The sequence below is a fragment of the Micromonospora sp. NPDC005215 genome (assembly GCF_040607915.1).
Taxonomy (GTDB): Bacteria; Actinomycetota; Actinomycetes; order Mycobacteriales; family Micromonosporaceae; genus Micromonospora.
In genome coordinates this window covers 1-113,460 of the sequence record NZ_JBEXHQ010000013.1, presented here as the reverse complement: position 1 = coordinate 113,460, position 113,460 = coordinate 1, and the positions used below count along the sequence as shown (strand labels likewise).

General features: G+C 70.9%; 105 protein-coding genes, 5 tRNA genes and 3 pseudogenes (1 of these 113 only partly in view). 53 read left to right on the top strand and 60 right to left on the bottom strand.

Going from position 1 to position 113,460, the window contains the following annotated elements; genetic code table 11:
* A protein-coding gene (locus tag ABZU25_RS13130) for a hypothetical protein (RefSeq protein WP_355029553.1) crosses the window boundary here: on the top strand, positions 1–697 show its 3' portion. Its footprint begins 143 nt before the window's first position; 697 of the gene's 840 nt are visible here — the last part of the coding sequence; its start codon lies beyond the left edge, outside the window; its stop codon occupies positions 695–697.
* 446 nt (positions 698–1,143) lie between these two features.
* On the opposite strand, the gene ABZU25_RS13125 is transcribed toward ABZU25_RS13130, so the two are convergent.
* The 4 genes from ABZU25_RS13125 to ABZU25_RS13110 all read right to left on the bottom strand — a co-directional run bounded on the left by ABZU25_RS13125 (position 1,144) and on the right by ABZU25_RS13110 (position 5,082).
* The gene (locus ABZU25_RS13125; protein WP_355029552.1) at positions 1,144–1,974 is read right to left on the bottom strand and encodes a DUF3152 domain-containing protein; all 831 of its coding nucleotides are present in this window, start codon (positions 1,972–1,974) and stop codon (positions 1,144–1,146) included.
* A gap of 271 nt (positions 1,975–2,245) precedes the next feature.
* Entirely contained in the window at positions 2,246–2,737 is a 492-nt protein-coding gene (locus ABZU25_RS13120) for a hypothetical protein (protein WP_355029551.1), read from the bottom strand.
* Positions 2,738–2,809: 72 nt separating this feature from the next.
* Positions 2,810–4,834, bottom strand: a complete 2,025-nt coding sequence (locus tag ABZU25_RS13115) for a hypothetical protein (RefSeq protein ID WP_355029550.1) — start codon at positions 4,832–4,834, stop codon at positions 2,810–2,812.
* Entirely contained in the window at positions 4,831–5,082 is a 252-nt protein-coding gene (locus ABZU25_RS13110; protein WP_355029549.1) for a hypothetical protein, read from the bottom strand. The genes ABZU25_RS13115 and ABZU25_RS13110 overlap by 4 nt, the downstream gene beginning before the upstream one ends.
* A gap of 252 nt (positions 5,083–5,334) precedes the next feature.
* On the opposite strand from ABZU25_RS13110, the gene ABZU25_RS13105 reads away from it, so the two are divergent.
* The 9 genes from ABZU25_RS13105 to ABZU25_RS13065 all read left to right on the top strand — a co-directional run bounded on the left by ABZU25_RS13105 (position 5,335) and on the right by ABZU25_RS13065 (position 9,526).
* Positions 5,335–6,216: a helix-turn-helix transcriptional regulator gene (locus tag ABZU25_RS13105; protein ID WP_355029548.1), complete on the top strand. Its 882-nt coding sequence runs from the start codon at positions 5,335–5,337 to the stop codon at positions 6,214–6,216.
* Positions 6,209–6,403: a DUF397 domain-containing protein gene (locus ABZU25_RS13100; protein WP_355029547.1), complete on the top strand. Its 195-nt coding sequence runs from the start codon at positions 6,209–6,211 to the stop codon at positions 6,401–6,403. Before ABZU25_RS13105 ends, ABZU25_RS13100 begins: the two co-directional genes overlap by 8 nt.
* Positions 6,404–6,490: 87 nt before the next feature.
* Positions 6,491–6,751, top strand: a complete 261-nt coding sequence (locus ABZU25_RS13095; RefSeq protein WP_355029546.1) for a hypothetical protein — start codon at positions 6,491–6,493, stop codon at positions 6,749–6,751.
* Complete coding sequence (locus ABZU25_RS13090; protein ID WP_355029545.1) at positions 6,748–7,458, top strand: hypothetical protein; 711 nt, start codon at positions 6,748–6,750, stop codon at positions 7,456–7,458. Before ABZU25_RS13095 ends, ABZU25_RS13090 begins: the two co-directional genes overlap by 4 nt.
* Positions 7,445–7,837 (top strand): hypothetical protein, encoded by a 393-nt coding sequence (locus tag ABZU25_RS13085; RefSeq protein WP_355029544.1) that lies wholly within the window; start codon positions 7,445–7,447, stop codon positions 7,835–7,837. The genes ABZU25_RS13090 and ABZU25_RS13085 overlap by 14 nt, the downstream gene beginning before the upstream one ends.
* Positions 7,838–7,930: 93 nt before the next feature.
* Positions 7,931–8,194, top strand: a complete 264-nt coding sequence (locus ABZU25_RS13080; protein WP_355029543.1) for a hypothetical protein — start codon at positions 7,931–7,933, stop codon at positions 8,192–8,194.
* Between the two features lie 15 nt (positions 8,195–8,209).
* Complete coding sequence (locus ABZU25_RS13075; protein WP_355029542.1) at positions 8,210–8,470, top strand: hypothetical protein; 261 nt, start codon at positions 8,210–8,212, stop codon at positions 8,468–8,470.
* Positions 8,467–9,114, top strand: coding sequence for a hypothetical protein (locus ABZU25_RS13070; protein ID WP_355029541.1), 648 nt, complete (start codon positions 8,467–8,469; stop codon positions 9,112–9,114). The genes ABZU25_RS13075 and ABZU25_RS13070 overlap by 4 nt, the downstream gene beginning before the upstream one ends.
* Complete coding sequence (locus ABZU25_RS13065) at positions 9,098–9,526, top strand: hypothetical protein (RefSeq protein WP_355029540.1); 429 nt, start codon at positions 9,098–9,100, stop codon at positions 9,524–9,526. Before ABZU25_RS13070 ends, ABZU25_RS13065 begins: the two co-directional genes overlap by 17 nt.
* Before the next feature lie 142 nt (positions 9,527–9,668).
* On the opposite strand, the gene ABZU25_RS13060 is transcribed toward ABZU25_RS13065, so the two are convergent.
* From ABZU25_RS13060 to ABZU25_RS13040, 5 genes are all read right to left on the bottom strand, one after another.
* Positions 9,669–10,979, bottom strand: a complete 1,311-nt coding sequence (locus ABZU25_RS13060; protein WP_355029539.1) for a tetratricopeptide repeat protein — start codon at positions 10,977–10,979, stop codon at positions 9,669–9,671.
* On the bottom strand, positions 10,976–13,246 hold the full coding sequence (locus ABZU25_RS13055; RefSeq protein WP_355029538.1) for a CHAT domain-containing protein: 2,271 nt from the start codon (positions 13,244–13,246) through the stop codon (positions 10,976–10,978). The genes ABZU25_RS13060 and ABZU25_RS13055 overlap by 4 nt, the downstream gene beginning before the upstream one ends.
* A gap of 14 nt (positions 13,247–13,260) precedes the next feature.
* Entirely contained in the window at positions 13,261–13,578 is a 318-nt protein-coding gene (locus ABZU25_RS13050; protein ID WP_355029537.1) for a hypothetical protein, read from the bottom strand.
* A gap of 15 nt (positions 13,579–13,593) precedes the next feature.
* Complete coding sequence (locus tag ABZU25_RS13045; RefSeq protein WP_355029536.1) at positions 13,594–14,688, bottom strand: tetratricopeptide repeat protein; 1,095 nt, start codon at positions 14,686–14,688, stop codon at positions 13,594–13,596.
* Between the two features lie 689 nt (positions 14,689–15,377).
* Entirely contained in the window at positions 15,378–17,822 is a 2,445-nt protein-coding gene (locus ABZU25_RS13040) for a glycoside hydrolase family 2 protein (protein ID WP_355029535.1), read from the bottom strand.
* A gap of 111 nt (positions 17,823–17,933) precedes the next feature.
* On the opposite strand from ABZU25_RS13040, the gene ABZU25_RS13035 reads away from it, so the two are divergent.
* Positions 17,934–18,953 (top strand): LacI family DNA-binding transcriptional regulator, encoded by a 1,020-nt coding sequence (locus tag ABZU25_RS13035; protein ID WP_355029534.1) that lies wholly within the window; start codon positions 17,934–17,936, stop codon positions 18,951–18,953.
* A gap of 6 nt (positions 18,954–18,959) precedes the next feature.
* Here the strand turns inward: ABZU25_RS13035 and ABZU25_RS13030 are convergent, their stop codons facing one another.
* Positions 18,960–21,353 (bottom strand): GGDEF domain-containing phosphodiesterase, encoded by a 2,394-nt coding sequence (locus ABZU25_RS13030; protein WP_355029533.1) that lies wholly within the window; start codon positions 21,351–21,353, stop codon positions 18,960–18,962.
* Positions 21,354–21,568: 215 nt separating this feature from the next.
* Here ABZU25_RS13030 and ABZU25_RS13025 point away from each other — a divergent pair, with 215 nt between their 5' ends.
* Positions 21,569–21,943: a PH domain-containing protein gene (locus tag ABZU25_RS13025; RefSeq protein WP_355029532.1), complete on the top strand. Its 375-nt coding sequence runs from the start codon at positions 21,569–21,571 to the stop codon at positions 21,941–21,943.
* A 9-nt stretch (positions 21,944–21,952) separates the two neighbouring features.
* Here the strand turns inward: ABZU25_RS13025 and ABZU25_RS13020 are convergent, their stop codons facing one another.
* Complete coding sequence (locus ABZU25_RS13020) at positions 21,953–22,879, bottom strand: 2-hydroxyacid dehydrogenase (RefSeq protein ID WP_355029531.1); 927 nt, start codon at positions 22,877–22,879, stop codon at positions 21,953–21,955.
* 186 nt (positions 22,880–23,065) lie between these two features.
* Between ABZU25_RS13020 and ABZU25_RS13015 the strand changes: the two genes are divergently transcribed.
* The 3 genes from ABZU25_RS13015 to ABZU25_RS13005 all read left to right on the top strand — a co-directional run bounded on the left by ABZU25_RS13015 (position 23,066) and on the right by ABZU25_RS13005 (position 27,811).
* Positions 23,066–24,883 (top strand): GAF domain-containing SpoIIE family protein phosphatase, encoded by a 1,818-nt coding sequence (locus ABZU25_RS13015; protein ID WP_355029530.1) that lies wholly within the window; start codon positions 23,066–23,068, stop codon positions 24,881–24,883.
* A 72-nt stretch (positions 24,884–24,955) separates the two neighbouring features.
* Positions 24,956–26,128, top strand: a complete 1,173-nt coding sequence (locus ABZU25_RS13010) for a PQQ-dependent sugar dehydrogenase (protein WP_355029529.1) — start codon at positions 24,956–24,958, stop codon at positions 26,126–26,128.
* A gap of 60 nt (positions 26,129–26,188) precedes the next feature.
* Positions 26,189–27,811 carry a metallophosphoesterase gene (locus tag ABZU25_RS13005; protein WP_355029528.1) on the top strand — a complete coding sequence of 541 codons (1,623 nt, stop codon included), beginning with the start codon at positions 26,189–26,191 and terminating at the stop codon, positions 27,809–27,811.
* Positions 27,812–27,859: 48 nt separating this feature from the next.
* Here the strand turns inward: ABZU25_RS13005 and ABZU25_RS13000 are convergent, their stop codons facing one another.
* Together ABZU25_RS13000 and gatB are read right to left on the bottom strand one after the other, a co-directional pair.
* Positions 27,860–30,217 (bottom strand): pyruvate dehydrogenase, encoded by a 2,358-nt coding sequence (locus ABZU25_RS13000; protein ID WP_355029527.1) that lies wholly within the window; start codon positions 30,215–30,217, stop codon positions 27,860–27,862.
* 118 nt (positions 30,218–30,335) lie between these two features.
* The gene (gene gatB, locus ABZU25_RS12995; protein ID WP_355029526.1) at positions 30,336–31,835 is read right to left on the bottom strand and encodes an Asp-tRNA(Asn)/Glu-tRNA(Gln) amidotransferase subunit GatB; all 1,500 of its coding nucleotides are present in this window, start codon (positions 31,833–31,835) and stop codon (positions 30,336–30,338) included.
* A gap of 147 nt (positions 31,836–31,982) precedes the next feature.
* Here gatB and ABZU25_RS12990 point away from each other — a divergent pair, with 147 nt between their 5' ends.
* Both ABZU25_RS12990 and ABZU25_RS12985 read left to right on the top strand, forming a co-directional pair.
* On the top strand, positions 31,983–32,201 hold the full coding sequence (locus ABZU25_RS12990; protein ID WP_355029525.1) for a hypothetical protein: 219 nt from the start codon (positions 31,983–31,985) through the stop codon (positions 32,199–32,201).
* Positions 32,198–32,755, top strand: coding sequence for a hypothetical protein (locus ABZU25_RS12985; RefSeq protein ID WP_355029524.1), 558 nt, complete (start codon positions 32,198–32,200; stop codon positions 32,753–32,755). Before ABZU25_RS12990 ends, ABZU25_RS12985 begins: the two co-directional genes overlap by 4 nt.
* A 71-nt stretch (positions 32,756–32,826) precedes the next feature.
* Here ABZU25_RS12985 and gatA read toward each other — a convergent pair whose 3' ends face one another.
* From gatA to ligA, 4 genes are all read right to left on the bottom strand, one after another.
* Positions 32,827–34,302 carry an Asp-tRNA(Asn)/Glu-tRNA(Gln) amidotransferase subunit GatA gene (gatA, locus tag ABZU25_RS12980; protein WP_355029523.1) on the bottom strand — a complete coding sequence of 492 codons (1,476 nt, stop codon included), beginning with the start codon at positions 34,300–34,302 and terminating at the stop codon, positions 32,827–32,829.
* Between the two features lie 76 nt (positions 34,303–34,378).
* Positions 34,379–34,684: an Asp-tRNA(Asn)/Glu-tRNA(Gln) amidotransferase subunit GatC gene (gene gatC, locus ABZU25_RS12975; RefSeq protein WP_355029522.1), complete on the bottom strand. Its 306-nt coding sequence runs from the start codon at positions 34,682–34,684 to the stop codon at positions 34,379–34,381.
* Between the two features lie 147 nt (positions 34,685–34,831).
* Complete coding sequence (locus ABZU25_RS12970; protein ID WP_355029521.1) at positions 34,832–37,492, bottom strand: EAL domain-containing protein; 2,661 nt, start codon at positions 37,490–37,492, stop codon at positions 34,832–34,834.
* A 157-nt stretch (positions 37,493–37,649) separates the two neighbouring features.
* Positions 37,650–39,785 (bottom strand): NAD-dependent DNA ligase LigA, encoded by a 2,136-nt coding sequence (gene ligA / locus ABZU25_RS12965; RefSeq protein ID WP_355029520.1) that lies wholly within the window; start codon positions 39,783–39,785, stop codon positions 37,650–37,652.
* A 326-nt stretch (positions 39,786–40,111) separates the two neighbouring features.
* Here ligA and ABZU25_RS12960 point away from each other — a divergent pair, with 326 nt between their 5' ends.
* Positions 40,112–40,654: a type II toxin-antitoxin system PemK/MazF family toxin gene (locus tag ABZU25_RS12960; RefSeq protein ID WP_355029519.1), complete on the top strand. Its 543-nt coding sequence runs from the start codon at positions 40,112–40,114 to the stop codon at positions 40,652–40,654.
* Between the two features lie 301 nt (positions 40,655–40,955).
* On the opposite strand, the gene ABZU25_RS12955 is transcribed toward ABZU25_RS12960, so the two are convergent.
* The 6 genes from ABZU25_RS12955 to ABZU25_RS12930 form a co-directional block, all read right to left on the bottom strand.
* The gene (locus ABZU25_RS12955; RefSeq protein ID WP_355029518.1) at positions 40,956–41,321 is read right to left on the bottom strand and encodes a VOC family protein; all 366 of its coding nucleotides are present in this window, start codon (positions 41,319–41,321) and stop codon (positions 40,956–40,958) included.
* A gap of 36 nt (positions 41,322–41,357) precedes the next feature.
* Complete coding sequence (locus ABZU25_RS12950; protein ID WP_355029517.1) at positions 41,358–42,362, bottom strand: methionine synthase; 1,005 nt, start codon at positions 42,360–42,362, stop codon at positions 41,358–41,360.
* 37 nt (positions 42,363–42,399) lie between these two features.
* A complete protein-coding gene (gene mnmA / locus ABZU25_RS12945) occupies positions 42,400–43,473 on the bottom strand; it encodes a tRNA 2-thiouridine(34) synthase MnmA (RefSeq protein ID WP_355029516.1) in 1,074 nt (357 codons plus the stop codon).
* Positions 43,474–43,661: 188 nt separating this feature from the next.
* Positions 43,662–44,837, bottom strand: coding sequence for a cysteine desulfurase family protein (locus ABZU25_RS12940; RefSeq protein ID WP_355029515.1), 1,176 nt, complete (start codon positions 44,835–44,837; stop codon positions 43,662–43,664).
* Positions 44,838–44,940: 103 nt separating this feature from the next.
* Positions 44,941–45,594 (bottom strand): class F sortase, encoded by a 654-nt coding sequence (locus tag ABZU25_RS12935; RefSeq protein WP_355029514.1) that lies wholly within the window; start codon positions 45,592–45,594, stop codon positions 44,941–44,943.
* Positions 45,591–46,421, bottom strand: coding sequence for a DUF4397 domain-containing protein (locus tag ABZU25_RS12930; protein ID WP_355029513.1), 831 nt, complete (start codon positions 46,419–46,421; stop codon positions 45,591–45,593). Before ABZU25_RS12930 ends, ABZU25_RS12935 begins: the two co-directional genes overlap by 4 nt.
* Before the next feature lie 230 nt (positions 46,422–46,651).
* Between ABZU25_RS12930 and ABZU25_RS12925 the strand changes: the two genes are divergently transcribed.
* Positions 46,652–47,254 carry a sigma-70 family RNA polymerase sigma factor gene (locus ABZU25_RS12925; RefSeq protein ID WP_355029512.1) on the top strand — a complete coding sequence of 201 codons (603 nt, stop codon included), beginning with the start codon at positions 46,652–46,654 and terminating at the stop codon, positions 47,252–47,254.
* Positions 47,208–48,065 (top strand): anti-sigma factor, encoded by an 858-nt coding sequence (locus ABZU25_RS12920; RefSeq protein WP_355029511.1) that lies wholly within the window; start codon positions 47,208–47,210, stop codon positions 48,063–48,065. Before ABZU25_RS12925 ends, ABZU25_RS12920 begins: the two co-directional genes overlap by 47 nt.
* A 93-nt stretch (positions 48,066–48,158) precedes the next feature.
* Here the strand turns inward: ABZU25_RS12920 and ABZU25_RS12915 are convergent, their stop codons facing one another.
* The 4 genes from ABZU25_RS12915 to ABZU25_RS12900 all read right to left on the bottom strand — a co-directional run bounded on the left by ABZU25_RS12915 (position 48,159) and on the right by ABZU25_RS12900 (position 51,309).
* Positions 48,159–49,118: an electron transfer flavoprotein subunit alpha/FixB family protein gene (locus tag ABZU25_RS12915; RefSeq protein WP_355029510.1), complete on the bottom strand. Its 960-nt coding sequence runs from the start codon at positions 49,116–49,118 to the stop codon at positions 48,159–48,161.
* Between the two features lie 15 nt (positions 49,119–49,133).
* Positions 49,134–49,913 (bottom strand): electron transfer flavoprotein subunit beta/FixA family protein, encoded by a 780-nt coding sequence (locus ABZU25_RS12910; RefSeq protein WP_355029509.1) that lies wholly within the window; start codon positions 49,911–49,913, stop codon positions 49,134–49,136.
* Between the two features lie 188 nt (positions 49,914–50,101).
* Complete coding sequence (locus ABZU25_RS12905) at positions 50,102–50,515, bottom strand: hypothetical protein (protein ID WP_355029508.1); 414 nt, start codon at positions 50,513–50,515, stop codon at positions 50,102–50,104.
* Positions 50,512–51,309: a GNAT family N-acetyltransferase gene (locus ABZU25_RS12900; protein ID WP_355029507.1), complete on the bottom strand. Its 798-nt coding sequence runs from the start codon at positions 51,307–51,309 to the stop codon at positions 50,512–50,514. The genes ABZU25_RS12905 and ABZU25_RS12900 overlap by 4 nt, the downstream gene beginning before the upstream one ends.
* A gap of 42 nt (positions 51,310–51,351) precedes the next feature.
* Between ABZU25_RS12900 and ABZU25_RS12895 the strand changes: the two genes are divergently transcribed.
* The 3 genes from ABZU25_RS12895 to ABZU25_RS12885 are packed head-to-tail and all read left to right on the top strand — an operon-like array spanning position 51,352 to position 52,490.
* A complete protein-coding gene (locus ABZU25_RS12895) occupies positions 51,352–51,744 on the top strand; it encodes a DUF202 domain-containing protein (RefSeq protein WP_355029577.1) in 393 nt (130 codons plus the stop codon).
* On the top strand, positions 51,741–52,046 hold the full coding sequence (locus tag ABZU25_RS12890; RefSeq protein ID WP_355029506.1) for a DUF202 domain-containing protein: 306 nt from the start codon (positions 51,741–51,743) through the stop codon (positions 52,044–52,046). The genes ABZU25_RS12895 and ABZU25_RS12890 overlap by 4 nt, the downstream gene beginning before the upstream one ends.
* 27 nt (positions 52,047–52,073) lie before the next feature.
* Positions 52,074–52,490 (top strand): PLD nuclease N-terminal domain-containing protein, encoded by a 417-nt coding sequence (locus ABZU25_RS12885; RefSeq protein ID WP_355029505.1) that lies wholly within the window; start codon positions 52,074–52,076, stop codon positions 52,488–52,490.
* A gap of 31 nt (positions 52,491–52,521) precedes the next feature.
* Here ABZU25_RS12885 and ABZU25_RS12880 read toward each other — a convergent pair whose 3' ends face one another.
* The 4 genes from ABZU25_RS12880 to ABZU25_RS12865 form a co-directional block, all read right to left on the bottom strand.
* Positions 52,522–53,331, bottom strand: a complete 810-nt coding sequence (locus ABZU25_RS12880) for an ABC transporter permease (protein WP_355029504.1) — start codon at positions 53,329–53,331, stop codon at positions 52,522–52,524.
* Positions 53,328–54,299 carry an ATP-binding cassette domain-containing protein gene (locus ABZU25_RS12875; protein WP_355029503.1) on the bottom strand — a complete coding sequence of 324 codons (972 nt, stop codon included), beginning with the start codon at positions 54,297–54,299 and terminating at the stop codon, positions 53,328–53,330. Before ABZU25_RS12875 ends, ABZU25_RS12880 begins: the two co-directional genes overlap by 4 nt.
* 168 nt (positions 54,300–54,467) lie before the next feature.
* Positions 54,468–56,090: an acetolactate synthase gene (locus ABZU25_RS12870; protein WP_355029502.1), complete on the bottom strand. Its 1,623-nt coding sequence runs from the start codon at positions 56,088–56,090 to the stop codon at positions 54,468–54,470.
* 122 nt (positions 56,091–56,212) lie between these two features.
* Positions 56,213–56,986, bottom strand: coding sequence for an enoyl-CoA hydratase-related protein (locus ABZU25_RS12865; RefSeq protein WP_355029501.1), 774 nt, complete (start codon positions 56,984–56,986; stop codon positions 56,213–56,215).
* 97 nt (positions 56,987–57,083) lie between these two features.
* Between ABZU25_RS12865 and ABZU25_RS12860 the strand changes: the two genes are divergently transcribed.
* The 4 genes from ABZU25_RS12860 to ABZU25_RS12845 all read left to right on the top strand — a co-directional run bounded on the left by ABZU25_RS12860 (position 57,084) and on the right by ABZU25_RS12845 (position 59,303).
* Positions 57,084–57,563, top strand: coding sequence for a DUF6232 family protein (locus ABZU25_RS12860; RefSeq protein ID WP_355029500.1), 480 nt, complete (start codon positions 57,084–57,086; stop codon positions 57,561–57,563).
* A gap of 94 nt (positions 57,564–57,657) precedes the next feature.
* Positions 57,658–58,140, top strand: coding sequence for a DUF6232 family protein (locus ABZU25_RS12855; RefSeq protein ID WP_355029499.1), 483 nt, complete (start codon positions 57,658–57,660; stop codon positions 58,138–58,140).
* Entirely contained in the window at positions 58,137–58,526 is a 390-nt protein-coding gene (locus tag ABZU25_RS12850) for a hypothetical protein (protein ID WP_355029498.1), read from the top strand. The genes ABZU25_RS12855 and ABZU25_RS12850 overlap by 4 nt, the downstream gene beginning before the upstream one ends.
* A gap of 48 nt (positions 58,527–58,574) precedes the next feature.
* The gene (locus ABZU25_RS12845) at positions 58,575–59,303 is read left to right on the top strand and encodes a hypothetical protein (RefSeq protein WP_355029497.1); all 729 of its coding nucleotides are present in this window, start codon (positions 58,575–58,577) and stop codon (positions 59,301–59,303) included.
* An 11-nt stretch (positions 59,304–59,314) separates the two neighbouring features.
* On the opposite strand, the gene ABZU25_RS12840 is transcribed toward ABZU25_RS12845, so the two are convergent.
* A complete protein-coding gene (locus ABZU25_RS12840; RefSeq protein ID WP_355029496.1) occupies positions 59,315–60,211 on the bottom strand; it encodes a ribokinase in 897 nt (298 codons plus the stop codon).
* 25 nt (positions 60,212–60,236) lie between these two features.
* Complete coding sequence (locus ABZU25_RS12835) at positions 60,237–61,067, bottom strand: ABC transporter ATP-binding protein (RefSeq protein WP_355029495.1); 831 nt, start codon at positions 61,065–61,067, stop codon at positions 60,237–60,239.
* Between the two features lie 131 nt (positions 61,068–61,198).
* Here ABZU25_RS12835 and ABZU25_RS12830 point away from each other — a divergent pair, with 131 nt between their 5' ends.
* Entirely contained in the window at positions 61,199–62,206 is a 1,008-nt protein-coding gene (locus tag ABZU25_RS12830; protein WP_355029494.1) for an ATP-binding cassette domain-containing protein, read from the top strand.
* The gene (locus ABZU25_RS12825) at positions 62,203–63,210 is read left to right on the top strand and encodes an ABC transporter permease subunit (protein WP_355029493.1); all 1,008 of its coding nucleotides are present in this window, start codon (positions 62,203–62,205) and stop codon (positions 63,208–63,210) included. The genes ABZU25_RS12830 and ABZU25_RS12825 overlap by 4 nt, the downstream gene beginning before the upstream one ends.
* Before the next feature lie 176 nt (positions 63,211–63,386).
* On the opposite strand, the gene ABZU25_RS12820 is transcribed toward ABZU25_RS12825, so the two are convergent.
* On the bottom strand, positions 63,387–64,562 hold the full coding sequence (locus ABZU25_RS12820) for an ROK family transcriptional regulator (RefSeq protein ID WP_355029492.1): 1,176 nt from the start codon (positions 64,560–64,562) through the stop codon (positions 63,387–63,389).
* Between the two features lie 169 nt (positions 64,563–64,731).
* On the opposite strand from ABZU25_RS12820, the gene ABZU25_RS12815 reads away from it, so the two are divergent.
* A complete protein-coding gene (locus ABZU25_RS12815) occupies positions 64,732–66,186 on the top strand; it encodes a glycoside hydrolase family 3 N-terminal domain-containing protein (protein WP_355029491.1) in 1,455 nt (484 codons plus the stop codon).
* A gap of 274 nt (positions 66,187–66,460) precedes the next feature.
* Here the strand turns inward: ABZU25_RS12815 and ABZU25_RS12810 are convergent, their stop codons facing one another.
* Positions 66,461–67,123: a GNAT family N-acetyltransferase gene (locus ABZU25_RS12810; RefSeq protein ID WP_355029490.1), complete on the bottom strand. Its 663-nt coding sequence runs from the start codon at positions 67,121–67,123 to the stop codon at positions 66,461–66,463.
* 165 nt (positions 67,124–67,288) lie between these two features.
* Here ABZU25_RS12810 and ABZU25_RS12805 point away from each other — a divergent pair, with 165 nt between their 5' ends.
* Together ABZU25_RS12805 and ABZU25_RS12800 are read left to right on the top strand one after the other, a co-directional pair.
* Positions 67,289–67,483 (top strand): DNA repair protein, encoded by a 195-nt coding sequence (locus ABZU25_RS12805; RefSeq protein WP_355029489.1) that lies wholly within the window; start codon positions 67,289–67,291, stop codon positions 67,481–67,483.
* Between the two features lie 133 nt (positions 67,484–67,616).
* On the top strand, positions 67,617–68,135 hold the full coding sequence (locus ABZU25_RS12800; RefSeq protein ID WP_355029488.1) for a hypothetical protein: 519 nt from the start codon (positions 67,617–67,619) through the stop codon (positions 68,133–68,135).
* A gap of 10 nt (positions 68,136–68,145) precedes the next feature.
* Here the strand turns inward: ABZU25_RS12800 and ABZU25_RS12795 are convergent, their stop codons facing one another.
* Positions 68,146–68,874 (bottom strand): Clp protease N-terminal domain-containing protein, encoded by a 729-nt coding sequence (locus ABZU25_RS12795; protein ID WP_355029487.1) that lies wholly within the window; start codon positions 68,872–68,874, stop codon positions 68,146–68,148.
* A 144-nt stretch (positions 68,875–69,018) separates the two neighbouring features.
* On the opposite strand from ABZU25_RS12795, the gene ABZU25_RS12790 reads away from it, so the two are divergent.
* The gene (locus tag ABZU25_RS12790) at positions 69,019–69,834 is read left to right on the top strand and encodes a DUF72 domain-containing protein (RefSeq protein ID WP_355029576.1); all 816 of its coding nucleotides are present in this window, start codon (positions 69,019–69,021) and stop codon (positions 69,832–69,834) included.
* A 149-nt stretch (positions 69,835–69,983) separates the two neighbouring features.
* Here ABZU25_RS12790 and ABZU25_RS12785 read toward each other — a convergent pair.
* Positions 69,984–70,211: pseudogene (locus tag ABZU25_RS12785) on the bottom strand (trehalase-like domain-containing protein); the annotation flags it as partial.
* A 154-nt stretch (positions 70,212–70,365) separates the two neighbouring features.
* On the opposite strand from ABZU25_RS12785, the gene ABZU25_RS12780 reads away from it, so the two are divergent.
* On the top strand, positions 70,366–70,791 hold the full coding sequence (locus ABZU25_RS12780; RefSeq protein WP_355029486.1) for a VOC family protein: 426 nt from the start codon (positions 70,366–70,368) through the stop codon (positions 70,789–70,791).
* Between the two features lie 3 nt (positions 70,792–70,794).
* On the opposite strand, the gene ABZU25_RS12775 is transcribed toward ABZU25_RS12780, so the two are convergent.
* The 4 genes from ABZU25_RS12775 to ABZU25_RS12760 form a co-directional block, all read right to left on the bottom strand.
* The gene (locus ABZU25_RS12775; RefSeq protein ID WP_355029485.1) at positions 70,795–71,937 is read right to left on the bottom strand and encodes an FUSC family protein; all 1,143 of its coding nucleotides are present in this window, start codon (positions 71,935–71,937) and stop codon (positions 70,795–70,797) included.
* Between the two features lie 120 nt (positions 71,938–72,057).
* Complete coding sequence (locus ABZU25_RS12770; protein WP_355029484.1) at positions 72,058–72,354, bottom strand: DUF6582 domain-containing protein; 297 nt, start codon at positions 72,352–72,354, stop codon at positions 72,058–72,060.
* 134 nt (positions 72,355–72,488) lie between these two features.
* Positions 72,489–74,708 carry a choice-of-anchor J domain-containing protein gene (locus ABZU25_RS12765; protein ID WP_355029483.1) on the bottom strand — a complete coding sequence of 740 codons (2,220 nt, stop codon included), beginning with the start codon at positions 74,706–74,708 and terminating at the stop codon, positions 72,489–72,491.
* 296 nt (positions 74,709–75,004) lie between these two features.
* A complete protein-coding gene (locus tag ABZU25_RS12760; RefSeq protein ID WP_355029482.1) occupies positions 75,005–77,701 on the bottom strand; it encodes an RICIN domain-containing protein in 2,697 nt (898 codons plus the stop codon).
* A 345-nt stretch (positions 77,702–78,046) separates the two neighbouring features.
* On the opposite strand from ABZU25_RS12760, the gene ABZU25_RS12755 reads away from it, so the two are divergent.
* On the top strand, positions 78,047–78,913 hold the full coding sequence (locus ABZU25_RS12755) for a hypothetical protein (protein WP_355029481.1): 867 nt from the start codon (positions 78,047–78,049) through the stop codon (positions 78,911–78,913).
* 15 nt (positions 78,914–78,928) lie between these two features.
* On the opposite strand, the gene ABZU25_RS12750 is transcribed toward ABZU25_RS12755, so the two are convergent.
* From ABZU25_RS12750 to ABZU25_RS12735, 4 genes are all read right to left on the bottom strand, one after another.
* On the bottom strand, positions 78,929–79,492 hold the full coding sequence (locus tag ABZU25_RS12750) for a kinase (protein WP_355029480.1): 564 nt from the start codon (positions 79,490–79,492) through the stop codon (positions 78,929–78,931).
* 15 nt (positions 79,493–79,507) lie between these two features.
* Positions 79,508–80,170, bottom strand: a complete 663-nt coding sequence (locus ABZU25_RS12745; RefSeq protein ID WP_355029479.1) for a pentapeptide repeat-containing protein — start codon at positions 80,168–80,170, stop codon at positions 79,508–79,510.
* Positions 80,171–80,326: 156 nt separating this feature from the next.
* Positions 80,327–80,402: transfer RNA gene (locus tag ABZU25_RS12740), tRNA-Lys, on the bottom strand.
* Between the two features lie 128 nt (positions 80,403–80,530).
* Positions 80,531–81,262, bottom strand: coding sequence for an SDR family oxidoreductase (locus tag ABZU25_RS12735; RefSeq protein WP_355029478.1), 732 nt, complete (start codon positions 81,260–81,262; stop codon positions 80,531–80,533).
* A gap of 105 nt (positions 81,263–81,367) precedes the next feature.
* On the opposite strand from ABZU25_RS12735, the gene ABZU25_RS12730 reads away from it, so the two are divergent.
* Complete coding sequence (locus ABZU25_RS12730; RefSeq protein ID WP_355029477.1) at positions 81,368–82,216, top strand: LysR family transcriptional regulator; 849 nt, start codon at positions 81,368–81,370, stop codon at positions 82,214–82,216.
* 84 nt (positions 82,217–82,300) lie between these two features.
* Here ABZU25_RS12730 and ABZU25_RS12725 read toward each other — a convergent pair.
* Positions 82,301–82,376, bottom strand: a tRNA-Lys gene (locus tag ABZU25_RS12725).
* A 264-nt stretch (positions 82,377–82,640) separates the two neighbouring features.
* On the opposite strand from ABZU25_RS12725, the gene ABZU25_RS12720 reads away from it, so the two are divergent.
* From ABZU25_RS12720 to ABZU25_RS12705, 4 genes and pseudogenes are all read left to right on the top strand, one after another.
* Positions 82,641–83,243, top strand: coding sequence for a DUF4956 domain-containing protein (locus ABZU25_RS12720; RefSeq protein WP_355029476.1), 603 nt, complete (start codon positions 82,641–82,643; stop codon positions 83,241–83,243).
* Positions 83,240–84,061, top strand: coding sequence for a polyphosphate polymerase domain-containing protein (locus tag ABZU25_RS12715; protein WP_355029475.1), 822 nt, complete (start codon positions 83,240–83,242; stop codon positions 84,059–84,061). Before ABZU25_RS12720 ends, ABZU25_RS12715 begins: the two co-directional genes overlap by 4 nt.
* Positions 84,058–84,513 (top strand): annotated as a pseudogene (locus ABZU25_RS12710) (chitobiase/beta-hexosaminidase C-terminal domain-containing protein); the annotation flags it as partial. The gene ABZU25_RS12715 and the pseudogene ABZU25_RS12710, both read left to right, overlap by 4 nt.
* 24 nt (positions 84,514–84,537) lie before the next feature.
* Complete coding sequence (locus ABZU25_RS12705; protein WP_355029575.1) at positions 84,538–86,247, top strand: CotH kinase family protein; 1,710 nt, start codon at positions 84,538–84,540, stop codon at positions 86,245–86,247.
* 129 nt (positions 86,248–86,376) lie between these two features.
* Here ABZU25_RS12705 and ABZU25_RS12700 read toward each other — a convergent pair whose 3' ends face one another.
* From ABZU25_RS12700 to ABZU25_RS12690, 3 genes are all read right to left on the bottom strand, one after another.
* Positions 86,377–89,361, bottom strand: coding sequence for a glycoside hydrolase family 3 C-terminal domain-containing protein (locus ABZU25_RS12700; RefSeq protein ID WP_355029474.1), 2,985 nt, complete (start codon positions 89,359–89,361; stop codon positions 86,377–86,379).
* A gap of 289 nt (positions 89,362–89,650) precedes the next feature.
* Positions 89,651–91,306: a glycoside hydrolase family 44 protein gene (locus ABZU25_RS12695; protein WP_355029473.1), complete on the bottom strand. Its 1,656-nt coding sequence runs from the start codon at positions 91,304–91,306 to the stop codon at positions 89,651–89,653.
* Between the two features lie 230 nt (positions 91,307–91,536).
* Positions 91,537–91,612 (bottom strand) — tRNA-Lys (locus tag ABZU25_RS12690).
* A 188-nt stretch (positions 91,613–91,800) separates the two neighbouring features.
* On the opposite strand from ABZU25_RS12690, the gene ABZU25_RS12685 reads away from it, so the two are divergent.
* On the top strand, positions 91,801–93,075 hold the full coding sequence (locus tag ABZU25_RS12685; RefSeq protein ID WP_355029472.1) for an Ig-like domain-containing protein: 1,275 nt from the start codon (positions 91,801–91,803) through the stop codon (positions 93,073–93,075).
* A gap of 252 nt (positions 93,076–93,327) precedes the next feature.
* Positions 93,328–94,617, top strand: a complete 1,290-nt coding sequence (locus ABZU25_RS12680; RefSeq protein WP_355029471.1) for an Ig-like domain-containing protein — start codon at positions 93,328–93,330, stop codon at positions 94,615–94,617.
* A gap of 184 nt (positions 94,618–94,801) precedes the next feature.
* On the opposite strand, the gene ABZU25_RS12675 is transcribed toward ABZU25_RS12680, so the two are convergent.
* A tRNA-His gene (locus ABZU25_RS12675) sits at positions 94,802–94,874 on the bottom strand.
* Positions 94,875–94,980: 106 nt separating this feature from the next.
* Complete coding sequence (orn, locus tag ABZU25_RS12670; protein WP_355029470.1) at positions 94,981–95,577, bottom strand: oligoribonuclease; 597 nt, start codon at positions 95,575–95,577, stop codon at positions 94,981–94,983.
* A 66-nt stretch (positions 95,578–95,643) separates the two neighbouring features.
* On the opposite strand from orn, the gene ABZU25_RS12665 reads away from it, so the two are divergent.
* Entirely contained in the window at positions 95,644–96,933 is a 1,290-nt protein-coding gene (locus ABZU25_RS12665) for a glycosyltransferase family 87 protein (RefSeq protein ID WP_355029469.1), read from the top strand.
* 281 nt (positions 96,934–97,214) lie between these two features.
* Here the strand turns inward: ABZU25_RS12665 and ABZU25_RS12660 are convergent.
* The 3 genes and pseudogenes from ABZU25_RS12660 to ABZU25_RS12650 form a co-directional block, all read right to left on the bottom strand.
* Positions 97,215–97,493: pseudogene (locus ABZU25_RS12660) on the bottom strand (hypothetical protein); the annotation flags it as partial.
* Between the two features lie 680 nt (positions 97,494–98,173).
* The gene (locus tag ABZU25_RS12655) at positions 98,174–98,911 is read right to left on the bottom strand and encodes a YcnI family protein (protein WP_355029468.1); all 738 of its coding nucleotides are present in this window, start codon (positions 98,909–98,911) and stop codon (positions 98,174–98,176) included.
* Positions 98,912–98,928: 17 nt separating this feature from the next.
* The gene (locus ABZU25_RS12650; protein WP_355029467.1) at positions 98,929–100,593 is read right to left on the bottom strand and encodes a copper resistance protein CopC; all 1,665 of its coding nucleotides are present in this window, start codon (positions 100,591–100,593) and stop codon (positions 98,929–98,931) included.
* Between the two features lie 201 nt (positions 100,594–100,794).
* Here ABZU25_RS12650 and ABZU25_RS12645 point away from each other — a divergent pair, with 201 nt between their 5' ends.
* Genes ABZU25_RS12645 through ABZU25_RS12630 form a run of 4 tightly spaced genes read left to right on the top strand, consistent with a single transcriptional unit; the run spans position 100,795 to position 103,760 of the window.
* On the top strand, positions 100,795–101,385 hold the full coding sequence (locus ABZU25_RS12645) for a sigma-70 family RNA polymerase sigma factor (protein ID WP_355029466.1): 591 nt from the start codon (positions 100,795–100,797) through the stop codon (positions 101,383–101,385).
* A gap of 32 nt (positions 101,386–101,417) precedes the next feature.
* A complete protein-coding gene (locus ABZU25_RS12640) occupies positions 101,418–101,942 on the top strand; it encodes a MauE/DoxX family redox-associated membrane protein (RefSeq protein WP_355029465.1) in 525 nt (174 codons plus the stop codon).
* The gene (locus tag ABZU25_RS12635; protein WP_355029464.1) at positions 101,935–102,651 is read left to right on the top strand and encodes a thioredoxin domain-containing protein; all 717 of its coding nucleotides are present in this window, start codon (positions 101,935–101,937) and stop codon (positions 102,649–102,651) included. The genes ABZU25_RS12640 and ABZU25_RS12635 overlap by 8 nt, the downstream gene beginning before the upstream one ends.
* Entirely contained in the window at positions 102,648–103,760 is a 1,113-nt protein-coding gene (locus ABZU25_RS12630; protein ID WP_355029463.1) for a hypothetical protein, read from the top strand. The genes ABZU25_RS12635 and ABZU25_RS12630 overlap by 4 nt, the downstream gene beginning before the upstream one ends.
* Here ABZU25_RS12630 and ABZU25_RS12625 read toward each other — a convergent pair.
* From ABZU25_RS12625 to ABZU25_RS12610, 4 genes are read right to left on the bottom strand one after another with little or no spacing between them, the layout of a single operon-like run.
* Positions 103,744–104,502, bottom strand: a complete 759-nt coding sequence (locus ABZU25_RS12625; protein ID WP_355029462.1) for an ABC transporter ATP-binding protein — start codon at positions 104,500–104,502, stop codon at positions 103,744–103,746. The genes ABZU25_RS12630 and ABZU25_RS12625 overlap by 17 nt on opposite strands.
* Positions 104,499–105,269, bottom strand: a complete 771-nt coding sequence (gene cbiQ / locus ABZU25_RS12620; protein WP_355029461.1) for a cobalt ECF transporter T component CbiQ — start codon at positions 105,267–105,269, stop codon at positions 104,499–104,501. The genes ABZU25_RS12625 and cbiQ overlap by 4 nt, the downstream gene beginning before the upstream one ends.
* A gap of 6 nt (positions 105,270–105,275) precedes the next feature.
* Positions 105,276–105,719 carry a PDGLE domain-containing protein gene (locus ABZU25_RS12615; protein ID WP_355029460.1) on the bottom strand — a complete coding sequence of 148 codons (444 nt, stop codon included), beginning with the start codon at positions 105,717–105,719 and terminating at the stop codon, positions 105,276–105,278.
* Positions 105,716–106,432: an energy-coupling factor ABC transporter permease gene (locus tag ABZU25_RS12610; RefSeq protein WP_355029459.1), complete on the bottom strand. Its 717-nt coding sequence runs from the start codon at positions 106,430–106,432 to the stop codon at positions 105,716–105,718. Before ABZU25_RS12610 ends, ABZU25_RS12615 begins: the two co-directional genes overlap by 4 nt.
* A gap of 328 nt (positions 106,433–106,760) precedes the next feature.
* Here ABZU25_RS12610 and bcp point away from each other — a divergent pair, with 328 nt between their 5' ends.
* The 4 genes from bcp (at position 106,761) to ABZU25_RS12590 (ending at position 108,666) form a co-directional block, all read left to right on the top strand.
* Complete coding sequence (bcp, locus tag ABZU25_RS12605; RefSeq protein WP_355029458.1) at positions 106,761–107,237, top strand: thioredoxin-dependent thiol peroxidase; 477 nt, start codon at positions 106,761–106,763, stop codon at positions 107,235–107,237.
* Positions 107,238–107,266: 29 nt separating this feature from the next.
* Positions 107,267–107,953, top strand: coding sequence for an HNH endonuclease (locus ABZU25_RS12600; protein WP_355029457.1), 687 nt, complete (start codon positions 107,267–107,269; stop codon positions 107,951–107,953).
* A gap of 13 nt (positions 107,954–107,966) precedes the next feature.
* Positions 107,967–108,049, top strand: a tRNA-Leu gene (locus ABZU25_RS12595).
* 89 nt (positions 108,050–108,138) lie between these two features.
* A complete protein-coding gene (locus tag ABZU25_RS12590; protein ID WP_355029456.1) occupies positions 108,139–108,666 on the top strand; it encodes a GNAT family N-acetyltransferase in 528 nt (175 codons plus the stop codon).
* Between the two features lie 4 nt (positions 108,667–108,670).
* Here ABZU25_RS12590 and ABZU25_RS12585 read toward each other — a convergent pair whose 3' ends face one another.
* A complete protein-coding gene (locus tag ABZU25_RS12585; RefSeq protein WP_355029455.1) occupies positions 108,671–109,657 on the bottom strand; it encodes an expansin EXLX1 family cellulose-binding protein in 987 nt (328 codons plus the stop codon).
* Between the two features lie 115 nt (positions 109,658–109,772).
* Positions 109,773–110,591, bottom strand: coding sequence for an MOSC N-terminal beta barrel domain-containing protein (locus tag ABZU25_RS12580; RefSeq protein ID WP_355029454.1), 819 nt, complete (start codon positions 110,589–110,591; stop codon positions 109,773–109,775).
* Between the two features lie 178 nt (positions 110,592–110,769).
* Between ABZU25_RS12580 and ABZU25_RS12575 the strand changes: the two genes are divergently transcribed.
* Together ABZU25_RS12575 and ABZU25_RS12570 are read left to right on the top strand one after the other, a co-directional pair.
* Positions 110,770–111,837 carry an LCP family protein gene (locus ABZU25_RS12575; protein ID WP_355029453.1) on the top strand — a complete coding sequence of 356 codons (1,068 nt, stop codon included), beginning with the start codon at positions 110,770–110,772 and terminating at the stop codon, positions 111,835–111,837.
* Positions 111,838–112,010: 173 nt separating this feature from the next.
* The coding region (locus tag ABZU25_RS12570; RefSeq protein ID WP_355029452.1) for a sugar transferase at positions 112,011–113,460 on the top strand (1,450 nt) is incomplete at its 3' end.

Sequence of the window (113,460 nt, the reverse complement as noted above, 5' to 3'; positions counted from 1 at the left end):
CCTCAGGGGGTCGCTGCAGAAAACTGTCGACACCACCACCAAGACCGACTCGGTGGCCCTGACGATGAAGGGCACCGTGGGCGGTCAGAGCATCTCGATGCAGGGTCACCTGGACCTTGGTGACACGGCCAAGGCCGAGATGACGATGACCGTCCCGGAGGGCACCACTGTCGCCGTCCGGATGATCGGCCCGGTGGTCTTCGTCGAGATTCCCGCCGAGCAGCGCGCAAGTACCGGCGGGAAGCGCTGGATGAAGATGGACATGACCGCGGTGGCCGGCGGCAGGGCGGGCACGGAGTTCGCCAAGCAGTTCGAGGACATGGACCCGATCAAGCAGGTCAAGACGTTGCTGGCCATCGAGGGCACGACGGTGGTGGGGCAGGAGACGGTGAACGGGGCGGCGACCGTCCACTACACCGTCACCATGCCGGCGTCGGCCTACCTCGCGCAGGTCGACGCCAAGATGCGGGCAGCCACCGAGCAGGCGCTCGCCGCGCAGGGCGTCAAGGAGATCAAGCTCGACCTGTGGGTCGACGAGCAGTACCGGCCGCGTCGGGTGAGCATTGTCATGGGCAAGGCGAGCGACATGGTCATCGACTACACCGACTACGGCAAGGCGGTGACCATCGCGACGCCGCCGGCGGCGGAAACCGCCGACCTTGCCGAGATGCTCAAGGGCGTGACTACCGGCACCTGACAAGCACCACATTGCTGCCCGGTCGGCGAGGGGACTCACCGGCCGGGCAGCGCCGTCTCGACGCGTGGCCGACACGCGATCGGTGATATCGAGTGTCCCCAGGACCTAGACGAGTAAGTCCTCACTGAGTCGAGCCACCGATCGGTTCGGCGGAGATATAACCCTTGTCCGCGATGATCAGCTGACCCAGGACGAGGCTGCGGACACAGCGAAGGGCCGCTCGCTATCCGCTGTGGCTGCCCGCCATCGCGATGTGCTGGTGAGCGGTATACCTCAGAGGTATAAATATGACTCAGAGGTATACCGCTCACTACCGCATCCGCCCCCGACGGAGGTGACCGACGGTCACCGCCCGAGCCTGGGTGAGGAATTACTCGTCTGGACACCGCGAGATCAACGATCCCCGTGTCGATCACCACCGAGGGTCGGTGCGCGGGTCGAGGGAATCAGGATGGCGCCCACGGACCGCTGACGAACTGGCCGTTTCCGCTGAACGGACTGACGTTGGGCAGGCACCCGCCCAGGTCGATCGTCTGGGTCATCATGACCGGACCCGGCTTGCCGCGCCCGCCGCACCTCATGTGCGCGAAGCCGAGGAAGTGGCCGAACTCGTGGTTGATGACGCCGGCGTGGTACTCCTCGATGCTGACCGGGTATCCCGGTGAGCCCTGGAGCCAACGCCGCAGATTGATCATGATCGTCCTGCCGTACTTGCAGGAGTAGACCCCCTCGGTGTCGACGCCGCTCGCACCGCACAGCCTGTCCACCGTCCTCGGTGTGGCGAGCCGGACGTCGACGTCGACACGTGCGGCGCCAACCCGCTGGAAGGACCACGACGCCCGGGTCAGATTCACCGCGTCGTTGGTGACCGGGTGCCGCGCCGAATCGGCCCACCCGTTCGGTGCCGCCAACACCTGCTCGATGCTCTCGGCGAACCGGTCCGGCTTCCAGGCCGGGATGTCACCCCAGGCGATCCCCTTCTCCACCGAGACGCTGTAGCGCACCCGCTTCTTGCCCGTACCGATCACGCGACCGTTGCCGGCGGCGGTGGTGAAGGTGCCGGCGGCCCTGGTGGGAATCTCCGCGTCGGTCGGGATCTCCGGAGCCGGGCTGGAGGTCGGCGTATCGCTGGGGCGCGCACCCGAGCGCGGACCGGTCGCACCGGAGCGCGGGACATCGGCCTGCCCGGAAGCCGGCGCCGATGCCGTGCCACAGGCGGCGGTCACCAGCACCAACACCAACGAGATCGGCACGAGCAGCCGTCCGTTGATTCGCACGTCGCAGCCTCCAGGATCGATCACGGTCAGGTGAGGAACACCGGAAGGCTAGGTGACTATGGGTAAAGAAAACGTCAGGAAGATCGACGTCGATACGCCACCATAAGTTGGCGAAGCGGACAGGGCATCTTACGTTCCGTCGTCGTTGCAGGACTCCGGATCGTTGCCGAAGACCCGCAGGCCCGGCGACCGCCCGAGCGGTGGCGGCGGCCGTTCGTCCGCCCTGCCTGGCTGGTTCCAGCCAGATCAGCTGGACCGCGACGCCCAGTTCCTAACCGGTGACGAGATTGATGGCGACGCCGATCGGGATGGACGCCGCCAGCCCCGCGACCAGCCACCACAGCTGCTCCCGTCGCGACTTCCGCTCTACCACCTCGGCCAGTTGCGCGATGCGCGCCATGCCACGCCGCATGCCGGCCCGGCGGACACGGCTGGTGTTCGACACCATCAGCTGATGCCGGCGAACCGGCCGCGAGGCGTACACCTGCAACTCGGAGTCGTAGAAGTCGTCGAGAGCATCGGGGTGAGTGCCACCGTCCCTGGTCGCCGGACCACCGGGTTCGCCGGTGCGGCGCAGATAGAGCCAGCGCCGGTCCCGGCGGACGGTCCACCACCACAGCGCGCCGCCAGCGGCCACCAGGACGAGGCTGGCCACTATCGAGGCGACCGCCCACGGCTCGGAGACGACGAGCCCTGTCAAACCCACCGGAATGGCGGCCACGATGAGTGCCTTCGCCGTGGCCGTGCCGCTGACTCCCCGCATGCCTGTCATTGAACGGTCAGGTCGCAACCGCGAGGACCTGGTTATCCGGAAGGCGACAGCACGGGACGCGTCCTACCGCAGACCGCGTAGGTCGCGGGATCGCGCGAGGAGGCGTACCCCGTCGTCGTCGTGTCGGTGCACGGCGCAGCCGGCGCGGGTGAAGCGCACGGTGACCGCCCGCCCGGCGTGCCGGGCGGCGAGCCTCAGCAGATCCGGCTCGGGGTCGGCGACGATGCCGCGCGGCCCCGACCAGGGCGCCGGGATGGGCGTCGCCGGGTCGCTCGGCGCGGCCCCGGCGACGGCGTCGGTCAGGCATTCCCGGCACCAGGCGAGGGCGGCGGCCAGACTCGGCCGGTACGGCAGGTCGTCGGGGCGCACGGGAGCGTCTCGCGGCTGCACCTCGACCGACCAGCGCAGACCGTCGACAAGCAACGGGTCGCCGGTGTGCTGCCGTAGGTCGCGCACGCCCACCACGAGAGCCAGATCGAGGCCGAGGGCGAGCCGCAGCAGCTCGGTCAGCGGCGGCGCGTCGGGGGGTGCCGCCACCACGATCAGGCGGCCGGCCGCCGTGCCCCGTCCGGCGCCGCGCACCTGCTCCCCCACCGGGTCGGCACCGGCCCAGGGCAGGGTGACGTACCCGTCGCGCAGGCTCCGGTCGATGTCGTGCCCGCCGTCGGCGTCGCGGAGGTCCTCGGGTCGGGCGCCGAGAACGGCAGCCCAGGAGCCGAGCCGGTAGCGATCGGGGAGCCGCACCACGGGCCGGCCGTTTGGCTGCGTGCCAACCAGTGGGGCAACCTCCGGCGTGCCGGCCTGCCAGGTCAGATGCACCACCCGGTGCCGCAGGTCGGTGACGGTGACCAGCACCGACTGGTACAGACGGTGGGTGTCGCCGCAGGTGAAGCAAGCCAGCGCCGACGGGCGCAGGCCGGCACCCTGGCAGTACGGGCAGTCGGAGTCGGCGGGTCGACCGCCCAGCCGACAGTCGCAGGTGCGCAGCCGGTTGTGCGGTCGACAGTCCGGGCAGGGCCGCCAGTCGACGGGTTCACCCAGCCAGGGCGGGTCGGGTGGTTCGTAGCCGCGGACCACCGGCACCCGGACGCGGCGGACCACCTGACCGGTGGGCTGCTCGGTGAGGGTCTCCACCGGCTCGCCGGGGCGCAGCGTGCTGTGCCACCAACGGCCGTCCCGCCAGAGGGCCTGCGCGCCGGGCAGGTCGCCGCCGTCGGTCGGGTCGACGCAGTCGGCGAGGACGCGCCGTTCGAGCTGGTCGACGTCCACGGCCGGGGCGGCGGGCGGGCGCGGTGAGTCGGGGCGCAGCAGCCGGGCGGGGGCGGCCAAGCCGCGCTCGGCGAGACCGGTGAGCGCCGTGGCAACGTCCGTGCGGGTGAGCACCTCCGGCAGATCCCGGCACCAGCCCGGCGATCCGGACGGCACCGGGGAGCCGGGCACCTCGTACCGGATGGCCCATTCGAACCCCACGCCCTGCCGGCGGGCCTCGACGACCAGGTCGAGCAGCAACAGGTCGGCCAACGCGCAGAGCCGGGCCAGCCGGGCGCCCGGGTCGACGGTGGGCGCGGCGGTGGATCGGCCCAGCACCAGCCGCCAGGGAGCATGATCGGCCTGCACAATGGCGTGGGCTTCCCACTCGTGCCGTCGCGTCGCAGCCAGGTCGGGTCGCCACTGCTTCGACAGCCACAACGACGGCGCGTCGTTGTCGGCCACGACCGCGCCGACGCTGGCGGCGAGTTCGCGTACCCGGGGAGCAAGGTCGACCACCCAGTGGCCCGCCGGGTCGCGGCGGGGGTCGAGGCCGCCGGGCACGACCTGGTGGGACGCGACCGCGCCGGTGTCCAGGTTCGCGACGGTGAGCACGAGTTGCGCCCGCCGCCGGCCGCGCCGCCCGCAGCGATGACAGGGGTACGCGATGCTGCCCGCGCCGCGACACTGCTCGCAGCTTCGGTACGCCTCGCGACGCGGTGCGAGGTTGTCGGCGTCGGCGAGGAACCGGTCGCCGTAGGTGGTGCACCGGCACGGGTCCAGCGTGAAGGTCAGCCCGTCACAGTCGGGGCAGGTCACGACGACGGGCGCGGCGGTCACCGACACCGCCGGGCCACGCAGTCACCGTCGTGCTCGACGCGCCGCCCGCACCGCCGACCGCCGTCGAGCGGCAGGTCACAGAAGACCCGATGGTGTACGCCCTGGGAGTCCTCGGCGGACACTGTGGTCTCGCCCGAGTCCATCTCGGACAGGAAGCTCAGGGAGCGGGCCAACGTGCCGGCGAAGTGCTGGGCGGCCGGCAGGTCGGTGGCGGTGAACGGCAGGTGCGCCACCCAACGGGGGCTCACCGGCCGGCCGCCTGCCGGGGTGGTTCGACTCGAAGAATCGCGCGCACGCCTCTTCCTCACCTACTGATTCGTCGAACAATCGGCGGACGGCGGGAATTGCGCGGTCGTCGCCTTTGTCGGACCCATCTTGTAAGGTCAGAGGCGCTATCGCAATGAATGTCGACTCACACTGTTCCGTTATTTGTGGGCAACATTCCCCTGTTGCAGAACGGCCGTCGGGATGTTGCAAAATTCAACAGGAAGGAGAGCCGCGTGGCCGACGACATGGGCTCGACGGTGCCCCGACGACAGCTCGGCCGGGCACTGCGTGACCTGCGCACCGAGGCGGGGATAACGCTCGACGCCGCCGCCGAGACTCTGGAGTGCAGCCGGCAGAAGGTGTGGCGGATCGAGAGCGGGCTCGGCTCGGTGCGCGGTGTCGACGTGCGGGCCATGTGCGAGCTGTACGGGGCGACGGGCGAGCTGACCCGGGCACTGACCTCCCTGGCCGGCGAGACCAGGGCGAAGGGTTGGTGGCACGCGTACGGCGACGCCGTTCCCGAATGGTTCGAGCTGTACGTCGGCCTCGAATCCGCAGCGTCAAGGCTCAGGTTCTTCAACGAAGCAATGGTGCCGGGCCTCCTACAACACCGGGGCTACGCACTGGGCGTCTACCAGCACCGATCGGAGGTGAGTGACGAGGAGCGGGAGTGCCTGGTGCAGGTCCGGCTGCAACGCCAAGCCCTGCTTAGACGTCGCCTGCCTCCGCCTCCGAAGCTGGACGTGATCCTCTCCGAGGCAGCCTTACTGCGCACAGTCGGCAGCCCTGGAACGATGGCCGATCAGCTCCACCACTTACTGATGCTGGGGAATACGGCGACCAACTCGATCCGAATCCTGCCGCTCACCGCCGGCCTGCACCGTGGTGTCGAGGCGGGATCCTTCGTGATGCTCGAATTCCCGTTAGGCAACCGTGCGTTTCCTGAGCCTTCGGTGGTCTACAGCGAGTCCTGGACAGGTGCTCTCTACCTCGATCGGCCGGACGAGTTCGCCGCCTACGAGAAGGTCTGGGCAAGCCTGGATCAGCTTGCCCTCGATGAAGGACAATCGAGGCACCTGATCAACAAGATCATCGGAGAGGTCCACCATGGCTGATCTGTCCAGCGCCTGCTGGCGCAAGAGCACCCGCAGTGGCAGCAACGGCGGCGAGTGTGTCGAGGTCGCCGACAACCTGCCGGGCATCGTCGCCATCCGCGACAGCAAAGACCCGCACGGCCCGGCCCTCACCTTCTCCCCTACCGCCTGGGTCAGCTTCGTGCAATCGGCCCGCATCTCCCGCTGAGGCGTCGGTGGGTGTCTCGGGTCCACCCCGAGCACCCACCCAACGCCAGGGCTGCGCGCGATGACCGGGGTCGGCTAACGTGCGGCAGTGACCATCAGCGATGTCAAGGTGACGATCCGGAAGGGCGATCAAGCGCTCGACAACGCCAGGATGAGCATCGAGAAGGCCAACGCCAGGCTCGCCGACGCCTCTGCGCTGGCAATCGCCGCCCTGCACGACAGCGAACGCCACGAGGCTCGGGAGTCCCGCAAAGCACTTCGGGAAGCTGCGGACGAGGTCGAGTTGGTGCTTCGCCACATCACGGCGGCTAAGGATCACGCCGCGGCCTACCTCGCCACCATCGGATGAGCGGGAGCCTCGGCGATGTCGTCGCCCAACTACGAGGCGCCATCGACACCCTGCACAGCGCCGCAGTTGTTGCACAACGCGCTCAGGCTGACGCCGAAGAGGCCAACGCGCACTACGCTCAGGGCGGGCAAGGCAGCAGTCACCCCGACCTCACCGGCGCTCTAAATGAGAGCAAAACTGCCGCCGAGAGTGCCGGTAGACTGGCCAGCCTGATCAGCGCCGCAGCTGACCGGGTAGGTGCCTATTCCAACGCGGTCGCTCCCGGCTCTGCCCCGACCACGCGGACATCTGACTCAGCCACACCGTCCGGCGACGATCTGCTCGCCGAAACCGTCGAGCGTGAATCCGCACGGAGAAACGTCGCTTCCTTCCTGAGTACGATGACGAGGAAGGCTGAGGACGTCCAGAACAACACGCAGAAGTCGGTGGCGGCGGCCAGGGAAGCCTTCGCGATCATCCGAGGGCCACACGGCCCGTCCGGGGCTCAGCAGGCCGGCACCAGAACCCCGACCATCAGCCCTACGGTAGGGCAACGTCTCTCCAATGAAGCACCGGATGCGGCGGGGCATCTCGTCGTAGTGGCGCTGGTGGCGAGCATTGCCGTCCACCGCTCCGTTCAGTCGATCCGCAAGGGAATAGCGAGGTTACGAGATCGTGAGCGTACGGACCGAGTTCGGCGACCTAATCCGCGCGATGGCACGACGTGACTGGGGCGCGGTAGACCAACTCCTGGACGGGTTGGAGACTTCCGGTTGGCAGGGCGGGAACCAGATGATCGGTGCCGCGTTCGCCATCGCGATCAACGACCGCTTCGCCGCCGGGCACTCCCCCACCGACGTCGCACGATTCGTCGGCGAGACGCGTACTCAATTTCCCGGCGCGGAGTCGCTCCCCACTCTGGAGATGGAAGGGCTCGTTCGCGCGGCCCTCGGCGAGGTCGGGCTGATCGACAATCTCGACCCCGAGACAGCCCTCCAGATGCAGATCGTGTTCCTCGGCAAGCTGCTTCAGGACCGCGATCTCACCGAGGCGCAGCTTGAGGAGTTCATCGCCGACGTGGAGCGGACCGCCGCCGAGTACCTGTAAGCAGCAGGGCTGCGCGCCGCCTTGATGTCCGATAGTGTCCGTCCGACCACGCAAACGTGAACTCGTTGGCGCGATCGTCAGACGGAGGGCGGCATGGCCAGCATCGAGGAAGTCAAGGCTGCGCTGATGCAGGCCGCCGAGCAGGGCAACGTCACGATCAGTCAGATCCGGGCCGCCGCCGAGAACACCGAACAGATGCTGACCCGGCTACGCGCCATCTCCGCCGGCACCGGCCATCCGACCATCGCCGAGGCCATCGCCCGGGGCGAACAGAGCAAGCAACGCCTGGCCGAGGCCATGGCGCTCGTGCAGGGCAGCTCGGATGCGGCGCGCCGCTACATCAGCGTCCTCGGCTGAGCACCGATTGCCACGATGAGCGTTGGCGAGGTCAAGGCGTCCCTTCGCGCTGCCATCGAAGCGGCCCGTCAGGGACGGCGGGTGTTCGACCAGGCTGCCTCTGACGGGGAGGCAACGACCCGAACGGCGAACGCTCTCCTGCACGGCAGCCGAAACGAGGACGTGAAGGCAGTCCGTGAGGCGCTCACCGCTGCGAGTGCAGAGGTCGAACCCACCCGCCGCCGCTTCGACAACACCGCCAAACACACAACGGCCTACCTCACCCGGCTCGAATGACCGGCAGCATCGCCGAGCTGGTCGCGCACCTTCTTGCCGTACGCGGAAAGCTCGACACCGCCGCCGTCACGGCGCTGCGCGCCCGGACGGACGCGGAACAGGCCCTGGCATACCTGGTCGAAGCGCAGCGGGGCAGCAGTGACCAGCGGTTGAGCGCGGCCGTCGCCGACGCCGAGGTGGCCCGCGACAAAGCCGGCCGCTACGCCCGCCTCCTGGCCGACGCCGCCCGACACATCACCGGGTACGTCAACACCATCGCCCCCGGTGCCGCGTCCTCCGGCGCGGCTGGCGACGACGCATCCCCATCCGGGGAACGGCTGGTGAGCGAGGCCGAGAGGCGTGGACGTCGGGCAGACATCGCTTGGCGCAAACAGGTCCAAAAGGCTGACAACACCGAGGACAACCTCAAGAAGGCGGAGACCAGCGCCAAGGAGGTCTTCAAGTTCTTCAGGCGACAACAGGACGACGCCACGAGCGGCACAACGAGCCCAGAACCCACGCCGGCTCAAGAACGGCCGCAGGTTGACAGCCCGGTGACTGCCGTAGTGATGGCAGCCGGCGCGTTGGCGGTGACCGCGAAGGCCATATGGAACCATGGCAAAGCTCGACGAGCGAGGAAGCGGGACAATGATGATCAAGCCTGAGCTGCCGGAATACATCCGTACGATGGTGCGCGGCGATCACGCCGCAAACGACGCAGTCGAGGCAAGGCTTGACGCCGAAGGGTGGGATGGGCTTCCACGCTTCCTCGCAGCGGTCTTCTTCCTCGCGGTCGACCGTCGTTTCGGCGAGGCCGCCGGGCGCGCCGACGTCATCACGTTCGTCGGCGACCTCCGAGCGGGGCTCGCCGACGGTGGGCCCGAGATCAACGCAGAGGCAGCCGAGGCACTCATCATGTCGATCATTGATCCGTCGATCGACTACTCGATCAGTCAGGAGATGATCGGTCGCATCCAGGCGGCGACGGTGCAGAAGATCCTCACTGATGACCACCTGACGGACGACGAGCTGAACGCCTTACTCAACGAAGCAGCCGGCCTCGCCTCACGAGCCTGAGATATTCAGCTTCAGCAGGAGCACAGGGCCGAGGCGTCGGTCCGCCACATCAGTGCCCTGTCAGAGCACCGACCAACACGATGGTCGTTGGCGAAATCAGGAATTGGCCCAGGCGTTCAGCGGAGCCGAGTGGATGAGGCGGTCAGGTCGCTTTCCGAGCCTCTGCTCGTTCTTCGCGTAGTCGTTCGAGCATGGCAGTGTCAGATGCGAGGTCCGGGTCGCTGACTTGAAGATCGAGGTCGACGACGATTTCGAGCTCGCCGATCGCTTGGTCGAGATTCCCTTTCGCCTGGTGGAGCATCCCGATGTTGTAGCGGGTGACTGCTTCGTTGGCGCGGTCGCCGATCTCCCGGATGATTTCCAGAGCCTGCTCGTAGCAGGTCAAGGCCTGCTCCCGATCCCCGAGCTTGACATACAAAAGGCCGATGTTGTTAAGGGTGGTCGCCTCACCAACACGGTCACCGACGTCCCGCCGGACGGGTAAAGCCTGCTCGTGGTAGGCCAGAGCACGCTCCCGATCTCCGAGCTCGCTGTATGCACGGCCGATGTTGTTGAGGGTTCTCGCTTCGCCCGCGCGGTCACCGACCTCCCTGGAGATGGACAGAGCCTGCTCAAAGCAGGCCAGAGCCCGCTCCCGATCCTCGAGCGTGTCGTACATGCTGCCGATGTTGTTGAGGGTGATCCCTTCGCCCGCGCGGTCACCGACCTCCCTGGAGATGGACAGAGCCTGCTCAAAGCAGGCCAGAGCCTGCACCCGATCCCCAAGCGTGTCGTACACACCGCCGATGTTGTTGAGGGCGGTCCCTTCGCCCGCGCGGTCGCCGACCTCTCGCATGCTGGCTAGAGCCTGCTCGTAGTAGTCCAGAGCCCGCTCCCAATCCTCGAGCCTGTTGTACACGCTGCCGATGTTGTTGAAGGTGATTCCTTCGCCTGCGCGGTCCTCAACCTCCCGCTTGAAGGCTAGAGCCTGCTCGTAGTAGTCCAGAGCCCGCTCCCAATCCCCGAGGTTGTCGTACACGAGGCCAATGTTGTTGAGGGTGACCCCTTCGCCCGCGCGGTTCCCGACCTCACGGTTGATGGGTAGAGCCTGCTCGTAGTAGGTCAAAGCCTGCACTCTGTCCCCAAGGCCGTCGTAAACGGCCCCGATGTTGGTGAGACAGGCTGCTTCGTTGCCGCGATGGCCGGCCTCGCGGTACAGGTGCAGGGCTCGCTCGAAACTGGCCAGAGCCTTCCGGGGGTGCCCCGTGGAGGATTGAGCCCGACCCAGGTCATAGATGGCGCCGGCGTCCGGGCCGAGAGTCAGGGTCGCGTTCGCGAGAGCCTCGACATCCGCGAATCGGGATTTGCGCAGCCACACCCTCGCCACCCGGTCACCGACGTCCTGGGCGATCGCCGGCTCTCGGCCCGCCACCGCCAACCGGTGCACCTCCACACACTGGGCGACGGTGGTCATGACGCGGACTCAGCCGGGGTAGGGCCCGTCACCCAGAGTTCGTAGAGGCTTCGCGCGGCGGCAGCGCAGGCCTGGACGTACTCGTCGTCGGTGAGCAGAGGGCGGACGAGGGGACGCAGGACGTTGGAGACGTAGTAGCGGGGTTGCCCGGTCTCGGGGTCGGTGCCTTCCTCGATCAGGCCAAGCTGGACGGCGCGCTCGATGTGGCTGGCCGCGTCGGAGTGGTCGTGGACGGCCTTGACGGTCTCGGCGGGGACGGGCAGTTCGATCACATTGACCTTGGCGAGCATCTTTTGCAGCTCAGGGGCCTGGGAGCTGAGGAGGTTCTGCGCGAGGATGGTCTCCCGACGGAATCGGTCGGCCTCCTCCTCGATGGCGGCGATGAGGCCGTCGATGTCAAGGCTGTTGTCGACGACGATGCGGTCGAGCCAGTCGAGCAGGCGGGGGTTGCCCGCCGAGGCATGGATGGCGCGCTCCCGGATGTCGGGGTCGATCGAGGAGCCGGGGCGCAGGTTCGCCAGGTTCGCGAGTTTCTTGCTCTGCTCGGTCGCAGTGAGGGTTTCGAGTGACTCGACGACGACTGTGGTTCCGACGGGGACGGGGAAGCGGTAGCGGCTGGTGATCACGACCCGACTCGGGCTGCCGGTCTCCCGAATGGCCCTGAGGAGGGCCGGAAGGATGTCGGCCATCTCCGCGGAGAGCACGTAGGCGCCGTCGCGTTCGTCGAGGTTGCCGTCCTCGAAGTCGTCGAACACGAACAGGCAGGGAGTCTGCCCGAGAGGTCCGTCGACGTGGAGCAGATGACGCAGGCGAACAAGGAGGGGAGCCTGGTCGTTTGCGAGCAGCTTGTCTGCCTCGACCTGCTGCTCCACTGTGGGAAACGGAACCTTGGTGGTCAGCTCCCGGAAGGTGGTCAAATCGACGCGGCCATACCAGACGGCACGCTGGTGGGTGGGCATGCGCTCCAGCAGCCGGGAGGCGAGGCTGCTCTTGCCGAGACCGCCCATGCCGTGCAGGACAAGCGCTTCGGCTGCGCCGACAGCGCCCAGGGGCCTTTTCAGGGTACGCAGGCAGCGCTGGATGACTCGTCGTCGTCCAACGAAGGCGGCGCGGGCGGCGACCCGGGACAACTGGGTCTGCGGGTCCAGGAATTCCTGGTCGGCGGGTCGGATCTGGATCCGTGCACGCCCCTTGGTGATCAGGGGTGTGACCATGGGGGCGAGTGGAGACCTGTCGGCGTAAACGCGCAGCAGGTGCCAGTTGCCGCGCTTCTGGGCGTACAGGTGCTGGCGGGCCTCGATGATGGCCCGATCGAGGGGCAACCCGTCAGCCAGTGACCGGTAGAGCTCGGCGGCGAAATCGGTCGCCGATACGTCACCGACCGGCAGCGCCCACCCCAGCACGGCCGGCGCGCCGGCGTGCACAAGGCTTTCGCTCATCGACGGGAACGTGCCGGCGCCGGGGGCGTTCCCGGTGAGGCAGCCGGAGACGAAGATCAGGCGGGGCCAGTGCCCGGCCATCGCCTGGGCGATCTGCTCAGCGGTGGCGTCGACGCGCCCGCCGAACTCGTTCTCCACCAGGAAGACGGGTCGCCCGTCGTCGCTGATGGTGGCGTGACCGCTCAGATGAAGGACGTCGAAGTATCCCGCGCCGTAGTCGCGGCTGAGGAAACGAAGCCCCTCCAGGGTGCCGCTCTCCTCGACGACCAGCTCGGTACCGGTGCGGGAGGTGGCAGCCAGGATGGCCGCCTCCTCGGCCTCGTAACTGAGCACGGGCTCGACGCCCTCGGGGGACGTGGCCATGAACAGGACCCGCAGGGGCCGGTTCCCGGGAGTGACCGGGGCCGTGAGAGCGGTGTTGGTGCCGACGGCCCGCACCGGCAGCAGCGGTGCCTGGCTGGAGACGGTCAGGTGCGCGCCGTCTACGGCGAGTAGTTCCCAGGGCAGGTGCCGCAGCCGTCCCGCGGTGGTGATCCGCAACGTGGTGCCGGGAGGCTGGTGCAGGATCGGGGTCAGCCACCGTTCGTCACCGTCGAGGAAGGTGGCCAGTTGGGTGCCGAGGTCGCGGAGCTGCGGTGAGCCGAACACCTGGTGAGCGACAGCGTGGTGGCCGTAGTGGCGTTCCACCAGACCGATCAGCTTGTCGATGGCGGTCTTGTTCACGCCACGGGTCTTCGGCTGACCTCCGCCGGTTGACAGCCGCAGCTCGGAGTAGTCGGACGTCTGCTCGAAGATCTCCAGCTCGTACGTTTTCATCTCACCGGCCACAGTTGTCTCCTCCCTCAGCGCTGCTGCGACTCGACCTGCTGGAAGACGACCTCCAGCTGGCCTCGGGCGGCGTTTGACACATCCACCCGGCTGCCGTCGCCGAGCAGGATCGTGACGGTGACGCCTTCGGGACGGCGGGATTGCCACCAGTCCCAGATCGTCTTCGCCGTGGCGACCCCGGAGAACGCCAACCCGATGACAGCGATCACGAACTCGGCGGAACGTCGCACCTCCACCGGTGAGACGCTCTCGCCCCGCTGCGCGTCGTCGGCGAGGGTGGCGTGTAGGTCCGCCGCCCACCGCACCGCATCAGCTCCCGCAATCTCAAGCACGGCAGTACCCACCGTTCACCCCTTCTGCGTCGGCTGTAGCTGGACCAGGAGCGCTCGCATCTGGTCCAGCGCCGGGTGGCTCGTCAGCTCGGCCAGTGCGACAGCTCGACGTTGGAACTCGATGGCGTCATTCACCCGCGCCATCTCCAAGAGCAGGACAGCCATGTTCGCGCTCGCCGTTGCCTCCGCCTTGCGGTCACCGACTCCGCGGACGACCACAAGAACCTCGTCGAGACTGCCCTTCGCCGCGGCGAAATCCTGCTGCTCGAAATGGATCGCTGCGATGTTGCTGAGCGTGATCGCTCTGGCGGCGCGGTCACCGACCTCCCGCATGATGGGCAGTGCCTGTTCGTAGTAGGCAAGCGCCAGCGCCCGATCCCCGAGCTTGTCGTACACGGTGCCGATGTTGTTGAGGGTGGTCGCCTCGCCGGCACGGTCGCCGACCTCCCGCCGGATGGGCAGCGCCTGTTCGTAGTAGGCAAGCGCCAGCGCCCGATCCCCGAGCTTGTCGTGCACGCTGCCGATGTTGTGGAGGGTGGTCGCCTCGCCCGGACGGTCGCCGACCTCCCGCCGGATGGGCAGCGCCTCCTCGTGGTAAGCCAGCGCCAGCGCCGGATCCCCGCGCTTGTCGTACACGCTGCCGATGTTGTTGAGAGTGGCCGCTTCCTCGACGCCGTCAGCGCCCTCCTCCCGTTCGATCTGCAGGGCCTGCTCGTAGTAGGTCAGGGCCTGCTCCCAATCCCCGAGGTTGCTGTGTACGAGGCCGATGTTGTTGAGGGTGACCGCCTCGCCGAGGCGGCTGGCACCGACCTCCCGCCGGATAGGCAGAGCCTGCTCGTAGTAGGCCAGGGCTCGCCGCCAGTCCCCGAGGTTGTGGTGTACGAGTCCGATGCTGCTGAGGATGGACGCTTCTTTGGCGCGGTCGCCGGCCTCGCGGTAGAGGGTCAATGCCCACTCGTAGCTGGCCAGCGCCTGGCGGCTTTGTCCGGTGGCGGATTGCGCCCAGCCCAATTCGTGCAAGGCATTGGCGTCCGGCGCGAGAGTCAGGGTCGCGTTCGCGACGGCCGCGGCATCCGCGGACCGGCCCCTCGGCAACCAGATCCCCGCCACCCGGCCACCGACGTGCCGAGCGATCATTGGCTCCCGACCCGCCACCGCCAGTCGGTGCACCTCCACCCACTGGGCAACGACCGATGCCGCCGACCGACCGCGATCCAGGGGTTCCGCCTCCTCGGCCCGCCCGCCTTCGGCAGCCGACCCTCCATCATCTGTCAACTCGGGCACCCCCTCTGCCTCGGTTCGCTGGCCCCGGTAGGGCAACCGTCACAACGTCCTCGTGTTGTTGCGGAGGCGGGCAGAAACAGCCATGACATTCACCAACCCAGGCGTGCCCCGACCTCGGTCCCGTGGACGGTACCGTCGCTCTCCGATAGTGCGCAGCCACCACTCGGTGACGGCGTCGGGTGCGCTTTCCGGTCCGTCCGGCCCATTGACCGCCACCGCGCCGGCGACCTGCACATTTCTCGCCGGCAGCGATACGACGCGGGCACCCGGCGGAGTCCGGAATGCGACATCGACACTCACGCCCAGGGCGCGTTGGTGACGTCCGACAATCCCACGCCTGGCCGGCGCCGCGAGCGCCCGCGCATCACGGCGGAACGAGATGATCGTGCTCGAACATGGATGTAGTGGCCTCCCCGTCGAGGGAGGCCACTACATCATGGATCGAGCGCGATCATGGGCGGACGATGCGCTGGACACGGCGCTACACCGCGGACGACCCGCTGCGTGACGAGATGTCAGCCGATGTCGTTGACGCAGCGCAGCACCGGGCGGGTGGTCAGCGCCGCCGGGTCCAACGGTCCGTTCGCCCGCACGGTGAAGGTCGTCGACTCACCCGGCAGCAGGGTGACCAGCGCGGTGTCCACGGTGGCGGAGGCGTCCAGCCGGTCCGGGAAGAGCGTCAGGTCGCGCAGCACCGTGCGGGCGGTGACCCGGACCCGCTGCCCGCCGTCACAAGGCTCGACCGTCGCGTCCCAGGCCGCCGCCGGCCAGTCCACGTCCCGATCCTCGGCGAAGAACCACAGCGCCCGCTCGGCGGTCTCCCCCGCCTCGGCGATCAACAGCTCCCGCCGGGCGTCGTCGGGCCGGACCAGGTCCGTCGGCAGCGCCAGCACCACCGATGAGTACGCCGGGACGTCGAGGTCGACGGAGACCTTCGCCCGGGGCTCACCCGTGAGGGTCAGCCGGGTCACCGAGGCCGACGCCTGCCAGGCGGTGCCGCTGTCGTTGACCGCGACCAGGGCCAACCCGCCGTCGCGGGGCTGCACTGTCAACAGCCGGTCGGCGTACGCGTGGCGCAGCGCGTACCACAGTGGTTTGCGACGGCCGTCGCCGTCGACGGCCGACCAGGAGGTGACCGGCCAGCAGTCGTTGAGCTGCCAGACGATGGTGCCGGCGCAGACATCCCGGTGGGAGCGGAAGTGTTCCACCCCGAGTTGGATGGCCCTGGCCTGGTTGAGCTGGGTCAGGTAGTGCCAGTCGTCGAAGTCCGCCGGTGCGGGCAGGTGGGCGTCCAGACCTCGCTGGAGCTTGGCGTCGCCGTTCGCCGCCTTCTGGTGGTGGGCCATGCCCGGTGAGTCGTGCGCCAGGGGTTCGTCGCTCAGTGCCCGGCGCAGTGTCGCGTACGCCGGGGGGGCCTGGTAGCCGAACTCGGCGACGAAGCGGGGCACGTACTCCCGGTATTTGCTGTAGTCGTCGGTGTTCCACACGTCCCAGATGTGGGTGGTGCCGTGCGCCGGGTCGTTCGGGTGGATCGCCTCGGTGCCCGACCAGGGGCTGCCCGGCCAGTACGGGCGGGTGGGGTCCAGTTCGCCGACGATCCGGGGCAGCACGTCGAGGTAGTAGCCGCGCCCCCAGGTGCGCCCGGCGAGGGCGGGCTGCCAGTCCCAGTCGTGCCAGCCCCAGATGTTCTCGTTGTTGCCGGTCCACAGCACCAGCGACGGGTGGGGCGTCAACCGGGTGACCTGCTCGGCGGCCTCGGCGGCCACCTCGCTGGCGAAGGGCTCCTCCTCCGGGTACGCGGCGCAGGCGAAGAGGAAGTCCTGCTGGACGAGGAGCCCACGCTCGTCGGCCAGGTCGTAGAAGTCCGCCGACTCGTACCGGCCGCCGCCCCAGACGCGCAGCAGGTTGACGTTGGCCTCGGCGGCCTGGTCGAACCGCTCGGCGAGCCGGTCCCGGCTGATCCGGGTGGGGAACACGTCGTCGGGGATCCAGTTGACCCCGCGGACGAAGACCGGGACGTCGTTTACCGACAGCGTGAACGGGGTGCCGTGTTCGTCGGGCGTGGTGTCGAGTCGCACCGAGCGGAAACCGATCCGGTGCGACCAGGTGTCCAGGGTCTCGCCGTGCGGTGCGTGCAGGGTCACCTCGATCGGGTGGCGAGCCGGTGCGCCGTACCCCCGGGGCCACCAGAGCGCGGGCTCGCGGACGGTGAGGGTCAGCACTGCCGTGCGCTGCCCGGCCGGGACGACCGCCTCGGTGTGGGCGCCGGCGACGACGGCCCGGACGGTCAGCGGAACGTCCGCGACCCGCTCGATGTCGATGTGCAGCTCGACCCGGCCGTCGCGGCCGTCCATCGTGACAAGTGGACGGACGGTGGCCAGCCGGGCGGTGGACCAGGCGTGCAGGCTGATCTCCTGCCAGATACCGGCGGTGACCAGTGTCGGCCCCCAGTCCCAGCCGAAGTTGCAGGCCATCTTGCGGATGAAGTGGAACGGCTCCGGGTAGGCGTTGGGCCGGTCGCCGAGCCGCTCCCGCTGCGCCTCGGCATAGCGGTACGCGGAGTCGAACGCCACGGCCAGGTCGTTGTCGCCGTCGCGCAGCAGCGCTTGGACGTCGAACCGGTAGCCACGGTGCATGTTCGCGGTGCGGCCGACCTCGACGCCGTTGACGGTGAGCGTGGCGACGGTGTCCAGGCCGGCGCAGACCAGGTCCACCCGGTCGTGGTCGCCGACGGGACGCCGGAAGGTCGTCCGGTAGTGCCAGTCGGTGCGCCCGATCCAGGCCAGGGCCAGCTCGTTGTCGTCGAGGTAGGGATCGGGGATCAACCCGGCGTCGAGCAGGTCGGTGTGCACGCAACCGGGCACTGTCGCCGGCACGGCCCGCCCGGCGATGTCGGCGGGCACCTGCGCTCCGGATGCCGCCCGGAGGGTCCAACCGTCGTAGAGTGCCTGTCGGCTCAACTCCGCACCGCACCTTCTGCATCGAAAGACGTTCACTGAACCGGATAAGCTGAGCCACCGTACGGTTCGGAATTCGGACTGTCAACGGCCAGAGAGCGAAGGAGCACGCCGGTGAAGCGGCCGACCATCGCCGACGTCGCCCGGCACGCCGGGGTGTCCAAAGGTGCGGTGTCGTACGCGCTGAACGGGCAGCCCGGGGTCTCCGAGGCCACCCGGCAGCGCATCCTGGCCATCGCCACGGAGATCGGGTTCAGCCCGAGCAGCGCCGCCCGCGCCCTCTCCGCCGCCACCGCCGGGGCGGTCGGCCTGGCCCTGTGCCGACCGGCCCGGATCCTCGGCATCGAGCCGTTCTTCATGGCGCTGATCAGCGGCGTCGAGGCCGAACTGTCCGCCCGCTCGTACGCGCTGACCCTCCAGGTGGTGGCGGATCCTGACGCCGAGATCGCTGTCTACCGGCGCTGGTGGGGCGAACGTCGGGTGGACGGGGTGCTCGTCTGCGACCTGCGCACCGACGACCACCGCATCCCCGCCCTGGAGCAGCTGCAACTGCCCGCGGTGGTGATCGGCGGACCCGGTGGCACCGGCGCGTTGGCCAGCCTCTGGTCCGACGACGCGGCAGCGTTGACCGAGACTGTGGAATACCTGGTCGCGCTCGGGCACCGGCGGATCGCCCGGGTCGCCGGCCTGCCCGACCTGCGGCACACCGAGATCCGCACCGACGCGTTCGCGGCGGTGTGTCAACGACTCGACCTGGTCGACGCGGTCACCGTCTGGTCCGACTACACCGGCGAGGAGGGCGGTCGGGCCACCCGCCGGCTGCTCAGCTCCGCCCAGCGGCCCACCGCTGTCATCTACGACAACGACGTGATGGCCATCGCCGGGCTCTCCGTCGCCCAGGAGATGGGGCTCACCGTTCCCGGTGATCTGTCCATCGTGGCCTGGGACGACTCGCCGTTGTGCCGGCTGGTGCACCCGCCGCTGACCGCGCTGGGCCGGGACATCCCGGCGTACGGGGCGCACGCCGCCCGGCAACTGCTCGCCGTCATCGGCGGGGAGCCGGGGAACCGGGTGCAGGACGAGACGCCGCAGCTGACCCCACGGGGCAGCACCGCACCGCCCCGGGTGAGATGAACCGGTTCAGCGAGATGCTGAGGGAAACTCCTCGAAGTACGCCTCGACCCGTTCGGCAGTCGCCGGGCGGGCCAAGGCGAACCCCTGCCCGTACCGGCAGCCGCCCCGGCGGGCCACCTCGACCTGCGTCGAGGACTCCAACTCCTCGGCGACGATCTCGACGCCCAGCCGCTCACCGACGTTGACCACCACGTCGATCAGCGGTGGCTGCCCGTCCGGCCGGGCGCTCACCAACTCCGGGCCCACCTTGAGCAGGTCGATCGGCAGCCGGCGGAGCTGGGCCAGCGAGGCGTGCTCGGCCCGGAAGTCGTCAAGCGCGGTGCGGACGCCAAGCGACCGCAGCCCGGCCAACCGGGCCACCACTGTCGGCAGGTCACCCGCCACCCTCGGCTCGCTCACCTCCACCACCAGCCGCTCCGGTGGCACCCCGTACGCGGCCAGCACGGCAGCCGCCCGCTGCACGAAGTCGGGCGTCGTCAGCTCCCGGGTCGTGACGTTGACCGCCATCCACAACTCCCGGACGCCCACCGACCAGTGGGACAACTGCCGGCAGGCCCGGTCCAGCACCCACCACTCCAACTCGCCGACCAGGTCCAGGTCCTCGGCCACCGGCAGCAGCTCGGCCGGAAGCACAGTGCCGAGCACCGGGCTCCGCCAGCGCAGCAACGCCTCCGCGCCCACCGGTTGCCCGTCGGCCAGGTCGACCACCGGCTGGTAGACGAGATCCAACTCGCCACGGGCCACCGCGCCGGGCAGTTCGCGTTCCAGGTCGAGCCGGCGTACCAGCTGTTCCTCAAGGAACGCGTCATACCACTCGACCCGGTCCCGGCCCAGTTGCACGGCCCGCCGTCGGGCCAGCTCGGCCTGACGGAGCACGTCCGCCGGCCGGTCACCGCTCACCTCGGCCAGCCCGATGCTGGTCTGGGCCCGCACCACCGAACCGGCGAACCGGTAGGGCGGGGCGAGCGCGGCGAGCAGCCGGGTGCCCAGCGCGTACGCCAGCACCGGGCCGGCGGCGGTGACCACGGCGAAGCCGGCACCCGTGCAGCCGGTGACCAGGTCGTCGGGAGCGATGACGGCGCGGACCCGGTGCACCGCCTCGGCCAGCACGTCCTCCCGGGCGGTCGGGCCGATCCCGTCGGTGACGTGCAGATCCACAAGCAGCAGCGCGCCGGACGGTGCCGGCACGTCGCCGATCGCGGCGAGGGCGTCCAGCAGGGCTGCCCGGTCACCGGGCGGACCACCTCCCGCCGGAACGGGCCGCCGGCTCAGCGCCGACCAGCCGGCGCCATCCTCCGGTGGCCAGGTCGAGCCGGCGCCGTTCGCGGTGACCGGGCCAGCCGGGTCACCGGCGCTGTCGCGATGGTCGAGCGTGGGCTCCGCAGGCGGAAGATCACCCAGCCATGGTGGCTGGGCCGTCTGGCGGTGCCGCACCGGGCTGCCGGCGGGTCGGCGATGTGCGGCGGGTCGTGCCGAGGTCGGTGCGTCACCCGCGCGCAACAACTCGCGCAGCACCAGGGGCGGCACCGCCGCCAGGGCCAGCAACACGCTCGTCCGATCCGGCGCGTGGCCGGAGCCCAGGTGCGGACCCGTCGCCAGCAGGAGCACCGCGGCGGGGAGCACCGACCGGGGCCAGGCCGAAGCGATCGGCTCCGCCGGCTCGGTGTCGCCCGCGTCCGCCGCGTCGACCGCACCGACCGCGACGAGCAGCATTCCGAACACCAGCGGGGGTACGGCCAGCAGGGTCACCCGCCCGGTCGGCGCGAACGGCAGCGTGGCCAGCAGCACCAGCCCGCCCAGGGTGAGCAGGACGCCGCCCCGGCAGACCGCCGTCCCCGAACGTCGCCGCGGCCCGGCGAACGCGGTGAGCGCGGCCATGCCCAGCCCGCCGAGCGCCAACGCGGCCACCAGTCGGACCGGAACCGGCACGCCGGCGCGGGGCAGCAGCAGCCAGCCGGCAAGGGCCAACCCGATGGCCGGGCCGGCCGACTCCACCAGCCAGCGCAGCCGGACCCCGGCGGCCGGCCGCGCCCGGCCGGGAAGCCGGCGCAGCCCGGCCCCGGCGAGGACGGCCACGACCAGTGACCCGGCCAGCACGGCGAAGGTGTGCCCGTCACCGGCCAGCGGCAGTGCGACGGCGGTCAGACCGGCCGTCACCACCGCCGCGTCGAGCAGCATGCCCGCCGTGCGCGGCGACGGGTCGTCGCGGCGCGACATGGCCAGCCGGGAGAGCCGCACCCCGGCGAGCGTGGCGCCGGCACCGGCCGCCAGCGCGATCACCACCGGAGGCGACACCAGGTCGAGGGCACCGGCGAAGAGAAGCAGCGCCACCGCCGTGGACGTGGCGGTCTCCAGTGCCCGACGGGGGACGAGGACGCGGAACGGGTACGCGAGGAGCACGGCGGTCGCCTTCGTGAGGGGGCACGGGGCGGTACGACGGTGCGGGACATCGGACACTCCTGGTCCGCTGTCCAACAATTGTGAACGATCGGCGGCCGAATTGGTTACGTGTCGGTCATCCAGAGGAGACAACGACCCCTGTCACTGTACGACGTACCACCCCCTCGGCACCGCCCGCCGCCAGCCGGATCGGTCGGGGGTGGGATCATCGGAGGGTGAGTAAGCCCGACACTGTCCGCTTCCGATACAACCAAGCCATCCTGGTCGCCTCGGTCATCGCCTTCATCGCTGCCCTGCCACTGGCCAACGCCCGGCTCTACCTGCTACCGGTGCTGCTCGTTCCGCTCGCCGTCGGGGTGTGGGCCTGGCGGGCCGGCACCGACGCCGACGAGCGGGAACTGCGCGTACGGGCGCTGGTCGGGCAACGCCGCCTCACCTGGGACCGGGTCGTCGAGCTGACCACCGACCAGCGCGGGCGAGCGGTCGCCCGGCTCGACGACGGCCAGCAGGTCACCCTGCCGGCCGTCCGTGGCGAGGACCTGCCCCGGCTGATCTCGGCCACCGGTCAGACGCTGCCCCACGCCGGCTGAGATGTCGGATCAGTAGCCGTCGACGACCGCGTTGATCAGCGGCTGCCCGGCGGCGAACCGGCGAACCTGGTCACCGACCAGTCGGTAGGCCCGCGGCAACAGGCCGCGCACCGACCCGGCCACGTGCGGGGTGAGCAGCACGTTCGGCATCGCCCAGAGCGGAGAGTCGGCGGGCAGCGGCTCCGGGTCGGTGACGTCCAGCGCGGCCGAGATCCGGCCGGTGCCCAACTCGGCGACGAGTGCCTCGGTGTGTGCCACCGGCCCTCGGGCGGCGTTGACAAGCAGCGCCCCGTCCGGCATCGCGGCCAGAAAATCCTTGTCGATCAGGCCACGCGTCTGGTCGGTGAGCGGCACCAGCACCACCACCACGTCCGCCTCGGGCAGCAGCCGGGGCAACTCCTCGACGGCGTGCACCCCCTGCTCCGGGCGGGCCGTCCTGGCGACCAGGGTGAAGCTCACCTCGAAGGGGGCGAGCCGGTCGCGCACCGCGGTGCCGATCGAACCGGCCCCGATGATGAGCACCCGCTTGCCGGTCAGCTCGTCGGTCGGGGTGTTTCCCTGGTACGCCCAGCGCCGTTCGGCCTGGGCCCGGACGAACGCCGGGAACGCCCGCAGCTGGGCGAGGATCGCGGTGACGACCCACTCGGCGGTGGCCGGGTCGTGCACACCCCGGGCATCGCAGAGGGTGACGCCCGGCGGCGTCCGGCCGGCCCAGGCGTCCGCCCCGGCGGAGAGCAGCTGCACCACCGCCAGGTCGGGCAGCTCACGCAGCAGCGCCGTCGCGTCGGTGCCGGTCAGGAACGGTGGCACCCAGACGCGGACGTCGGCCACCTCGGAGGGCAGCCGGTCGGCGTGCTCCAGGACCTCCACCGTCACATCCGGGGGCAGCTCGCCCATCAGGGTCAGGCCGGCCTGGTTCGGGATCCATACCTTCACGTCAGCCGACGATAGTCGCCGCCGCCGCGGCCGGCGCGGGCACGGGCACGAACCGGCGTCCCGGGGGATGGCGCGCGCAGCCGGGGCGGGCGAGACTCAACACACCGATGTTCGACCCGGGCCTGAACGAGGTATAACGAAGGGTCGGTGGGCCGGTCGGCCTCCGTCCCAGCAGACAGGTGCTCGATGACCGACGGCTCCCCCGGCACCGCCCGGCGTCCAATCGCCTCACCTGCGGCGCTGGGCGACCCGGAGCGGCTGCGCGCGCTCGCCGACACGGGGCTGGACGCCGTACCGGACGAGGCGTTCGACAGGTTCGCCCGGCTGGTCAGCGACCTGCTGGACGTGCCGGTCGCGCTGGTCTCCCTGGTCTCCGCCGACCGGCAGTTCTTTCCGGGCGCGTTCGGGTTGCCGCAGCCCTGGTCGGAGCGCCGGCAGACCCCGTTGAGTCACTCGTTCTGCCAGCACGTGGTGGACATCGAGGTGCCGATGGTGTTACCGGACGCCCGGCTCTACCCCCGCGTTCGGGACAATCTGGCCATCGACGACCTCGGCGTTGTCGCGTACGCCGGGATGCCGCTGACCGACCTCTCCGGCCGGGTGCTCGGTTCGCTCTGCGCCATCGACAGCAAGCCCCGCGCGTGGACCACCGCGCAGCTGCGGACCCTGGCCGACCTGGCTGCCGCCTGCTCGTCGGAGCTGCGACTGCGCATCGCGCTCGACGGCGCGCAGGAGGCCCGGCGGCGGGTCGTGCAGGCACACGAGCGGCTGGAGCTGCTGGCCGGGGTGAGCGAGACGCTGGCCGGCACCCTGGACGTGGGCACCGCGCTGCGCCGGCTGGCCGCCGCCATGGTGCCGCTGCTCGCCGACTGGTGCCTGCTCACCCTTATCGACCCGACCGGCCTGCCCCGCGAGGTGGTCTCGGTGCATCGCGACCCGGCCCGGACGGCGGACATCGACCGCTTCGGTAAGTTGCTGCGCACCGGGCTGAGCCCGGACTCGTCCATCCGGGCGGTGCTCCGGACCGGCCAACCCCGGCTCGGCAGCATCGCGTCGCTGGCCGACGTGACGAGGGGCACCACCCACCCGGAGATGGCGACAATCGCCGCTCGCCTGGGCATCGCGTCCTACCTGAGCGTGCCGGTACGGGGCGTCGGCGGCACCGTGCTGGGCGCGATCACTCTGGTCAACGGCGCCAATCGGCAGCAGTTCGACGACCGCGACCTGCTCACCGCTGTCGAGATCGGCCGCAGAGCCGGCCAGGCCGTCGGCAACAGCTCGATGTACGGCGAGCAGCGGCACGTCGCCGAGGTCCTGCAACACAGCATGCTGCCGCGGCTGCCGGCCCTGAAGGAGCTGGAGCTGGCGGCCCGCTACCAGCCGGCGGCCGACCGGGTGCAGGTGGGCGGTGACTGGTACGACGCCTTCGTGCAGCCCGAGGGCGACGTGATCGTCGCGATCGGGGACGTGGCCGGGCACGACATCGAGGCGGCGGCGACCATGGGTCAGCTACGCAACCTGGTGCGGGGCAACGCCTTCAACCGGCCGGACACGGTCGGGGCGCTGCTGAGCAACCTGGACAACGCGATTCGCGGTCTGCAACTGTCGATCGCGGCCACCGCGACGCTGGTCCGGATCTGTCCGCAGGACGCCGGCGTCCACGAGGTGACCTGGTCCAACGCCGGGCACCCGCCGGCCGTGGTGGTCCGCGCCGGCGGTGCGGTCGAAGTCCTGGAGGCGACGCCGGAGCCGCTGCTCGGTCTGGCCCGGCCGTCGGCGCGGACCAGCCAGTCGGCCAGTCTGGCCACCGGCGACACCCTGCTGCTCTACACCGACGGGCTGATCGAGCGGCGGGACCGCTCCATCGACGAGGGGTTGGACGAGCTGGTGGTCCGACTGACCGGCACCGACACGCTGCCCCTCGACGAGCTGTGCGACCTGCTGCTCGCCTCGATCCGCCACGGTGGGGACGACACCGCGCTGCTGGCCGTACGGGCACGGTGAACGGTGCACCGGCCGGGGTCGCCGGCACCCATCGGACTCGACCGGGCCGTCCGGCGGGCTACCCTGGGCCGGGTGAGAGCCCGTCCCCCGTACCCTCGCGTCCGTAGCCTCCGGGTGGCCCTCGCGGCGTCCTGCGCGGCACTGCTGCTCAGCGCGGGTTGCAGCTTCGGCGAACCGGAGCCCGACCCGGCCGGCGAGCCGCCCAACCTGCCGACCCCGTCCGCGTCGGCGAGCCCCGGCGGCGCCGGCCAGCAGGCGGTGGCGACGGTCCTCGCGAAGGGTTTGCGGGTGCCCTGGGCCATCGCCTTCCTACCGGACGGGGCCGCGCTGGTCACCGAACGGGACAGCGGTGGGATCCTGCAGGTCGGCCCCGAGTCCGGGCCGGACGGGCTGCGGATCCGCCCGGTGCAGACGATTACCGACGTGGCCGCGGCCGGCGAGGGCGGCCTGCTCGGCATCGCCGTCTCCCCCGACTACGCCCGAGACCGGACGGTCTTCGTCTACTACACCGCCGAGCGGGACAACCGGGTCGCCCGGCTGCAACTCGGTGGGCAGCCCACCCCGATCCTCACCGGCATCCCCAAGGCCAACGTGCACAACGGCGGCGGGTTGGGTTTCGGCCCGGACGGGCAGCTCTACGTCAGCACCGGTGACGCCGGTCAGCGCCCCCTCTCGCAGGACGTGAAGAGCCTCGGCGGCAAGATCCTCCGGATCACCCGGGACGGCAAGCCCGCCGCGGGCAACCCGTACCCGGGTTCTCCGGTCTGGTCCCAGGGTCACCGCAACGTCCAGGGCTTCGCCTGGGACGCCGCCAAGCGGATGTACGCCGTCGAATTCGGCCAGAACACCTGGGACGAGATCAACCAGATCACCAAGGGCGGCAACTACGGCTGGCCGGAGGTCGAGGGGCGGGCCGGCGACCGGCGGTTCACCGACCCGATCACGCAGTGGGCGACCGAGGACGCGTCCTGCTCGGGTCTGGCCGCCACGGACCGGCTGCTGGTCACCGGTTGCCTACGCGGCAAGCGCCTCTGGGTGATGGAGCTGACCGACACCGGCACGCTGCTCGGCCAGCCCAGTGAGCTGCTCACCAACCGGTACGGCCGACTGCGCGCGGTGGCCGCCGCACCGGACGGTTCACTCTGGGTGAGCACCTCCAACCACGACGGGCGAGGCAACCCCGCCGGCGACGACGACCGGCTCCTGCGGGTGGTCTTCGCGGGCGGCGACGGCGGCCGCAGCTGACTTCGTCACCATCCATTCGGGTTTACCAAGATCTTCCGACGGGCAGGTCAGACTTTCAGCATGGACGGGCAGCGCGACGAGCAGCACGACGACGCCGGTGACCGGGACGTCCCGGTGACCGACAGTGATTCGCCACGCCCGGGGCGCTCGCTGGTCGGCCCCGGCGGCCCGCTGCGCCGCATCGGGCTGATCGTCGCCGTGCTCGCCGTGGCCCTGGCCGGGGCGGCGCTCGGGGTGCTGGCCGGCGGTCAGGTGGACACCGACATCGGGCCGTTCCGGGCCAACCTCAGCATCTCCCCCTCCCGCGACGGCGGCACCACAGTCGACATACCGCCGCTCGGCGCGCTGCTGCTCGACAGCCACGACGGGCCGACCCACCTCACCGTGCGGCTGGGCGCACTCGACCAGGGACGCACCGAGGCGCTGATCGACGACCCGGCCAGCATCAACCGGGCCAGCCAGAGCGCCGTGGAGGACGTCCGCTCCGGTGTGATGCGGCTCGGCCTGCGGGCGCTCGGCGCGTCGGTGCTTGTCACCCTGATCCTGGCCGGGCTGATCTTCCGCAACGTCCGACGGACCGCCTGGGCGGGTGGGCTCGCGCTGCTTGTCACCGCCGGGAGCCTCGGCACGGCGGCGGCCACCATCCGTCCCCAGGCGATCGAGGAGCCACGCTACGAGGGGTTGCTTGTCAACGCACCCGCCATCGTGGGCGACGCGCGCCGGATCGCCAACGACTACACGAAGTACGCCGAGCAGTTGCAACGCCTGGTCGGCAACGTCAGCCAGCTCTACACCACCGTCTCGGCGCTTCCGCTGCTGGAGCCGACCCCGGGCACCACGCGGGTGCTGCACGTCTCCGACATGCACCTCAACCCGACCGGCTGGCAACTGATCCGGACCGTGGTGGAGCAGTTCGGCATCGACGTGGTGATCGACACCGGCGACATCACCGACTGGGGCAGCGAGCCGGAGGCGTCCTTCGTCGGCTCGATCGGCCTGCTCAAGAAGCCGTACGTCTTCATCCGGGGCAACCACGACTCCGGCAAGACCGCCGCCGCCGTCGCCCGCCAGCCGAACGCGATCGTGTTGAACAACTCGACGACGACCGTCGCCGGGCTGACCATCGCCGGCATCGGCGACCCCCGCTTCACCCCGGACAAGAACACCTCACCCGCCGGCAGCGGCCTGACCCCGCAGGTAGCCAACCAGGTGATCGACGCGGGCGAGCAGCTCGCGACCACGGTGCGCCGCTCACCCCAGCCGGTGAACATCGCGCTGGTGCACGACCCGGCGTCGGCCGGGCCGCTCGCCGGCACCTGCCCGCTGGTGCTGGCCGGGCACACCCACGCGCGGCAGGTGTCCCGGTTGCCCCAGGCGCCCGGCCAGCAGCCCACCGCACTGATGGTCGAGGGTTCCACCGGGGGCGCCGGCCTGCGCGGCCTGGAGGGCGAGAAACCCACCCCGCTGACGATGACGGTTCTCTACTTCGACCAGCAGAAGATGCTCCAGGCGTACGACGACATCACAGTGGGCGGCACCGGCCAGTCCCAGGTCAACCTGGAGCGGCACGTGGTGGCCGATCCGGCGCAGGGAGCGCCGGCGTCGGTCACCCCGACGCCGACCGGGGGCGCGCCGGAGTCGCCCAACCCCCTGCAGAGCCCGACCCCGACCCCGACCAGCTGATCCTGGCCCCACCCTGCCGGCTCAGCTCCGCGATCGGGCGCGGCCGGGTCAGCGCAGGGCGATGGCGGCCAGGGCGGCGTTGACGATGCTGCCGGGCAGCAGGTCGTGCAGGTCGTACAGCTCGGCGACGCTGCCGGACTGGCCGAACTCGTCAACGCCGAGCGGCACCGCCGGCGCGCCGACCGCCGAACCGAGCCAGGCCATCGCGTGCGACGCGGCGTCGTGCACTGTCACCACCGGCACCCGATCGGCGAACGCGGACCGCAGCGCGCCCGGCACGCTGGGCACCGTGGCCGTGCGCACGCCCTGGCGCAGGGTGCGCTGCCAGGCCCGGTAGAGCCGGTCCAGGCTCGTCACGTCCACCACGTGCGCGGCGATGCCCTCGTCGGCCAGCTCCGCCGCGGCGGCCAGCACCTCGGGCAGCACCGCGCCGGAGGCGGCCAGTTGCACCACCGGGGCGTCGACCAGGTGCGGGTACGCCTGGTGCGCGTCGACCAGCCGGTACGCCCCGGCGACCACCTGCCGGCGCAGCACCGCGTCACCGAGCCGGGTCCGGGCCGCCTCGAACGGCGCCTGGTCCAACGGACGGGTGCTCAACCGGAAGTAGTACGCGCCGTCCTCGGCGGGCGCGGCGGTCGCCGCCGCCCTCGGCCCACCGGCGATCTGCCCCAGCGCGTCGCAGAGCAGCCAGTCCAGGCTGGCCGCGTACGCCGGCTCGACGAAGGTCACCCCGGGCAGCTCCAGGCCCACCGACGCGGTGATTGTGGACTGGTGGGCGCCGCCCTCCGGAGCGAGGGTGATGCCGGACGGGGTGCCGGCCACCACGAACCGGGAGCCCGAGTAGGTGCCGTACAGGAACGCGTCGAGGCCGCGCAGCACGAACGGGTCGTAGACCGTGCCCACCGGCAGCAGCGGCTGCCCGGACAGGTCCCAGGACAGGCCGAGCTGACCGAGCAGCAGGAACAGGTTCATCTCCGAGATGCCCAGCTCGATGTGCTGCCCGGCGGGGCTCTCCGTCCAGCGCAGCATCCGGTCCTCGGTCCAGGAACGCTGCTCGGTGGGGGCGAACACCCCGGTCTTGTTGATGAACCCGGCGAGGTTGGTGGAGGTGGCCACGTCCGGGGCGGTGGTCACCAGGTAGCGGCCCACCTCCCGGTTCCGCGCCAGCTCCACGAGCACCCGGCCGAAGACCTCCTGCGTGGAGATCGGCTTGGTTGCGCGTACTCCCGTGCTTTCTGGGACGGTGACCCCCAGCGCGCGCTCGCGGGGCGCGCGGGACAGCGCCTCCCGGCGGGCGCCGGCCCGGATGCCGGCCGGTGACGCCGGGTCCAGGCGGTCCCACTCGGTCTCGGCGGTCAACCCCTGCGCGGCCCGCAGCGCGTCGACCTGCTCCGAGCTGAGCAGCGCGGAGTGGTTGCGCGGGTTGCCGGCGATGGGCAGACCCCAACCCTTCACCGTGTACGCGAACACGACGCTGGGCCGGTCGGTGACCGCGTCGCACTGGGCGTACGCGTCGAGCATCGCGGACAGGTCGTGCCCGCCCAGGTCGGTGACGAGCGGGCTCAGCTCGTCGTCGCTGACGTGGGCGATCAGCTCGTCGATGCCGGCCGGCGCGCCGTCCAGGAACTGCTTGCGCAGCACCGGGCCGGCCAACCCGAACAGCGACTGGTACTGCTCGTTGGGCATCGCGTCGATCCAGTCGCGCAGCGCCTCGCCACCCGGCCGGGCGTACGCCTCGGCGAGCCGACGGCCGTACTTGACCTCCACGACGTGCCAGCCGGCCGCCTCGAACTGGCCGCGCCACTGGTTGATCCGGATGCCCGGCACCACCCGGTCCAGCGACTGGCGGTTGAAGTCGACAAGCCACATGACGTTGCCCAGCCCGGTGGTGGCGGGGTCGGCGACCGCCTCCCAGATGTTGCCCTCGTCCAGTTCGGCGTCGCCGATCAGCGCCACGAACCGGGAGTGCGGTCGGGACCCGAAGTGCGCGTCGACGTAGCGCCGGGTGGCGGCGGCGAAGAGCGGCGCCGCCGCGCCCAGCCCCACCGAGCCGGTGGAGAAGTCGACAGCGTCCGGGTCCTTGGTCCGGGACGGGTACGACTGGAGGCCGCCGCGGGCCCGCAGCCGGGGCAGGTAGGAGCGGTCCAGGTTGCCGAGCAGGTACTGGATGGCGTGGAACACCGGGGAGGCGTGCGGCTTCACGGCGACCCGGTCCTCGGCGTCCAGGTGCGCGAACCACAGCGCGGTCATCGCCGTGACCAGGGAGGCGCTGGACGCCTGGTGGCCGCCGACCTTCACACCGTCACCGGTGGCCCGGTCGTGGTTGGCGGCGTCCACGATCCGGGTGGCGAGCCAGAGCACCCGCCGCTGGATCTCGTCCAGGACATCGAGGTCGTGCTGGGTCACTGTGGCTCCATCCGGGCGTCGCCGTTGACGCCCTCGCGAGGGGTGCGGGGTGGCCGCGTGGTCGACAGGTTGACGCAAGGCCGCCGCCGGGTCGCGGCGGCGGCCTTCCGGGTGGGTCTCAGCCCTGGACGCCGAGGCGCTCCAGGATCAGCTCACGCAAAGTCTTCGCGTCGGCCTGGCCCCGGGTGGTCTTCATGACCGCGCCGACCAGCGCGCCGACCGCGGCGACCTTGCCGCTGCGGATCTTGTCGGCGATGGCGGGGTTCGCGGCGATCGCCTCGTCCACGGCGGCGGTGAGCGCGCCGGTGTCCGACACGACCTCCAGGCCCCGGCTGGTCATGATCTCGGTGGGCGAACCCTCACCGTCGACCACGCCCTCCAGCACCGTCCGGGCCATCTTGTCGTTGAGCTTGCCGGCATCGACAAGCCCCTGCAGCTCGGCGACCTGGGCGGGGGTGGCGCCGATCTCGGCCAGCTCCACGCCGCTCTCGTTGGCCCGGCGGGACAGCTCACCCAGCCACCACTTGCGGGCCGCCGCCGGGGTGGTGCCCGCCGCCACGGTGGCCTCGATCAGCTCGACCGCGCCGGCGTTCAGCACCGACTGCATGTCCAGGTCGGACAGGCCCCACTGCTCCTGGAGCCGACGCCGGTGCACCCGCGGCAGCTCCGGCAGCGCGGCCTTCAGCTCGGCGACCCAGGCCGGGTCCGGAGCGATCGGCACCAGGTCCGGCTCCGGGAAGTACCGGTAGTCGGTGGCCGTCTCCTTCGAGCGGCCCGGGGTGGTGTCACCGGTGTCCTCGTGGAAGTGCCGGGTCTCCTGGGTGATCCGGCCCCCCGCGTCGAGCACCGACGCCTGGCGCAGCATCTCCGAACGGACCGCCCGCTCCACCGACCGCAGCGAGTTGACGTTCTTCGTCTCGGTGCGGGTGCCCCACTCCTGGCCCGGCAGGTTGAGCGAGGTGTTCACGTCGCAGCGCAGCGAACCCTCCTCCATCCGCACGTCCGAGACACCGAGGGTGCGGATCACGTCGCGCAGCTCCGTGACGTACGCCTTGGCGACGTCGGGGGCGAGCGCGCCGGTGCCCGGGATCGGCTTGGTGACGATCTCCACCAGCGGGATGCCGGCCCGGTTGTAGTCGACGAGCGACTCGGTCGCGCCGTGGATGCGGCCGGTGGCGCCACCGACGTGCAGCGTCTTGCCGGTGTCCTCCTCCAGGTGCACCCGCTCGATCTCGATCCGCACCGTCTCGCCGCCCACCTCGACGTCCAGGTAACCGTCGACGCAGATCGGCTCGTCGTACTGGCTGATCTGGAAGTTCTTCGGCATGTCCGGGTAGAAGTAGTTCTTCCGGGCGAACCGGCACCACTCGGCGATCGAGCAGTTCAGCGCCAGGCCGATCCGGATGATCGCCTCGATGGCCGCCTTGTTGGCCACCGGCAACGAGCCGGGCAGGCCCAGGCACACCGGGCAGACCCGGGTGTTCGGCTCGCCACCGAAATCGGTCGGGCAGCCGCAGAACATCTTGGTGTTCGTGCCCAGCTCGACGTGGGTCTCCAGGCCGATCACCGGCTCGAAGCGCGCAACGACCTCGTCGTACGCGGGCAGTGTCGTGGTCATGAGACGCTCCAGGCGCGATCCGGACAGAACCTGTCCAGCCTAATGGGGTTGTCCGATCTATCCTCGGCCGGGTTTCGTCAGGCGCGCGTGGCGTCTGTGGCGACGGGGTACGGAGCGACAATGACGAATACGGGGAGAGAGTCAGGAGTGCGGGTTCGACCGGTGATCCTCGCGGTGGTCGCGGTGTGGGCGGTGGCCGTCGTGGTCAGCGTGATCACCTGGCTCGCCGCCGGAGAGGACCGGAACCCGGACTCGGCAATCGAGTTGGTGCTCGGCATGGTGCTGCCCGGGGTGCTGGCGGTGGCGATCGCGTACGCCCTGGTGCACCTGCGAAACCGGCGGCGTCGGAGTCGAGGACGGCCGTGACAAGCGGGCAAAGTACCGCCGCAGACGAGCAGCTGACGCACCGGCGGCAACGCCGTAGCACGTACCTTGTCGCCGCGATCGTCGTGATCGCCACCGCAGCGCTGGGCACCGCCACCTTCGTCGGCCGCGGCACAGTGAAGTCCGACCAACTGCTCGTGTCGTTCGCGCTGATGCTGATCCCGCCGCTGATCGGCGCGGTCGTGGCCCTGGTCTTCGGCCGCCGGCTGATCAGGCGGATGCCCCCGACAGCCGGTGCCGACCCGGCGACCAAGCAGCAGATCGGGCGGGCGCTACGCGACGGGTCCACCGACGACCCTCGTCTCGACGCGCTGGCTCGCGAGGAGGCCCGACTCCGAGTCGGTCAACGCTGGCTGCTGTGGCTGTTCGCGGTGGTCGTCCTCACCCAACTGTCGGCCCTGGTGACCGCGGCCAACCCGTTCACCCGCGTACTGGCCGTCCTGCTGATCCTGCTCATGGCGGGTTCCGCCTGGTATCGCTGGCGTGGTCTGCGGGAGGCCCGCCGCTACCTCGCCGGGCCTCCGAGCCAGCCCTGATCGACAGCCAACCTGCCCGGACACGCGACCGGCCCCGACGGACGGATCCGTCGGGGCCGGTGGCGGCGGCGCTACAGCGTCGGCGGGGTGAACGTGCCGATCGCGGACTCCAACGCGGCGGCGACCCGGTACATCCGGTCGTCGGCCATCGTCGGGGCCATCACCTGCAAACCGACGGGCAGCCCCTCGGAGAGCCCACAGGGCACCGAGATGCCCGGCCCGCCGTACAGGTTGGTCGGAATCGTGTACAGGTCGGCCAGGTACATCTGGTACGGGTCGGCGGTCCGCGCGCCGATCGGGAACGCCACCGACGGGGTGGTCGGCGAGATCAACGCGTCGACCTGCTCGAACGCGGCGGTGAAGTCCCGGGTGATCAGCGTCCGGACCTTCTGCGCCTGCCCGTAGTACGCGTCGTAGTAACCCGACGACAGCGCGTACGTGCCGATCATGATGCGGCGCTTGACCTCCGGGCCGAAGCCGGTCTCCCGGGTCAGCGACATGACCTCCTCCAGTGACCGGTTGCCGTCGTCGCCGACCCGCAGGCCGAACCGGACGCCGTCGAACCGGGCCAGGTTGGAGGAGCACTCGCTCGGGGCGATCAGGTAGTACGCCGGCAGCGCGTACGCGAACGTCGGGCAGGAGATCTCCACGACCTCGGCGCCCATCTTGGTCAGCGCGTCCACCGACTCGCGGAACGCCGCCATCACGCCCGGCTCGGCACCCTCGCCGACGAACTCGCTCACGATGCCGAGCCGCACGCCGGTCAGGTCACCGGTCGCGCCGAGCCTCGCCGCCGCCACCACGTCCGGCACCGGCTGCGGGATCGAGGTGGAGTCGCGCGGGTCGTGCCCACCGATCACCTGGTGCAGCAGGGCCGCGTCGAGCACCGTACGGGCACACGGGCCGGGGGTGTCCAGCGACGAGGAGAAGGCGACAAGCCCGTAGCGGGAGGTGCCGCCGTAGGTGGGCTTCGCGCCCACGGTGCCGGTAACCGCGCCGGGCTGGCGGATCGAGCCGCCGGTGTCCGAGCCGATCGCCAGCGGCGCCTCGTACGCGGCCAGCGCGGCGGCGCTGCCACCACCCGAGCCGCCCGGGATCCGGTCCAGGTCCCACGGGTTGTGCGTCGGCCCGTACGCCGAGTATTCGGTGGAGGAGCCCATCGCGAACTCGTCCATGTTGGTCTTGCCGAGCATCACCGTGCCGGCGTCGCGCAGCCGCTGCACGATCGTCGCGTCGTACGGCGGACGCCAGCCCTCCAGGATCTTCGACCCCACGGTGGTGGGCACGCCCCGGGTGGCGAGCACGTCCTTCACCGCGACCGGCACACCCGCGAGGGGGCCCAGCTCCTCGCCGGCGGCCCGGCGCTCGTCCACGGCGCGGGCCGCGGCGAGCGCGCCGTCGCTGTCGACGTGCAGGAAGGCGTGCACCCGGTCGTCGACCGCGGCGATCCGGTCCAGGTGCGCCTGGGTCACCTCGACGGCGGAGGTCTCGCCCCCGGCGACCAGGGCGGCGATCTCCGTCGCGGTCATCTTGATCAGATCGCTCATGCCGTCACTCCGCTTCGCTCCGCGACGCCATGAGGCACCACCGCGCTGCACTGCTGATTCGCTCGCTCGCGCTCGCTCATGAGGCCACATCCTCGGTCAGGATCCGCGGTACGCGGAACCGCTGGCCCTCGGCGTCGGGCGCGCCCGACAGGGCTTCCTCCGGCGTCAGGCACGGTGTGACGACGTCCTCGCGGAAGATGTTGGTCAGCGGCACCGAGTGCGAGGTCGGCGGGATGTCCGCGGCGGCGACCTCGCCGACCTGGGCGACCGCCTGGAGGATCACGTCGAGCTGGCCGGCGAACGTGTCCAGCTCCTCCTCGGTGACGGCGAGCCGCGACAGGCGCGCCAGGTGCGCAACCTCCTCGCGGGAGATGGCGGCCATCCGTGCCCCCTTCTGATGTCCTGCTGGTCGGGCGGTGTGCCGGCCGCGCGACGACTGGAGCGTGACGCGCGGTGACCGGAGCGAGTCTATTGTTCCGCTCCGGTGCCGCGTCCCCGGACTCCCCCTCCCGGGGGCCCTCGTGCCGGGTCAGCGGGCGGGGCGGCGCGCGGTGTCCGACTGCGGGTGCCCGCCGGTGGGGCGCACCGGCCGGTATCGGGCCAGCCAGGTGACCAGCTCCGCGGCGGGCATGGGTCGGGCGTAGAACCAGCCCTGCGCCGCGTCGCAGCCAGCGGCGTGCAGCATCCGCCAGGTCCGCTCGTCCTCGACGCCCTCGGCCACCACCCGCAACCCCAGCGCACCTGCCAACTCGATCATCGACCGGACGATCGCCGCGTCGTCGGCGTCGTCGGCCATGCCGAGTACGAACGACCGGTCCACCTTCACCTCGGACAGCGGCAACCTGCGTAGGTGTTGCAGCGAGGAATAGCCTGTGCCGAAGTCGTCCAGCGCGATGCCCACCCCGATCCGGTGCAGCTGGGAGATGGTCGTCAGCACCCGGCGCGGGTCGGCCATCAACGCGCCTTCGGTGATCTCCACCTGTAGCCGCTCGGCCGGCACCCCGTAGCGGGCCAGCCGGTCGGCGATCTGGTCGGCGATCTCGCCGGTGTGCAGGTCGCGCACGCTCACGTTCAGCGCCGCGCGCAGGCCGATGCCGGCCGCCGACCACTTGGCGAGCTGCTCCACCACGTCGTCGACCACCCGCCGGGTGAGCAGCCGCATCACGGCGCTCTGCTCGGCGACCCGGATGAGTTCCTCCGGGTCGACCATGCCCCGCCGCGGGTGTCGCCACCGCAGCAGGGCCTCGACACCGACCACCTCACCGGTCGCGATGGCGATCTGCGGCTGGTAATACATTGTGATTTCCCCGGCGTCGTCGGCCGGCCCACCGTCCGCGTGCGCCCACCCCGTCGATTCGAGCGGTCGCCCCGGTGTGTCCGGCCCGATGTCCCGCCGCGGCCCGAGGCCGCCGTTGCCCAGGGCGGCGACAGCGCTTGCGTTCGGGGACCGCAGGCCGGTGCCGAGCCGGGCGCGTCGCTCCCGAGCCCGACCCGACCGGTTGCCGCTGGCCGCGGCACGGGTGTTGCGGCCCCGGATCGGGTCGGCGCCGGTGGCGATCTGGTTGATCAGCTCGTCGGCGTGCAGCAGTTCGGCGTCGTCGCGCCGACGGCGTCCCCACCAGCGGCCACCGGACGGCGGTGCCGTCGCGGTCGCCGGCGCCGGGTCCGCGTGCGGCGCGGCCTCGGCCCGCGTCCCGGTGGGCAGCGCCGCCCCGTCACCGCCGCGCACCTCGGCCGTCGCGCTGAGGGGTACGCCGACCACCTTCTCCGTGCCGGCCACCGCACCCGGCCCGCCGTCCCGGCCGTACCCGTCGGCCTGGTCGGCCGCACCCTCGTGGTGGCGGTGACCGGCCGGCTCGGCGTCGAACGGCCCGTTCACCGGCGGGCCGGACTCCAGCACCCGGCGCAGGTCGGCGAGGAGACCGAGACGCTCGGCGGAGTTGTGGTCGGACTCGGGGGCGTAGACGGCCACCGTGTCGTTGCGGTGCTTGGCGTCGTACATCGCCACGTCGGCGTGGCGCATCAGAGTGGCGAAGTCCTCGCCATGCTCGGGAAAGAGGGCAATCCCGATCGACCCGCCCACGTCCAACGGAAGCCCGTCGAGCGGCACCGGCTCGGCCAGCGCCTGGACCACCTGGTCGGCCAACTCCCGCGCCTGACCGACGTCGGTCAGCCCGGTCATCACGATGGCGAACTCGTCGCCGCCGAGCCGGGCGATCATCTGCGGTCGGGGCCGTACGTCGGTGAGCCGCGCGCTCACCTCGACAAGCAGCCGGTCGCCCACGGCGTGCCCGAGGGCGTCGTTGACGTTCTTGAAGCGGTCCAGGTCGATCAACAGCAGCGCCAACTGACCGTCGGGTTCGCCACGGGCCGTCCGCTCGGCATGCACGTGCACCTGCTCGGCCACCTCGGCCAGCAGGGCCTTGCGGTTGGGCAGGCCGGTCAGCGGGTCGGCGGCGGCGAGGTGCTGCTGTTCGACGGTCAGCCGCGCCATCCGGTAGACGGCGAACAGCGGCACCAGCACCAGCGGGATCAGCGCCGCGCTGACCCGCGCCGCCGCGACCAGCACCGGGGCGAGCAGCAGCAGTGAGCCGGTGGAGAGCAACTCGAAGCCGAGCCCCTGCCGCAGGGTGGGCCACCACCGGTCCCCGAAGCGCAGCCGCACCGCCCAGCTGACCAACCCGTAGTTGACGACGAACCAGGCAAGCGTCGCGCCGCCGACGGCAGCCACGTCGGTCCAGTGCAACCGCCCGCCGGAGAAGATGGTGCCGGGCCCGAGCAGGAGCACGCCGTACCCGGCGGCGAGGGCACACGCGTACTGCCCGACGTTGAACGCCGTCCGCCACGCCGCGTGCCGCATCCGCCAGCCCGACACGACCACCCCCAGCGCCTGCACCAGCACCGCCGGCCCGAGGCCCCAGCCGAGCAGGATCGCGAAGGTGAAGCAGGTGGAGGGGAACACCGCCGAGGTCTGCCTGCGCCCCGGCGGGACGAACGGGCGGGCGTCGCAGACCACGGCGAGCGCGGCCATCGTCCAGAACGCCACCGGCAGCTGGGACACCTCGTCGGGGAGCGTCGCGAGTGGAACGGCGGCGGTCACCGTGGCCACCACCAGGATGCCGACGACGAAGGCAGCGAACGGTGCCACCCGTCCCGGGGGCAGCGAGTTGCGTGGGTCGGCGACCTCCACGACACCTCCCGACCGACCGTCGGCGTGCCGGTGTGCGCGCCGTGACCCAATGAAACGCCCTCGGGCCCTGGTTTACCGGTATGACAGTCACGAATCGGTCGTAGTCGTAATTAAGTTGGTATACGCGACCAGTCGCCGCGCGACGGCGTCCGCGCGGTCAGCCGCCCGGTTGAGCGACCTCCCGTGCGGCGTCCGGGCCCGCGTCCAGCAGGACCTGGAACCCGGCCTCGTCGAGCACCGGCACCTTGAGGCTGGCCGCCTTGTCGGCCTTGGACCCCGGGTTGTCCCCCACCACCACGAAGCTCGTCTTCTTGGAGACCGACCCGCTGACCTTGCCGCCCCGGCTCTGGACGGCCTCGGCGGCCTGGTCCCGGGAGAACCCGGCGAGCGTGCCGGTCACCACCACTGTCAACCCCTCCAGCGGGCGCGGCCCCTCGTCGCCCGCCTCCTCAGCCATCCGTACGCCGGCCTCGGCCCACTTGCGGACGACCTCGCGATGCCAGTCCACCGCGAACCACTCCCGGAGGCTCGCCGCGATGGTCGGCCCGACGCCGTCGACCGAGGACAGCTCCTCCTCGGTGGCCGCGTCGATGGCGTCCATCGAGCGGAAGTGCCGGGCGAGCGCCTGGGCCGCGGTCGGGCCGACGTGCCGGATGGAGAGCGCCACCAGCACCCGCCACAGGTCCCGTTCCCGGGCGACCGCCAGATTGTCGAGCAACTTGCTGGCGTTGCTGCCCAGGCTGCCGTCCTTGTTGACGAAGAACGGGGACCGGGACAGCTGCTCGGCGTCGAGTTGGAACAGATCGCCCTCGTCCGCGATGACCTCCGCGTCCAGCAGGGCCGCCGCGCCCTTGTAGCCGAGCGCCTCGATGTCGAAGGCACCGCGACCGGCAAGGTGGAACACCCGCTCGCGCAGCTGGGCCGGGCAGCTGCGGGTGTTGGGGCAACGGATGTCGACGTCGCCCTCCTTCGACGGCGCGAGCGGGGTGCCGCAGGCCGGGCAGGTGGTCGGCATGACGAACGGCCGGGCGTCGGCGGGACGCAGCTCGACCACCGGGCCCAGGACCTCGGGAATGACGTCGCCGGCCTTGCGCAGCACCACCGTGTCACCGATCAGCACGCCCTTGCGCTCGACCTCACGGGCGTTGTGCAGGGTCGCGAGCGCGACGGTGGAGCCGGCCACCCGCACCGGCTCCAGCACGGCGAACGGGGTGACCCGCCCGGTGCGCCCCACGTTGACGTCGATGTCGAGCAGCTTGGTGGTGACCTCCTCCGGCGGGTACTTGAAGGCGATCGCCCACCGGGGCGCGCGGCTGGTCGAGCCCAGCCGGCCCTGGATGGAGACCGGGTCGACCTTGACCACCACGCCGTCGATCTCGTGCTCGACGTCGTGCCGGTGCTCGGCGTAGTAGCCGACGTATTCCGCGACGCCGGCCAGGTCGGGGACGACCCGCCAGCGGTCGCTGGTCGGCAATCCCCAGGATTTGAGCGCCGCGTACGACTCGGACTGTGCGCTGGGCTGGAACCCTCGGCGGGCACCGATGCCGTGCACCACGAGGCGCAGCGGCCGGGAGGCGGTGACCCGTGGGTCCTTCTGCCGGAGGCTGCCCGCCGCGGCGTTGCGCGGGTTGGCGAAGGGCGCCCGGCCCTGCTCCACCAGGCCGGCGTTGAGATCGGCGAACGCGGCGACCGGGAAGTAGATCTCGCCCCGAACCTCCACCAGCTCGGGAATGTCCGGGAATTCGGCGGACGGGGTGAGCTGGCTGGGGACGTCCCGGATGCTGCGCACGTTGGCGGTGACGTCCTCACCGGTGCGGCCGTCACCCCGGGTGGCGGCCCGGACCAGCCTGCCCTTCTCATAGGTCAGGTTGATGGCCAGCCCGTCGACCTTCAGCTCGCACAGGTAGGGCACCGGGCCGCCCGCGTCCCGTTCGACCCGCTCGGCCCAGGCGGCCAACTCCTCGTCGGCGAAGGCGTTGTCGAGCGAGAGCATCCGTTCGGCGTGGGTGACCGCTGTGAAGTCGGTGGAGAACGTGCCGCCCACGCGTTGGGTCGGCGAATCGGGTGTCCGCAGCGCCGGGAACTCCGCCTCCAGTGCCTCCAACTCGCGCAACTGCCTGTCGAAGTCGGCGTCGGGAATGGTCGGCGTGTCCAGCACGTAGTAGCGGTACTGATGCTCGGTCAGCTCCTGGCTGAGCGTGGCGTGCCGCTCCCGGGCCTGCGGCGTCGGCTCAGCCCCGGCCGCCGCCTCCTGCGCCGGGCTGACCTGCTGACCGATCTGCTCCTCGGACACACCGCCACCTTCGGACACGCCTGCGACCTCCCTGATCACGCTACTCCGGCACGGTATCGGGCCGGTGGGACAATCCGTCGCCCGCCCGTGCCGGCAGCGACGTCTCCCTCGGATCGCGGGCCGTGCTCACCTGATGCTCGGTAGTCGTCGCCGGGCCGATTCAGCCACTCGACATCGAGTGACCAAGGGTGGAGCGCCTCGGGTGGCGGGGCGGCCGCGGTGTGGTTGGCGGGCGGCACGGGCGGCGGCGTGCGAGGATCGCCGGACGGAGCGGCCGGTGGGCCGCCGGAGGCGGAGGTACGTCCGCCGGGAGGCAGGAGGTGGCGATGCCCGAGGCGTTGCTCTGGGCGGCGGCGATCCTGTTGGCCGTTGCTGCGGGTTGGGCGTGGAACAGCTGGCGGCACCGGGTCTCCACCCGACCCTCGGGCACCCGACCGGGTCGCGGTGCCACGGCCCGCACCGGTGGTCGTCGTTCCGCCCCGCCCCGACCGCGCGGCGCCGACCGACCGGCCGCCAAGCCCCGCTCACGCGACACCGACCGGCAGGATGCCCCGGCGCCCGGCGAGATCTGGTGGGCCGACGTGCCGTACGCCGACGGCAGCGGCTCGAAGGTGCGGCCCTGTCTGGTGCTGCGGGCCGACTCCCGAGGAGCGGACGTCCTGAAGATCACCAGCCAGGACAAGAGTGACCGGGACGACCACGTGCGGATCCCCACCCGGGACTGGGACCCCGGCGCGGAGCACGACAGCTACCTCAGCCTGACCGAGCCGACCCGACTCAGCTCGGCCGCCTTCGCCGACCACGCCGGCCGCTGCGACGCCGACCTGTGGCGCAAGGTCCGCAGCCTGCGCCACCTGCCCACCCCCTGACCACCCCGGTCGCCCTCAAGGCGCGGCGGTGGGCATGACCTACTCGGTTTCCTGAAAACCGGGGCATCAGCGGCCCTGCGACACAGCGACTTCCACGAACCCGAGTCGATCACGACCGGCCGCCCCGGGCACGCCGCCCAGGCAGGCCGGCCCGGCACGCCGGCCAGGCACGCCGGCGGCTCAGTCCCAGGCGGTGCCGAGGGTGGCGAGCTGGTCGGCGTACTCGATGCGGGGAGGCGCGCAGCGCGGAAGTGTGGATCACGGCGGCCATGATGCCCGGCCGCCGCGACCCACGTCAGGCTCAGTCCCAGCAGAGGCAGAACGGGTGGCCGGCCGGGTCGGCGTAGACCCGGAAACCCTCGCCCTCGCCCGGCAGCCGCCGAGCACCGAGCGCGAGCACCGCCTTCTCCGCGCTCTCGATGTCGTCCACAGTCACATCCAGGTGGAACTGCTGAGGGCGCTCCGGATCCGGCCAGGCCGGTGGCCGCAGGTTGAGCGCCTGCTGGAAGGCGAGACGCGGCTGGTGACCGGGCGGACCGCCCAGCACCACCCAGTCGCTCTCCATCTCGCTCTCGGCGAGGGGCACGCCGAGCAGCTCGGCGTAGAACGTCGCCAGCGCCCGCGGATCCGGGCAGTCGAGCACCACTGAACGCAGCTGTCCAATCATGACCGTCATCCTGCCCACCGGGTACGACAGGAAACCTCAGACCTCGGCGAGTCGCCGGCCGGCGTCCCGGCACGCGGCGAGCACCGCCCGCGCGTACTCCGGGGTGGCACCGGCGAGACCGCAGGCCGGGGTGACCACCACCTGCTCGGCGAGCTGCCGACGGGGAAAGCCGAGGCGGTCCCAGACCTGGCGTACCCGATCGGCGAGCTGCGCGGAGGTCGGCGCGCCACCGGCCGACGGCGGTCCGGTCGGCGCGGCCCCGGCCAGCAGTCCGAGGCCGGCGTCGAGCGCCTCGCCGAGCGGGTCCAGCTTGGTGACCAGGTCCAGGTCGAGGGCGACCGCGACGGCGCCGGTGGAGCGGATCAGCTCCAGCGGCACGTCCGGGGCGCAGCAGTGCACAAGCGTCGGTACGCCGACCGCGTCGACGACAGTGCGCAGCAGCGCGGCCGCGTCCACCGGGTCGACAGCCCGGTACGCGCCCAGCCCGCTCTCGGTCGGCACCCGCCCGGCCAGCACGGTGGGCAGGGACGGTTCGTCCAGTTGGAGCAGCACCGACGCCCGGGGCAGCCGCCGGGTCACCGCCGCGATGTGCGCGCGCAGCCCTTCGGCGAGGGAGCCGGTCAGATCACGAACCGCGCCGGGGTCCCGCAACAGGCGACCACCGATCGGCAGCTCCAGGGTCGCGGCCAGCGTCAGTGGACCGGCGGCCTGCAGCTTGATCGGCCCGGCGTACTCCTCGGCCTGCTCGGCGAGCTGGTCCAGGTCGCGTTCCATCAGGTCAGCGGCCCGGCGCAGGTCGCGACCCGGGCGTGGGGCGACCCGCCACCGTCCGGCGTACACCTCGACGGGCAGCTCGACAAGCAGCCCGGCGGACCGGCCGATCATGTCCGCGCCGGGACCACGGGCCGGCAACTCGGGCAGGTGGGGCAGGTCGGGAAGCTCACCGAGGACCACCCGCTGGGCCTCGCCGATGTCGGTGCCGGGCAGCGAACCAATGCCGGTTGCCGCGCCGGCCGGCCAGGGCCACGCCTGATCTGTCACGGCCGAAGGCTATCCCGCGAACACCCAGGTCGTGCGGTCAGCCGGTGATGGTCGCGGAGCCGAGGACCACGTCGCCGGCCGGGTCCGCCCGGTACGCGACGACGGCCTGCCCGGCGGCGACACCGCGTACCGGCCGGCGCAGCTCGGCGTGCAGCCGGTCGCCGTCGAGGGCGACGGTCGCCGGCACCACGTCGCCGTGTGCGCGCAGCTGCACCTCGCACTCGACCGGCGCGTCCGGACGTGCGCCGCCGGTCCAGACCGGCCGGACGGCGCGGACCTCGGACACCTCCAGCGCCTCGGCGGGGCCGACGGTCACCGTGTTGGTCTTCGGCGTGATGGAGAGCACGTAACGCGGTCGTCCGTCCGGGGCCGGTCGGTCCAGGTGCAGCCCGCGCCGCTGCCCCACCGTGTAGGCGTACGCGCCGCTGTGACTGCCGACCACCGCGCCGGTGCTGGCGTCCACCACGTCGCCGGGCGCCTCGCCGAGCCGACCGGCCAGGAAGCCGCGGGTGTCACCGTCGGCGATGAAGCAGATGTCGTGCGAGTCCGGCTTGTCGGCCACCGCCAGGCCACGCTCGGCGGCCTCCGCGCGGACCTGTGCCTTTGTCGAGTCGCCCAGTGGGAAGATCGACCGGTCCAGTTGCTCGCGGGTGAGCACGGCCAGCACGTACGACTGGTCCTTGGCGATGTCGACACTGCGTCGCAGCAGCCCGTCCGGGCCGAGCCGGGCGTGGTGCCCGGTGACCACCGCGTCGAAGCCCAGGGCCACCGCCCGGTCCAGCACCGCCGCGAACTTGATCTTCTCGTTGCAGCGCAGGCAGGGGTTCGGCGTGCGCCCGGCGGCGTACTCGGCGACGAAGTCGTCCACCACGTCCTCGTGGAAGCGGTCGGCCATGTCCCACACGTAGAACGGGATGCCGATGACGTCGGCGGCCCGCCGCGCGTCCCGGGAGTCTTCCAGGGTGCAGCAGCCGCGCGCCCCGGTGCGGTAGGTCTGTGGATTGCGGGCCAGCGCCAGGTGCACCCCTGTCACGTCGTGCCCGGCCGCCACGGCCCGCGCCGCCGCCACGGCCGAGTCAACCCCGCCCGACATCGCCGCCAGAACCTTCACCAGCACATTCCCTTCCCACCGCGCTTCTTCCGACCCCACCCAACCCTATCCACCCAGCCCAGCCCAGCCCACCAACCGCCACCCCGCCCCTGCCCGTCGACTGCCTGAGGCTTGATCAGGTGCTGAGAAGTAGGTGCCAGGACCGCTTCTGACCTACTTCTCAGCACCTGATCAAGCGGTGCGGGGAACTAGCGCGGGGTGCGGAGGGCTGCGGCTCTGCGGGCTCGGTCCACTGCTGCGGGCAGGGCCGCGATGAGGGCGTCCACGTCGGCCTGGGTGCTCGTGTGGCCGAGGGAGAAGCGCAGCGAGGAACGGGCGCGGTCGTCGTCGGCACCCATCGCCAGCAGCACGTGTGAGGGCTGGGCCACTCCCGCGGAGCAGGCCGACCCCGTCGAGCAGGCGATGCCCTGGGCATCGAGCAACAGCAGCAGGGCGTCGCCCTCGCAACCCGGGAAGGAGAAGTGCGCGTTGCCGGGCAGTCGGTCGGTCGGGTCACCGTTGTAGATCACCTCGGGCACCGCCCGACGAACCCGCTCGATCAGGTCGTCGCGGAGCGCGGCAACCCGGGCCGCGTACTCCTGCTGGCCCTTCACCGCCGTCTCGACGGCGACCGCGAAGGCGACGATGCCGGCCGTGTCCAGGGTGCCGGAACGGATGTCGCGTTCCTGGCCGCCGCCGTGCAGCAGTGGCGTGGCCGGCACGTCCCGGGCGAGCAGCAACGCGCCCACCCCGGTCGGGCCGCCCAACTTGTGCCCGGTGACGGTCAGCGCGGCGACGCCGCTGGCGCCGAAGTCGACGGGCATCTGACCGACCGCCTGGATGGCGTCGGTGTGGAACGGCACACCGTGCTCGGCCGCGACGGCGGCCAGCTCGGCGATCGGCTGGATGGTGCCCACCTCGTTGTTGGCCCACATCGCGGTGACCACTGCCACCCGGTCGGTGTGCGTGGCCAGCTCGGCGCGCAGGTCCTCCGGGTCGAGCCGACCGGCGGCGTCCACCGGCAGCCAACCGACCTCGGCGCCCTCGTGCTCGACGAGCCAGTCGACAGCGTCCAGCACCGCGTGGTGCTCGACGGCGCTGGAGACCACCCGACGGCGGTCCGGGGCGGCTCCCCGGCGGGCCCAGAAGATGCCCTTGACCGCGAGGTTGTCGCTCTCCGTGCCACCACCTGTGAAAATCACCTCGGACGGCCGGGCGCCCAGCACCGCGGCCACCTTCTCGCGGGACTCTTCGACCCGGCGGCGGGCACGACGACCCGCCGCGTGCAGGGAGGAGGCGTTGCCGACCTCGCGGGCGGTGGCGACGTACGCCTCCAGTGCCTCGTCGAGCATCGGAGTCGTCGCCGCGTGATCCAGGTAAGCCATCGCCGCTCAGCCTACGGCCGACACCACGGCGCGCGGATGCCGGAGGGGACCGGCGTGACGGCCGGGGTGGGATTTCCCACCCCGGCCCTGGCGGCGGCCCCGGTCAGGCGGGCACCGCGGTGACGACGATGTTGTCGCGGTACTTGCGCGCCTTGGCATCGAACGGCCCACCACAGGTGATCAGAGTCAGTCGCGGTTTGCCGTCCCGAGCGAAGTACCGGTCCAACGGAATCCTGGTCTTCGCGTACTCCTCCCGGGCGACGACCCGGTACCGCCGCGCCGTGCCGTCGCTGCCGGTCGCGGTCAGGGTGTCGCCCCTGTCGAGTTCACGGAGCCGGAAGAACGCCCCCTTGCCCTGCTTGGCGCTGTCCACGTGACCGGCGATGACCACCGATCCGCCGGTTGCCTCCAGGCCGGGTCCGTAGCGGTACCAGCCGATCTGGTCGACGCTCGGCGGCACCTCGAACTCGTTTGTCCGCTCGTTGATGCCGACCGCGTTGACGGTGGCCGTCACGTCGATCCCCGGGATCACCAGCCGCACCGGCGGGACGACCGCCGCGTCGGCCGGTAGCGCACCGCCGGTGACCGGAACCGATGGGGCGCTGGCGGTCGTCGGTGGGGTGCTGGCCAGCGTGCTCGCCTCCTCGGCGCCCACGGTCCCCGCCGGCTGGGAGCCGCACGCCACCACGGCGGCGACGGTGAGCGCGGCAACGCCGGCGGCCAGGGCCGCCAGCGCGCCGCGGTTGCGCACCGTCACCTGCGACCGGTCCGCGCGGTCGCCATCCGCACACCACCGACAAGCAACAGGAGTACGCCGGCACCGGTGAGCACGTACCACCAGGTGTCCACGCCCGTGCCGGCCTGACCGCCGTCACCGCTCGGCACGCCGCCCGGAGCGGAGTGCAGGCCGGTGATGGTCTGTGCCACCACACCGAGGGTCTTGCCCTCGGCGGAGCCGATCGCGTAGACGATCGTCGCGGTGCCCTCCTTGAGGTTGAGGTCCGCCGGGCCGATGGCCACGGTGTCGGTGCCGGCCAGCACCACGTCCGCCTGCACGCTGCCCGCGTCGACGTCGCCCTTGGCCTCCTTCGGGTTGGTGAGGCCCTTGAAGACCGGGGTGCCGCCGGCGCGTACGTCCACCGCCGGAGCGGCGGCGGTGTGCCGGACGATGAGCCGGGCCTTGCCGGCGTCGACCTTCGAGACGTCGTTCACGAACGGGGTGATCTTCGGCTGGCCGGCGGCGTCGAGGTGTGCCGCGATGCTGATGTTCGCGCCGCCCGGCACTGCCGCGTCGTCGACAGTGAGGATCGCGCTGCCGATCGGCTCGCCCGGCTTGGTGAGCGCGATGTCGTAGTCGCCCTGCTCCAGGCTCAGCGGGCCGGCCACGTCACCGGGCTTGAAGTTCTCCAGCGTCTTCTTGCCGTTGACGTAGACGTCGACCGGGGTGTCCGGGATGCCGTGTACGACGGAGACCTTCGACGTGGCGGCGTACGCGGGGGTGGCGGTGAACGCGCCGACTCCGGCGAAGGCCAGCGCGGCGACCGCGCCGCCCGCCGCGACCCGACGGAAGTACGAGAGCTGCATGTCTGCCTCCTGCTGATTGGTGCTGATTCGTCAGGCCTGGCTTGCAGAACGGGTTACGCCGTCGTCCCGACGGGTGGATGCGGACCGGAGGCACTTTTCTTTTTCGGCCCCGCCTGCATCCGAACCGGGGCCGCGAGACGAAGAGCTGCTGAGATGACATCGACCGGGAGAGTGGGGCGGAGACTGTGGCAGCTACAGTCGGGCATCCCCCATCGAAGGCGAGCCGCCCGATGACGGCCCTGTACGAGGAACCGGACCCCCCGGTGGACGACCTCGACCTGCGCTTCCGCGCGGGCGACGACGTGGCGCTGCGCGAGGCGTACGACCGGTACGGTCGGGCCGTGTTCCACCTGGCCACCTCGATGCTGGCCAACCGCGCCGACGCCGAGGACGTCACCCAGGCGACGTTCGTCGCCGCCTGGCTGGGTCGGGACACCTTCGACCCGGCCAGGGGATCACTGGTCGGCTGGCTGCTCGGCATCGGCCGGCGCAAGGTGATCGACCGGATGCGCGCCTCGGCCCGGGAGACCCGGGTGGTGGAGACGGTCCGGCAACTGCCGGAGCCGGCACACGCCGACCCGGACCCAGACCGCGTGGTGGACCGGTTGGTGATCGCCGACGAGCTGGCTCGTCTCCCGGACGACCAGCGACGGATGCTGGAGTTGGCCTTCTACGACGACCTGACACACCAGCAGATAGCCACGGTGACCGGAGTGCCGTTGGGCACCGTGAAGAGCCACATCCGGCGCGGCATGGCGAGCTTGAAACGCAGATGGGAGGTGGACGGTGCAGCACCTGGACCACGAGCGGCTGGTCTTTCTGGCGCTCGGTGAGAGCGAGGCGGACAACGGGGAGAGCACCCACCTCGGCACCTGCGCGCTCTGCCGGGCGGAGGTGGCGACCTTCCAGCAGGTGGCCGGCCTCGGCACCGAGACGCAGGGCCTGGCCGACCTGCCCGACCCACCGCAGCACGTCTGGCAGGGCATCGCCGCCCAGGTCAGGGCAGCGGAGGCCACCGCCATGCCGGCCACACAGGCCACCGGCGCGACGGGCGAGCAGGCCACCGGCGCAAGGGCCGCACAGTCCACCGACGCGAGGGCCGCACAGGCCACCGGCGCGACGGCCGCACAGGCCACCAGCGCGACGGCCGAGCCGACGGTCACCCGGCTGGACCCGGCGCGGCGATCCCGCCGGGGCGCTGGCTGGTCGCGCTGGGCGGCCACGGCGGTAACCGCGGCAGCCGCTGCGGCGGTCGGGGTGGTGGGCACTGTCTCCGTGCTGCGGCCGGACGACCCGGCCCCCACTCCGACGCAGGTGGTGGTGGCGAGCGCGCCGCTGGCGGCGTACGGATCGACGCCTCCGGCGGCCAGGGGCGACGCCCGGATTCTGCGGGACGGCCAATTACATGTGCATGTGGCGAATCTCCCGCGCGTCCCGGGGTACTACGAGGTTTGGCTCATCAATCCGACGACGATGGAGATGTTCTCGGTGGGCACCCTGGGCGGTGGTTCGGACGCGCTGCTGCCCCTGCCCCCGAACGTCGATCTCACAAGCTATTCGGTGGTCGACGTCTCCGCCGAGCAGTACGACAACAACGCCCGCCACTCCGGTGACAGCCTGTTGAGGGGCACCCTGACGGGCTGATCGGCGGGCCGGTTCAGCTCCCCGGCCCGCCGATCAGCTCCCAAACGGCATTGGCCGCCCGTAGAAACGGGCGGCCACTGACGTACCGCAGGGTCACTTGCGCTTGCGGATCTCCTCGGCGGCCTGCGGGACGATCTTGAACAGGTCACCCACCACGCCGAAGTCGGCCAGCTCGAAGATCGGCGCCTCGCCGTCCTTGTTGACCGCGACGATGGTCTTCGAGGTCTGCATGCCGGCCCGGTGCTGGATGGCACCGGAGATGCCGAGCGCGACGTAGAGCTGCGGGGAGACCGTCTTACCGGTCTGGCCCACCTGGAACTGGTGCGGGTAGAAGCCGGAGTCGACGGCCGCCCGGGACGCGCCGACGGCGCCGCCGAGCAGGTCGGCCAGCTCCTCGACCAGCTTGAAGTTGTCGGCGTTACCAACGCCGCGACCGCCGGAGACGACCACGCCGGCCTCGGTCAGCTCGGGGCGGGAGCCCTTCTGCTCGGCGACCCGCTCGACGACAGTGGCCAGCCTGTCGGTGTCGGTGACCGACACGGTGAGCTGCTCGATCGTCGGGGTGGCCGCCGCCGGGGCGGGGGTGACGGAGTTGGGCCGGACGGTGACCAGCGGCAGGCCCTTGGTGACCTTGGACTTGACGATGGTGGAGCCCGCGAAGGCGATCTGGGTCGCGGTGCCGTCGGCGTCGAGGCCGACCACGTCGGTCAGGATGCCGTTGTCCAGCTTGACGGCGAGCCGGGCGGCGATCTCCTTGCCCTCCTGGGCCGAGGCCAGCAGCACGGCGGCCGGCTGCACCCTCTTGACCAGCTCGGCCAGCACGGTGGCCTTGGGGGCCACCAGGTAGCCGTCGATCTCGTCACCCTCGGCGGCGTAGATCTTCTCCGCGCCGTACTCGCCCAGCTTGCCGCTCAGCGCCTCGGCGGCGCCGGCGCCGCCGAGCACCACCGCGCTCGGGGTGCCCAGCTCACGCGCGAGGGTGAGCATTTCCAGTGTGACCTTCTTGACGCCGAATTCCTTTGTGGCTTCGACGACGACGAGAACCTCAGACATGTCAGAACCCCCCTCTCACACGAACTTCTCGGTGGCGAGGAACTCGACAAGCTTGACGCCGCCCTCGCCCTCATCAGTGATCTTGGCACCGCCGGAGCGCGGGGGGCGCTTGGTGTGCTCGACGACGGCGCTGGTGGCGCCGTCGAAGCCCACCTCGGTGGGCGCGATGCCCAGGTCGGCCAGGGAGAACGTCTGCACCGGCTTCTTCTTGGCGGCCATGATGCCCTTGAAGGAGGGGTAGCGCGGCTCGTTGATGGTGTCCCAGACGGAGACCACGGCCGGGGTGGCGGCGGTGACCACCTCGTAGCCCTCCTCGGTCTGCCGCTCGACGGTCAGCGTGCTGCCGTCGACGGTGAGCTTGCGGGCGCCGGTGAGCGCCGCGACGCCCAGCCGCTCGGCGATCATGTGCGGCATGACCTGGACCCGACCGTCGGTGGACTCGGCACCGCAGATGACCAGGTCAGCGCCCAGTTGACCGAGCGCGGCGGCGAGCACCTTCGAGGTGGCGACGGCGCAGGAACCGTGCAGGGCGTCGTCCAGCACGTGCACGGCCTTGTCCGGGCCCATGGAGAGCGCCTTGCGGATCGACTCGGTCGCCCGGTCCGGACCCATGGTCAGGATGGTGACCTCGCCGCCGTGCGCCTCCTTGATCTTCAGCGCCTCCTCGATGGCGTACTCGTCCATCTCGTTGATCACGTTGTTCGCCGAACCGCGGTCGACGGTGTTGTCGTCATTGCGCAGGTTGCGGTCCGCGCCCGAATCAGGCACCTGCTTGACGAGTACGACGATATTCATCGCGCTTCGACGACCCTCCTGTGTGGTGATGCGATTCGCTCGCCCGGTCTGGGGCGCAGCGTCGCGCGTCGGTCGACGCCAGGTCAACCGCGGGCTGTTGTGCGGTTGCCCACGGCGCAATGTTACCTGCCAGTAATTTGCGCTCCCCGGCGCACTGAGAGTGACACAGCTCACCGGCAGACAGCCGGTCAGGCCGGCTCGGCCAACGCACCCCTGATCTGGTCGATGACCGCCGCCTCGGCGGGCACCACCCCCGCGTGCGCCCGGGCCACCCGGTCCGCCGCACCCAGCACCAACGAGCGGTACGCCTCCACGTCCTGCGGTGACCTGTCGCGCAGGATCAGCACCGCCTGACGCAGCGCCGGCAGCACCACCGACTCGATCTCCAACTGCGAGTCCCGGGGAAGCCGCGGCAACGGGCCGGTCGTCAGCGCCTCCTTGATCGCCCCGCTGGCGTCGGCGAGCGCGCTGGACGCGGCGATGCTCTCCCGGATCACCCCCAGCATCCCCGGGTCGGCGTTGGAGACCAGGAAGACGGCACCGAAGGCACCGGTCTTGAGCGTCAACCGCTCCTCGTCCGTCAACCGCTGCTCCATGATCACGGAGTGTAGACGTACGGGGTGGTGGTGGTGACCGCGACGAGGCCGAGCCGCTGGAGGATCGGCCGGCTGTCCTCGGAACAGTCGACCTGCATGAGCGTGCGACCGCGCTGCTCGGCCAGCCGCGCCCGGTAGTTGACGAGCGCCCGGTAGATGCCCCTGCGCCGCCACTGCGGGAGGGTCGAGCCGCCCCACAGCGTGGCGAAACCGGTGTTCGCCGGGAACCGCACCCAGCCGGCGCTCACCACCGTCTCGCCCGCCTCGGCCACCACGACGGTGATCGAGTTCGGGTCGGCATCGATCTCCTTGGCCAGACCCGTGACGAGATGCGAGCGGTCCTCCCGCCAGACCTCCTCCTCCATGGCGGCGATCCGCTCCAGGTCGGCGCGAGAGGTCACCTCACGCAGGCGTACCCCCTCGGGGGTGACCGGCAGCGCGGCGGCCAACGGGGCGACCGGCCCGACCACGACGGTCTCCCGGTCCTCCGGCACGAAGCCTGCGGCGCGCAGCCGGTCCGCCAGGTCCGCCGGTTCGTCGTGCTCGTTGAGCTTCCACTCGACCGACAGGCCACGCTCGCGGAACAGGCGCACCTGCCGGGCGATCAACTCGTCCAGCGCCTCCCCGGTCAACCCGCCCAGGTCGCGGTAGGTGAGGAACCCGCCGGCGTCGAGCCCGACGATGCGGGCCAGCGGCCCGTCCCGCTCCACCGTCACCCCGGCCGGGATCGGGTCGGGGATCTCCGGGCGGAGTTGGTTGTCGTAGGCGGCACGCAGGGTCAGCACGTCGAGTTCGGTCACCGAGTCAGGCTAAGCGGGATGGGAAGCGGATATTCTCCCAGCGTGTGGGCGGCGATCAGGCGATGGTTCGACCCGGCGGAGCTGGGTTCGGTCGGTGAACCGCCGGACTACCGCTTCTCGCTGGCCAACGAACGGACCTTCCTCGCCTGGCTGCGCACCGGGTTGGCGCTGGTCGGCGGCGGGTTGGCCGTCGCGCAGTTCCTGCCACCCCTGCCGATGAGCCACCTGCGGGAGGTGATCGCGGTGGCATTGCTGCTGCTCGGCGGGGCGGTCGCGATCCGCGCCGTGGACCACTGGGCGCGTACCGAGCGGGCCATCCGGCTCGGTCAGGAGCTGCCCGCATCCCGGTTTCCCGCCATCCTGGCCCTGGCCGTGGGCGCCGGCGCGGTGCTGCTTGTCATCGCCGTCCTGGTCCGGGCGATCGGCGGGCGGTGAGCACCGGACGCGACGCCGGGCTGCAACCCGAGCGCACCCGGCTGGCCTGGCGACGCACGCTGCTCACGGTGACGGTGGTGACCGCGCTCGCCGTCCGGTTGGCGTCGGCGGACGGCCCGACCGGGGCGCTGATCGCCGGCGTCGCCGTGCTGGTCTGGGGCGCCCTGCTGGTGCTCTGCTGGCCCCGCGGCACCGGCACCGGACCGGCCCGCACCGGCGGTCGGACCCTGCCGCTGGTCGCGGTGGGCACCGTGGGGCTCGCGCTACTGGGAGTGCTGCTGGTGCTTCGCGGACTGTGGTGACGAGACCGGGTACGCCATGATGGGTGGATGGCCCGGCTGTACGTTCTCCTCTTCCTGGCGCAGATTGTCCTCGCCGTCTGCGCGCTGATCAGTTGCCTCTCCGCCGAGGAGGGCCAGATCCGCGCCCTGCCCCGGATCGCCTGGGTGCTGATCATCCTGTTCTTCCCGCTGGTCGGCTCGATCGCCTGGTTCGTCGCCGGCCGGGAGCCCAGCTCCGGCGCCCGGAAGAGTTGGCCCGGCGGTGCGGGTTCGCCCGAGCGGCAGCGCCCCCGGCCGGTCGCCCCCGACGACGACCCGGAGTTCCTCCGCTCCGTCCAGGACCGCGCCAAGCAGCAGGACCAGGAACTCTTCCGCCGCTGGGAGGAGGACCTGCGCCGGCGCGAGGACGACCTGCGCCAGCGCGACGGTGAGCCGCCCCGCGAGGGTGACCGACCGGAGGTGTGAGCACCGGATCAGGTCGCGGAGTTGCCGCGGCTCACACTCGACGCCTGAGCGCGCGCACCGCCAACGGCGCGAAGATCACCGCGATGGCGGAGCCCCAGAGCAGCGTCTGGAGGACCGGACCGGCCACCGGGCCGCTGACCAGGAGCCCGCGCAGCGCGTCGGCCACCACGGTCACCGGGTTGACCTCCACCCAGCTCTGCAACCAGCCCGGCATCCGGTCGGTGGGTACGAAGATGTTGCTGGTGAACGTCAGCGGAAAGATCACCGTGAAGCCGAAGATCTGCACCTTGTCCGGTTCGCTGACCAGCACGCCGACCAGCACGGAGATCCACGACGCGGCCAGCGTGAAGGCCAGCAGCAGCGCGAACGCCCCGACCACCCCGAGCAGCCCGTTGCCGACCCGGAAACCCAGGATCGAGCCGACACCCAGCAGCAACGCGATCGACCAGGCCTGCTTGACGGTGTCGGCGAGGATCCGGCCGGCCAACGGCGCCCACCGGGCGATGGGCAGCGCCCGGAGCCGGTCGAACACGCCCTTGGTGAGGTCGTTGTTCAACCCGAACCCGGTCGTCATCGTCGCGAACAGCGCGTTCTGCACCATGATGCCCGGCAGCATGAAGGTGAGGTACTCACTTGACGACCCGGCGATGGCGGTGCCGAACACATAGGTGAACAGCAGCACGAACATGACCGGCTGGATGCTCAGGTCGAGCAGTTCCATCGGGTTGTGCTTGATCTGCACCAGGCTGCGCCAGGCCAGCGTGACGGTGTGCCGGAGCCCCGCCGCCGGGCTGAGCCGGCGGGTCGGCGCCAGCGGAGCGGGGACGGTGACGGCGGTCATGCCGGGGTCCTTTCCAGATCGGTGTCGGCCGGCGAGTCCTCGGCCCGGTGGCCGGTGAGGGAGAGGAAGACCTCGTCCAGGCTGGCGCCGCGCAGTGCCAGTTCGGCGACCGCGATCTCGGCGGCGTCGAGGCGGCTGACCACTGCGGGCAGCACGCCCGGACCGTTCACGGCGACGGTGACGGCGCTCTGGGCCACCTCGGGGACCGCACCTGACACCTCGCCGACGATGGCGGTCACGATGCCCAGGTCGCTGCCGTCGGCCGGCCGCACGGTGAGGGTCTGGCCACCGGTCTTGGACTTCAGCTCCTCGGGCGTGCCCTGGGCGATCACCCGGCCGTTGTCGACGACGGCGATCTCACCGGCGAGCTGATCGGCCTCCTCCAGATACTGGGTGGTGAGCAGCACCGTCACACCGTCGGAGACCAGGGTGCGGACGATGTCCCACAGGTCGTTGCGGCTGCGCGGGTCCAGGCCGGTGGTCGGCTCGTCCAGGAAGAGCACCTGCGGCCGGCCGACCAGGCTGGCGGCGAGGTCCAGCCGGCGACGCATGCCACCGGAGAAGGTCTTGGCGGCCCGGTCGGCGGCGTCGCTGAGGTCGAAGTTGGCGAGGAGTTGGCGGGCCCGCTGCCGGGCGTCGGCCCTGCTCAGCCCGAGCAGCCGACCGATCAGCAGCAGGTTCTCCGCGCCGGTCAGGGTCTCGTCGACCGAGGCGTACTGGCCGGTCAGACCGATCAGCTGGCGCACCTGGTGCGCGTCGCGCACCACGTCGAAGCCGCCCACCGTGGCGTGCCCCTCGTCGGCCCGCAGCAGCGTGGCGAGCACCCTTACCGCTGTGGTCTTGCCGGCGCCGTTGGGCCCGAGCAGACCGAAGACGGTCCCGGTCGGAACCTCCAGATCAACTCCGGCGAGGGCGGTGGTGGCGCCGAAACGCCGCACCAGGCCCTCGGCGCGGATCGCGTGGTCCATCGCAACTCCTGTCGTCGTCAGTGGTGGCACCACTGTGGGCGACAGGGCTGACATCCCGCCGTTCCCGCGCTGACGTTACGACGACCGGAGCCGACTTTCCGCTGATTTAGCTGCGGGAAGACGCCGCGCCGCCGCCCGCGGACGGGCGACGGCGGCGGCGGGTGCGACTCAGGCCAGGTTCGACGACCGGGGGTACGCGTCGGTCGGGTCGGTGAGCACGTTGACCAGGTACGGCACTCCGGCGTCGAACGCCCGTTGCAGGGCCGGACCCAGGTCGGCCGCCTTGGCGACCGTCTCCCCCGCCCCGCCGAGCGCGCTGACCACCGTGTCGTAGCGCAGTTCCGGTTGGAGGTCGGCGGCCACGTCGTAGCCGTACATGGCCCGCATCGGGTGCTTCTCCAGCCCCCAGATGCCGTTGTTGCCGACGACGATCACCACCGGCAGTTGCTGGCGGACCAGCGACTCGACGTCCATCAGCGAGAAGCCGGCGGCACCGTCACCCATCAGCACGCAGATCTGCCGGTCCGGGTGACTGACCCGGGCACCCATCGCGTAGCCCATGCCGGTGCCCAGGCAGCCGTACGGGCCCGGGTCCAGCCAGGTGCCGGGCTGCGCCGGCTCCAGGTAGCGCCCGGCGTACGACACGAAGTCGCCGCCGTCGCCGATGGTGATCGCATCCGGGGCCAGCACCCGACGCAGCTCGCCGTAGATCCGGGCGGGACGGATCGGGTCGGTCTCGGCGGCCATCTCGGCGGCGTCCCGGGCCTTCGCCGCGTCCTCGGCCACGCGCAGGTCGGCGATCCAGTCGGTGTGGTCGGTCCGGTCACCGAAGTGATCGGCCAGCGCCGAGAGGATCAGGCGCAGGTCGCCGGCGGGGGCGGCGGCCGGCTGCACGTGCGTCGCCCGATGGCTGGGCGCGTCGACGATGTGCACCACCTTGGCGTCGCCGAAGTCACCGAAGCTGAGCCGGAAGTCCAGTGGGGTGCCGACCACCACGACCACATCGGCGCCGGAGAGCGCGGCCCGACGGGCCTTGGCGAACGCGAGCGGGTGCGTCGGCGGGAGTGAACCGCGGCCCATGCCGTTTGCGAAGACCGGCACCTGCAATGCCTCGGCCGCCTCGCGCAGTGCGGCTACCGCGTCGCCCGCGTACACGTCGGAACCGGCGATGATGACCGGTCGCTGCGCCCCGGCGATGAGCAGCGCGGCGCGGCCGACCTCCTCCGGGTCCGGCACGACCGGGTCGACGCCGGCCACGGCGGGCAGGTCGACCTCGGCGACCGAGAAGACCGTCTCCAACGGGAAGTCGAGGAAGGCCGGACCACGGTGCGGGGTGAGCGCGGCGGTGAGCGCGGCACCCACCGCGCGTGGGATGTCCTCGGTGCTGAACACCGTCTCGGCGTGCTTGGTGACCGGGGTGACCAACGGCAGGTGGTCCATCTCCTGGAGGCTGCCGGAGCCCCAGCGGAACGCGGGCGCGCGCCCGCCGAGCACCAGCACCGGGGAGGCGTTGAAGAAAGCGCTGGTCATGCCGGAGATGCCGTTGGTGACACCGGGCCCGGCGGTGAGCACGGCGAGGCCGGGGCGGCGCTGCAGCTTGGCCACCGCCTCTGCGGCGAAGACAGCGGACTGCTCGTGCCGGACGTCGTAGATCGGGAAGTCGGTCTTGTGCGCGGCATCGTAGAGCGGGAAGACGTGCCCGCCGGAGAGTGTGAACATCTCCCGTACGCCGTGCGCGCGTAGGGCCGCGAGCGCCAACTCGCCGCCGTGACCCTCGATCCGCTCCGTCATGTCGCTCCCATCGTCCGTGGCCGGGATCACAGGTTACCGGCCAGTCACTTGGCCGTCCGACCGTGGTCCCGGCCGGTGGACGCCGCCGAGGTCAGAGAGCAGATGGAGGGTGGACCGACGGGTCAGCGGCCGGTGAAGTCCGGCTTGCGCTTCTCGACGAAGGCCGTCATGCCCTCGCGCCGGTCGTCGGTGGCGAACAGCGCCGCGAAGAGCTGGGTCTCCCAGGCCAGGCCCGAGTTCAGGTCCATGTCCAGGCCGCCGTCGACCGCCAGCTTCGCCGCGCGCAGCGCCTGCGCGGGCCCGGTCAGGTACGGGGTGATCAGCTCCACGGCTGTGTCGTACACGTCGGCGGCCGGGGCGACCCGGTCGGCCAGGCCGATCCGCAGCGCCTCCTGCGCGTCCACCATCCGCCCCGACATGATCAGGTCCTTGGCTCGGGCCGGGCCGATCAGGCGGGCCAGCCGCTGGGTGCCGCCCGCACCGGGGATGATGCCCAGCCTGATCTCCGGCTGGCCGAGCTTGGCGTCCTCGGCGACGACCCGCCAGTCGCAGGCCAACGCCAGCTCGCAGCCGCCACCGAGGGCGTACCCGGTGATCGCGGCGACCACCGGCTTGGGGATCCGGGCGATCGCGCCGAGCGCGGTGGACAGGTTCGGGGCCCGGTCGACCATGTCCACGTAGGACATCTCGGCCATCTGCTTGATGTCCGCACCGGCGGCGAAGACCTTCTCCCCGCCGTACAGGATGACGGCGCGGACCTGGGGGTCGGCGGTGGCCGCCGCCGCGGCGGCGCGCAACTCCTCCTGCACCTGCGTGTTGAGCGCGTTCATCGGCGGCCGCTCCAGCCGGATCGTGCCGATGCCGCCGTTGATCTCCAGCCGAACGAACTCGCCCACGCTGCCTCACTTCCTCGTCGAAGTCGCGTGCCAACCTTACGACCCTGCTCGTTTGGGTAAGTAGTGTGGTGTCAGCCCCCCGGGCGGGAGTCCAGCCATGATCACGTATTACGACGACAGGTCGGTGCAGGTCACCTCCACCACCTTCCGAGCCGACGGCCGCAGCTACGCGCTGACCGACATCACCATGATCTGGCACCGCCGCGGCAGCCGTTCCTGGCGCGTCCTGGTGGGGCGCGGCGCGATCGGCGCAGCCCTGGCCGGTCCGCTGGTCGCGGCGGTGCTCGGCATCGGCGTGGCCGTCTGGCTGCACCGCTCACCCACCGTGACGATCGCGATCGTCGGCGCGTCGGTGCTGGTCGGGCTGGCCGTCGGGCCGGTCGCCGACTTCCTCTTCGAGCACCTGGACCGCTCGTACGCCCGGGGCAGCCGCCAACTGGAGATCTGGGCCCGCTGGCGGGGCCAGCCGGTGCGGTTGCTGCGCACCGGCGACGCGTTGCGCTTCGGTCAGATCTACCGGGCGGTGCAGCGCGCGGTCGAGCACAGCCAGCCGGCCCGCCCCGGCACCCGCCGCTAGCCGCCGCAAATCTTGGACAGTTTCCGTTAGCGGCTAACGGAAACTGTCCAAGAATGCCGAGGCGGGGGTTGCCCACGGGTGGTTAGGCTTAGTGATGACCCTCTATTACCGGGACGACGCGGTGCAGGTGACCTCCGAGTCGATCCGGGCGGGTGGTCACGTGATCGCCCTGTCCGACGTGACGTTCGTCTGGCATGCGCGAGGGCAGAAGACCCTCGCCGTACGTGGCCGCGTACTCGGTCGCGGTGTTCTGGTCCTGCTGCTCTCGCTGCCGCCGCTGGTGGCCGTGGTCTGCGTGCTGTCACTGGCCTGGTCGGCACAGGACCGGGGCAACTGGAAGTTGGCACTGATCATCCTCGCCGCCTGCGCGGTGGGGGCGCTGGTGTCGCTGCCGTTCCTGGAGATCCCGCTCAGCTGGCTGGACCGCTCCTACGAGCGCGGCAGCCATGTGCACGAGCTGTGGGTGCAGCACCACGGCCGGGAGGATCTGCTGGTGCGCACCCCGGACGCGCTACGGTTCGGTCAGATCTACCGGGCCGTGCAGCGTGCCGTCGAACAGCAGGGGGATCAGCGATGAGCAACCGCCGTGGCGAGGCCGCCGCGCTGGCCGGGCTGCTCGCCGTGGCTGGCGTCACCCACCTGCTGCGACCCGGCGTCTACGACCCGATCGTGCCGCGCGCGCTGCCCGGTCCGCCACGATTCTGGACGTACGCCAGCGGGGTGGCCGAGCTGGCGGTGGCGGCGACTGTCGCGAATCCGGCCACCCGGCGGGCCGGCGGTCGGGCAGCCGCCGCGCTCTTCGTCGCCGTCCTACCGGCGAACGTGAAGATGGCAGTGGACTGGCGGCGGCGGCGCCCGACGAAGCGGGCCATCGCGTACGGCCGGGTGCCGTTGCAGGTGCCGCTGATCTGGTGGGCGCTGCGGGTCGCCCGCGCCGACACCCCTGGTCCACGGTCCCGCTGAGGGGCTCCCGTCGGGCGGTTGTGGCACGGCCGACGCACACTTGATCCCATGGCGATTCCCCTCCCCACCCCGACCGCCGTGGTCGGCCTGACCCGCGCCGCTCTCGATCAGGCGCTCGGCTCCGCCTCCTCGTTCGCGGCCGTGCCCGCCCGCGCGTTCGCCGTGCTGGACGGGGTGGAGGCGCTGCTGGCCCGGATCAACGGGGTGGTCGACCGGATCGAGACGACCCTGGAGCGGACCGACCAGGTGCTCACCGACGCCGAAGCGGCGGTCCGCGAGGTGGCCGTCATCAGCACCGCCGCGACCACCGCCATCGACACCGCCACCGAGGTGGCCACCGCCGCCGCCGTGGTGGTCGCCGAGGCCGAGCGGGTCTCCCGGGTCGCCGGCACTGTGGTCGCCGAGGCCGAGCGGGTCGCCGGCCGCGCCGCCGGCACGGTGGGCACCGCGGCGGAGGCCGCCGCCACGGCGGCCGAACTGCTGGCGGCGTACGAGCCGGCGCTGCGCCGGGCCGCCCCGATGGCCGGGAGGTTCGTCGAGGAGCTGAGTCACGAGGAGATCAGTGCGGCGATCCATTTGATCGACGAGTTGCCCCGACTCAAGGAACACCTGACGGCCGACATCCTGCCGATCCTGGCCACGCTGGACCGGGTCGGGCCCGACCTGCACGATCTGCTCGACGTGACCCGCGACCTCAAGCTCGCCGTGGCGGGCATCCCCGGGCTGGGCATGCTGCGCCGGCGTGGCGAGAAACTCGCCGACGAGCCCGCCGGCTGAGCAGGGCGAGGTCAGGCCGGCACGTACAGCTCGTCGATCTCGGCGCGTTGCGGCAGCGCCACCGATGCGCCGAGCTTGCGTACGCAGGCCGCGCCGGCTGCCGACGCCCAACGCACAGCGTCGACCAGGTCGCGCCCCTCGCCCCAGCCGACGGCCAGCGCGGCGGTGAACGCGTCGCCAGCGGCGGTGGAGTCGACCACGTCGACACGTACCGCCGGCACGTGCACGTCGGTGCCGTCGCGGTCGACGTACCGGGCGCCCTCGCCGCCGAGAGTGAGCACGGCCCGGGGGGTCAGGTCGAGCAGCGCCCGGGGGTCCTCCCGGCCGCGGCCGGCGAGCGTCTGCGCCTCGCCCTCGTTGACGACCAGGACGTCCACGGCGGCGAGCAGCTCGGGCGGTAGGTCCCGGGCCGGGGCGGCGTTCAGGATGACCCGCGTGCCGGCGGCGCGGGCGGCCACCGCGGCGGCCGTCACGGTCTGCACCGGGATCTCCAGTTGGGTGACCAGGACGTCCGCCGCGCGTACCGTGGCCAGCTCCTCGTCGGTGAGGCCGACAAGCGCGTCGTTGGCGCCGGGAGTCACCATGATGGCGTTCTCACCCTGGGCGTTGACCATGACCAGCGCGACCCCGGAGGTGCCGTAGACCACGCGCAGCTGGCTGGTGTCCACCCCGGCCGCGGTGATGCGGGCCTTCAGGGTGACGCCGAAGCCGTCCGAGCCGATCGCGCCGAGGAAGGCGCAGGAGGCGCCGGCCCGAACGGCGGCGATGGCCTGGTTGGCGCCCTTACCGCCGGGCACCATCACGAAGTCGGTGCCGAGCGTGGTCTCGCCCACCCGTGGCAGCGCGGGCGCCATCGCGACCAGGTCCATGTTGGCGCTGCCCACCACTGCGACCCGGGTCTGCGGCACTGTCGTCTCCGCCCTGTCCTGGCGCTCAGGCGGCCCGTGCGGTGTAACGGTCGCCCGACCGCTCGACCACCAGCGGCAGGCCGAACGTCTTGGAGAGGTTGTCGCCGGTCAACGTCTCGGCGAGCAGACCCTGGGCCACCACCCCGCCCTCGCGCAGCAGCAGCGCGTGGGTGAACCCCGGCGGGATCTCCTCCACGTGGTGGGTGACAAGCACCATCGCCGGGGCATCCGGGTCGTACGCCAGCTCGGCCAGTCGGCCGACCAGGTCTTCCCGACCGCCCAGGTCGAGCCCGGCGGCGGGCTCGTCGAGCAGCAACAGCTCCGGGTCGGTCATCAGGGCACGGGCGATCTGCACCCGCTTGCGCTCACCCTCGGAGAGGGTGCCGTAGCGGCGCTCGGCGAGGCCACCGACGCCGAGTTGGCTCAGCAGTGCCCGCGCCCGCGCCTCGTCGCCACGGTCGTAGTTCTCCCGCCAGCGGCCGACCACCGACCAGGCGGCGGTCACCACCACGTCGCTGACCCGCTCGTCGGCGGGCAGCCGCTCGGCGAGCGCGGCGGTGGTGAGCCCGATCCGGGTACGCAGCTCGTTGACGTCGGTGCGGCCGATCCGCTCGCCGAGCACGTGCGCGACACCGGTGGTGGGGTGCAGCCGGCCGGCGGCGAGGTTGAGCAGTGTGGTTTTGCCGGCACCGTTGGAGCCGAGCACGACCCAACGCTCGTCCAGCTCGACGCGCCACGTCAGGTCCTGCAGGAGGGCGGTGCCAGAGCGGCGTACCCCGACGCCGTCCAGGCTGACCACCAGATCCGGGTCCACAGGCGCGGCGCCGGCAGCGCCGAGGATCAGGTCACCAGTCACCGCACCATCCAACCACGCAGCGCCGGGGCGCCCCCCACGGGCGGCGCCTCGGCCATAGGGTGAAGCGCCGTGTCGTTGATCACCACACCCGGAGGACGGCTGATGTTCCGTCAGGATACGGAGCCGCGCGGATGAGCGCGGTCATCGAGATCGAGGGTCTACGCAAGACCTTCCACAGCCTGCGCGGTGACCGGCGGGTGGCGGTGGACGGGTTCGACCTGCTGGTCGAGGCCGGCCAGGTCCACGGCTTCCTGGGCCCCAACGGCTCCGGCAAGACCACCACCCTGCGGGCCCTGCTCGGGCTGGTACGCGCCGACGCTGGGCGGATGACAGTGCTCGGCGAACCGTCGCCGGAGTTGCTGCCACGGGTGGCGGGGCAGGTCGGCGCCATCGTCGAGAGCCCGCAGTTCTTCGGCAACTTCACCGGCTACCGCACGCTGCGCTTGTTGGCCCGGGCCGGTGGGGTGCCGGTCTCGCGGGTGGACGAGGCACTGGAGCTGGTGGGCCTGCGCGACCGGGGCGACGAGCGGGTGAAGGGCTACTCGCTGGGCATGAAGCAACGCCTCGCGGTGGCGTCCGCGCTGTTGAAGGATCCGCGGTTGCTGATCCTCGACGAGCCGGCGAACGGGCTGGATCCGGCGGGCATCCGGGAGATGCGGGACCTGATGCGGTCGCTGGCGGCCAACGGGGTGACAGTGCTGGTGTCCAGTCACATCCTGGGTGAGATCCAGTTGATCTGCGACCACGTCACGATCATTTCGCGGGGGCGGCGGGTGGCGGCCGGCCGGGTGGACGAGGTGCTGGCGGGCCATGACCGGCACGAGTTCCTGGTGCGGGTGGCCGAGCCGGAGCGCGCGGTCGAGCTGCTGCACGCGGCCGAGCTGACGGCTGTCGTCGACGGCGAGGCGCTGGTGGTGAGTGGCGTGGGTGACCCGACGGTGGTCAGCCGGGTGCTCGGCGAGCAGGGGCTGTGGGTGGGCGAGCTGACGCCGCTTCGGCCTGATCTGGAGAGCGTCTTCCTGGAGCTGACGGGTGCGAACGCGCATCCGTCGGTGCCCCGGCAGGTCGACGGCTCGGCGTTGCCGGACGGCGAGCAGGGCGAAGCTGTGATCAATGTCGATCGGGGAGTGGACGCGTGAACCTGGTTCGTGCCGAGTTGGAGCGGCTGTCGAGTCGTCGCTTCGTGCAGCTCATGGTCGTCCTGCTGGCGTTGGCGTTCGCCGTGACGGCGGCGACCACCCTGGCCGGTTCCCACAAGCCGAGCGCGGACGAGATGAACTCGGCGCGGGCTCAGGCCACCGACGCGCGGCAGAGCATGGAGACCGCCTTCCAGCAGTGCCTGGCACGACAGAACGGCACGCTTCCGCAGGCCGACATGGACCAGTACTTCCCCCGGGAGTGCTCGGAGATCGACCCGGTCCGGCAGGAGCGGCTGCCGATCGCCGCCGACTACCTGCCGGGGGTGTTCAGCTTCGCCCAGCAGGCGCTGCCGCTGCTCTACTTCCTCATCGCGTTCCTGGTGCTGTTCGGTTTCCTGGTCGGCGCCTCCTACATCGGCGCCGACCTGAACTCCGGCGGCGTGGTGAACCTGCTGCTCTGGCGACCACGCCGGTTGACGGTGCTCGGGGCCAAGTTGGGCACCCTGCTCGGCACGGTGCTGGTCCTGGCCCTGCTGGCGTCGGTGGCCTATCTCGCCACGTTCTGGGTGATCGGGCAGACCGCCGGGTTGCCCGGCCGGTTGGACGGGGACTTCTGGCGTTCGCTGGGCGCGGTGCACGCGCGTGGTCTGGTGCTTGTGTTACTGGCCTCCGCGCTGGGCTTCGCGATCGCCACGCTGGGTCGGCACACGTCGGCGGCGCTCGGCGCGTTCGCCGCGTACGCGGTGCTGTGGGAGTTGGGCGCCCGCCTGGTGCTGGAGATCGTCGATGCCCGCCGGCCGGACCAGTTGATGCTCTCCAGCCACATCGGGGCATGGCTCAACGGCGAGGCGACCTTCTGGGATCCGCAGCGGTGTTCCGGCACCGACTACTGCGATGGCTCCTACAGCCTGACCTGGGGTCCGGCCCTGCTGGTGCTGCTCGCGCTGACCGGCGTCCTGACCGCTGCGGCGTTCGCCGTGTTCCGTCGCCGCGACCTGCTCTGAGTGGCGGTTCGCCGGGCCGCCCGCCTGACAGCGGGCGACCCGGCGACCCGATCGCACCCGGCGACCCGATCGCACTCGGCGGCCTGTCGCACCCGGCGGCCGGTCGCATCACGGCAAGAGCTTGCACCTCACCGAGCTGCGGTGAAATATTCCTTCACATGACCGGCGCAGCGGGCTCAGCCGACGGTGGAGCCGAAGACCTCGTCGCGCACGGCGTCCAATGCGGTGCGCAGCGCGCCGTGCAGGATCGGCTCCTCGGTCAGCCCGGTCGGCACCACCCGCGGCCGGACCAGGGTGATCGCCGCAACCTCGTGCTGCACCCGCTCGGCGAGTGCGATGCCGCCGGCCTGGCCCACCTCGCCGGCGAGCACGACCAACGGCGGGTCGAGCACCACGCAGGTGCTGGCCACGCCGAGCGCGAGCCGGCGGGCCAGCTCGTCGAGCATCGGGCCACCGTCGGGGCCGGCCGCGACGGCCGCGCGCACCGCCTCGGCGGCGTCGGTGTCCGGGTAGCCGTGCTCGCGGGCCACCGCGCGGACCGAATCCGCACCGATCAGCTGCTGGAAGGCGGGCTTGGCGCGGCGGGAGACGTCGCGTGGGATGGGCGCGCCGGGCACCGGCAGGTAGCCGATCTCACCGGCCGCACCGCTGCTGCCGTGGTGCAACCGCCCACTCAACATGATCGCCAGGCCCACGCCGGCACCCACCCAGACCAGCACGAAATCCGCCAGCCCCTGCGCGGCGCCGGACTGCGCCTCGGCCACCGCGGCCAGGTTGACGTCGTTCTCGAAGACCACCGGGGTGTGCAGGTCGTCCCGCAGAGCGGCGAGCAGACCGCTGTGCCAGCGCGGCAGGTTGAAGGCGAACGTGATGTCGCCGGTGCCGGGGTCGACCAGCCCCGGGGTGCCGAGCACGATCCGCCGTACGCTGCTGAGCTGCGCCTGGGCGCTGCTCGCGGCCTGCACCACGGCGTTGTGCACGACGCCCACCGGGTCGTCGGTGTCCCGGGTCGACTGCTCCACCCGGCCGATGACCGCACCGGTGATGTCGGCACAGGCGGCCACCACCCGGTCCGGCCCGACGTCCACGCCGACCACGTGCGCGCTGCCGGGGCTGACCGCGTAGAGCTGGGCGTTCGGCCCGCGCCCGCCGGCCTGTTCGCCGACCCGGGTGACGAGACCGCGCTCCTCCAACCGCTCGACCAACTGGGAGGCGGTGACCTTCGACAGCCCGGTCAGCTCGCCGAGCCGGGCCCGGGTGAGCGGGCCGCGTTCGAGGAGCAGTTCCAGTGCCGCACGGTCGTTGAGCGCCCGCAACAGGCGGGGGGTGCCGGGCAGCCGGGTCGCACTCATGACACGTCCTCTAGTTTTAGTAAACTTTGCTAACTGTAAACCGACCTGCGAACGGGTAGCCGTAGCGTATCGGCCACCCGGAGGTGGGGCGCTCCGCCGATTCGGCAGGGCGGACACCACCACCGGTACGACGTTTCGTACCCGCTGGGGCACCGAAGGGGGAGATCACGTGGGGCTGGATCCAGGACTGCGCCGGCTGGCGCTGGGCACGTTGCTCGCCGCGTACCCGGGACCGGTCCCGCCGGACTGGGCGGTCGACCTGCTGGCCGACGGGCTGGCCGGGCACACCCTCTTCGGCACCAATGTGCACGACCACTCCCAGGTGGCGGCGAGCACCGCCGCGCTGCGCTCCGGTCGGCCGGATGCGCTGATCGCCATCGACGAGGAGGGTGGCGACGTGACCCGGCTGGCGCATGCCACCGGCAGCCCGTACCCCGGAAACGCCGCCCTCGGCGCGATCGGCGACGTGGCCCTCACCCGCCGGGTCTACCAGTCGATCGGCGCCGAACTGGCGGCGCTCGGCATCACCGTCAACCTCGCCCCGACGGTGGACGTCAACACCGCCGACGAGAACCCGGTGATCGGCACCCGGTCCTTCGGCGCGGATCCGGTGCGGGTGGCCGCCCACTCGGCCGCCGCCGTGACCGGGTTGCAGGCCGCCGGCGTGGCCGCCTGCGCCAAGCACTTCCCCGGGCACGGCGCCACCGTCGCCGACTCCCACCACGAACTGCCCACAGTGGACGCTCCGCTGAGCCTGCTCCGCCAACGGGACCTGCCGCCGTTCGGTGCGGTCATCGCCGCCGGGGCACGCGCCGTGATGACCGCGCACATCCGGGTGCCGTCGTTGACCGGCGCGGATCCGGCCACCTTCAGCCGGGCCGTCCTGGTCGACCTGCTCCGAACCGACCTCGGCTTCACCGGCGCCGTCATCACCGACGCGCTGGAGATGAAGGGGGCCGCGGTGGCTGCCGGCGGGGTCGGGCCGGCCGCGGTCCGCGCCCTGGCGGCCGGCGCCGACCTGCTCTGCATCGGCGCGCGGGTCGACGCCGAACTGGTCGAGCGGGTCGCCGCCGAGATCGTCGACGCCCTCACCGACGGCCGGCTGGCGGCCACGCGGGTCGAGCAGGCCGCCGGCCGCGGCGCCGAACTCGCCGCCTGGACCCAGACCGCCGTCGGGTCCCCGGCGGCCGGGGACCCCGAGCTGGGGTACGCGGCAGCGCGTCGCGCCCTCCGGGTGGACGGGGTGCTCACCGGCCTGGACCGGCCACTGGTGGTGCAGTTGCACACCGAGTCGACGATCGCCGAGGGTCGGGTGCCGTGGGGTCTCGGTCCCCACCTCGACGGGGTGCCGGAGATCCGCGTGATCGCCACCGAGACCGACCCGGCGACGCTGCGCGGGTTGGCCGGTGACCGACCCATCGTGCTTGTGGGGCGGCACCTGCACCGGTTGCCCGGCGGCCCGGAGCTGGTCGCCGGGCTGGCCGCCCAGCATCCGGTGACAGTGGTGGAGATGGGGTGGCCGGCACAGTGGCGCCCAGCGGGCGTACGCGCCTTCGTCACCACGTACGGCGCGAGTCACGCCAACGGTCGCGCGGCGGCCGAGGCTCTCGGTCTGGCCCGCTGAGCCTTCCACGGCGGCCGTCGACCCCCGACAGGTCACGCTGCACGCTACGTCACTAGCCCGGCCGACACCCTCGACCAGCTCAACCGCAGGTCAAGTCCACTTTTCGACACTCCGAACCGACAGCTCACACCTTGCCCCACGCCTGTTCGATACGTAGCGTGATCGACACGTGCCGACCCGACGCGGGTCGGCACGTCCGGAACCGGGGCCTGGGGGGAGGTTGCGGACCGTGGATCCGGCCCGGGATCCACGGTCCGCGCGAGCCCAGCGCCAATCAGCGCGGATAGACCCCGTAGGCCCGCCAGCCGCGATCCGGGAAACCGGCAGCGTCGGCGACCCGGGCCGAGGCGAGGTTGTCCCGCTCGTGCAGGTAGGTCGGCACCGCCCCCTCGTCGAGGACCCGCCGCGCCGCCTGTGCCACGAGTCGACGGGCGAGGCCGCGACCCCGGGCGGCCGGCGCGGTGCCGATAGCCAACTCGTGCCCGTACGCGTCGTGCCGTTTGATCCCGGCACCGGCCAGGTAGGCGCCGTCCGGGTCGCGGACCACCAGCACCGGCCGGTCGAAGAGCCGCAGCCAGGGCGGCAGCCCGGGAGCCGTCGGCGGGGTCCACTCCCCCACGTCGGGAAGCGGCGCGGGGGACACGCTCCACCGGAAGGAGCCGTCGTGCACACACCAGTCGGGCAGCCCCACGGCCTGCGGCAGCGCGGGGAGCAACCGGTCCGGGTTACGCCGGACCAGCGAGCGGATCGCCGCCACCCGGTCCGGCGCCACGGAGAGCACGCCGCTGTGCCCGGTGTCCACGGCGAGCGCGGGGCGCAGCCTGCCGTCCCAGGCCGGTGCGGCCCGTCGGTGCGAGGCGACCACGTGCAGCCCCGCCCCGGCCGGCCACTGGCCGAGCCAGGTGGCCAGGTGCAGTTGGACCCGCCGGTCGAGCATGTCCACCTCCCCCGTCGCTCCACCCGTCGTGGATCACCGTACGCCGGGCCTGCCCGGCCGGGCGGACGATCCCTGCGGGCCGGACGGGGCACGGTGAGCGGACACACCGATCGACCGTCATATCTATTTCCCTACCTGGACACCTTTGTTTGGAACGGTAGGGCCATGCCGAATGAGCCGTACCACCGCTATCAGCAGGACCCCGAACGACTCTGGCGCGCGGCCGAGTCCGCCGGCGGCATCCCGCCGCAGCCGCGCTACCGGAATCCCCGGATGGTCGGCGGGGGCGTCCTGTCGTGGGCAGGGCTGAACAACCTGCCCGCCGGCAGTTCCAGTCGGCACCGCCTGAACACGCACTGACCCACGTGTCGACGGGAGCCGGCGGTTCGTCCGGGCGGCGACACACCGGGAGGTCCAGCGCGGGCTTTCGCACACCTGTCGGGTAATTTCTTGTGGTCCGGCATCCCGGCCTACGACAGGAGAAGCTCCGCGCATGGGCAAGAAGACGATCCACGTCTCCGACTTCACCGGCACGGTTCTGCAGCAGGACGACGAGGTGGTCCGCGTCGTCGTGCTGGAGCACCCGGACCTGGTCGCCGGGCCCGTGCAGTTGGACGCCACACCGGGCGAGGTGGAGAACATCGACGACGCAGCCCTGGACGTGGCGGTGGTGGAGATCCACGACCGGCACGGCGGCGGCGAGCCGCGCCGGGTGGTGTTGACGGCCAGCGAGTTCGACGCGATGGCCACCGACATGCCGATGGCGCAACTGTTGCGGACGGCCGAGCGGGTCCGCCCACCGAAGGCGCGCAAGAGCGCCGAGAAGATCGACTACAGCACGCTGGAGCACGCCGGCAAGCCGCACCGGGGCCGGGTCACCGAGGAGGAGGCCCGACTGGTGCGCGAGCAACTCGACGAGGTCAACAAGCGCCTCGCCGACGCGGGCGTGCGCCAGATCGACAGGGCCGATCCGGAGCACGCCCTGCGCTACGGCTTCCCCGAGGCACCCTGACCCCGGGTGCTCACTTCTGCGCCGTGAAGGCGGCGAGCGCGGCGGCCAGGTCGGCCTCGACAGTCGCCTTCTCCAGGCCGAGGTCGGTGAGCACGCCAGTGCCGTCCTCCTGCTCCAGCAGGGCGAGCAGGATGTGTTCGGTGCCGATGTAGTTGTGCCCGAGGCGCAGCGCCTCCCGGAAGGTCAGCTCCAACGCCTTCTTGCCGCGCGCGTCGTACGGGATGAGGTCCGGGACCTGCTCGGCCGGCGGCGGAAGGAGGGCGACGACCCGCTCCCGCACCACCTCGGGAGTGGCACCCCGGCCGGCCATCACCGTGGCGGCCAGCCCTTCCGGCTCGGCCAGCAGGCCCAGCACCAGGTGCTCGGGCCGGATCTCTGCGCTTCCGCTGGCGCGGGCCTCCTCCTGGGAGGACATCACCACGTTGCGGGCCCGGGGGGTGAACCGGCCGAAGCCGGCGTTCGGGTCGAGCGCCCCGGCGTCGGTCGCCTTCGGCACGAAGCGCTTCTGGGCGGCCTGCTTGGTGACCCCCATGCTGCGGCCGATGTCGGTCCAGGAGGCGCCCGAGCGGCGAGCCTGGTCGACGAAGTGCCCGATCAGGTGGTCGGCGACCTCGCCGAGGTGATCGGCGGCGATGACCGCGTCGGTGAGCTGGTCGAGCGTGTCGGTGTGCGCCCTCTTGATGGCCTGGATCAGGTCGTCGAGCTTGACGGTGTTGCTCATCTGGAGAGGATCTGTCATGCGTCAACCATAAGTTGACGCTCCGATTGCGTCAACCCCAAGTTGACGATGTCCAACAGCTGGCGGGCCCCGCTACGGTGGGCTCCGGTCGAGCACGGGTCACCGGCGGAGAGGGCGGGCATGCGGCTGCACGTGGGATGCGCGATGTGGAGCCACCGGTCGTGGCCGGGGCACGCGCTGCCACCGGCGGAGCGGCTGCGGCACTACGCCAGCTGGTGTGACGCCGTGGAGGGCAACACGACGTTCTACGCGACCCCGGCCCGGGACACCGTGTCGTCGTGGGCCGCGCAGACGGACCCCGACTTCCGGTTCGTCCTCAAGCTTCCGAAGGTCATCACCCACGAGCGCCGGCTCACCGCCGTCGGCGAACCGCTGCACGCCTTCCTGGACGCGATCGAACCGCTCGGCCCGCGCGTACACGCCCTCTGGATCCAACTGCCCGGCTCGTTCGCCCCCGCCGACGTCCCGACCCTGCGCCGCTTCCTCGGTCAACTCCCGCCGTCGCACCGGTACGCGGTGGAGGTCCGCCATCCCGCGTTCTTCACCGACGCCGACGCGACCCGAATGCTGGAGGCGACCCTCGCCGTCGCGTCCGCCGAGTGGATTCCCTTCGACACGACCGCCTTCTTCGCGAGCCCACCCAGCAGCGACGCCGAGCGGGACGCCTGGACCAGGAAACCACGCGTGCCGCTGCGGTCGCTCGCGCTGACCGACCGGCCGATCGTCCGCTACCTCGGCCGGGACGACCCGACCCGCACTGTCGAGGGGTGGCAGCGCTGGATCGACGTCACAGTGGCCTGGCTACGGGAGGGGCGCTCGCCGACGATGTTCCTCCACACCCCGGACAACGCCGACGCGCCAGTGCTCGCCCGCCGGTTCCACGACGCGGTACGGGCACGCGTACCCGAGCTGGACGCGCTGCCCGAGCCGATACCGGTCGAGCCGCTGACGCTGTTCTGACCGAGCGGTTCAGCACCGCCCCTTGTCGAGCAGGTCGTCGAGGTGGGCAGCCGTGCTGATCAGCGAGAGATGACTGAACGCCTGCGGGAAGTTGCCGATCTGCTCACCGGTCGCGAGCTTGAGGTGCACCCCGAGGGTGACGTCTTCCGGAGCCGCGTACCGGGCAGGTAGAGCTGCTTGCTCGTGTAGTCGACGCCGTCGGGCGTGAGCCGGAAGAGGCCGCCCTTGTCGTGGTCGAGCAGCGCACCGAAGACGCTCGGTGAGTCGAAACGGGGCGCACAGAACCAGTCGACCGCGCCGTCCGCGCTGATCAACGCGGCGGTCTGCAGGTCACCGATCAGACCGTGCGCCTCGATCGCCGGATACGTCGCTCCCACGCTGACCCCCGCCGTTCGTGATGGCAACGGCGGCGACTACCCGGAAGGCGGCGGGCTACACGCGACTCGTCCGAACCCGCCGGCGATTGCAGGAGCAGACCTTCCGCAATCGCCGCTAGCGTCCCTGTCGACGACATCGACGAAGGGACACCTGATGAGCCTGCGAGGATTTGCCACCCTCAACATCTGGGCGGACGACGTGGAGGCGGCGACCGCCTGGTACGCCGACTTCCTCGGCGTCGAGGCGTACTTCATGCGCCCCGGCCCCGACGGACGCCCGGCCTACACCGAGTTCCGGATCGGCGACTACCAGGCGGAGCTGGGCATCATCGACCGCAGGTACGCGCCGCCCGGGGCCGCGACGGGGCCCGGCGGCGTGGTCATGCACTGGTGCGTCGACGACCTCGACACCACCGTCGAGCGACTGCTGGCGCTGGGTGCCACGGAGTACCAGCCGATCACCCCGCACGGCGACGAGGGGTTCGTCACCGCGGCGGTCGTCGACCCGTTCGGCAACGTGCTGGGCGTCATGAAGAACCCGCACTACGAAGAGATCCTGGCCTCGCTGAAGGGAAGCTGACCCTCAAACCCACTCCTCCCGGTCCACCGTCCGCCGCACCAACACCGCGGCCTTGTCGATGTCCAGCCCGCTGGCGATGAGCAGGTCATGTGCGGTCATGCGGAACTCTCCCGCGGCGATCAGGCCCGAGTAGCCCATCCGGTGGGTGTGCGGGCGGGTGAGATCAGGCACGACCTCCCCCTGCGCCCTCCCGACCAGGTCCACGGCCGTCAGGATCTGCTGGCGCGCCTCGCGCGGCTCGTCACGCGACCGAATGGCGCATCGCAGGCTCTGCACGCTCGAGGCCAACAGGTCGATGGCCGCCGGAAACTCCTCCGGTATCGGCTCGTCGTCCCGGAGGGCCTTCGTGAGCCGCCGCGCGATGGACCGGCAGCCGTGCAGACTGCGCTCCAGATTCCGGACGGCCCGGGTGTAGTAGGCAAGCGATGTCCGGTCACGCCAGCGTAGTGGCGCCAGTCGCACCACCTCCTGCGCGGCGTTCAGCCCGTCGTCGAGCGCGGTCAGCCGGGGGCTGAGTTCCCGCAGTGTGTCCAGGGACCGCTGGGCCTCGCCAAGATTCCGCAGGCGCAGCGCCGCGGCCAGGGCGTGCATGGCGGCGACAGCCGGATCGAGGACGGGTTCGGCCAGCCGGCGGACTGTCCGCTGTGGATGGATCGGCACCAACACCAGTCCGACCACCAGCCCGGCCAACCCTCCGACGGCGGCGTCGACGAAGCGGGGGACGGACAGCTCCCGCACTGGCGGTTCCAGGGTGGCGATGAGCACCGCCGTGCCACCGGCCTGGGTTAGCAGGGATCCACCGCCCTTGAGCAGCACTGCCACGATGATCGCCAGCACCACGACCACACCGGTCTGCCAGGCGCCGATGCCGAACAGCGGCATGAGCGAGTCACCGACGGCGAGGCCCAGGACCACACCGACAAGCAGCTCGACGGTGCGCCGCAGACGCGACCCCATCGAGGCGGCCACGATGCCGACCGCCGTGGTGGGCGCGAGGACCGGGGCCGGATTGTCCAGGAACTGGTACCCCACGAACCAGGCGAGCGCCGCCGCGATGCCGGCCTGCACGGCGAGCAGCCCGAAGAGACGCAACCGCCACACGCGGGTGCGTACCGCGTGCCGTGCCCGCTCGCGCAGGACGGACACCCCTCGGGATGCCCCACTCGGTTCTGGGCCGGAGTGAGCCGCCGGCTCCTGCTTCGCGGACATCCGCGCCGCTTACCCGCCGAAGGCGGACCTATCCGGCGAACCGTGGGGCTGACCCGGTCAGTGGGCGGGATTCGGCGTGTGCGGGAGTTTGCCGAGCTGCCGCCAGTTGGTCTCCGCGACGTCGACACCGTAGTGCGCCGCGGCGGCGAGGATGTTCTGGAAGGCCAGGTCCCGGTCCTCGTCGGTGACGCCCTGCACCTGATCGAACCGGGCGATGGCGTTGCGGACGTGACCCGCGTCGGTCATCGGTTCCTTGCGCTCCCGGGGGAATGCGAAGACGGTCTCCGGCAACTCGCGCTTGTCCTTGCTCGACAGCCCGCCGTGCTTCTCGTGGGGCTTCCAGGTCGACTTCATCACCCAGCATTACCCGCAGGCTCTCCGGCGGCACCTCTCCGGCCGACAATTTCTCGGTCCGGGCCGACCCGGCACAGCGTGCGGGGCACCCACCGTCGACCTCGACGGCGGGTGCCCCGCGACCGGGTTGGAGATCAGCTCAGCGAGCTGCTGCCCCCGGGCTGCACCACACCGTTCACTGTGAGCTTGTACGGCGCGTACTGCCGCACCTGCTCGGTCGGCTCGTCGTACGCCACAACGGCGACGACCTTCGGGAAGGCGTCCAGCACGGCCAGCTCAAGCTTGCCGATCGTGACCTCGGAGCGGCCGTTGGACTCGAACTGCCAGGCGATCGAGTGCTTCTCGTCGATGCCGATGAGCCGCAGGTTCCAGTTGCTGATCGGGATCGGCCGGATCTCGGTCGGCGAGTCGAACGGGGCCAGGCTGGTGCCGTCGCTGAGCAGCTTCCCGCCGACGGTGATGTCGTCGAGCAGCAGGCCGCCCTCGTTGGTGCCGCCATCGCTTACGTACTCGAAGCCGAGCAGCACGGTCTTCCCGGCATACGCCGACAGGTCGTACGAGCGCGCCTCGAAGCCGCTCGTCGTGCCGTTGAGCGCCGGACCGCGCGGCCCGGCGACAGTCTTGTCACCGGCGATCGCGGTGTACGTGGCGCCGCCGTCCGTCGACACCGTGACGTAGCCGTAGTCGTAGCCGAACTCCGCGCCGTACTTGGCCTGGAACCGCAGCGTCGGGTCGACGGTCGGCACGGCGACGGAGGTGACCGCCGCCGAGTCGAGGCTGTTGGCGTTGCCGGAGAAGAGCACAGCGTTGCCCGGCCGGTCCGGATCCTGGGTGGTGGTCGTCCACGACAGTGGGAGCGCGGGCAGGGTCTTCGCGCCCTGGAACTTCACCGACCGCAGGTCGCGACCGCTGAGCACCTTGCCCTTGGCCGCGCCCAGTTGCACGTAGTCGGCTCCGTTCGGGGCGGCCCCCGGCGTACCGTTGGCCGCCGTGCTGGCGAGGTTGACGGTGGAGCGCAGGCTCGGCGTGGTGACCCGGCTCTTGGCGACACCGAGGGTGATGCCGAACTTCGACTCGCCGACGAGCTTGTCGAGCAGCGTCATCGACTGGAAGTCGTGGATGACCTGGTAGACGTCGTGGACCCCGACCGTCTCCAGCTCGGCGTCCAGGCTCGCGAGGCCCTGCCGGTCACCGTCGCGGTGCAGCCGGGACATGAAGGCGGCACCGTAGCGGTCGTACAGGAACAGCATCATCGAGTACGCGCTGCCGTAGTCGGCGAGGACCGCGTTCGGGTTGGGGCTCTCGTCCCACAGGGTGAGGGAGTTCTCCGGCCCGCCGCAGTCGCGCGGGTTGGTGTTGTACGGCGTCTGGACCGTGCCGAACCCCTGGTAGCAGTAGAGGTGACTGTCGGCGCCCCGGTCGAAGACCGTGGCCTTCGAGTCGCTGTACCCGGTCAACGCCATGGCGAAGTCGGAGAGGCCCTCGTTGATCCAGTTACCCTCGAACGGGTCCGCGTAGTAGTGCGCGAGGTGCTGCCACTCGTGCGCGAACGTGCCCTCGTAGCTGTTCGGTCGGGCACCCCGGCTGGTGCACAGGTCGTTTGTCGGCTCGTCCGGCGGGTTCGCCGTCATGCGGTGCAGCCAGTCGAACGCGTCGACGGTCATCACGTTGCGGTCGAACAGCTCGTTGAACTGAGCGGAGAAGAACCCGGCGATGTACGTCGGCGCGGCCGGGAACGTGTAGAAGTTGTCGTCCCGCACGTTGTCCACAAGCGTGACGGTCTTGTTGCCGGCACCGGTGTAGACCCCACCACCGCCGTTGGCGTCCGGCCCGATCTGGGCGTTGCTGCCGTCCCGGTCCGGCGGGGTGCTGAAGGCGCTTGTCTCCTTCGGGTACATGTTCGTGTCGAACTCGTCGACCAGGTGCTTCACCTGCGCGTCGGTGATCTGCGTCGACGACGGCACCTGCGCCCGGCAGTCACCGGCCGGGAACGCCAGGTCGTTGGCGACCCAGACCTCGATGTGCTCGCCCACCGCCCGCAGTGTGTAGTCCTTGCGGTAGACCGAACCCTGAACGTCGTCGAGGCCGAGCCACTGACGGACCGTGCCGACCGCCGGCGTCTCGACCGCCTGCGCCTGCCTCCGCGCGCCCGTGCGCGGCTGGTACCGCGAGGGCGTCTCGATCGGCCGACCGTCCAGCGTGAAGTCCTTCCGGGTCAGCTCACGCATGTCACTCGGCGGGGCGACCTTCGGCGCGACAGCTTCCGCCGACGCCGGCGACGTCGCTGCCACGACGGTGAGGGCCGGTAGGACGAGGACAGCGGCGAGCGCCCCAACCATGCGGGTGCGTGCCATGGAACCTCCTTCGGGTGTGCAACCCGGTTCCCGTGAATTCGGTCGGGTGTCGACCGCTCACGATGATCACTTGAACCGGGGACACGGTAGCCCGAGGCAACCTTCGCTTTCGACGGATTGGGAAAGCGATAGACATCACCCAGCGAAAACGACAATCCGTAACATTAGGCTGCTCCACGTCCCTGGCCAGGAGCGACACACCGGCCTGTGTGGACACCCCGGCCCGCACCCTCGGGACGGTCAAGAAATAGCCCGGGGCCAGGCCCGTGTCGGCCTGGCCCCGGGGACTGGGTGGTTCAGCTACGCAGCGTCCACTGCTGGTTCGGGCCACCGTTGCAGGACCACAGGATGATCTTGGTGCCGTTGGCGCTGGCGGCGCCGTTGGCATCGAGGCAGAGCCCGGACTGGGCGTTCGTGATGGTGCCGTTGGTGTTGACGTTCCACTGCTGGTTCGTGCCGCCGTGGCAGTCCCAGATGATGACCGCGGTGCCGTTGGCAGTACCGGCCCCGGACGCGTCCAGGCACTTGTTGCCGTACACGGTCAGCTGCTTGCTGGCGGTCTGGGTCCACCGCTGGTTGGTGCCACTGGAGCAGTCCCAGAGTTGCGCCTGGGTGCCGTTGGTGGTCGAGGAGTTGGGCACCTCGACACAGCGGCCGGACTGGCCGCCCACGAGCTGTCCGTTCCCCGTGCCGCCGCCACCGCCCTGCTGCTGCCGGACGATCGAGGTCGACTCCGCCGACCGGTTGCCCTGTGCGTCGACGACGTAGAGCCGGTACTCGCCCTGAGTCGTCGGCACGGCGATGGACGTGGCGGTGCCGGCTGCCCTGGTCATCGTCGCCCCGGCGGTGAAGGTGGTCGTCCCGGACGGAGCCAGCCACACCGACTTGGTGGCGTCGCCGGTGCTCCGGATCGGGATGGACGCCGTGGCACTGGCGACGAATGTGCTGGCCGGCAGCACATAGTTCGGCGCGGAGAAGTTGCTCGCCGGAATGATGTCCCGGTACGCGTCCTCAAGGCCGGAGTTCGCGGCGATGCCGTACGCCGCCGCCGGCCAGACATAGTCGGAGGAGACGAGGATGTCGGCGACCGTGCTGTTCGGCAGATTCTTGTTCGAGACCTTGTTGATCGGGCCGTAGATCTGCGTGATGCTCAGATCGTGCTTCCGCCCGAAGTCGTCGGAATTAATCATCCAGGTCACGTTCTTGTCGATGCTCAGAACGTTGTCCCGGAACGTGATGAAAGCCGATCCCTCATCCGGGTGCAGCCCGTACTTGTGGCCCGAGGGCACGCCCTGAAGATAATTGTTGGTGATGGTCGTCCCCGGCTGACTGCCCAGGGTGTAGATCGGGGCCGTGTCACTGAGGCGCTGCACCGTGTCGATGATGTGGTTGTAGCTGATGGTGTTGTTCCGCGCCGACGTGGTGGGCCGGTTGGGCACGATCGAGCCCGATGACCCGTCGAAGTTCCACCAGCCCCAGCCGAGGGTGATGCCGGACCACGGGGCCTTCTCGATCCGGTTGTGCTGGATGGTGAGAGTGTCCGCGAAGTATGCCGAGATGGGGCTGTGCCCGTTGAACAGGACGGCACTGTCGTAGAGATAGTTGTTCTTGATGTCGATGTTCTTCGGCAGCCCCTCGACCTGCGCGGAGTATTTCTCCCGGTTGGTCGACGTGCCGTCTCCGATGTAGACGTGCTGCGGATGGCCGATGGTGATGGCGGATCCGGCGACGTCGTTGGTGTGGTTGCCGATCAACTGTGAGCTCTGCACGTCGTTGATCATGTTGATCCCGTCAGCACCGGTGTGTTGGAACCGGTTGCGCTGAAACAGGATCCCGTCGGCGTTCTGCACCTGGACCATGCCGGGCGTCACGTCGACGTTGCGGTAGTAGTAGACGTGGAAGTTGCCCTTCGCGTACACCTGGGCGCCGAGGTTGCCCTGCTGCGCCTGCTTGAAGGACGAGCCGGCGACGTTGAACAGGTTCCAGTCGGAGTGTTGCACCGTCAGGCCGGAGAACGTGATGTTGCGCGCGTGGCTGCTCGTCGAGGTGCCCGCGACACGCAGCACTGTGGTGACGTTGTTCGGCGCGTAGACCGCCGCTGTCGACATGTTCTCGGCGCTGGCCTTGTAGTAGTAGACCGTCTTGGTGCCCTTGTCGAAGTAGAACTCGCCGGGCGCGTCCAGGAACTCGTAGGCGTTCATGAGTTTGTGGGTGCCGCCGACCTGGGCGTTGCCGTTGAACGCGCCCTGGGCGATCGCCGCACCCGGCTGCTGGAACAGGGCGACCCGGTTCGCGCCGTCGGTGGTCACCTGGCGGACGCCCACGATGGCCGTGGTCCAGGTCGTCCCCGTCTCGATCTCGATATCGTCCTGGTTGCGGGGAACGGCGGGGAAGTCGTTCTGGCTGTATTTCGCGCCATCGCACTGCGACCCCGACTCCCAGGCCCACGCGGCCTGGTTGGCCGTGATGTTGTACGTCCCGTAACAGCCCCCGGAGCCGATCGTCTTCGTCGCCATGACGGCACGCTTGTCATTGACGTACAACGCGCGCAGCTTGTTGGCGCGGTCCAGTGGCGCCTTCCAGATGTTGCCGCTGTGCTGGGTCCACCCGGTCACCTGGACACCACCGTCGAGGACCGGCTTCTCACCGGGGTAGGCGCCGTAGCTGATCCGGAATCCGTTGGTGCCCGAGTCACTCGTGCCGAATTCGACAGTGCTGCTGATCGGATAACTCCCACCGCGCAGCAACACGTTGATGTCGCCGGTCATGCTCGTATTCACCGTACGGACGACATCCCGGGCGCGTTGCAGGGTCTTGAATGGAGCTTCGATCGTCCCCGCGTTGGCGTCGTTGCCGTCCGGGGCGACATAGTAGGTCGCCTGGACCGCGGCCGAGGCCGGCAACTGATTTGTCAGCACGGCCGGCACTGCGGCGGAGACGAAGACCGCGAGCGCCAACAATGACGTTCGAGCGGTGGATATGGCTGATTTCACGTACTGTTCCTTTCACTTGCCGTCGACGGGACGGGTATCGAGCGACGAGCACGGAACAGCGACGCCACTAAGGACTGGCGGAGGGCTGCTGTTGCCCGACCGCACACTTTTGCCAATCGCTACGAAGCTCTCCCTCGGACTGTATGTCGAACGTGTGACGAATGCAACAGCCAATTAAGAGTGGTCAATGCGCAAAGGTGATGGTACCGGGCAGAACGCCCGACCCCCACCCCACACCCCACCGGCATCGTCCGATGAATCCGCCCCGAGGACCGGGCCGCCCGCCCAGCGGGATGAGTACGAGCACTCATCCCGCCCCTACCGTCGGCCGGCATGCTCGACGTCATGGCTGATCCCCACCTGATGACGGACCACGTCGATCGAGGCCGCGAGGGTTCCGCGCTGCGACCGGGCGGGTGGCCGCGATCGGCGCGTCGGCGGCCTGCCGGCACCCCTCGTCGCTCCCGCTCCGCGGCGCTGGCCTGTGCGGGGCTGGCGCTCTGCCTGCTGTCGGCCGGGTGCGCGGAGTACCAGGACGGCGACGCGATGGCACGGGATCAGGCCGCGACCGAGGCGAAGCGCCTCACCGAGAAGCTCGGTGCTCGAAATCGGGTGCGGGACGCCGAGTACATCGCCGCGACCGAGATCCTCGAACCGACCACCGTCGGCACGTCGAGCGGCCGACGTGAGCCGCTGGCCTGGTCAGGCCGCACCTTCGCGGACGAGCAGGCCACCATCGACGTCCGGTTCACCACGTCGGTGGCGGAGAACTACGGGAACTACGGCAACCCTGGCAACTCCGCCGGCCAGGCAACCCGGTGCTATCGCTACCGGTTGCAGCTCTACCGCCCCACCTCAGTTGAGGAGATCAACTGCCCGTCCGTGGCAACCCCTCCGGTGCCCACGGCAAAGCCGTACCCGGCAATGCCCGACGACGCGACTGACCGGCTCACCGCGGCCTTGCGCACCGCCACGCCCGACACCCTCGCGGCCACGGTGCGGGCCGCCTTCCCCGAGAAGCACGTCACAGTCGACACGACCACCCACCAGAACGCCCTCGTCGCCGTGCTGGCCGTGCCCGCCGAGCGGGAGTGCCTCCTGCTGGTCCGCACCCCCGACGGAGCCATCACACAACCGGGGTACGACCGGATCTGGCTGGAGCCGGGCGAGACGGGATGCACCACCGGGCTGTACGTCTCACCACCGCGCTAGCCGCCGTTGCGCGGCCTACGGAACGATCGGGAACACGTCGTCGTGACGTTCGGTCTGCGGCAGTCCGGCGGCCGCGGCGACAGCCTCCACGGCCTCCTCCAGCCCGGTGGTCTCCGGAAGAACCAGTTCGTCGGGCCAGCCGAGGGCATCGTGCGCTGCGTACCACCCACTCATCTGCTCGGCGCTGAACTCGCTGACCTGCGGGCGCGTGCGGTGCCGCCGCAGCGTCTCGGGCAGGGAGACGTCGAGGTAGCAGAACAGCGACCGCCCTCGGTGACCGTCCCGCAGACCCGTCAACATGCTCCGGTACCGGTCGGCGTGCATGATCCCCTCCAGGACCACGTGGTAGCCGTGGTCGAGCGCGAACCGGACGGTCTGCCCGATCAACGCCGGTGCCGCGCCGCCGGGCTTGTCCCGTTCGCGCAGCACGATGCGGCGCAGGTAGTCCTGCTCGACCAGCGCGCAGCCCCGGCCGTGCCGGCGTCGTAGCTCGCGGGCGATGCTGCTCTTGCCCGATCCGGAGTTACCCCGAACGCAGACGAGGATCGTGTCCGGGCTGCCAGTGGGTTCAGCGAGCACGATGCCTCCTCCGCTTCAGTCGTTTCGGACGGTGAGGTCAAGGGCGGCGACGGCCAGCTGGGTGAGGTCAGGAAGTTGGTCCTCGCCGAGGGTGACGCCGCGCAGGTTGTCCAGCGGTGTCTTGAGGCCCTGGAGCCGGCTGCCCCGCAGGTCGGCGCCGTCGAGGTGGCAGGAGCCCAGTTCCAGTCCGGCGAGGTCACAGGATCGCAGTGCGATGCGCGGTAGTCGACAGGAAGACCATGCGCCGTTGATGAGAGTGCAGTCGGTGAAGGCGACCGAGCCAGCGGCGGTAACGCGTTGGAAGGTGGCGTAGTCGAAGCGGCAGCCGTCGAACAGGACGTCCTTGAGGCGCACGTCGGTGAGTCTGGTGCCGGTGAACCGGGAGCCGGTGATCGCGCAGCGTTCGATGGTGCTGCCGGTCAGGGTCGCGCCGGAGAAGTCGGTACGGGTGATCTCGCAGCCGTAGAGGCTGCCCGCTTCCCAGGTGCTCTCGCTCAGGTCTACGCCAGTGATCAGGCTGCTGCGGATGCGGGCATCCTCAAGGTGCGAGCCGTGCCACGCGGCGCCCTCGACGAGGGCCTCGGTGAGGCCGCCGGCCAGGTTCGTCGTGGTGTCGAGGTCGTCCGGTTGGAGGTCCGGCAGCAGGACCTTCACGTCGCCGATCGTGGTGGTACGCATGTGTCCTCAACCTCCGGGGGCGCGGAGCGGGCACGCCATCCCGCGCGTCGGTCCCTCAGTCTTCCTCCCGCTCGACAAACCGGGGCGACCACACACCGCCCACGCACACGAAGGGCCCCGGCCCGGCGTGAACCACCAGTTCAGGGCCTTGATCGTTGGTGCGCCGCCAGGGTCTCGAACCCCGAACCCGAGGATCAAGAGTCCGCTGCCTTGCCAGTTGAGCTAGCGGCGCTCGCTGGCTGCGGGACGCAGGCGTGGCACGCCCCACACAAGCCTTGGCGCAGCGGCAGTGTCCACTCAGGGCCGCGCGGCGCTCCGGTCACTTCAGCGGATGAGGAACACCGACTTGGCGGCGAGCCGTCACCAGGGAACCACCCCGGCGTCCTCGAAGAATCCGCCGGTGGGCCCGCCGTCGGGCAGGGTGGCCAGGCGGATGGCGGTCGCTGCGCCCTGCTGGGGAGTACGCACGCCACGGAAGCCGTTGAGGTCAGTGGCGACGAAGCCCGGGCAGGCGCAGTTGATGAGGATGTTCGTGTCTGCCAGTTCCCGGACGTACTGAAGGGTCACCGCGTTCAGGAACGACTTGGAGGGTGCGTAGGCCACCGCGACCGGGCCGGTGGTGGTCTCACCGCCGGCGCCGGACTGTCGGGCCAGAGAACCGACGCTGCTGGACATGTTCACGATGCGCGGCGAGGCCGACCGCTCGAGCAACGGCAGCATGGCGTTCGTCACCCGGATGACGCCGATGACGTTTGTCTCCACCACCGTGCGGATGATGGCCGGATCGACGTTGCTCGGCTGCTGCGGCCGTCCGCCGGTGATTCCGGCGTTGTTGACAAGGGCATCGAGGCGTCCGGCGCGTTCGGCGATCAGATCGGCGGCGGTGGCGACACTGTGGTCGTCGGTGACATCCAACGGGACACCGAAGGCGTCGACGCCCGACTCCCGCAGCCGTGCCACCGCCGCGTCCCGCCTGGTCTGCTCGCGCGCCCCGACACCCACAGTCCAGCCCAGCGCACCAAGGCCTGCCGCAATCTCGTACCCAATGCCCTTGTTGGCGCCGGTGACCAGGGCGATCTTCGTTTCACTCATGTCTTCGACTCTGCGTCACGGCCCGCAAGCGGTCCAAGACCACCTGGGTCAGGGACGATACCCTGAAGGTATCGCCACACCTCAGTTCCCGGCTAGGCTTTGGCCGTGGAGACACGAGAGCTGCGGTACTTCGTCGCCGTGGCCGAGGAGTTGCACTTCGGCCGAGCGGCGCAACGCCTGGGCATAGCCCAGCCGCCGTTGTCGCGGGCGATCAGTCAGCTCGAACGCCGCCTGGGTGCCGCCCTGCTGAAGCGCGACAGCCGCGCGGTGACCCTGACCGAAGCCGGTGCGGTCCTGCTGCACGAGGGACGAGCAGCGCTGGACGCGGTGGAAGCTGCGGAGCATCGCACCCGCCGCGCAGCTCTCGCCGTCACTGGTCAAGCCAGCGTCGTCCTGGCGACCAAAGCTGGAGCGTCAAGCGAGTTGCTCGCGAAGCTGCTGCACGCTTACGCCGCGGAACCTGGATCGGTCGACGTCGACGTGGTGCTGTGCGGACCCGGCGAACAAGAACAACTGTTGCGGACCGGTCGTGCCGATGTCGCAATCCTGCACCACCCGTTCGACGACCTGACCGGTTTCGACACCGAGGAACTGCTCACCGAGGGTCAGATCGCCGTCCTCCCGGCCGGCCATCCCCTCACCACTCGCACGAGTCTGCAGCTGAGCGAGGTGACCGAACTGCCCAACCTGCCGCTACCGCGCTGGCCCGGGGTTGACGGCAGCTATCCCGACGGCCCAGGCCCTGAGGCACAGAGTCACTCACAACTCTTCCAACTGGCCGCCCTTGGCCGGACCTTGCTGGTGGTGCCTGACTCGGCCCGATCCCAGCTGAACGAGGATCTCGTCGCCGTGCCGATCGTGGACGCGCCAGAGGTCACCACTGTCATCGCCTGGCCCCCGCACAGCCGTTCCCGAGCCGTCGCTGATCTTGTACGAGCCGCACTCCGGCGCTAGCCGCCGGCATCGCACCGCACCGCGCCCGCGTACGCGAAAAAGGCAGTGACCGGCAGGCATCTGCCAGGTCAGGGCCTTGCTCGTTGGTGCGCCGCCAGGGACTCGAACCCCGAACCCGCGGATTAAGAGTCCGCTGCTCTGCCAGTTGAGCTAGCGGCGCTCGCCGGCAACGGGAAGAGACGTTAACACCGCCCGGAGCGGACGTGTCGGCGACCCCACGCCCGCGGGCCGGCCAGCCGGCGCCCGCATCACCAGCTCCGAAACTTTCGGCGACACATCAGAAGCCGTATTCCCTTGCGGGAAGCCGACTCCCTGCCTACCCACCCTGTAGACACATTGACACGTGCCTATGTACTCCTTACAGTCACCAAACATATACCGAAAGTTTACCGGAACTGCCTGGTGACCAGGAGGAACCCAAGAGATGTCGCAGCTCGTCCTGTTCGCAATCGACATCTGCGCGGTGGCGCTGCTCGTCTTCGGGCTCTACTTCCCGCGGCACCGCCGGCGCGACCTGGTCGTCGCCTACCTGGGGGTCAACGTCGGCGTCCTCGCGGTGGCGAGCGCACTGAGCGCCAGTGACGTCGGGGCCGGGCTGGGGCTGGGGCTGGCGCTGTTCGGGGTGCTCTCCATCATCCGACTCCGGTCCACGGAACTCGACCAACACGAGGTCGCGTACTACTTCTCCGCTCTCGCGCTCGGCATTCTCGGCGCGCTCAGCACCACCTCGGTCTGGCTCAGCGGCGGCCTGATGGCGCTCATCGTCGCGGTGATGTTCGTCGGCGACCACCGGCGGATGCTCCGGCACTACCGGCACCAGATCATGGTGCTCGACTCCGCCGTCACCGACCAGGTCGCTCTCGTCGCCCAACTGGAGCAGCTGCTCAATGCCCGGGTGCACATCGCCACCGTGCAACGAGTCGACATGGTCAACGAGACCACCATCGTCGACGTCCGATACTCGGTCGCCGGCCGCAGCGGGGCGGCCAGGACCAACAGACCGGCACGGGCTGGAGCGGCCCGATGACGCCGTCGCCGCTGGCGGGGCTTGCCCCGATCGCACTCGCCGAGCTGATCGAGCGGGCCGCCCTGCAGTGCCGGGTGGACCGCAAGTACGTGGTCGCGGTAGACGAGGTGCCGCACCTGCTGGACCAGCTCACCCCGTACGCCCGGGTGCTGGACATCGACGGCCAGCGCGTCTTCGCGTACGAGTCGGTGTACTTCGACACGCCCTGCCTGGCCAGCTACCACTGCGCGGCGTACCGGCGGCGAAGGCGCTTCAAGGTACGGACCCGCACCTACCTCGACTCCGCCCAGTGCTGGCTGGAGGTCAAGATCAGCGGGGCGAGAGGGCTGGTCACCAAGCACCGGCTGCCATACCTCGCCGAGGACCGGCACACCGTCCGGTCCGGGCGCGGGTTCGTGGACGAGGCGCTCGTCCGGGAGTCGATCTGGCCCGACGTCGCCGCCAGTCCGCTTGATCCGGTGCTGACCACCAACTATCGCCGCAGCACTCTGCTGCTGCCGGCGACCGCGAGTCGAGTCACCATCGACACCGGGCTCACCTGGCACGACGGTGACCGCACCCTACGGCTGCCCGGCATCGCCGTGGTCGAGACCAAGACCAGCTCGGCGGCCTCGCCTGTCGACCGCATGCTGTGGCAGCGCGGGATCCGACCCGTGCGCATCTCGAAGTACGCCACCGGCCTCGCGGCACTGCGCCTGGACCTGCCCGACGTGCCGTGGCGACGGACGTTGCGCCGCCACTTCCGCGCCAGCCCGCCTCTGGTGGGTCCGGCGTCGACCGTCCCCATCCGATCAGAACAGGAGGCATCGTGCGCATGACCGTCCGCAGCACCAGTGTTCCGGCGGCCTTCCGGGCCGCCGGGATCACCGCCGCCACCATCCTCGTCGCGGGCCTCCTCGTGGTGTATTCACCATCGGCCGGCGCCGAGCCGCTCACCGGCGCCCACCCGGTGGCCGGCGCGCCCGCCGGCCCCAACGCCGCAGACCCGTCCACCGGTTGGACCGGCGCCGACAGGGACACGGGGGCCGCCGATGCCCTCGCCGCAGCGACCGCGGCGGACGAGCTGGTCGGCGACATCGTCTTCTCCGTTCCCAGCGGCACCTTCCGGGGGGAGGTGGCGGTGACGTTGAGCAGCACGGTCAGCGGCGCACAGATCCGCTACACCACAAACGGCGCGCCGCCCACCGACCAGTCGTCGCTCTACTCGGGCTCGGCGCTGCGCTTCACCCGCACCACCCAGTTGCGGGCACAGGCGTTCGTCGGTCAGACACCGACGGGTGCGCCCGGCACCGCCATGTACGCCGCCCAGAACGTCACCACCACCCACGACCTGCCGGTGGTGCTTATCGACTCGTACGGTGCCGGCCGGCCCGACCGCGAGTACCTGGACGCCACCGCCATGATCTTCGAACCGGGCGCCGGCGGCACCACCTCGCTGGCGGCCACCCCGACGGTCAGCACCCGGGCGGGTTTCCGGTTGCGCGGCAACTCGTCAGCGACGTTCGAGAAGACGCCGTTCCGCGTCGAGTTCTGGGACAACGAGGACGACGACGCCGACTACCCGGTGCTGGGCATGCCCGCCGACTCGGACTGGGCGTTGCGCGGTCCGTTCACCGACAAGGCGCTGATCCGGGAGGCGCTCGTCTACGACCTCGGCCGGGAGATGGGGCTGCCCGCTCCGCGCTACGCGTTCGCCGAGTTCTATCTCAACACGGACGCCGCACCGGTGGGTGCCGGCGACTACCTGGGCGTCTACATGATCGTGGAGACGATCAAGAACTCCAAGGACCGCCTCGACCTCAAACAGTTGGACTCCGACGACGTGACACTGCCGAAGATCCAGGGCGGGTACATCTGGAAGTTCGAGTGGATGGCGGCCGAGGAGCCCACGTTGCCGTGCACCGGGCCGGCCGCCACCTGCTGGAACTACCTTGAGGTGGTCGACCCGTCGCCGCTGCAACCGCAACAGCGCGACTGGCTGCGCGGTCACCTCCAGGAGTTCAACGACGTGCTGCACGCGTCGAACTTCGCCGACCCGACCACCGGTTACCGCAGGTACATCGACGTCGACTCGTTCGTCGACCTCATGATCGTCAACGAGCTGAGCCGGGAGATGGACGCGTACGTGCGCAGCTCCCACTTCTACAAGGACCGGGACAGCAAGATCTTCGCCGGTCCGCTGTGGGACTTCGACCTGAGCTTCGGCGTCGGTGGGTTCTTCGCCAACGACCAGGTGACGGGCTGGCAGCACCAGCAGACCAGGCAACCGTCGGCCAACGACTGGTTCGCCCAGTTGCTGCGCGATCCCGCCTTCGTCAACCAGGCCCGATCACGCTGGCAGACGCTGCGACGCGGTCTGCTCTCCGACAGCGCGTTACAGGCTCGGGTCAACGCTCTCGCCACCCCACTGACCAACGCCGCACAGCGCAACTTCCAACGCTGGCCCAACCTGACGTCGCCGACGGTCAGCTTCTTCCGCACCCCGACCTCGCCCACCTGGCAGGGCCAGGTCCAGGTGATGCAGGACTGGATGCTGCGCCGCGCCGCCTGGTTGGACTCCACCGCCGGCTGGGGTGGGTCCGTCACCACGCCGCCGCCCTCCCCGACGACGCCGCCACCGTCACCCACGACCCCGCCACCCACGACCCCGCCACCGTCACCGACGACGCCGCCGCCGTCACCGACGACCCCGCCGCCGTCGGCCGGCTGCACCGCCTCGTACACGCTGACCAGCCAGTGGACCGGCGGGTTCCAGGGCGAGGTACGGGTCACCGCGGGGACGGCGGCGATCAACGGTTGGACAGTGACCTGGACCTTCGCCAACGGGCAGAGCGTCACCCAGGCGTGGAACGCGACAGTCACGAGTCAGGGCTCCGCCGTCACCGCCCGCAACGTCGCCTACAACGGCGCCCTGGGCGCGGGCGCCAGCACCACGTTCGGTTTCCTCGGCGCGTCCACCGGCACCCCCAGCACACCCACAGTGACCTGTAGCGCGACCCGCTGACCAGGTCACACAGCCCAGGGCCGGTCACGACGACCGGCCCTGGGCCGTTCCGAGCCAGTCCATCCCGACGACCGGCCCTGAGCGTGCCGACCCGGGCCGGGACGACGATCGTCCCGGCCCGGGATCCGGTCACCTGATGGAGAAGTCGGCCAGCCGCAGCGGGGAGTCGAACACCAGGTACACGTCGTGGGTGCCGGCGGCGCGGGCCAACTCGGCGCTGACGCTGACGTACCGGTAGTCGTCGCCGGTGCTGGGCACGGTGGCCGTGCCGAGCAGCCGGCCGGTGGGCGAGCCCAGGCGGACCTGGATCGTGCCGGCGTCCGCGCCGGCCTTGGCGACAGTGGCCGTGAAGGTGTGGGCGCCCGGACGCAGGGCCGAACCGGCGAACGAGATCCACTGGCCGGCCGCTGTGGCACCGACGGCCGTACCCTGCGCCTTCGTCTCGTCAACCAGCCGGACCCCGGCGTACCTGTCGAAATTCTCCGCCCGGGTGGGCCGGGACAGGTCCCGGGCCGGCACTGTCTCACCGCGGACCCGAACCGCGGCGCGGGCCCGGACGTCCTCGGCGGACGCCCCCACCATCAGGTCGTAGGTGGACGATTCGACCACCCACCGGCTGCGGGTGACGTCCCAGTGCGCCAGTTCGGCGGCGGGCAGCCGCAACGTCACGGTCCGGGTCTGCCCGGGTGCGAGTTCCACCCGCTGGAAGGCCTTGAGCTGACGGATCGGCGTCTTGACCCGCGAGGTGCGCTGGTGGGTGTAGAGCTGGACCACCTCGGACCCGGCCCGGCTGCCGGTGTTTGTCACGTCGACGCTGACCGTGATGGTGCCGTCGGCCGCGACCGGCCGGTCGCCGGTGCGCGCCTGGCCGTAGCGGAACCGGGAGTACGACAGCCCGTGGCCGAACGGGTACAGCGGCTTCGCGGTGCTGTATAGGTAGGTCTGCCCGGACGAGATGATGTCGTACTCCAGCAGGTCCGGTGGCAGTTGCCCGTCCGAGCGGTACCAGGTCTGGGTGAGCCGGCCGGACGGGTTGCGGTCGCCGAACAGGACGTCGGCCACGGCGTGCCCGGTCTCGGCCCCCGCGTGGGTGGTCCACACGATCGCCGGGACGTGCTCCTGCTCCCAGGTCAGCGTGACCGGGTAGCTGGTCTGGAGCACCAGAACGGTACGCGGGTTGGCCCGGACGACGGCCTTGACCAGCGCCTCCTGGCCGGCGCTGAGCGCCGTGGAGGCGCGGTCGTGCGCCTCGCGCCCGTTGATGAACGGGTTGCTGCCCACGACCAGCACGGCGGTGTCGGCCGCCCGGGCCGCCGCCACGGCCCGGTCGATCCCGCTGCTGATCACCTCGCGGCTGAAGTGGGTCGCGGCAGCCGGGGTGGACGCGCCGAGTTTGAGCGCGCCGTCGTCGCCGACCGTGACGTACTTCTCGGCGGCGAACCAGCTCTCCTTGGTCTCGTAGCCGACGTAGCGCAGCACCACGGTGCCGTCGTCCTGCGGCTCCAGCTTGAACTGCTGCTGGACGTACCAGCCGTTCGGCTGCTCGTCGCGGGTGATGAACGGCCCCCAGTTGTAGCCGAGGTAACGACCGTTGGCGGCGTTGCGCAGCGTCACCACATCCTGGCCCCAGTCCACCACGTCGAACTGGGCGGCGGGCGTCGCCGTGGCACCGGTGACAGCGACCGGGTCGGCGTCGGTGGTGCCGGTGGCAGTGACGTACCGGCCGGTCGCCGCGTCCTTCAGGGCGATCCGGTCCGCCCCGTCCAGCCCGCTGACGCTGGCGGAGTTGCCCAGCCGCTCGCGGATCCCGTCGAGCGCTGTCACCTGGTACGGCAGGTCGGCCCCGTACCAGTCGGAGTAGAGGGTGTCGGCCAACGGACCGAGCACTGCCACCTTGCGGGTCCGGGCCGGGTCCAGCGGAAGGGCCTGCCGGGAGTTCTTCAGCAGCACCATCGCCTCGCCGGCGGCCTGTCGGGCCAGCCGCTGGTGTTCCGGGCTGTTGATGACGTCCGGGGTGATGCCGCCGTAGCGGCCACCGCCCGGGTCGAACTCACCCAGCCGGAACCGCACGTTCAGGATCTCCCGGATCCGGGCGTCGATGTCCGCCTCGGTCAGCAGGCCGGTCGCCAGCGCCTGCTTGATGGCCGTCACCGTCGGTTGGGCGTTGGTGTCGTCGGTGATGAAGCTGTTGAGGCCGGCCTTGACGATCGCGGCGTTGCCCTCGGCCTGGGTGGCGTAGTAGCCCTGGGAGGCGACGAGGTTGTTCGGCGCCCAGGCGTCGGTGACGTTCATCAGCGGCTGGTCCGTCCAGCCGCGCACCACGGTGGCCAGGTCCGGATCGACAGTGGCGGGTCGGCCGTTGACCAGGTTGTACGCGGCCATCACCCCGGTCGCGGCGTCGGCCGCGATGGCCGGCTTGAAGGCGGCACGGTCGTACTCGTTGAGCACCCGAGGCGGCACGTTCGACGACGTCACGTCACGGCGAATCTCGTTGTTGTAGGCCAGGTAGTGCTTCAGGGTCGGGGCGCTCTTCAGGTGGTCCGGGTCGCCGCCGGTCATCCCCGAGCCGTACGCGGTGGACATCGCGGCGGTGAGCAGTGGGTCCTCGGAGTAGCCCTCCTCGTTGCGGCCCCAGCGGGGGTCGCGCAGCAGGTTGACCACCGGCGCCCAGAGGTTGAGACCCCACACCCGGGGGTTCTGCGCGTGATAGCCCCGCGCCTCGTCGCCGACGGCCGAGCCGACCCGGTTGATCAGGTCGGTGTCCCAGGTGCTCGCCATACCCACCGGTTGGGGAAAGGTCGTGCCGCGGGCCTTGACGACAGCGCCGCTGTTGTCGATGTCGGTCGACCAGGCCACCCCGTGCAGGGCCTCCGTGCCGGTCTTGAACAGGCCGATGCCCAGCCGGGGTACGGCCGGCTGGTACTGGTGCAGCCAGGAGATCTTCTCGTCCAGTGTGAGCCGGCCGAGCAGGTCGTCGACCCGGGCGGTCACCGGCAGGTGCGGGTCGCGGAACGGGTAGGCCGGCTCGGCGAGGGCGGTGCCGGGAACGGCCGGTAGGGCCAGCAGGACGAGCGCGAGCACGGCGATTCCGCGCCGTAGGCGCTTGTTCCCCATTTGCTTCTCCTCATGTCGTACGACCGACGCCCAGGGGCGCCGTGACCGGCGCGGCCAGGCTCGACACCCGGCTGACGGGCCTGGACGACGGATCGTCGAAGCGCTTCGACGACCGCACCGCACCACCGCGGTCAGGAAGGGGTGCGATTCGCGCAACTATAGGTGCGCATCTATGAGCGGACAAGGCCGGCCTGGCACCCACCCCGGTCGGCAGCCGCGCGGATCAGCGCGGTTTCAGCGCCCCTTCAGGCTGCTCAATTCGAGGCACGGTCAACTTGGCGGAAGGCGCTCAGTGTCGGCGCTGCGGGAGGACGAGCAGCGTCACGGAGTTCGCCGGGTACGTCGCGCTGACGCCGCCCCTGGCCACCCGGAGATCCTCACCCCGGACGATCGAGGTGAGATCGGCCGGGCCGTAGGTGAACCGCTGCGCCCTGTCCCCGCCGGGCAATCCGGCGAGCGCCAACCGTGAGGTCAGATCGCCGCCCGTCTTGTTGACCACCATCACGGTGAGCGCCTTGTCGGACGAGCGTTGCGCGGCGTAGACCGCGAGCTGCCCCTGGTCGCTGCTGACCGCCGACACGCTCACGTCGCCGAACCTGCTCCCGGCTCCGTCGTAGTTCCGGTACATCCGGAACGCGTACGCGCCGGGGTCCGTCGGTCCGGGTTCGCCCCAGATGGTGGCCAGGTCCAGACCCTCGCGCCCGAAGATGCCGAGTACGTCGGCCTGCGCGAGTGCCCCGTTGATGTCGCCCAGCGCGCCCCAGTTGTATTCGGTGATGGCGACCTTGGTGCCCGGGTAGTACTGCGCGACCCATGCCTTCAGCTGGCGGATGAACTGCAACGGCGGCGCGTTCACCCCACCGGGGCCGATCCACGACTCGTCCACGTACGTCGGATCCCACAGCGACCGGGTGGACCGCAGCCGCAGCGCGTTGGCATCCGCGTCCGTGCCGCCGCTGATCTGCGGGTAGTAGTGCTGGTCGAAGTAGTCGAGGAAACGCTTCCCGCCGTGGGCGTCGCCGAAGTCCTTCATGTTCTTCAGATACCACTGGGACAGGTTGAGCCCGCCGTGCGCCGCCGCGTCGGCGCCCGGGGCGCATCCGTCCACGCCCGACGCCACCCATTCGCAGTAGCCCCAGCCGGACGGGCCGAGCACCGCCGCGCGTGGGTCAGCGGCCTTGATGGCCGCGGCGGTAGCCGTGCCCTTGCCGCCCAGCTCGTCGTAGCTCACCGGGTCGGGATGCACGTCGCGGTGGGTGGAGTTCCACAGGACCGGCTCGTTGTCGAGTTCGTAGATCGAGACGCCGCCGCGGGACGCCGGGCCGAACTGGTTCACCAGATGGGACACCATCTCGCCCGCGAACGACGCGTCGGCCGGAATTGAGGTGTCAGTGGGGACCGCCCCGGTCAGGTTCGCGTCGGCGTGCCGGCCGTTACCGCAGTTGGGGTCCCACTGGTCGAACGAGTCCTGCTCCGGAAAGCGGGTGGCCGGGAAGCCGCAGGCGAACGGGTGCGACGAGGGCGAGTCCTTCGCCACCCATCCGATCAACGGCACGGTGACCACCTGCTTGGTCCCGTGGTCCCGGTTTCGCTGAACGAACGCCTCGATCGTGTTGTCGGGCCCGGCCACGATGTTCTCGAAGTACCAGTCGGCGCCGGTGTTGTAGGTGTGGTTCTTGAAGTTGTAGCGGCTGGTCGCGTTACCGCCCCAGCGAGCCACCGGCGTGCCCAGTTCGGCGACGAGCGAGGGGTCGCCGCCGTTCATGCCGTAGATGTCGGGGCTGATCGCGTGCCGGGCGGCGGACACGTCCACGGTCAGGGTGAGCCCGGCGGCGGCCGCCGCCGGGCCGGCGACGGCCTGGGTGGTCAGCAGCCCCGCCACGAGAGTTCCGGCCACACCGATCGCCGTGGCCGGACGTGGCTTGCGCCGTCGTTGCACACCCATCGAAGACTCCTGCCGCCGATCAGCCCGGGACGGACCGAACTCGCCTGCATATTACTTGTTGTCTATATCGCGTCAATCGATCCGTGTCGATCGACGCGACCATGATCATTGTGGGTGAGCAGCGGGAACGTCGGATAGGGCGCGATCGGGGACCTGACCCGGTGGATCCACCACCAGACCCGAAAAAGGCCCCGACCCAGTGTGAATCACCAGGTCAGAGCCTTGATCGTTGGTGCGCCGCCAGGGACTCGAACCCCGAACCCGCGGATTAAGAGTCCGCTGCTCTGCCAGTTGAGCTAGCGGCGCTCGTTCGGCAACGGAGAAAACATTAGCACCCCCGGAAGTGGGGCTCCAATCCGGTTACCCGACTCCCCCCTTCGGTCGAGCTTTGCGGGCAAAACTCTACAAACCGGCCAGCGCGCTCGGGACGGGGGCGTGGGTTGGGGCGGTGATGCGGCACGATGTCCGCCAGGTACGCGAGAACAGAGGTGGGGATGACACGGTTCACGCGAGCCGGGGCGGTGGTGGGCGCTCTGACTCTGGTGGCGTCGCTGGCACTGACCGGGTGCGGCGACAAGCAGAAGAAGCCGGCATTCGTCGGCGGGACGTCGGCGGCCGACGCGAGCGCCGCACCTGACTCGTCCGCGCCCTCGGCACCGACCACACCGAGCGCGCCAAGCGGGCCGACGCTCACGCTGAGCCCGACCAACGGCGCGAACAACCGGCCGGTGAGCACGGAGATCAGCGCGAAGCTCCCGGGCGGCGGGAAGGTTTCCGCTGTCACCCTGACCGCCGACGGCGGTGGCACGGTGGAGGGCAAGCTGCGCACCGACGGTTCCGCCTGGGTGCCGTCCGCCCCGCTGAAGTTCGGCACCCGCTACACCGCCACGGTGACGGCGAACGCGGCCGACGGGACGAGCAGCCAGGGCACCAGCAGCTTCACCACGATGGCCAAGCCGAAGTCGACAATCGGGTCCGGCCTGTACCTCTTCGACGACAAGAGCTACGGGGTGGCCATGCCGGTGGTCACCGAGTTCCACCCGGGCATCCCGAAGAAGGACCGGGCGGCGGTGCAGAAGCGGATGTTCGTCCGCACCGATCCGCCGCAGCCGGGAGCCTGGCACTGGGTCGACAACGGCACGCAGGCCTACTACCGGGCCCCGGAGTACTGGAAGCCCGGCACGACCATCTCGGTGCGGATCGCCCTGGCCGGGATGCCGCTGAGCAACGGCAGGTACGGCGACATGGACCGCAAGGCCACCGCCAAGATCGGCCGGTCGTTCGAGATGAAGGTCGACAACGCCAACAAGAAGATGATGGTGTACGAGAACGGCGCGCTGGTGCGCACCATTCCGGTGAGCCTGGGCAAGAAGAGCACGCCGTCGTCCAGCGGCACGATGGTCGTGATGGAGAAGAAGGAAGCCACGACCTTCGACACCCGCGACGACCCGGACCCGGCCAACCGCTACGTCACCGACATCCAGTTCGCCCAGCGGCTCACCTGGGGTGGCGAGTACATTCACGCCGCGCCCTGGTCGGAACACGTGCAGGGCAGGCAGAACGTCTCGCACGGCTGCGTGAACGTGTCGATGGCCAACGCCCGGTGGCTGTTCGACAAGACGCGGATTGGTGACCCGATCACTGTGAAGGGCACCGAGCGCAAGATCGTCGCCGGCAACGGCTGGACGGCGTGGAGCCTGAGCTGGTCGGCGTTCGTCAAGGGCAGCGCGCTGCCGGTGCCCAGTGGTGGGGCCGGCCCGCTGCTCTGAGCCTTTCCGGCCTTCTCGCGCCGGCCCTGCCGATGGCGGGGCCGGCGCGTACTCTTGCACTCCGGCGAGGCGACGATGCCGCGGCGACCCCACCGCCCCCCGCACGGAGACGAGTCACGCTCACGAAACGCCGGATAGTAGCAAAAATCCGGCAGGATGTTCGGCGTGTTTCGGTTCACCCTCGGCAACCGGCGCCGGCTCTGGCGCGTCAGTAGGAGACGATGGGGCAGCGACCACGACTGTGAGGGAATCATGCGAGCTAGCCAGGACCAGCTGAGCAGGCACGGTGGGCGACGTCGCGTGTTCGCGGCGGGGTTCCTCGCCGTGGCGCTGGCCTTCACCGCGGCCTGCACCGACGGCGACGGCGGCAAGCCGTCCTCGTGGCACGGCGGCAGCGAGAGCCCGCCACCGAAGGCCGCGGCGACGATCAGCGAACCGGCGGCCGACGCCAAGGACGTGCCGGCCTCGACCGGCATCACCTTCACCACGAAGGACGCCCTGCAGACCGCCGTCGAGCTCAAGGACGCGGCCGGCAAGGCGGTCGAGGGCGCGGTCGCCGCGGATGGCAAGACGTGGCAGCCGGCCGGCGCGTTGGCGTACGGCACCAGCTACACGGCGACCGTGACCGCCACCGGCGACGATGGTCGTCCGGCCACCACGACCAGCACGTTCACCACAATGGCCAAGCCCGGCAACCAGGTACGGGTGAGCAGCTTCCTCGGCGACAACCAGGTGGTCGGGGTCGGCATGCCGCTGATCGTGAAGTTCAGCCGGGGCATCCCGGAGGACTACCGCGACGACGTGCAGCGCCGGATGACAGTGACCTCGACCCCGGCCCAGGATGGCATCTGGCACTGGGTCAGCCCCACCGAGGTCCGGTACCGGCCGAAGGAGTTCTGGAAGGCCAACAGCAAGGTCTCCTACCGGGTGCAGGCCGGTGGCCTGCCGATGGGTGAGGGCTGGTACGGCCGCGCCGACCTCGCGGTGGACGTCAAGATCGGCTCGTCGGTGATCATGACGGTGGACAACAAGACCAAGCGGATGACGGTGACCCGCAACGGCGCCGTGATCAAGACCATCCCGGTCAGCCTGGGCAAGAAGAGCACCCCGTCGTCCAGCGGCACCATGGTCGTGATCGAGAAGCTGCGCAAGACGGTCTTCGACACGATGGAGGAGCTGGGCCCGGAGGAGGGCTACCGCACCAACATCGACTTCGCGCAGCGTCTCACCTGGGGCGGGGAGTTCATCCACGCGGCACCCTGGTCCGAGGGGCAGCAGGGCAGCGTGAACGTCTCGCACGGCTGCGTGAACGTGTCGATGGCCAACGGCGACTGGCTGTTCAAGAACACCCAGGTCGGCGACCCGATCACGGTCAAGGGCACCGAACGCAGGCTGCAGAACGGCAACGGCTGGACCGACTGGAACATGAGCTGGGACGAGTACGTCAAGGGCAGCGCCCTCCCGTACGAGCCGCCCGCCGACCCGGCCACCACCCCGACCCCGGACGGCGCGGTCACCCCGTCGCCCACGCCGACCGCCTGACTTACCACCACCATCGACACCGGGTTTCAGGAATCCGGGGTGTCCCCGCAGCGGGGATGCCCCGGATTCCGGTAAACGGAGTGGATCAAGGCCCCCGGGCTGGCGCTTGCTTGAGTTCCCCTACCGGGCCCCACAACGACTCAGGCCCCCTCCGAAGAGGGGGCCTGATCAGCACAACCAACTGGGTGACTGATGGGAATTGAACCCACGACAACCGGGACCACAACCCGGTGCTCTGCCAACTGAGCTACAGCCACCATGCCGCCGTCGCCCGGTCGATCGCCCCGGGCGGGGTGCGGACCAATAATAGCCGCACCGCAGCCGGCCCCGTCCAGCGGGTATCCGGGGCCGCCCGCGCGGGGGTCAGAGTTCGGCGGCGATCGCCTTGGCGGTCTCGACGTCCGGGCCGGGCAGCGGAACGAAGAGCGTACGCCGGTAGTACTCCAACTCCCGGATGCTCTCCCGGACGTCGGCCAGCGCTCGGTGCGCGAGGCCCTTCTGCGGCTGGCCGAAGTACACGCGCGGATACCAGCGCCGGCACAGTTCCTTTATCGACGAGACGTCGATCATCCGGTAGTGCAGGTGGGCGTCGAGGCGGGGCATGTCGCGGGCGATGAAGCCCCGGTCGGTGGCGATCGAGTTGCCGCACAACGGAGCCGTCCGCGGATCCTTCACGAAGGTGCGGACGTAGTCCAGGACCAGGTCCTCCGCCTCGGTGAGGGTGACCGCCGAACGGCGAACCTCGTCGGTGAGGCCGGACTTGGCGTGCATCCTCTGGACGATCTCCGGCATCCCCTCCAGTGCCGCCTCGTCGGCGTGGATCACCACGTCGACCCCGTCACCCAGCACATTGAGATCGGGATCGGTGACCAGTGCCGCAACCTCGATCAGTTTGTCCCTGCCAAGGTCCAGCCCGGTCATCTCACAGTCGATCCAGACAAGGAGATCAGCCACCGGCACAGCCTACGCGCAGCCCACGCCCCGCGGCTGCGCGCTCTCGGCGGACCAGACCGCTAGGGTTTCGGGGTGCCAGTCGATTCCGTAGCACCGCCCGCCGTCACGGACGACGATCCCGGCGGCCGTACGGTCCGTCGCCTGGTCACGGTGGTGGCCCTCCTCGCCGTGCTGCCAGCGCTCTACCTGCCGGGCCTGAACCACAAATTCCTCGACCTCAAGATTTACATGTCGGCGGTCGACTGGTGGCGCGTCGGCCACCCGCTCTACGACTACGTCCAACCCGACCGGGTGCAGGGCGAGTTGTACTTCACCTACCCGCCCTTCAGCGCGCTGCTGCTGTGGCCGTTCGGCCTGTTGAGGCTCGATGCCACCGTGGCGATCTTCACGGTGCTCACCGTGCTGGCCGTGGTGCTGACCACCCGCTGGCTGATGATGCCGGTCATCGCCCGGCACGACCTGCCCCGGGCGTTCACGCTGACCGCCGCCGTGCTGCTGGTGCTTGCCGTGGAGAGCACCCGCGAGACGATCACCTTCGGGCAGATCAACATGCTGCTGGTCGTGCTGATCCTGGCCGACCTGCTGTTCGCCGTACCGCAGGCACGGCGCTGGGCCGGGATCGGTGTGGGGCTGGCGACGGCGCTCAAGCTCTTCCCCGGCATCTTCATCGTGTACCTGCTGGCCACCAGGCGGTGGCGGGCCGCGGCGGTGGCGAGCGCGACCGCGGCGGCGGCGACCCTGCTCGCGGCGGCGATCGCCCCGCACGACTCGTGGCGGTTCTGGACGCACGAGCTGTGGGCCACCGAGCGGGTCGGACGCACCGACATCGTCGGCAACCAGTCGCTGTTCGGCCTGCTCAGCCGGTTCACCGAGCCGGCGAAGCCGGATCGGCTGCTCTGGCTGCTGCTGGTCGCCGTGGTCGCCGCCTACGGGCTGTGGCGGGCCGCCCGCGCGGCGCGGGCCGGTGACCCGTTGACGGGGCTGACGTTGACCGGTCTGGTCGGTGCCCTGGCGAGCCCGATCACCTGGACGCACCACATCTACTGGTTCGTGCCGGCGGTGGTGCTGCTCGCCGACGCGGCGTTGAGCGCCGACCGCCCGGACGAGGCACGTCGGCGTCGGTGGCTGGGCGGGCTCGCGCTGGGCAGCACCGCCGTGATCGTCTACGGCGTGGTGACGTTCCAGCAGTGGGGCGCGGGAGCGGTTCGCACGCACAACCCGGTGGATTTCGTGCTGCAGAACACGTACGTGCTGCTCAGTCTGCTGCTGCTGGCGGTACTGCCGGTGCGTTCGGGTCGCCGCCGACTCACCGACCACCCGAAGCCTGAGGAAAAATCGCACCAAATGGACAGATCTACCTAGTAGCCACCACCGGCGCTAATCTGGTCTCATCTACCTCAAGCGTCGCTCGGGTAGCACCGATCCCCCGGTGAGGGTGGCCCTCCGCGTCGGCAGCGTGGAGGGCCACCCGCCGTTTCGTCGACCGCCCCCGGCCGGGCCGTGGCCTTCGCACCGGCCGGCGGCCACGCGAGGCTCAGCGTCACCTCCGGTGGTCGGGGCACCCGGACCGGCCTCTCCAGGTCGGCGCGGGTTGCGGACCGGGCCGGTTCGGCGCCGATCGACGACCGAGACCCCGCCCCCGAGCCGACCATGGTGAGCTGCCGCGCGGCCGGAAACGGCGAGGCCGGCCCGGAATCCCGGGCACCCAGGCCGCTCAGCGAGGTGACCCCGAGCCGGCCGGCGAGCACCGGCACCTGATCCGGCTCCACCACGAAGATCACCTCGCGTGGGCGCAACGGTCGCAGCAGGAGCAGCAGGGCGCACGCCACCAGCAGGACGCCAGCGGCCAGCAGACCCCAGGTGGCCGGGCCGGTCCACGCCGCCCGCAACTCGGCGCGCAGGTCCAGTGCCAGGTCGGCGCCGCCGTCGGGGCGCATCAGCACCAGGCTCATGGGCTCACCGGCCAGGTCGTCCGCACTCCACTCCAGCGACCCGATGCCCTGGCGTACCCAGGTCGGCCGATCCGGCGGGCCGACCGGCACGACAGCGGCCGGATCGCCGGCAGCGGGACCGGCCGGGTCCAGCCGAACCGGCAGCGGGCCCTGGGCCAGCGCCACCCGACGGACCACGGCGTGCGGCACCGGCGCCAGCCAGCTACGCACCTCGGCGGTGGGCGCGAGCCCCACGAAGGCAGGGCCGTCCGCGGTGCGGGCGTCCAGTCGCAGCCGCGTCTGCCCGGTACGCGCGAACGGCGCCTCCTGGCGCAGCAGACGGTCGAGGTCGGTGACCACCACCGCGTGACCGGGCGTGCGGAGCGTCTCGAAGCGGGCGGCGAAGGCCCCGTCGGGGTCGGCGTGTCGGGTCACCAACCACAACGCGCCACCGGCGAACAGCGCCGGAATCCCCACGGCCAACAGCAGCACACCGACGATCGCCCGCACGAAACGCATTCGCACCGTCTCCCTCCGTAGCCAGATACCCGGCCGACCTTACCGACGCAGGTGCGGTGATCAGGGGATATCCACAGCACCGTCCGGGCCGACTGCGGAAAGCGCGCTGGCCCGCCGGATGGTTTCCGGCGGGCCAGCGGATGGGACGGGGGTCAGGACCTGGCGACCGGCTCCCGACGGGTCCGGGAGAACGCCAGCCCGCCCAGCACCAGCCCAGCCAGCCCGGCGACGAGACCGGCCACCCCGAGGCCGACCGCGAGCCCGTTGCCCTCGTCGTCATCGTCGTCGTCGGGCGACGACACGACGGCGGCGCTCGGCGCGGCCGAATCCGCCGGTGCCGCGGCGGCGGTCAGGGTGAGCACCGGCGCCGGGTTCTCCGGCTCCTCCGCACCCGGCGCCGGCGGGTCGATCCAGCGCGAGATGTTGCCGTCCGAGTAGGTCTGCAGGACCTTGAAGACCATCGAGTCGACCTTCGGCAGCGGCCCCATCGAGACGGGGAACTCCTGGAACTGGCCGGGCTTCACCGCCGCGTCACCGGTGGCCGTCCAAGTGATCTTGGAAATCGCCTCGGCGAGCTGACTGCCGTGCACCTCGATCGGCGGGTCCACCTTGCGCTTCTCCGTCGCGACCGTCCAGCCGGGCACCGGCATTGTCGACACCGAGCCGACCGGAGCGTTCTCCGGCAGCGTCACCTCGATCTTCGTGGTCGAGGCGGTGTCGCTCTCGTTGGGCACCCGGAACGCCACCCGGGCGTACCCGCCCTGGGCCGCCTCCTTCGGGTTGACAGTGACGTGCGCGGACGCCGGTCCGGCGAAGCCGAGCACAGCGGTGGCGGCGGCGGTGAACGCCAGGGCGGCAGCGGCGGTTGCGGTACGCCGGAATCGGGTCATGGGTTTCGCGAACCTCTCTAACGGATCGGCACGGTGGCGGTCACCGTGGCCTGGTCGATGTCTGTCGTTCGAGCGGTGATCTTGATTTGCCAGTCGCCGGCGGCCGGCAGGCTGATGTCGCCGTAGGCGTGGTTGTCCGTCAACGGCAGCAACGGAATCTCGATCGGCTCGATCCCGGCCGAGGGCAGCGCGGCGGTCGCCCGCCACTCCACCACCGGCAGCGGCTGGTCGTCCTTGCCGTACGCGTACAGGTGCACCGAGTTGTTGCCCCGCTCGGCCGGGCTCAGCTCGACCTCCATCGAGTAGAGCGGGCTGGACAGCCTGGTGCTGAAGAGCCCGGCCTCGGTGCCGGACGGCCCGGCGACGGCGGTGCGGGCGGGCGTGGTCTGCACGAGCGTGGCGGACAGGCCCAGCACCACCACGGTGACGGCCAACTCCACCCAGACCGCCCGGCGGACCGGTGCCGGGCGCTGCGCGGCGATGCGTCGACGCACCAACTGCCGGGAGTACGCGGCCACGCCGATCACCACAGCGAACAGCCCGATCTTGGCCAGCAGCAGCCGCCCGTACGTGGTGTCGAACAGCGCCCGCGGGGTGGCCACCTCGATCAGCGCCTGGACGGTGCCGGCCAGCAGCAGCGCCGAAACGGCGAGCGCCGCCCAGCGCGACCAGATGGGCAGGATCGCACCCAACTCCCGCTCGTCGGCCTGGCGCAGCAGGAACCCGGCGAGCATCAGCAGGCCACCCAGCCAGATCGCCATGCTGCCCAGGTGGACCGCGTCGACCACCACGGAGACCGCCGGCGCCGGGGAGGCCGCCGGGTGCCCGGCCAGCGGCCAGGTCAGCAGGGCCGCACCGCCGAGCACGGCCAGGATGATCGCGTCGGTACGGCTGGCCGGCCGGAGCAGCAGCGGCCGGAGCAGGAAGGCGGAGGCCGCCAGCAGACCGAGTCGAACCAGGTGGGCGGCGCCGAAGGCGCTGCCGAACACGCTGCCGAACCCCTCGCCGGTCACCTCGAAGAGACCACCGCCGGCCGTGTAGGGCACCTGCAACCACAGGTCGGCGAGGGTGGCGACGGCCACCAGGCCGAGGCCGATCCAGGCCAGCCGGGCCGGCCCTCGCCGGGAGAGCCGTCGCGGCCACAGCGCGGCGAGCACCAGCGCCGGCCCGACCAGCAGCACCAGACCGGCGTAGCCGAGGAAACGAGCCACCTTCACCGCCGTACCCACCACCGGGTTGGCGCGGCTGTCCGTGCCGGAGTCGACGGGCGGCGTCGACGGCGCGCCGACCGAGTAGGTGAACGCCCCGGACACCGGGTGACTGTCGGCGGAGATCACCCGGAAGCTGAGCAGGTAGGTGCCGCGCCCGCCGGCCGGGTCCACCGGGATGCGCACCTCGCCGCCGTCGAAGGACGGCTCACCCCGGTCGGCGCGGGAGCCGTCCGGGGCGATGACCCTGATCTTGCCGGGAACCTTGCGGACCGACTCACTGAACCGGAGGACCACCTCGGACGGCGCGCTCGGCACGATGGAGGAGGCGGCCGGGCTGCTGTTCTCCAGCACCGCGTGGGCGCTGGCCGGGGTGGCTGGCGCGATCAACAGGGCGACGACGGTGACCAGCAGGCCGGCGGCGGCAGCCAGCCGGGTGATCCAGCGGCGGGGGGCGACAGTCATGCCAGCCATGGTCGCCGACCGGTGTGGATCTCGGCGACCCGAGTCGGGCAAAGGGTTCAACTCTGCTCAGCCGCCCGTGCCGCGCGTGCGGGATCGCGTGTCATGAGGAGGTAGTCGGCTCGGGCGACGAAAAAGTTCCCGACGTGGTGCAGACCATCCACGAGCCAAGGACCGTGACGCTGCCTCGGGTCCCGCGTAACCTGGTTTGTCGTGATCCCCGTCCCGCGTGACACCGGTGCCGCCGGTCCGGCAGAGCCGGCCGGTGACGTCGCCCGGGACCCGGCAACCGAGTGGGCGCTCAGCGCGCGCGACGGTGATCCGAGAGCCCAGGCGGCGTTCGTCCGGCTGACCCAGATCGAGGTCTGGCGGTTCACCGCCGCCCTGGTCGACCCGGACAGCGCCGACGACCTGACCCAGGAGACCTACCTGCGGGCGTTTCGGGCCCTGCCCGCGTTCGAGGGCCGTTCCAGCGCCCGCACCTGGCTGCTCGGCATCGCCCGACGGACCTGCGCCGACCACCTGCGCACAGTGATCCGCCGCCGCCGACTCGACGAGCGGCTGGCCGCGAACGCGTACACCGACCGCCCGCACCCGGACCCGGCCGGCCAGTTCGGCGCGGCGGACCTGGTCCGCCGGCTCAGCGCCGAGCGGCGCGCCGCGTTCGTGCTCACCCAGTTGCTCGGCCTGTCGTACGCCGAGGCAGCCGCCGTCGAAGGGGTGCCGGTGGGCACCATCCGTTCCCGGGTCGCCCGGGCCCGCGACGAGCTGGTCGAGGCGGTCGGCGACGCCCTGACCGGCTGAGCGGGGAACTTCCGGCGCAGACGGGACGACAAATGAGCGTGACCGCACCTACCCCCCGGGTCGGCCGTTGGCCGGCCGTCCGGCCCTGGCTCGGCACGGCGGCAAGGCTCGGCCTCGCCGCCGTCTGGCTCGTCGCCGGCGCGTCGAAGGTCGGTGACCTCGCCGCCTCCGGGCGAGCCGTCAACGCGTACCAGGTGCTGCCGTACGACGTGGCGACGGTGATCGGCGCGGCCCTGCCCTTCGTCGAACTGGCGCTGGGCGTGCTGTTGCTGCTCGGGCTGGCCACCCGGCTCGTCGCCGGGGTGTCGGCCGCGCTGCTTGTGGTCTTCATCGTGGGGATCGCCTCGGCCTGGGCACGCGGGCTGGCCATCGACTGCGGCTGCTTCGGCAGCGGCGGGCAGCTGGGCGAGGGGCAGGCACCCAGTTACCTCCCGGAGATCCTTCGGGACCTGGGATTCTTGGTACTGGCCGGATTTCTGCTGATCTGGCCGCGTACGCCGGTATCGGTGGACGGGTGGTTGGCCGGCGAACCCGCTGTGGAGGACGAGGATGAGTAGTCGCAAGGGAAAGCGGGACGCCGCCCGGGTGGTCCGCGAGCAGCTCGCCCGCGAGCGACGGCGTCGCCGCACGATCTGGGTTTCCGCCGCGGCGGTCGTCGTCCTGGTCATCGCCGGTGTCGTCGGCTGGGTCGTCTGGTCCAACCAGCGCGCCGACACCTTCACCACCCCACCCGGCGCGAACGCGGCCGGCACCGGCATCGTCACCGGTGGCGGGCCGGTCACCGTCGACGTCTACGAGGACTTTCTCTGCCCGGTCTGCAAGCAGTTCGAGCAGTCCACCGGGGCGACGCTGGAGCAGTTGGTGGCCGACAACAAGGCGAAGGTCGTCTACCACCCGGTGGCGTTCCTCAACCGCTTCTCCACCACCGAATACTCCACCCGGTCCTCGGCCGCCTCCGGCTGCGCCGCTGCGGGAGGCAAGTTCCGGGAGTACGCCAGGGCGCTCTTCGACAGGCAGCCGCCGGAGGGCAGCGCCGGGCTCGCCGACGGTGAGCTGATCGACATCGGCACCGAGGTGGGCCTCGATCGGGGCTCGTTCGGCGGCTGCGTGAAGGACAAGACGTACCAGACATGGACCGCACACCTCACCGAGGAGGCCAGCCGGAGCAACGTCACCGGCACGCCGACGGTCAAGGTCGACGGTCAGCCACTCGACAACCCCACCCCGGACGCTCTCACCGCAGCCGTGGCGGCGGCCGGCAAGTGATCCGTACCCTGCTGGCCCGCGCCGGCCTGGTCGCCACCGCCGCCTGCGCGGCGACACTGCTCACCGCGGCGCCCGCCGCCGCGCACGGCGCGGACGCCCCCGACGGCACCGACTACCGCACCCGGACCACCGCTGTCACACCGCAGCGGCCAGGGCTGGAGGTACGCGTCGTCGAGGCGGGCGCCCGACTGGAGCTGACAAACGACACCGGCCGCGCCATCGAGGTCATCGGCTACTCCGGCGAGCCGTACCTGCGGGTCGGCCCGGACGGGGTCTTCGAGAACAGCCGCTCCCCCGCCACCTACCTGAACCGCACCATCGCCGGGGACACCGCGCTCCCGGCCGAGGCCGACCCGGCCGCCCCGCCGACCTGGCGGCGGATCGCCGACGGGACCACGGCCCGCTGGCACGACCAGCGCGCGCTGTGGCAGGAGTCGGCACCACCGGCGGCGGTACGCGCCGCACCGGACCGGGAGCACCGGGTCCGGGACTGGACGATCCCCCTGCGGGACGGCGCCGACCCGGTGACGATCGGCGGGACGCTGGACTGGGTGCCGCCGCCGGACGCGTACACCTGGTGGGCGGTGACCATCGTGGGGCTGCTCGCGGTGGGCGCGCTCGGCCTGGTCGCCGCCGCCGCCCCGGCCGGCAGTCGCGCGCTGTCCGCGCTCGGCGCGTTGCTGGTCGCCGGCGGCGTGGTGGCCGTCGCGTACCCGGTGGGGCGGGAACTGGACGCGGGCGCCCAGGGGGTGGGCGGCGTGCTGGTCGGGCTGCTGTCCGGGCAGACCTGGGCACTGCTCACCGGCCTCGGCGCGATCGCCGCCGGGTGGTACGCGCTGGCCCGCCGCCCGGCCGCCGACTTCGCTGTGGCGCTGGCCGGGGCCTGCCTGGCGCTCTTCGCCGGCGCGGCGAACGCCGCCGTGTTCGCCAGGTCCATCGCCCCGGTGCCCTGGTCGCCCGAGGCCGCCCGGGTGATGGTGGCGGTGGTGCTGGTCACCGGCGCCGGCGCGACGGCCGCCGGCACCCTCCGCCTGCACGCGAACGCTCGGGCCGCCGCCCGAGCACCGCGCGTCGAGGACGCCGAGCGTGGAGCTACGGCCGGGGGGTGAAGCCGTAGGGCAGTTCCAGGCGGTGGCGGGCCAGCAGGTCCGAGTCACGCAGCAGGTCAGGCGTGGGGGCGTCGGCGACGATCCGGCCGCCGTCGAGGATCACCGATCGTTCGCACAGCTCCGCCGCGTACGGCAGGTCGTGCGTGACCATCAACAGCGTCACCGGCAGGCCGCGCAGGATCTCGGCCAGCTCACGACGGGCCGCCGGGTCCAGGTTCGACGACGGCTCGTCGAGCACCAGGATCTCCGGGTGCATGGCGAGCACGGTGGCCACCGCCACCCGGCGGCGCTGCCCGAAGGAGAGGTGCTGCGGGGCCCGGTCGCGGTGCGCACCCATCCCCACCGCGTCGAGCGCCTCGTCCACCCGGGCGGCCAGCTCCGCCCCGCGCAGGCCCAGGTTCGCCGGCCCGAACGCCACGTCCTCGGCCACCGTGGGCAGGAACAACTGGTCGTCCGGGTCCTGGAAGACGATGCCGACCCGGCGACGCACCTCGGCCAGGGTGGCCCGGTCCGGCGTGACAGTCAGTCCGCCGACGCTCACACTGCCCTCGGTCGGGGTGAGGATCCCGTTGAGGTGCAACACCAGCGTGGTCTTGCCGGCGCCGTTGGGCCCGAGCAGCGCCACCCGATCGCCGCGCGGCACGCTCAGGTCCACCCCGTGCAGGGCGACGTGCCCGTCCGGGTACGCGTACCGAACACCACGAACGTCCAGCGAGACAGCGGTCTGCACGACACCGATCATGACAGCACGACGGCGGTGGCGGCGATGGAGGCGGCCAACACCGGCACTGTCGACGCGACCAGCCACTGACCGAAGCTCGCCGCGCCGTCGCCCTGCCACACGGCGGGCATCCGCCCGGTGTAACCGCGCGACAGCATCGCCAGATAGACCCGCTCACCGCGCTCGAAGGCACGCAGGAACAACGCCCCGATCCCGGCGGCGAAGCCGCGCAGCTGCCACAGGAAGCGCGGATCGTCGCCCCGGGAGATCCGCGCCACCCGCATCCGCCGCGCCTCGCCGACCAACACGTCGAGGTAGCGCAGCATGAACGTGGCGATCTGGGTGAGCACCTGCGGGCAGTGCAGCCGGTCCAACCCCACGATCAGGTCCCGGGTGGTGGTGGTCGCGGCGAGCAGCAGCGAGGCGAGCACACCCAGGGTGCCCTTGGCCAGGATGTTCCACGCGCCGTGCAGCCCGTCCTCGGACAGCCGCAGGCCCAGCACCTCGACCCGGTCGCCGGCCCCGAGGAACGGCAGCGCGACGGCGAACAGCACGAACGGCAACTCGATCAGCGCCCGGCTGAGCAGCCAGCGCGGCCCCACCCGGGCCAGCGCCGCCACCACTGCCACCAGCACGGCGTACGCGCCGAAGGCCCAGAACGCCGTGCGTGGGGTGGCCACCACGGCGATGGTGAAGACCACCATCGCCACGATCTTGACCTCGGGCGGGAGCCGGTGCACCGGCGAGTCCGCCTCGCGGTACAGCACATGCCCGTGACCGGCGCCCACCCCTGCTCAGCTCGCCGCGTCGGCGCGGCGCCGGACGTCGTCGGAAGTCGCGGGGTCGCCTTCGGCGGGGGTCGTCGTGTCTCCGTCGGTCGGGTTGGTGCCGTCGGTCGGCGTCGTGCCCCGGCGGCGCAGCAGCCAGAAACCGCCGGCGCCGATCGCGAAGGTGACAAGCACCCCGAGCACCCCGGAGAGGCCGGTGGAGACGAAGCTGTTCGACACGCCGCGCACGCCGTAGTCGGCGAGCGGGCTGTCGGCGAACTCGTGGTCCCGAGCCTGCTGAGCTGGGCAACTACCGCCGACGATGGTGTCGTCGGCGTCGACGGTGCAACCCTTGAGCAGGGACGAGTCCAGCCCGTCCGGGTGGGACGAGGCGTAGTTGCTCACCACCCCGGCGAGCAGGAGGGCGACCAGCAGGCCACCGGCCAGGAAGGCCCACGAGCGATTCTTCATCGAACACCTCCGGCAACCGGGACAGCGGGGGCGGCGGGGGCGCGCAGCGACCGCAGCGCGTACACCAGGTCGGGTCGCACCTTCGCGACGGTGAGCACGGTGGTCGCGGTGATCAGGCCCTCACCGAGGCCGATCAGCAGGTGGACGCCGGCCATCGTGCCGGCCAGACCGGTCAGGTTGTTCCCCAGGTCGGTGGTGCCGCCCAGCCAGTACTCCAGGACGAAGCCCTGCGACGCGACCACCACGCTGAGCGTCGCGGCGACGAACGCGGTGACGGCCAGACCGGCCCGCGTCCGGGGCAGCACCCGCAGCAGCACCGCGATCAGCACGTACGCCACGGCGGTGCCGAGCAGCGCCATGTTCGTGATGTTGAGGCCGAGCATCGCCACGCCGCCGTCACCGAAGATCAGTGCCTGCACGACCAGGACCACGGACACGCAGAGCGCGCCGACCCACGGGCCGACCAGCATGGCGGCGAGCGCGCCGCCGAGCAGGTGACCACTCACGCCGGCCGTGAAGATCGGGAAGTTGAGCATCTGGACGGCGAAGATGAACGCGGCCACCAGGCCCGCCATCGGGGCCAGCCGGTCGTCCAGGTCGCGCCGGCCGCGCAGGACGCAGACGGTGAGCGCGGCAAGGGCGAGCGCAGCGAAGATCGCCGCCACGGGACCGTCGATGATCCCGTTCGAGATGTGCATCGCCAGTGTTTCCACGCGACCTCCCACACGTCAGTGGGCCCGACCGGGCCAGCGTGCGTCAGCCTATTTCCCAAGACTCGTTGTTGCCAGAGTCTGGCAACAACGCGAGGTGTTGATCACTTTGCGGTCGACCAAACTCTGCGGCGGCGGTCCGGCACCGGGCTCGCCTTCCCTGGAATCCGGGGTGTCCGCCTGGTGATCGACTCGCCTTCCTTGATGTCGGGGCGTCCGCGACCCGGGGATGCCCCGGTTTTCAAGCAGCCGAGTCGACCAACAGCCGGCGCCGCCAACCTGCGCGCGTCGCCGGCGGCGGCGTCCGCCGGGCCGGCGGTATCGTCGGGCCATGACCTCGCCTGACCGCCTCTCCCCCGGTGACCCCGCGCCCGAGTTCACCCTCGCCACCGACACCGGCGACCAGCTCTCCCTCGCCGACCTGCGCGGTCGCAAGGTGGTCCTGTACGCCTACCCGGCCGCGATGACCCCCGGCTGCACCAAGCAGGCCTGCGACTTCCGCGACTCGCTCGCCTCGCTCCAGGCCGCCGGCTACGAGGTCGTCGGCATCTCCCCCGACAAGCCGGAGAAGCTGGCGAAGTTCCGCGAGCGCGACGCGATCACCTTCCCGCTGGTGTCCGACCCGGACCGGGCGGTGCTGATCGCCTACGGCGCGTACGGCGAGAAGCAGCTGTACGGCAAGACGGTCACCGGCGTGATCCGCTCGACGTTCGTGATCGACGCCGACGGCAAGATCGAGCGGGCGCTCTACAACGTCAAGGCCACCGGACACGTCGCCAAGCTGCGCCGCGACCTCGGCCTGGACTGACTGTCATACCGGGCCGCTACGGTCCGTCAGTGGTTCGCTACAAGTACACGCCGGAGGCGCTGGCCGCCGCAGCCGCCGCCGCGCGCAACATCACCGAGGTGATGCGGCTGCTCGGCGTACGCGTCAGCGGTGGCTCGCACGCGCACATCAGTCGTCAGCTGAAGAGGTTCGGCACCGACACCTCGCACTTCAGCAGGCTGGCCCACAACAAGGGCCGTCCGGGTGAGCGGCGCACCACATCCGCACAACTCTTGGTCGTGCTGCCGGAGGGGTCCCGCCGGACACCAGGCGTGCGGTTGAAGTGGGCGCTTGGCACACTCGGCGTGCCGGAGGAGTGCGAGGGCTGCGGGATCGGGCCAGTGTGGCAGGGCGCTTCACTCACCCTGCACGTCGATCACATCAACGGCGACTTCCTGGACAACCGGCCGCCGAACCTTCGACTTCTCTGTCCAAACTGTCACAGTCAGACCGCCACCTATGCCGGCCGGCGGAACCGAACTCCTGATCTCGTCATCTCCGCCAAGCCGATTGATGGGGAGGAGCGGTCGCACGGGACGGCCGACTCCGATCGCCGACCGGCCACGCCGGAGGAAATCGTCGACCTGTTCGGTCGGGCTCCGCACCCTGCCCGGCGGCGGATGCCGGGTGAGCCACGGCACGGTCTCGACAATTCTCAGGGAGGCCGGGCTCAACACCGCCGAAGCCAGACGCTCTAGACTCAGCGAGTTGGCGGGAGTGGCGTAACGGCAGCCGCGATAGGTTTAGGTCCTATTGTCCGAAAGGGCGTAGGGGTTCGAGTCCCCTCTCCCGCACAGGTCAACACGCACCGCGTGCCCGCGCGGTTGTCGGGCGCGTCACTGTCGAGGGTCGCGGGCCTGGTCGGCGGGTCAGGATGGCGAGCGTGAGTCTGCGCTTCGTCCTCGACCCCGACCTGACCCCGCGACTGCGCGCCGAGATCGTCGCGCTCTGGGCGGACGTCAGCAACGCCGGTGGCGCGGTCGGCTTCGTCCCGCCGGTGACCGCCGCCGACGTGCACGTGCTCGCCGACCCGACCTTCGCCGGCATCGCCGACGGGCCGGACCGCCTGCTGGTCGGATACTCCGGCGACCGGCTGGTGGCCCTGCTGGTCTTCAGTGACAACCGTTTCCCGCTCAAGGCGCACTGGTGCGTGTTGAAGCGGGTGATGGTTCACCCGGACACCCAGGGCACCGGCTACGGTTCGGCGCTGATGGTCGAGGCCGCCCGGTTGGGCCGGCGACTCGGCCACGAGGCGCTGCACGTGACGGTCCGCGACGGGTTGGGGTTGGACAAGTTCTACGGCCGCCTCGGCTACCGGGAGATCGGCCGGCTGCCGGGCGCGTTGCGGGTGGCGCCCGATGACGACCGGGACGAGATCCTGATGTGGCTCGACCTGACACCTGTCGACTGAGCGGTCAGCCCGCGCACCAGCGGGCGTTCGCCCCGGCCGGCTGGGTGCTCGGCGTGCCGGTGGCCGGCGCGCTCGCCTTCGCCACCTCGACCGGGCGGCGGGCCGGCGTCGGCGTACCAGCAGCGGGTTGCTTGCCGGGTGGCCGGGCCGACGCGGACGGGCGCGGGGTGGCCGCGACGGCGCCGCGCCCGTACATCCGGACCGCGCTGTTCTGCACCTGGCCGGGTGCCATCCGGATGCCGCTGACGGTGGCGCTGTTGCCGTACACGTCGCTGACCCGGATGGTGAACGGGCCGGCTCCGGCGCCGGAGGCGATCAGCCAGTAGTTGTAGTCCTGCCGGGCGGCCGAGCGCCACGGACCGCTGTCACCCTGCCGGACCTCGACGGACCGCAGCGGGTTGCCGTGGTTGCCGACCCGGACGGCGAACCAGAACTGCGACGCGCCCTCCTTGATCCGGAAGGTGAGCGGACCGGGCAGCGGTGGGTTGACCACCGCGCGGTAGGTGACGGAAACGAGGCCCTGGACCGGTTCGGCGATGCGGGCGAACGCCTCGCGGGACAGATCGAGATGTCCGGGGGCGCACTCCGGGCACTGGTCCATGATCAGCACTCGGATGGTGCCCTTGGGGCCGGTCACGTCGAGGAATCCACCGCAGGCGGCACCGGCGGAGTATTCGGTCGGGCCGAGCGCGACGTAGAGCTTGTTGGCCGGGGCGGCGGGGTTCGAGCAGTTGCCGCCGGCGCCGTTCGAGTCGTAGAAGGTGGCCTTGCCGCTGTGTGTGGCGGTGCCGGTGGGCGGCGCGGCGGCGAGGCTCCGGCCGGCGGCGCAGGCCGGGGCGGAGCCGGACCGCATGGTCAGGGTGAGGCCCAGTGCCGCCGCGACGACGGTGACGCCGGCGGCGACCAGCCAGGGCGTCGAGCGGGACGACGACGCGGGCCGCTGCTGGGGAGCATGGTCCAGGTCGATGTCCACAACGCTTACGTCCGTCACGACGGCGATGCTGCCGGAACGGGGCGTGGGCGGACAAGCCGGCTAAGCCAAAGCTAAGACAGCATCGACGGACGGTGATCGGCGCGTTCCGCTCGCCGGTCGCTGTCGACAGTGGTCAGGGCGCGATGACGAGCGGGGCGTCCACCGCCAGTTGGCCGGTGTCGAGCGGCACCAGGTGCAGTCCGAAGAGGAGCTTCTGCCGGACGTTGCGGTGTCGTCCGAGGGTGTGCAGCGGTTCCTTCGTGCGTACCCCGGTTTCCTGGTCGGTCGTGGTCACCACGCAGCGCTCGCACGGCCCGGCGGCGCGGAACCGCAGGTCACCGATGCGCAGTGACCGGCCGACCCAGTCGTCCTCGGCCCAGGCCGGCGCCCCGCCGACCACCAGGTTGGGCCGGAACCGGGTCATCGGCACCGGCTCCTTTCCCGCCTCGGCCAGCCAGTCGTTGAGGGCGTCGAGGGAGGCGGTGTTCGTCAGCAGCAGCGGGTAGGCGTCGGCGAAGCTGACCTGGTCACCGGTGTCGTGTTCGCGGTCCCCGGCGGCCAGGTGGCGGGTCGGCTGACCCAGCCAGACGAGCCGGACCGGTCGGCCGAGCAGCGCGCCGAGCCAGTCGTCGGCCGTGGGACCGGCCGGCAGGGCCGGGACCGGGAGCTTGCGGCTGCGGAAGGTACGCACGGCGACCGGTTCGCCGCCGGCCGGCTCGGGCACGTAAAGGTCGGGCTGCCCGTCGGCGCGCAGCGACAGACCCCCGGGGCGCACGGTGGCGCGCAGGCCGACCAGCCGGGTGGTCTCGCGCTGGGTGACGCCGACGCCGTCGGCGTCCACGACCATCCAGCGCCGGTCGCCGGCCAGGCCCCACGGCTGCACGAACGCGCCGTCGTGGTCGAGCCGGTGACAACCCTTGACGGGGTACGTGTGGATCGATCTCAGCCGCACCGGGCAACCATGCCACGCCGATCCCGTCGCCAAGGCACCGGCGCAGTTGCGTGGCGTCCACCGCTGCTTTACAACCGGTTCACCGCAACGATCATCGGAGGAGTTTCGGTCGAGATGCGGAACCCTATGGCCCGGACGGGGGTACATCCCCGTAACCGGGAATCAGTAGCATCGCGGCATGCAGTATCGCCAAGAGTACGCGGAGCCCGAGACCCAGTTCATCGCGGCGCAGCAACCACCGGAGCCGACCAAGAAGGCGCGGCCGAGGCGTCCCCGGTGGCAAAAGGTCGCTTTGATCACTTTTGTGGTCCTGGCGTTGCTCGGCGGTGGCGGGATGATCGCCGGAGGTTTGTACTTCCGTTCGATCAACTCCGGCATCGAGCGCGTCGACGCCTTCGACGGTGTGCCGGAGGCCGACCGTCCGCAGGTGGGTGAGAACGCCAAGGGCGCCATGAACATCATGATTCTTGGCAGTGACTCACGCGACCCGGACAGCGAGTCCGGCTCCCGCACCGACACCATCATCGTGGCCCACCTTCCGAAGGACCGGTCCAGCGCCCAGCTCATCTCGATCCCCCGGGACACCTGGGTCAGCGTGCCGAAGTCCTCGTCCGGCCGGGGTGGCCGGGACGCGAAGATCAACGCGTCGTTCGCGTGGGGTGGCGTGCCGCTGCTGGTGCAGACGGTGGAGAAGTTCACCGGCGTGCGCATCGACCACGTGACGATCGTCGACTTCAGCGGTTTCAAGGAGATCGTGGACGCGCTCGGCGGCATCACCGTGGACGTGGAGAAGGGCTTCACCACCCTGTACGCGCTCAACGGCAGCCGGACGTTCAACGCCGGACGGCAGAAGATGGACGGGGCCGCCGCGCTGGACTACGCGCGCGAACGGCACGCCTTCGCCGACGGCGACTTCGCCCGGATCAAGCACCAGCAGCAGGTGATCAAGGCGATCCTGGACAAGGCGGCGTCCGGCGGGACGCTCGCCAACCCGGCCAAACTCAACTCCTTCGTCAAGGCGACGGCGGACGCGGTCGCCGTGGACAAGAAGTTGAACCTGCTGGATCTGGCGTCCGAGATGCGCGACCTGCGCAGCGGCAACATGACGTTCCTCACCTGCCCGGTGAAGGGCACCGGCACGATGGGCACCGAGAGCGTGGTGTTGGCGGACAAGGAGAAGGCCGCGAAGGTCTTCGATGCGGTCCGCAACGACAACGTTCCGGGTATCCTCTCCGCCGCAAAGTAGGAGGAGGAACTGACTTGGCGGCTATGGTGGCACGACCCGGTCGATCGTAGAGTTCGGTCGCCCTTCTGGTCGGGATACGTGACCGAGGGCTTTCACGGGGAGGTCCACTAGTGTCAGGCCATCCGGCGACCAGCCATTCGTCCACGCCGTCAGTCGACGGGGACGACATTGACATGCCGGGCGACGGGGCCCGCCTCCACGGCGGCGCCCCACCCGTGCCCCAGACCAGGGAGCCGGGGGTACGCGCGCAGGCCAAGGTTGTGGTGCCCGGTCTGGGCACCACCGCCGTCCTGCCGTACGCGAGGTCCCGCACCTCGTCGCGGACCCGGTGGTTGCGGGCATGGATGATGAACGCGCCCGTCGACGCCGTCGCGCTGATCGCTCCGCTGCTGCTGAGCCAGAGCTACTGGCGCGGGACGTTGGCCAACGCCGTCCTGACCGTGGCGCTGTTCGCGGCCGGCGGCCTCTACCGGCCGCGCCGTCACGTGAGCATCCTCGACGAGTTGCCGAGCCTCTGCGGGCGACTGCTGGCCGCCGCCTCGGTGGTGGCCATCATCGCGGCCGAGCGCCACGCCTCGGTGGCGTACGTCGGCGGGTTCATGCGCGACGTCGCGCTGTCGGCGGGGCTCGTGATCCTCGGGCGCGCGGCCAGCAGGTCGTTCACCGTCCTGTCCCGCAAGCGTCGGTGGGCGGAGCACAACGCGCTCGTCGTCGGCGGCGGGCCGATCGGCCTCGAGATCGCCCGGTTGCTGCGCCGCTACCCTCAGTACGGTCTGCGGTTCGTCGGCTGCGTCGACGCTTCGTCACGCCAGGACAACGCGGCGCTCGCGCTGAGCGGGACGATGACGGACCTCGAACACCTCGTCCGGCTGACGGAGTGCGAGGTCCTGATCATCGCCGACCCGGACTGCGACGAGTCGACGCTTATGGAAACCCTGTTGCAGCCCCGCAGCTCGCGCTGTGATCTCTGGGCCGTGCCGCGCCTGTGGGGCTCGCGCTCCCACGGCGGTTACCCCGACCACATCGGCGCGTTCCCGATCGTCAAGATCGGTGACATCACGCTGAGCGGCCCACGGTGGGCCATCAAGCGGGCGTCCGACATGCTGTTCGCCGGGGTCGCGCTCCTGCTGTTGAGCCCCGTGCTGCTGCTCTGCGCCCTCGCCACGTTCATCGATGGTGGCCGTGGAATCTTCTTCTACCAGGAGCGGATCGGCCGGTACGGCAAGCCGTTCAAGGTCATCAAGTTCCGGTCGATGCGTCCCGTGAACGAGCAGGAGTCCCAGACCAACTGGTCCATCGCGCACGACAACCGGGTTGGCCCCATCGGCCGGTTCATGCGCCGGACCTCCCTGGACGAGCTGCCCCAACTGTGGAACATCCTGCGCGGCGACATGAGCGTGGTCGGGCCGCGGCCGGAACGACCGTACTTCGTGGAGAAGTTCTCGGCGGAATACCCGAACTACGCGGCACGTCACCGCGTCCCCGTCGGGCTCACCGGGCTTGCCCAGGTCAGCGGTCTGCGGGGCGACACCCCGATCTCCGACCGGGCCCGCTTCGACAACTACTACATCGAGAACTGGTCGCTCTGGTTGGACGTCAAGGTGGTGCTCCGCACCGTGTCGG

Excerpts from the sequence above, each read along its gene's own strand:
- ABZU25_RS13120 (WP_355029551.1), bottom strand. The coding sequence starts at position 2,737 with ATGCGGGGAGTCAGCGGCACGGCCACGGCGAAGGCACTCATCGTGGCC.
- ABZU25_RS13100 (WP_355029547.1), top strand. The coding sequence starts at position 6,209 with ATGGCTGATCTGTCCAGCGCCTGCTGGCGCAAGAGCACCCGCAGTGGC.
- ABZU25_RS13090 (WP_355029545.1), top strand. The coding sequence starts at position 6,748 with ATGAGCGGGAGCCTCGGCGATGTCGTCGCCCAACTACGAGGCGCCATC.
- ABZU25_RS13085 (WP_355029544.1), top strand. The coding sequence starts at position 7,445 with ATGGCACGACGTGACTGGGGCGCGGTAGACCAACTCCTGGACGGGTTG.
- ABZU25_RS13080 (WP_355029543.1), top strand. The coding sequence starts at position 7,931 with ATGGCCAGCATCGAGGAAGTCAAGGCTGCGCTGATGCAGGCCGCCGAG.
- ABZU25_RS13075 (WP_355029542.1), top strand. The coding sequence starts at position 8,210 with ATGAGCGTTGGCGAGGTCAAGGCGTCCCTTCGCGCTGCCATCGAAGCG.
- ABZU25_RS13070 (WP_355029541.1), top strand. The coding sequence starts at position 8,467 with ATGACCGGCAGCATCGCCGAGCTGGTCGCGCACCTTCTTGCCGTACGC.
- ABZU25_RS13065 (WP_355029540.1), top strand. The coding sequence starts at position 9,098 with ATGATGATCAAGCCTGAGCTGCCGGAATACATCCGTACGATGGTGCGC.
- ABZU25_RS13060 (WP_355029539.1), bottom strand. The coding sequence starts at position 10,979 with ATGACCACCGTCGCCCAGTGTGTGGAGGTGCACCGGTTGGCGGTGGCG.
- ABZU25_RS13015 (WP_355029530.1), top strand. The coding sequence starts at position 23,066 with ATGACCGACGGCTCCCCCGGCACCGCCCGGCGTCCAATCGCCTCACCT.
- ABZU25_RS13005 (WP_355029528.1), top strand. The coding sequence starts at position 26,189 with ATGGACGGGCAGCGCGACGAGCAGCACGACGACGCCGGTGACCGGGAC.
- gatB (WP_355029526.1), bottom strand. The coding sequence starts at position 31,835 with ATGACCACGACACTGCCCGCGTACGACGAGGTCGTTGCGCGCTTCGAG.
- gatA (WP_355029523.1), bottom strand. The coding sequence starts at position 34,302 with ATGAGCGATCTGATCAAGATGACCGCGACGGAGATCGCCGCCCTGGTC.
- gatC (WP_355029522.1), bottom strand. The coding sequence starts at position 34,684 with ATGGCCGCCATCTCCCGCGAGGAGGTTGCGCACCTGGCGCGCCTGTCG.
- ABZU25_RS12960 (WP_355029519.1), top strand. The coding sequence starts at position 40,112 with ATGCCCGAGGCGTTGCTCTGGGCGGCGGCGATCCTGTTGGCCGTTGCT.
- ABZU25_RS12955 (WP_355029518.1), bottom strand. The coding sequence starts at position 41,321 with ATGATTGGACAGCTGCGTTCAGTGGTGCTCGACTGCCCGGATCCGCGG.
- ABZU25_RS12940 (WP_355029515.1), bottom strand. The coding sequence starts at position 44,837 with ATGGCTTACCTGGATCACGCGGCGACGACTCCGATGCTCGACGAGGCA.
- ABZU25_RS12930 (WP_355029513.1), bottom strand. The coding sequence starts at position 46,421 with ATGCAGCTCTCGTACTTCCGTCGGGTCGCGGCGGGCGGCGCGGTCGCC.
- ABZU25_RS12925 (WP_355029512.1), top strand. The coding sequence starts at position 46,652 with ATGACGGCCCTGTACGAGGAACCGGACCCCCCGGTGGACGACCTCGAC.
- ABZU25_RS12915 (WP_355029510.1), bottom strand. The coding sequence starts at position 49,118 with ATGTCTGAGGTTCTCGTCGTCGTCGAAGCCACAAAGGAATTCGGCGTC.
- ABZU25_RS12910 (WP_355029509.1), bottom strand. The coding sequence starts at position 49,913 with ATGAATATCGTCGTACTCGTCAAGCAGGTGCCTGATTCGGGCGCGGAC.
- ABZU25_RS12885 (WP_355029505.1), top strand. The coding sequence starts at position 52,074 with ATGGCCCGGCTGTACGTTCTCCTCTTCCTGGCGCAGATTGTCCTCGCC.
- ABZU25_RS12880 (WP_355029504.1), bottom strand. The coding sequence starts at position 53,331 with ATGACCGCCGTCACCGTCCCCGCTCCGCTGGCGCCGACCCGCCGGCTC.
- ABZU25_RS12875 (WP_355029503.1), bottom strand. The coding sequence starts at position 54,299 with ATGGACCACGCGATCCGCGCCGAGGGCCTGGTGCGGCGTTTCGGCGCC.
- ABZU25_RS12870 (WP_355029502.1), bottom strand. The coding sequence starts at position 56,090 with ATGACGGAGCGGATCGAGGGTCACGGCGGCGAGTTGGCGCTCGCGGCC.
- ABZU25_RS12860 (WP_355029500.1), top strand. The coding sequence starts at position 57,084 with ATGATCACGTATTACGACGACAGGTCGGTGCAGGTCACCTCCACCACC.
- ABZU25_RS12855 (WP_355029499.1), top strand. The coding sequence starts at position 57,658 with ATGACCCTCTATTACCGGGACGACGCGGTGCAGGTGACCTCCGAGTCG.
- ABZU25_RS12850 (WP_355029498.1), top strand. The coding sequence starts at position 58,137 with ATGAGCAACCGCCGTGGCGAGGCCGCCGCGCTGGCCGGGCTGCTCGCC.
- ABZU25_RS12845 (WP_355029497.1), top strand. The coding sequence starts at position 58,575 with ATGGCGATTCCCCTCCCCACCCCGACCGCCGTGGTCGGCCTGACCCGC.
- ABZU25_RS12830 (WP_355029494.1), top strand. The coding sequence starts at position 61,199 with ATGAGCGCGGTCATCGAGATCGAGGGTCTACGCAAGACCTTCCACAGC.
- ABZU25_RS12820 (WP_355029492.1), bottom strand. The coding sequence starts at position 64,562 with ATGAGTGCGACCCGGCTGCCCGGCACCCCCCGCCTGTTGCGGGCGCTC.
- ABZU25_RS12810 (WP_355029490.1), bottom strand. The coding sequence starts at position 67,123 with ATGCTCGACCGGCGGGTCCAACTGCACCTGGCCACCTGGCTCGGCCAG.
- ABZU25_RS12805 (WP_355029489.1), top strand. The coding sequence starts at position 67,289 with ATGCCGAATGAGCCGTACCACCGCTATCAGCAGGACCCCGAACGACTC.
- ABZU25_RS12800 (WP_355029488.1), top strand. The coding sequence starts at position 67,617 with ATGGGCAAGAAGACGATCCACGTCTCCGACTTCACCGGCACGGTTCTG.
- ABZU25_RS12795 (WP_355029487.1), bottom strand. The coding sequence starts at position 68,874 with ATGACAGATCCTCTCCAGATGAGCAACACCGTCAAGCTCGACGACCTG.
- ABZU25_RS12790 (WP_355029576.1), top strand. The coding sequence starts at position 69,019 with ATGTGGAGCCACCGGTCGTGGCCGGGGCACGCGCTGCCACCGGCGGAG.
- ABZU25_RS12780 (WP_355029486.1), top strand. The coding sequence starts at position 70,366 with ATGAGCCTGCGAGGATTTGCCACCCTCAACATCTGGGCGGACGACGTG.
- ABZU25_RS12770 (WP_355029484.1), bottom strand. The coding sequence starts at position 72,354 with ATGAAGTCGACCTGGAAGCCCCACGAGAAGCACGGCGGGCTGTCGAGC.
- ABZU25_RS12765 (WP_355029483.1), bottom strand. The coding sequence starts at position 74,708 with ATGGCACGCACCCGCATGGTTGGGGCGCTCGCCGCTGTCCTCGTCCTA.
- ABZU25_RS12755 (WP_355029481.1), top strand. The coding sequence starts at position 78,047 with ATGGCTGATCCCCACCTGATGACGGACCACGTCGATCGAGGCCGCGAG.
- ABZU25_RS12745 (WP_355029479.1), bottom strand. The coding sequence starts at position 80,170 with ATGCGTACCACCACGATCGGCGACGTGAAGGTCCTGCTGCCGGACCTC.
- ABZU25_RS12735 (WP_355029478.1), bottom strand. The coding sequence starts at position 81,262 with ATGAGTGAAACGAAGATCGCCCTGGTCACCGGCGCCAACAAGGGCATT.
- ABZU25_RS12720 (WP_355029476.1), top strand. The coding sequence starts at position 82,641 with ATGTCGCAGCTCGTCCTGTTCGCAATCGACATCTGCGCGGTGGCGCTG.
- ABZU25_RS12715 (WP_355029475.1), top strand. The coding sequence starts at position 83,240 with ATGACGCCGTCGCCGCTGGCGGGGCTTGCCCCGATCGCACTCGCCGAG.
- ABZU25_RS12705 (WP_355029575.1), top strand. The coding sequence starts at position 84,538 with ATGTACGCCGCCCAGAACGTCACCACCACCCACGACCTGCCGGTGGTG.
- ABZU25_RS12700 (WP_355029474.1), bottom strand. The coding sequence starts at position 89,361 with ATGGGGAACAAGCGCCTACGGCGCGGAATCGCCGTGCTCGCGCTCGTC.
- ABZU25_RS12695 (WP_355029473.1), bottom strand. The coding sequence starts at position 91,306 with ATGGGTGTGCAACGACGGCGCAAGCCACGTCCGGCCACGGCGATCGGT.
- ABZU25_RS12685 (WP_355029472.1), top strand. The coding sequence starts at position 91,801 with ATGACACGGTTCACGCGAGCCGGGGCGGTGGTGGGCGCTCTGACTCTG.
- ABZU25_RS12680 (WP_355029471.1), top strand. The coding sequence starts at position 93,328 with ATGCGAGCTAGCCAGGACCAGCTGAGCAGGCACGGTGGGCGACGTCGC.
- ABZU25_RS12655 (WP_355029468.1), bottom strand. The coding sequence starts at position 98,911 with ATGACCCGATTCCGGCGTACCGCAACCGCCGCTGCCGCCCTGGCGTTC.
- ABZU25_RS12650 (WP_355029467.1), bottom strand. The coding sequence starts at position 100,593 with ATGGCTGGCATGACTGTCGCCCCCCGCCGCTGGATCACCCGGCTGGCT.
- ABZU25_RS12640 (WP_355029465.1), top strand. The coding sequence starts at position 101,418 with ATGAGCGTGACCGCACCTACCCCCCGGGTCGGCCGTTGGCCGGCCGTC.
- ABZU25_RS12635 (WP_355029464.1), top strand. The coding sequence starts at position 101,935 with ATGAGTAGTCGCAAGGGAAAGCGGGACGCCGCCCGGGTGGTCCGCGAG.
- ABZU25_RS12625 (WP_355029462.1), bottom strand. The coding sequence starts at position 104,502 with ATGATCGGTGTCGTGCAGACCGCTGTCTCGCTGGACGTTCGTGGTGTT.
- ABZU25_RS12615 (WP_355029460.1), bottom strand. The coding sequence starts at position 105,719 with ATGAAGAATCGCTCGTGGGCCTTCCTGGCCGGTGGCCTGCTGGTCGCC.
- bcp (WP_355029458.1), top strand. The coding sequence starts at position 106,761 with ATGACCTCGCCTGACCGCCTCTCCCCCGGTGACCCCGCGCCCGAGTTC.
- ABZU25_RS12575 (WP_355029453.1), top strand. The coding sequence starts at position 110,770 with ATGCAGTATCGCCAAGAGTACGCGGAGCCCGAGACCCAGTTCATCGCG.